The following is a 115,343-nucleotide window of genomic DNA, read 5'->3' as shown; positions in this document are numbered from 1 at the left end:
TCCAGCCAGCGTTGCTCCTTGACACTGAAATGCAGCCGGTGCTGGCCGGGAATGGCCACTCCGCCGACACTCCAGCGCCGCCGGATACTCATGCGTTCTTCAACAGGAATGACCTTCAACGCAGCATCGAGAATCTGCAACAACCGAGTGTTGTCCCGGGTCACGGCAAAACTGAAGGGCTGGGTTTCCATGCGCGAAAAATCGCTGAGCTGAACGTTGTTAAGGTAGTTCTTCTTGATCAGGTAATTGGAGCTGAGCAAGTCGCCCAGATAAACGTCAGCCTGACCAAACGCCACGGCACCGATCGCCGTCAGTGTCGAGGGATACAGTTGCACATTGGCGTTGGGGTAAAACGCCTGGACCGTTTCCGGAGGCAGGTAGTGATAGAGCATCGCCACACGTTTGCCTGCCAGGTCTTCCGGCAGGTTGTGACTCTCATCGATGCGCGTCACCAGGGTCGGATTATCGTCAGCGTAAGGCAAGGAGATCGCCAATTGCGGATCCGCCGCTTCAAAGCCGTTGGCGGTGCCGATCATATCGATCTGGCCGCTTTTCAGCGCAGCCAGCAGATCGCCGCGCGAGGCGTAACGCCGGACCTCGACCTTGACGTGCAGGAGTTGTTCGATCAGTTGCGCGTAATCGGCCGTCAGACCTTCGTAGTCATTGCCGTTGCCGGTAATCGCAAAAGGCGCGTAATCGGGGCTGCTGTCGCCGAGCAACAGGCGCCCCTTGCTCCGCAACCAGCTCCAGTCCGGCTCATCCAGTGGCACGGCGTACCCCTGGACATCCGAGCGACCGAGCAGCTGCAACGTATCGGGCTGCGCAGCGGCCATTGCCTGCTGCAGCGACAGGGAGCCGAACAGCGCAAGACCGGCAAGGCAATTTCTGACGAAAATAATCATTTAGAGCAGGTTGTTGCGCTTGGCGAAATCAGCGAGATACACCACCGACTTGACGTTGAGTTTCTCGATCAGACGCGTCTTGTAGGTACTGACAGTTTTGTTGCTCAACAACATCGCGTCGCCGATCTCCTTGTTGCTCAGCCCCTTGGCCAACTGCTGCAAAATGGTCAGCTCGCGGTCTGACAGGCTCTGGATGAGTTCCAGATCCGTGGCCTGGGCATCGCTGCGACGGACCGAGCTACTGGCCAGATTGGGAAAAAAGGTATAACCGTCCATCACTACTTTGATGGCTTTGACCAATTCGTCCAGATCGTTGGTTTTGGAGATATAGCCCGCCGCGCCTGCCTTCATGGAGCGCATGGAATAGAACTGCGCTGATTGCGAGGTCAGCACCAGAATCTTGCAGTGCAGGTTCAGCGCACTGATACGCGAGATCACCTCCAGGCCGTCGAGCTTGGGCATGGCGATATCCAGAATGATCAGATCGGGAGTGTGTTCGCGGGCCTGTTGCACAGCGTCGGCGCCATTATCCGCTTCGGCCACAACGTCGAAATGTTCCTGTTTCAACAGCATCTTGACCGCAGAGCGAATGAACGGATGATCGTCCACGATGATCGCTTTGAGCATAAAAACCCCTGTAGGACACGTCGATCAACAACATCGGCAACATCACGAATAATGATGGGACAGCAGACCAGGCGATCCTCGTGTCGAAAAATACACGAGCATCACTGGAGTGTAGGAAAAATCTTGAAAATAACTGCACAAAGTCACGCAAGGGTCAGCGCCCGCCTTCAGGCTTTTCCAGCCACTGCAGCAGGTCATGCCCGGTCATGGGCCGGGCCAGGTAATACCCCTGACCCAATTCACATTCGAGCTCGCGCAAACGCTCGAGCACCTTTGGACCGCTGACGCCTTCGATCACCAGATCCATCCCCAGTGAACGGGCCAGTGCCCGCGTGCTGGAGACCATCGCCCGATTGCGCTGACGATCGAGGTGCTGGACAAAGCGGCCATCGAGCTTGATCTGAGTGAACGGTAACTGACACATCAATTTCAGCGACGAAAAGCCTACGCCAAAATCGTCGATCGACAGCCCGCAACCGAGCAGGCGCAAGCGCAGCAGGTTCTCCTGCGTGCCCGGCGGGCAATCGAGCAAGCCGTTTTCCGCCAGTTCGAGCATCAGCACCGCCCCTTTGAACCCATGACGCTCCAATGCCAGTTTGATGTGTTCGACCAGTGCACTGTCCATCAACTGTGAGGCATGCAGGTTGAACGCCAACTGCAAGGTCACGCCGCGATGGCGCAAAATGCCCAGCAGGTTCAGACCCTGCTCGAGCAGTTGCTTGAACATCTGGTCGGTCAGGTCATAAGCCAGCACGGCGGCGAGAAAGTCACAGGGCAACAGGGTGCCGCGCGCCGGATGCTGCCAACGGGCCAGCGCTTCGACACCGATCACCGCACCGCCCTGCAGCTGAAATTGCGGCTGGAACCACGCCCGGAATTCGCCCAGTGCCAGCCCGCGACGCACTTCATCCTCGCCCGGCAGCTCCTTGCTCAACGGCGCCAACACGGGAGATACCCGCACGCGTTTGTAGCGATACAACAGGCGATTCAACGAACGCAGTTGAACCGGCCGGTTCAGTACCCCGAGCAATTGCAAACCTGCCAGCGAGGCCATTTGCCCAAGCGTGCGGCTCAACTCCGGCGGCAGCTCACTGCACAGCAACACCGCGCGTACCATGCCGCTCTGGCTGGCAACCCGCAAAAATTCAAGGCAATCGAGGCCACGATCGGTCAAGTCACAGATCACGATATCGACCCCGCCTCGCAGGTGCATCTGCACCATGGCCTGTTCGGCATCCGCTGCTTGCAGCACGTCACGCACGCTCAGGCGATGCAACATCCTGACCAGCACGTTGCAGGCAAACTCATGATTTTCCAGCACCAGAATACGTGGGGAGGTCATCGTCCTTTAATCACTCAATAGACCCGGGAGAGGGAATAGTGGTCTGCGGAAGCCACGCTGAACGCAGGATTTATCCCGCGGTCGTGTAGGAATTTTCCCAAGAGACGCCAATCGTCAGTAGTAAACAATCTGCACCACCATAATGGCCTCGAACGGCCCGACTTCGGGGTCACCCAACGACACCACCGTGGCACTGAACGGCACGTCGATATGGCTCACCTGAGCCGGGAAATTCGCTAAGGGAAAAGGTTCGTTGACCTGCACCAGATTGTTGTGTGCATCACGCACCTGAATGCCCAACTGGCTGCCGGCGGCCGGCAGGATGTTGTACAGACCCTGTTGGTTGCTGGTAACGAACGTCGCACCGACGTTGATTGCGCTGCTGCATTTTTTCTCCAGGGCCAGGCTGAAGGGTCGGGTCGGATTGGGCGGTGAAAAACCGGTGGTGGTTTTCTGGATCACACCAAAGTCGACAATTCCCGGCTCCGGCGTCACCTTGACATCGACCGTACACGCAGTACCGACAATGTTCTGTAAGCCGGAGAGTTGAAAACGGAAGTTGCCCGCCGGGTTGCTCGGCCCGCCATTGAGTCCATAGAGACCGTCGAACTGGAACACGTCGTAGGTATCTTGCGAGGGGCGCTGCAACGGCAATAGCCCGCGCTTGCGGATCACAACCTGAAACGCAATGCTCGGGCTCACCCGCGAACAGGCAAGCATGTCGGCGCCGCTGGTTGCATCCGGGCAACCGCGGGAAATGAAGCCGCTGTTGACGCCCTGGGTCGGGTTGGAACTCCAAGTCGCCGTCCCAGGACGTCACGCCGCGATACACCAGACCGAATTCAATGCCCCACGGGGTGGCATTGAGCCCGGCCGGATTGCCGTAAAAATAGATCGGGTCATCTTCTTTGTAATGGATGTCGAACAGTTTCCAGCAGTCGGCCGGGACCACATGGGTTTTCGAGCGCCAGATAATCGTGCCGTCCGGCACTGTGTCCGGGACCGACACCGGACCGATGTACTCGCTCAGGTAGCTCCCGCCGTTCAGCGACTTGCAGACCATCGCCGACGCGAACTGCGACGCCCCCATCAACACCGCCGCCAGGGCCAGCCGCGTCAGCGCAGTGAACAGGCTCACGGTTTCACACCCTTGCACACATTCGCCACGCAATTGAACAGTGTGTCGGACTGACCGCCGAAGTCATTCATGTTCGACACCCGCAAGGTGGTGAACGCGGTATTCGTCAGGGCAAACCGCGCATGGCCGCGTGGCGCGATCATCACGGTTTCGATCGGCATTCTGGTTTTTTCCGGGCCGGCCAGCAGACCGACGACCGTGATGTGAAACGGCGTCGGGTTATCGACCAGCAACTGTCGGGTGGCCGGGTCGATTTTCAGCTCAAGGCCCAGTGCCAGGTCCTCGCCCCGCTCGCGCTTTACAGCGGCCGGCCGGTAGAACAACTTGATCTTCGACTGCAAGGCAATCTGCATCGAGTTGACCGCCTGGGTTTTCGGCGGAATCTCGCGAATGTTCAAATAGAACACCGACTCCCGGTCAGCAGGGAGTGCCAGCTGCGGCAACTTCACAATGCGCAGGACACTGCTTTCGTTCGGCTCGATGCGCTGCAACGGTGGCAGGACCATGAACGGTGACGTGACTTTCTGGCCACTCTCGTTCTCGATCCACGACTGCACGATAAACGGCAATTGCGGGTTCTTGTTGCTGACCGTGACGCTGACTGACGGCGCACTTTCCTCGAACACCAGACGGGTGCGATCCGGCACCACAGCGGCGCTGGCCAGCACGGGAACACAGAGCCCGATTGCCAGGCTCAGACGGTTGAAAAAACGACCCACAGAAAACACAACATAACGTGACATGGTGACTCCGGATTAATGAACAGGCGCGATTACAGACACTGGGCAGGCTTGGCGACGTTGGTCACCACGTCCTCCTCAGGGAGTTCGGCCAGACTGCATTGGCCGGCGTCATCCCAACGCGCTACCAGTTCAGCCCCGGCCTTGATGCCCAACAGATAAGTGACGCCGGCCTCGCCGACGATGCCCACTTCCTTATTGGTGTTTTTGTCTTGCACCGATGCGCCGAAAGGCACCGGTTTACCGCCGAGACGGGTCAACACGACAAACGCGTTGCGGCCCTGCCCCGTGGCGAAATTGACGTAGCCGATGGCCCCCTCAGTCAGCGCCAATCGCTGGATCGGGTTGGATACTTCGGTGTTGAGTGGCAACTTTTCCACGTTGACCCGCGCTTCGTACGCCTGGAAGGAAGGCAAGCCGTCCATCACCGCAAAACCGTTACGGTTGGTGCGGGTCTGGCCGGTGAATGCCACGTCCGCAACGCCGTCGGTGGACACCAGCAGACGTGTATCGCCATTGGTGCCATTGCCATGGGCCGATACACCATAACGGGTCGCGACCAGCGAACTGTCGAGCTCGCCGGTGAGCGAGCGATAGGTGCTGCCATCGGTTGAGACAGACGCATTCGCGCGGTAACTCGACGCCCGTTGACCGACATACGCGTTGACATAGCGGTTGTCGCCAACGCCGCCATACACCTGATAATTCACCCCTTCACCGTCATCATGGCTGTACCCGACACTGGCCGACGAACCTGCGGAGCCCGAGCGCTGCAGGTTGCTCGACATCATCGAGTTGCCACCCAGTGGCACGGTCACGCCGAGATAGATTTGCGCGTCGTTCTGCCGGCTATTCTGGATCTGGTACGCCGATACGTTGACGTTGATGTTCTTGACGTTGCCAAGGGAAAAACTGCGTGCCACCGTCAGCCCGAAACGATCGGCGGCGGGGGCATCCCAGTAGGTCGAATGATCGTAGGAGAAACTCGTCGACAACCAGGGAAAATGCTTGGCCACGGTCACCGAATAACGTTGTTTGCCCGAGTTCAGCGAATAGGCATCCGCATCGCCGACAAACTGCGAGAAGTTGGTGAACGTCTTGTCAGAAAAGCGATAACCCAAAAAGCGCAGGTCGGTACCAATGGCGTCAAATCGCTTGGAATAGTTGATCCGGTAAGAGTTGCCGACCACGGTTTCACCGTTCCAGCGCAACGTGGCCCGGGAGGTGGTGACATCCCCCGACACGGCACCGAGTACACCGAGATCCTTGCCGATGCCCACAGCGCTGGACTGATACCCGGAGGCGGCAAGCCAGCCGCCATAGACGGTCCAGTCCTTGGCCAGGCCGTAGGCCGCCTCCGTGGCCACGAACCCGGGCTCGCTGCCGCCCTGGCCGGTCAGGCGCGGCTGGCCGGCGGAAACCTTGTAGCGCAACTCGCCCTCACGGGACAGAAACGGCACAGCGGCAGTGGCGACGGTGAACGTCTGTTCGGTACCGTCTTCTTCCCGCACGGTCACGTCCAGCGTGCCTTGCACGCTGCTGTTGAGATCCTGAATGCTGAACGCGCCCGGCGTCACCGTGGTCGAGTACAACACGCGCCCCTGCTGGGACACCGTGACCGTTGCGTTGGTGCGCGCCAGGCCACTGATCAGCGGCGCATAACCGCGCAGGTTCGGCGGCAGCATGCGGTCATCACTGCTCAGAGTCGCACCGCGCAAAGCAAAGGTGTCGAACACGTCAGAGTTCAGATAGTCCTCACCGAGCGACAGCTTCGAACGAATCGTTGGCAACGCACGATAGGCATACAAACGGTTCAACTGAGCCGCTTCGCCGTGGGGATTATCACCCTGGCCGGCGGATTCCAGCCGCGCCTGATAATCGGCGCGCACGCGCCACGCATCCAGGTTAATCCCGGCAGTGCCGTAGCTCTGCAACGAGCGCGAATCCCCGGACGAACCCTGGGTCTGGCGACTGTTGGCGATCACTCGATAATCGAGCAACGCACCGTTGAGCCCGTCGCTCCAGGCGGCGGGCGGAATGTAATCGGGGTCGTCGTACTCGAAGGTCGCCTGCGGCAAGCTGATCGACAGACGCCCAAGATTCTTCATGTACTTGATCGAGGCATTTTCGATGCCACGCAAATCCACACATTGACCGTCAGCCAGACGCGGCAGGCTTTTCAGCAAAGACGGTTTGAGACCAAAGGTCAGTACCAGGTCTTCGGGCAGACAAGCGTAACTTTCATCCGGGTTGGCGCCGCTCTTGAACTCGATCGAACGCGAACCGAAATAACGCTGGTTGACAGTAATATCCAACAAGTAGCGACCGGGCACAGTGTATTGCGCATGAGCAAACTGTCCGAGACTGATATCGTCGTTTTTATCGATATTCAGAAACTCCGAATTAAACTCCACGGCACTTGAATAACGCGCACAGGAGATCAACACGCAAGACACGAAAAGTTTTCGGCCGTACACGGGAAATAGCCTTTATCAGAACTTTGACGGAAAAGAAAAAAGGGGTTTTCACCCCTTTTTCTTACACCTGGCGATACGCGGGTATCAGTTGTAGGCCACGGTGAAGTTAGCCACGCTGTCGGCTTCACCAGTGGTGACGGTCGCTGCAGTGGCTTCATACATGGCGGCGAAGGTCACGGTGTTGTTGCCGTTTTGCAGCACAACCGGAGCGACCTGCTCAGTGCCGTTGTCGAGCATTTCGCCGGCACTGGCCTGCAGACGGATACCGACGTTCTGTGCCAGACCGGTGGTGGCAAACAAGCCTGGAACGGCTGGATCCTGGACACCGCTGAAGGTGAAGCGTGCGTTCTTCTGAGTGGTGGTGTCGCAGTCGGTCAGGATGATGTCGAACTTGGTCGGGGTCGAACGATCACCGATCGCTTTGAACTGGTTAGATGGCACTTGCCCCAGGGAAACGGTCTGGTCCAGGGAGCTGGCGTCGATACCGCAGGCGCCGGAAACGATTTCACCGATGAAGCGCACGGTGCCAGGGTTGCCGGAAGCCGGCGTCGCAGCGTTAGCGAAGGAAGCGAGACCCATAACAACGGTAGCGGCGGTAACAGCGACGATTTTTTTCATTTTTTACATCTCTTGGGATAGTTATTTATTTGGCCCAGCGGCCTGGCTTCCCAAATCACTCGTGAACGGCAACAGGTTTATTTGCAATGACAAACAAACCTCATCACGGCGTTTGCAACTGATGATCCCCCCATTATTTCCGGCCATTCCTTGCCGAACTTTCCAGGTATCAATTGCACAGCCGTAATACCGTACCGAGTAATCAGGACGCCGGGCATCTCTGCTCCGGAACCAATAGTGATCGAGCCCCAAGGTCGAAAATGTAAGTTCTTTCCTGTCGCCGTGTAGGACAATTCCCAGCAACCGAGAAATGTTACTCGGTGGTACTCGGACTCCAGAACGCTTGCACCACCAGCGCCGAGGTCGAAATCCGCGCCACCAGCGCATCCAGCTCATCACCATCGACCGAGGTGGTCGCCAGCGTCGCTTCAATTTCTATTTCATCGGCACCGAAGGCATGCACATCGACATCGCTGGCGGGATAGTTGCTGCGCTCCAGTTCCGCCTCGAGCAAGGCGAATACGGCTTTCTGCTGTGACCGCCGGGCGATGACGTAGACGATGTTGGTGACTTCCGCCGAGACCACGTCCAGTGGCTGACGGTTGATGTTGTTGACGATCGGCCGCAACAAGGTGTTGGCGGCGAGGATGAACAGGGTGCCGAGCACCGCTTCGGCGAGCAGGTCGGCACCGGCGCAGGCGCCGACGGCAGCGGATGTCCACAGGGTGGCGGCGGTATTGAGACCGCGCACGTTGCCCTCTTCGCGCATGATCACCCCGGCACCGAGAAAGCCGATGCCGGAGACCACGTAGGCAACCACGCGCACCGCGCCTTCGGCGCCGGCGAGACGATTGGCCATGTCGACGAAAATCGCCGCACCGACCGCCACCAGCACATTGGTGCGCAGGCCGGCGGTGCGTTGCCGGTACTGGCGTTCGAAACCGATCAGGCCACCGAGGATGAAGGCGGCGCTGAGGCTGACGAGGGTGTCGAGCAGCGAATCGAGGTTGAGGTTGTTGATGGCTTGCATAGTCTTGTCCTTGAAACACATAACCTTTGCAGGAGTGAGCCTGCTCGCGATAGCGGTGTGTCAGTCACTGCAATGTTGACTGACACACCGCTATCGCGCGCAGGCTCACTCCTACAGGGGAACAGCGTTGTTCTGCGGTTATTGCCAGCCGAACCGACGGATGTAGAAGCCTTTCACCGCCTGGGTCAGCGCCATATACGCCAGCAGGATCATCGGCAGGAACACGAAGTACATCGACGGCAGCGCCTGCAGTTTGAAGTAGTGCGCCAGCGGCCCCATCGGCAGGAAGATGCCGACCGCCATGATGATCCCGGTCATCACCAGCAGCGGCATGGCTGCACGGCTTTGCAGGAACGGAATCTTCGGCGTACGGATCATGTGCACGATCAGCGTCTGGGTCAGCAACCCCACCACGAACCAGCCGGACTGGAACAGGGTCTGGTGGTCCGGGGTGTTGGCATCGAATACGTACCACATCAAGGCGAACGTGGTGATGTCAAAGATCGAACTGATCGGCCCGAAGAACAGCATGAACCGACCGACATCCCCCGGCTGCCAGCGCTGCGGTTTTTTCAGCATGTCCTCATCGACGTTGTCGAACGGAATCGCAATCTGCGAAATGTCGTAGAGCAGGTTCTGCACCAGCAGATGCATCGGCAGCATCGGCAGGAACGGAATGAACGCACTGGCCACCAGCACCGAGAACACGTTGCCGAAGTTCGAACTGGCAGTCATCTTGATGTACTTGAGCATGTTGGCGAAGGTGCGGCGTCCTTCAAGCACGCCCTCCTCCAGCACCATCAGGCTCTTCTCCAGGAGGATGATGTCGGCGGCTTCCTTGGCGATGTCCACCGCGCTGTCCACGGAAATACCGATGTCAGCGGTGCGCAGCGCTGGCGCGTCGTTGATCCCGTCGCCCATGAAACCGACCACATGGCCGTTACCTTTGAGGATGCGCACGATGCGCTCCTTGTGCGTCGGCGTCAGCTTGGCGAAGACGTTGGTGTTCTCCACTGCCACGGCCAGTTGGGCATCGCTCATGCGCTCGATGTCATTGCCCATCAGCAAGCCCTGCTGCGCCAGACCGACTTCGCGGCAGATCTTCGCGGTGACCAGCTCGTTGTCGCCGGTCAGCACTTTCACCGCCACACCATGCTCGGCCAAGGCCTTGAGTGCCGGCGCGGTGCTTTCCTTCGGTGGATCGAGGAATGCCACGTATCCGATCAGCGTCAGTTGCTGTTCATCGGCCAGGCTATAAGTGTCGCGCCCCTCGGGCAGCGACCGGGCAGCGACCGCCACCACGCGCAAGCCTTCAGCGTTGAATGCTGCGGTGACCTGACGAATCCGGGTCAGCAATTCATCGCTCAAGGCTTCCTCGACGTCACCGTGCTGCACACGGCTGCACACCGCCAGCACTTCCTCCACCGCGCCTTTGCAGATCAGCAGATGCGGTTCGCCACGCCCTTCGACCACCACCGACATGCGCCGACGATTGAAGTCGAACGGGATCTCGTCGACCTTGCGAAACGCTGTGCCGACTTTCAATTCACGGTGGACTTCCACGTGTTCCAGCACTGCCACGTCGAGCAGGTTTTTCAGCCCGGTCTGGTAGTAGCTGTTGAGGTAGGCCATTTCCAGCACGTCGTCGGAGTCATCACCCCAGACATCGACATTGCGTGCCAGAAAGATCTTGTCCTGGGTCAGGGTGCCGGTCTTGTCGGTGCACAGCACGTCCATCGCACCGAAGTTCTGGATCGCGTCCAGACGCTTGACGATGACTTTCTTGCGCGACAGGAACACCGCACCTTTGGCCAGCGTCGAGGTGACGATCATCGGCAGCATTTCCGGGGTCAGACCCACAGCGATCGACAATGCGAACAGCAGCGCTTCGGTCCAGTCGCCCTTGGTGAAACCGTTGATGAACAACACCAGCGGCGCCATGACGAACATGAAGCGGATCAGCAGCCAGCTGACTTTGTTGACGCCCGTCTGGAACGACGTCACGGCCCGGTCAGTCGCCCCGACCCGTTGTGCCAGCGCCCCGAAATAGGTGCTGTTGCCGGTGGTGAGAATCACCGCCACCGCCGTGCCGGACACCACGTTAGTGCCCATGAACAGGATGTTTTCCAGCTCCAGCGGATTGCGCGTGTCGCGGTCGGCCTGACGCGGGAATTTCTCCACCGGCATAGACTCGCCGGTCATCGCCGCCTGGCTGACGAACAAGTCCTTGGCGCTCAGCACCCGGCAGTCGGCGGGAATCATGTCGCCGGCCGACAGTACGATCAGATCGCCCGGCACCAGTTGCTTGATCGGCAATTCGCTGCGCGGCGCGTCACGGCGCATCACCGTGGCGGTGTTGCTGACCATCGCTTTGAGCGCATCGGCGGCCTGGTTGGATTTGCTTTCCTGCCAGAAGCGCAGCAGCGTCGACAACACCACCATCGAGAAAATCACGGTGGCGGCCTTGAGGTCTTCGGTCAGCCAGGAAATCACCGCCAACAGGGTCAGCAGCAGGTTGAACGGGTTTTTGTAGCAGTGCCAAAGGTGCGTCCACCACGGCAGCGGCTGCTCGTGTTCGACCTCGTTGAGACCGTACTGCGCGCGCAGTGCGTCGACTTCAAAATCGGTCAGGCCATCGGTGTGGGTACCCAGCGACGTCAGCAGTTCGCCGCTGTCGCGATGGGCTGCATCGACCAGCGTGTTGGCCAGGGTGGGCGGCACTTCACGGCTGACCGTGGTGTCTTTGATTGATTCCAGCAGCGCCAGGCGACGGAAGTGCCGGGCGATGTGGCGTGTGCGCAGGAAGCCTGCGAAAAATTCCTTGAGCGTAAGTTTCATGGCTGTTGCCCCTATGGTCAGCCGGGAAACCGTCAAGCAGGTACGACCGCGCCTCGTGCGCCGGAAAAACCGGCACGGCAAGGCTTGGCGCGCCGGTCAGAAAAGACAGGCGTGTCGATAAAGTTGCGATGACGACCGTGCAGGTCGAAAGCACACTTTTTCAGTGTCGATGAGAAGGACGTCGGGACATGGTCTCAACAGACCATGATCGGGATGCCGCTGCTCGCTTTACGGCGAGACAACGGCAGAGAAAGGCTGCGCGTTATCTTGCCGAGAATCTGCCGGTTACCGAGACCGGCCGACAACTGTCACTCGAACAAGTACCCACTGTGGGTCTCCGCTATTGATGAAAACGCGCGAAGCTTACGCCCCGATGATTGGAGAGTAAACCCGTGTAAGGAAGTGTGTCGGGAAATGTTGGAGATGTTCAGGAAGGGTTCAGAAATCAGATTTTTCTTAGCCATAAGGGCCCCATCGCTGGCAAGCCAGCTCCCACAGGGATCTCCAGTGAACACAAATTTTGTGTCCAACACAGATCCTGTGGGAGCTGGCTTGCCAGCGATGGCGGTGTATCAGGAAATACTGAGTCAGCTGGCAGCCGCCAACAACAGATCCGCCATCGACCGATGCCCTCGGTGCTTGCCATGCTCATACAACGAGCCGGCGATCTCGTCGGCGCGAATCGGCAACACCGACAGCAATGTGTCGCTCAGACCATGGCTGGCCTGGCAGAAGCCCTGCATGTACAGACCGGCCTTGCAGCGCTCGTCGGTGATCAGTTTGTAGTTGCGATCGACCTCGAAGTCACCCAGGTATTCTTCCAGCGGTGCCAGCAGTTTGCGGTGCATCTGCCGTTCGTAACCGGTGGCCAACACCACGGCATCGTAGATCCGCACAGTGACTTCGCCGGTGGCGTTGTTGCGCACCGCCAGTTCGATACCGTTTTCGCTGGCGGTGGCGCTCTCGACGGTGGTCAGGGTGCGGAACGCATGACGGGCGATCCCGGAGACCTTCTGGCGATAGAAGATGCCGTAGATGCGCTCGATCAGATCAATGTCCACCACCGAATAGTTGGTGTTGTGGTACTCGTTGACCAGACGCTCGCGCTCGGCGCTGCTCTGCTGGAACACCAGGTCGGTGAATTCCGGCGAGAACACTTCGTTGACAAACGGGCTGTCGTCCGCCGGTTTGAGCGCCGAGCCGCGCAGGATCATATCGACCTGCACCGACGGGAACGAATCGTTCAGGTCGATAAAGGCTTCCGCCGCGCTCTGCCCGCCGCCGATGATGGCGATGCTCATCGGCTGATTGTTCACGCACGGCTGGTTGGCCATTTGCGCCAGGTACTGCGAGTGATGGAACACGCGGCTGTCACCCTTGAGTGCCTTGAACGCCTCCGGAATCCGCGGCGTGCCGCCGGCGCTGACCACCACCGAGCGGGTGGTGCGCACATGTTGCAGGCCCTGGCTGTCGCGGGAAATCACCCGCAGCGCTTCAACCTGATGGTTGTGCAAAACCGGTTCGATGGTCAGCACCTCTTCGCCGTACCGGCTTTGCTCGGTGAACTGCCCGGCCACCCAGCGCAGGTAATCGTTGTATTCCATGCGGCACGGATAAAAGGTGCCGAGGTTGATGAAGTCCACCAGACGCCCGTGTTGCTTGAGGTAGTTGACGAAGGAGTACGGGCTGGTCGGATTGCGCAGGGTCACCAGATCCTTGAGGAAGGAAATCTGCAGTTCGCTCTGGGTCGACAGGGTATTGCCGTGCCAGCTGTAGTTGGCCTGCTTGTCGAGAAACAGCACATCCAGTTCGCCCTGGGTCGGGCCGCGCTCTTGCAGAGCGATGGCCAGCGCCAGGTTCGAAGGGCCGAAACCGACGCCGATCAGGTCGTGAACGATGGGCGATGCAATTGCCTGTGTCATTTCCAGTGTCCTCTGGATGAACCCCTCAACACGGGGATAAAGCCTGGGTGGCCTGACCGGCCTGAAACAGGTCAGCAGGTCGTCTGTTGAGTAGGAACGAGGACGATGAAAAGAAATTTAACGAGGACGGCTCAATGGGCGTCCCATTGCTTGATGCGCAACCGGCAGTGCTTCATGGCGTTGACGATATGTTTCTCCACCAGTGCCTTGGAAATGCCGAGGGTCGCGGCGATTTCCGGATGGGACAGGCCTTCGATCTTGCGCAGCAAAAAGCTGTCGCGGCACAGCGGCGGCAATTCTGCCAATGCGCGCTGAAGCATTTCCAGGCGCTGGCCGTGATCGAGGGTGCCGTGGGGCGACGGGGTGAAATAGCGTTCTTCGCTGTCGAGTACGTCGAGCGATTCGACCTGACGCAGAGCATTGCGCCGATGGTCGTCGATGACCAGGTTCAGCGCCGTGCGATAGAGAAACGCCCGGGGTTGCTCGATCGGTGTATCACTGGAGCGCTCCAGCACCCGCACATAAGCGTCATGCACCACATCTTCGGCAACCTGACGGTTGCCCAGCCTGGCGTTCAGGAAACACACCAGCTCGCGATAGTAGTTTTCCAACATGACTCCCGACCGTATCAATGCAATTCCTGTCCTTGAGCACACGGTTCCAGCCGCGGGCGATCCGCAGTAGCAAGAGGGTGGCAACTTGAGGTGCGTAATTTATAGTAATTCTCATATAGATTTAAAGCGCTGTTTCCACATCCTGGCCAAATAGTCCGCTGCAGCTAGCGGTTACTTGATGTATGCGGGCTTAAATTCCCTCGTGCATGCATCGTTTACAGGACAGCTCCCCGTATCTGTCGCGCCTTGCGACAGCATTCAGCCTCCGCGCACCGCGCTGCCTGCGCTGAATGACGGGCCGAATTCACTGGCCGGAACCCTGCATGAAACGTCCCCGCCCCGCCCGACGCGCCCTGTTCGCCGCCCTTTGTCTGATTCCCGTGATTGCCGTTGCCGCATGGCAGGTGCTGCCGCCCGGACGAGACGCTCTCGCCACCGTGCAGGTGACCCGCAGCAACATCGAAAACAGCGTGACCGCACTCGGCACTTTGCAGCCGCGTCGTTATGTCGATGTCGGTGCGCAGGCGTCCGGGCAAATCCAGAAGATCCATGTCGAGGCAGGCGATACGGTCAAGGAAGGCCAGTTGCTGGTGGAGATCGACCCGTCCACGCAAAAAGCCAAACTCGACGCCGGGCGCTTCTCCATTGAAAACCTCAAGGCGCAACTGCAGGAACAGCGTGCGCAGCACGACCTCGCGCGGCAGAAATACCAGCGCCAGCAGCAACTCGCCGCCGGCGGCGCCACCCGTGAAGAAGATGTGCAGACCGCCCGCGCCGAAGTGCGCGCGACCCAGGCGCGCATCGACATGTTCCAGGCACAGATCGGTCAGGCCCAGGCGAGCCTGCGCAGCGACGAAGCGGAGCTCGGCTACACACGCATTTTTGCGCCAATGAGCGGCACCGTGGTCGCGGTAGGTGCCCGGGAAGGCCAGACGCTCAATGCGCAACAGCAAACCCCGCTGATCCTGCGCATCGCCCGGCTCTCGCCCATGACCGTGTGGGCCGAGGTTTCCGAAGCGGACATCGGCCACGTCAAACCCGGCATGACCGCCTACTTCACCACCCTCAGCGGTGGCAGCCGACGCTGGAGCAGCACCGTACGGCAGATTCTGCCGGTGCCGCCGCGCCCGCTCGAGCAGAACCAGGGCGGCAGCCCCACCAGCGGGCGCAGTGGCAGCGAACGCGTGGTGCTCTATACCGTGCTGCTCGACGTCGACAACGCCGACAACAGCCTGATGACCGACATGACCGCGCAAGTGTTCTTCGTCGCCCAGCAGGCACAGAACACCCTGACTGTGCCGAGCGCCGCCCTGCAACCGGGCACGCGTGCGCAGTGGCAACGCGTACAGATCGTCGCCACCAACGGCGACATCCAGTCCCGCGACGTGCGCACCGGCATCAGCGACCGCCTGCGCACACAAGTGCTCGAAGGCCTGGCCGAGGGCGATCACATCCTCAGCACGCCAGCCACCGGCAGCGGAGGCTGAATGCACACGCCCCTGATTGACCTGCGGCAGATCCGCAAATCCTACGGCGGCGACGACAGTCCGCAGGTGCAGGTGTTGCGCGGCATCGACCTGTCGATTCATGCCGGCGAGTTTGTCGCCATTGTCGGCGCGTCCGGCTCCGGCAAATCGACGCTGATGAACATCCTCGGCTGCCTCGATCGCCCCACCAGCGGCGAATATCGCTTCGCCGGTGAGGACGTCGCGCAACTGGACAGCGACGAACTGGCCTGGCTGCGCCGCGAGGCGTTCGGTTTCGTGTTCCAGGGCTATCACCTGATTCCGTCCGGTTCCGCTCAGGAAAACGTCGAGATGCCGGCCATCTACGCCGGCACCCCGGCGGCGGAACGCCATGCGCGAGCCCATGCGTTACTGGAACGTCTCGGTCTGGGCACGCGCACTGGCAACCGTCCGCATCAGCTTTCCGGTGGTCAGCAACAACGGGTGTCGATTGCCCGGGCGCTGATGAACGGCGGCCACATCATTCTCGCCGATGAACCCACCGGCGCCCTCGACAGCCACAGCGGCGCCGAAGTCATGGCCCTGCTCGACGAGCTCGCCGGCCAGGGTCACGTGGTGATTCTGATCACCCACGACCGCGAAGTGGCGCAACGGGCCCAACGCATCATCGAAATCCGCGATGGCTTGATCATCAGCGATACCGCCAAACATCCGTCAGCCGCCGTCCGCCGTGCCAACCCCGGTGCCCTGCAAGCGGTCGATCTGCGCCAGCGCCTGAGCACCGGCAGCAGCCAGACCAGCGCCTGGAAAGGTGAACTGGTGGACGCCGTGCAAGCCGCGTGGCGGGTCATGTGGATCAATCGTTTTCGCACCGCGCTGACCCTGCTCGGCATCGTCATCGGCGTGGCCTCGGTGGTGGTGATGCTGGCCGTGGGCGAAGGCAGCAAGCGTCAGGTGATGGCGCAGATGGGCGCCTTCGGATCCAACATCATTTACCTCAGCGGCGCCGCTCCCAACCCGCGCACGCCGCCGGGCATCATCACCCTCGACGACGTCGCCGAGCTGGCTGCCCTGCCCCAGGTCGAACGCATCATGCCGGTCAACGGCTCGACCGCCGGCGTGCGTTTCGGCAATGCCGACCACAGCAGCTACGTCGGCGGCAATGACACCAACTTCCCAAGCATATTCAACTGGCCGGTGGTTCAGGGCAGTTACTTCACCCAGGCCGACGAAGACAGCGCCGCCGCCGTGGCGGTGATCGGCACCAAGGTGCGTGACAAATTGCTCAAGGATGTCGCCGACCCGATCGGCCAGTACATCCTGATCGAAAACGTACCGTTTCAGGTGCTCGGGGTTCTGGCTGAAAAAGGCTCAAGCTCCGGCGACTCCGACAGCGACAACCGCATCGCCGTGCCCTATTCCGCCGCCAGCATGCGCCTGTTCGGCAGCCGCAATCCGGAATACGTGGTGATCGCCGCCAAGGACGCACGCAAGGTCAAGGACGCCGAACAGGCCATCGAACAGGCGATGCTGCGTCGGCACCACGGCAAAAAGGACTTCGAACTGACCAACAACGCCGCGATGATCCAGGCCGAGGCGCGCACCCAGGGCACGCTGTCGCTGATGCTCGGCGCGATTGCCGCCATCTCCTTGCTGGTGGGCGGTATCGGCGTGATGAACATCATGCTCATGACCGTGCGCGAACGGACCCGCGAAATCGGCATTCGCATGGCCACCGGCGCCCGCCAGCGCGACATCCTGCGCCAGTTCCTCACCGAAGCGGTGATGCTCTCGGTGGTCGGCGGCATTGCCGGCATCAGCCTGGCGATGCTGGTCGGTGGCGTGCTCGTGTTCAGTGGCGTGGCGATCGCGTTTCAATGGCTGGCGGTGCTCGGGGCCTTCACCTGCGCGCTGATCACCGGCGTCCTCTTCGGCTTCATGCCTGCCCGCAAGGCTGCCCGGCTCGACCCGGTCACGGCCCTTACCAGTGAATGATCGTTCTATGAAAGCGCCACTGACACTCCTTGCCGCCAGCCTGATGCTGGCGGCCTGCAACAGCCCTGCGCCGCGCCCCGACAGCGGCGTGCAGCCACCGCCCGCCTGGCAATCGCCTGACCATCCCGACGCGGTGCAGAGCAATCGCCAGTGGTGGACGCAGTTCGGCAGCCGCGAACTCGATCGACTGATCGAACAGGCGCGCCTGGGCAGCCATGACCTCGGCGCCGCCGTTGCCCGGGTCCGGCAGGCACAGGCCAGCGCGACGATTGCCGGCGCTCCGCTGCTCCCGGAAATCAAGGCCGGACTGAATGCCAACCGGCAGAAACTGTTGCACGGCAAGGGCTACAGCCAGCTCGACGTCAAACCGGACAATCGCTCTCTGGATTACTACGACGCCGAGTTGAGCGCCAGTTACGAAATCGACTTCTGGGGCGGTAAACGCGCGGCGCGCGACAGTGCCGTGTTCGGCGTACAGGCCAGCGAATTCGACCGTGCCACCGTGGAGCTGACCTTGCAAAGCGGCGTCGCTAACAGTTACACCCAGGCCCTGGCGTTGCGCGAACAGGCGCGGATTGCCGCGCTCAATCTGGCCAACGCGCAAAGCGTCCTGCACCTGGTGCAAACCCGGTTTGATGCCGGCAGCGCCACCGCGCTGGAACTGGCCCAGCAGAAAAGCCTGGTCGCCGAGCAACAGCGCAAATTGCCGCTGGTGCAGCAACAGGCCCGCGAAGCGCTGATCACCCTCGCCGCCCTGCTCGGCCAACCGGTGCAGGCGCTGTCGGCACCGCAACAGTCATTCGAACAATTGCAGTGGCCGAACATCGCCAGTGGCGTACCCAGCGATCTGCTGAGCCGGCGCCCGGACATCGCCAGCGCCGAAGCCAAACTGGCGGCCGCTCAGGCTGACGTCACTGTGGCCCGCGCCGCCATGCTGCCGAAAATCACCCTCACCGCCAGTCTCGGCACTGGCGCCGATCTGGCTGCAGACCTGCTGCGCACGACGTTCTATAACCTGTCATCCGGGCTGACTGCGCCGATCTTCAACAACGGGCGCCTGAGCGCCGAACGCGACAAGGCCAAGGCCCGTCAGGACGAGCTGCTGGAGAGCTATCGCGGGGCGATCATCAATGGCTTCGCCGACGTGGAAAAAGCCCTCAGCAGCATTCGCGGCCTCGATGAACAACGGCAATGGCAAAGCGAAGAACTGAGCCAGGCGCAAACCGCGTTTGACATTGCCCAGAGCCGCTATCAGGCCGGCGCCGAAGACTTGCTGACGGTGCTGCAAACCCAGCGCACCTTGTATGCGGCGCAGGATATGAATGTGCAACTGCGCTTGTCGCGACTGCAAGCGAGCATTGCCTTGTACAAAGCGTTGGGCGGTGGCTGGCAAGTGATCTGAGCGCAAATTAGCGACTGGTCCGACGCCTTCGCGAGCGGGCTCGCTCCCACATTGGTTCTGCGTCGTTTACAAAGTCCCCTGTGGGAGCGAGCCCGCTCGCGAAAGCGCCGGATCAGGCGAACCAACATCCCCAGGCAAAAAAAATCGCAGCACCAGGCTGCGATTTTTTTGCGCTTAGAGTTGCCGCCCTTTGACTTTCAGATGCCGCGCATACCACGGCCGCTGCGGCACTTTGCGAAACAGGTCGGCCATGTGGTCTTCGTCGCCGAAGGTGATGCGCAGCGCCAGCTTCATGGTTTCCGGGTCCATCTCCACCGAGCGTCCGACTTGCAGACCGGGCACCGTGCTGCAGCCGTGGGTGTCCGGGCCCAGCCAGGGATCGTCGACCTCAACCCAGCGTCCGGGCGCAAACCACGGTACGCCGTTGACCTCGAGACGACTGACTTCCCCCGGATGAAAGCGCTCGTGGGCCCGGAACCAGTCCTCGATGCGATCGTCGATCCAGCCGTGAAAACGCCAGAACACCGGGTTCACATGGGAGGAAAACGGGTCACCGAGAAAGTCGTTTTCCGGGACGTACCAGCGCGCGGCAAAATCGGCCTGATCGCGTGCCATCGGCACCGGAATGTCATTGGACGGATCACGCGCCACTGACGCCCAGCGCATGTGCAACCAGTCGTGCAGGCCCAGTTCGACTTCCGAACCGAACTGGCCGAGGGTGAGTTTCGACAAGTACCGCGGGTCGCGATACTGCGACTCCCAGACCTGGAAATTGCTGTGATAGGTCTCGGCGGCTTTGATGTCGCGGACCCATTTTGTGTATTCGTCGTCGCCTTCGGTCAGCCAGGTTGGCGGCAAGGCGTTGCCGTCATGGTTGTCGAAGTAGCGGGCGAAACCCTGGCGATCGCGTTCCAGTTCCGGTTGCGGCAGGGGAAACGCCGGCCAGGACGGCAAATCCTGCAACGAACGGGCCTTGCCGAGCATGTGCCGGTGCATGAAGAAAAAGTCGATGCCCGAGCCGTTGCGATCCTTGCGTGGCCCACGGGCGTCGCGCTCCTTGTCACGCGGGCCGGGCTGCCAGCCGATGCCACGCAAGGCTTCGCGCTTTTTCTCCGACAGTTTGTGCCACTTGTCCCGCGTGGCGTGCCAGAGCTGGTGGAACAAACGATGTTCCGGCGCCACCAGCCAGGCCAATAGCGTCGGGTTCAATCCGGCACGTTCACGGGCCTCGGGGAAACGTCGCTTGATCGCGATGAAATGATTGTCGAGTTCGGGCAAACCCAACGGCCGGTCCAGATGCAAGACCTGCCCGGTGAAGGTGCCGCTGCCAGCATTGCCGAACGCCGCCCAGACTTCGTCCAGTTTGACTTTGAACTCGTACACCGGTGGTGCTTGCGGCGCATCGGTGCGCAGCAACCGCCAGTACATCTCGGCGCCATTGCCCGGTGCCAGATCGCCGATCACCTGATAACGCGCCGGTGCATCAGCGCGCAGGTTGGCACCGGTATCGAGATAGCCACGCAAGCCGCGGCCACGCTGGGCAATGTCGAGAAACAATTCCAGCCCTTCGTCGGGCAGGCCGTCCAGCCCCGCAGCAGACCCGGTAAAGCGGATATCCCAGACGCCGCGCAGGCTGTCCGCCAGTTGTTGACCGGCCGTGTCGGCCAGATCGACCGTGGCCTCTCCCGGGGTGACCGGAAATTCCTCACGGGTCAGCTCACGATGTGCATAAAAAGCGGCAGGCAGCGCGGCGCCCGTGAGTGCCATGCCCGCCATGAACCAGCGTCGAGAGATCGTCATTGCCCTACCTGTGTCAGCCATGAAGCAGGCTTTATCCAAGCTAGAACGTTTGCTCGCCGAACAAATTTATGGCCTCGGTAAAAGATCACCACGCGCCGGCAGCGCTTTTCTCGCGCCTCACTAAATTACCCGCCCGACCACTCGTTCCTCCCAGATAGCGAAGGCCCCTGCGCCTGCACCTCGACGGCGAACCTGAATGAGATGGCAATGACAAAAACGCGTTCGAAAAAGGCTCTATTTATCGGCCTGCCGCTGGCCTTGGCGATCAGCGCCGGCGCAGGGTTTCTGGCCTGGAATTATTGGTTTCGGGACAACCCCGGCTACCCGGTGAAAGTGATGAAGCAGGCGACCGAATTGCAGGATCGGCTCCTCTCGTTCGACAGCCACATCACCGTGCCGCTGAGTTTTGGCGCCCACGGCAACGAAGCCGACAAGGACGGTTCCGGGCAGTTCGACCTGATCAAGGCCAATCGCGGGCGCCTGTCCGGCGCGGCGCTGACCGTGTTCGGCTGGCCGGAGATGTGGAACGGCCCGAATGCCCCGCATCGCCCGACCGAAGGCTTTGTCGAGGAAGCACGCAATCAGCAGGAAGTGCGCTACAAAATCATTTCCGGGATGGTCCGCGACTTTCCCAATCAGGTCGGTATCGCCTACACCCCCGACGATTTCCGCCGCCTGCATGGCGAAGGCAAGTTTGCGATTTTCATCAGCATGCTCAACGCCTACCCGCTGGGCAATGACCTGAGCAAGCTCGACCTGTGGGCCGGGCGCGGCATGCGCATGTTCGGCTTCAGCTACATCGGCAACAACAGCTGGGCTGACTCGTCGCGACCGCTGCCGTTTTTCAATGACTCGCCGGACGCCCTCGACGGCCTCTCCGACATCGGCAAGCAAGCGGTGCAGCGCCTGAATGATCTGGGCGTGATCATCGACGTCTCGCAGATGTCGACCAAGGCGCTGGAGCAAGTCGCGCAACTGAGCCGCACGCCGATCGTGGCCTCGCACTCGGCGCCACGGGCCGCGGTGGATATTCCGCGCAACCTCAGCGACAAGGAATTGCAACTGATCAAGAACAGCGGCGGCGTGGTCCAGGTGGTCGGGTTCTCGCAATACCTCAAACCGCTGACCCAGGGTACCCAGGACAAACTCAACGCCCTGCGCGCAAGCTTCGACTTGCCGCCACTGCCCAACCTGGCCATGGCCCTGATGCCGGGCGACCCGATCATCACCGCCTGGTCCGAGCAGAAACTCGGCCAGTACGCCAGCGGCCTTTACGCGATTCTTGAAGAAGAGCCGAAAGCGACCCTCAAGGACCTCGGCGACGCCATCGACTACACCGTGCGCAAAATCGGCATCGACCATGTCGGCATCGCCTCGGACTTCAACGATGGCGGCGGCATCAAGGGCTGGGAAAACGTCGGTGAGATCCGCAACGTCACCGCCGAGCTGATCCAGCGCGGCTACTCCGAAGCGGACATCGCCAAGCTGTGGGGCGGCAACTTCATGCGCGTCTGGGAGCAAGTACAGAACGCCGCCAAACCGGCACTGGCCTCCCGTCAGGACGCAGCCAGACCATGACTGACCGCCGTACTTTTCTGAAACAGGCAGGGGTGATCGCAGCAGCCCTGCCAATGGGCGCAAGCCTGACATCGCCGGCGATGGCGTCCACTGCGCCGGCGGGTGACAAATGGGCCCGGCTGCGTCAGTTGTTTGATCAGGACCCGCAGGCGATTCACTTCGCCAATTTTCTGATCACCTCCCATCCCAGGCCCGTGCGCGAGGCCATCGAGCGTCATCGTGCAGCACTGGACCAGAACCCCGGCCTGGCCATGGACTGGGACTTCGGTGTCACCGAAAAGCGCGAAGCAAACGTGCGGGTCTGGGCCGGCAAATACCTGCAGGCCCAGCCCGGCCAGATCGCCCTCACTGGCAGCACCACCGAAGGCCTGGCGATGATTTACGGCAGCGTGCAGGTGCGCCCGGATCAGGAAATCCTCACCACCGAACACGAGCACTATTCGACCCGCAACATTCTCGCTTTCCGCAGCCGCCGCGATGGCACACGGGTGCGCAAACTCAAACTGTTCGAAACGCCGCAAAGCATTTCGCTGGATCAGGTGCTCGACACGATCAACCGCAACATCCGTCCCGAAACCCGCGTGCTGGGCATGACCTGGGTGCACTCGGGCAGTGGCGTGAAGTTGCCGATCGCCGAAATATCGCGACTGGTCGATGCACACAACCGGCAACGCGACTACAAGGACCGGCTGATCTACGTGGTCGACGGCGTGCACGGCTTCGGTGTCGATGACCTGAGTTTCGCGCAGATGAACTGCGACTTTTTCATTGCCGGCACCCACAAATGGATGTTCGGCCCACGCGGCACCGGCATCGTGTGCAGCCGCAGCGAAGAGGTGAAGTACGTCAGCCCCAGCGTGCCGACGTTCTCCGAAGCCACAACGTTTGGCACCACCATGACCCCGGGCGGTTACCACGCTTTCGAACATCGCTGGGCGGTGGACGAAGCCTTCAAGTTGCACCTGCAATTGGGCAAGGCCGATGTTCAGGCGCGCATCCATCAGCTCAACAGCTACCTGAAGCAGCGCCTGCGCGAACACGCCAACATCGAGCTGGTGACCCCGCTCGATCCGCAATTCTCTGCCGGTTTTACCTTCTTCCGGGTCAAGGGACAGGACAGCGATGAAGTCGCCGCCTACCTGATGAACAACCGGGTGATCTGCGATGCCGTCAGCCGCGACGTCGGCCCGGTGATCCGCACCGCGCCCGGCCTGCTCAACGACGAAACCGAAGTGGACCGGTTCATGGCCATTCTCGGTAAAAGACTGCGCGCCTGATCCCTCGACTCCAGTTTTCCTTTCACAGAGACGACTCATGAAAAAGCCTCACGCCTCATTCCCCTTCAAGGCCCTGCCCGCCCTGGCCCTGACCGCGCTGTGCGCCGGTCTGTTGCCCGCGGCCGCACAAGCGGCGACACCGCCGGCGCCGGGCAAAGTGTTCAAGGACTGCAAGGACTGCCCGGAAATGGTCGTACTGCCGACCGGCACCTTCACCATGGGCACCCCGGAGGACGAAGTCGGGCGCGAGCCGGACGAGGGTCCGCGCCACGAAGTGACCTTCAGCAAACCGTTCGCCATCAGCCGCTTCCAGGTGCTGGTGGGCGAATGGGACGCGTACGTGCGCGAAACCGGCAACAAACCGTACGACTTCGACGACCGCCCCGGCCGCCGCTGCACCGCCGGCAAACCGCAATTCAAACAGACCGCGCGCGACCCGGCGGTGTGCATGAACGTCGCCGAAGCCCAGGGCTACATCGACTGGCTGTCGAAAAAAACCGGCCAGGCCTATCGCCTGCAAAGCGAATCGATCCGCGAGTACGCCGCCCGTGGCGGCAGCACCGGGCCTTTCCCGTTCCCGTTCGATGAAGGCAACAACTACCAGATTTCCAAACACGCCAACACCTATGGCGCTGCCGACGGCTACAACTTCACCTCGCCGGCCGGCACCTACCCGGCCAACGCCTTCGGCGTTTACGACGCCCACGGCAACGTCTACGAATGGACTGCCGACTGTTATCACAAGGACTACGCCGGGGTGCCCAACGACGGTCGTCCCTGGACGCAGGAAAACTGCGAACGCCAGGTCATGCGCGGCAACGACTGGGGCGAAGCACCAGTGTTTTCTCGCTCCGGCAACCGCAACAGCAGTTGGCCGACCAGCAAGGGCGACTGGCTCGGCTTCCGGGTCGTGCGCGACCTCTGAGCCTGCCCGCCACGACCGCAGCCCGTCTGCGGTCGTTTAAAGAAACTGCGTGACCATTCGTTTTCCTTAAGTACCGGCACTCCCTCCGCACCGAAGCAGGAATCCTCCATGACCAAGCCTACGCGTGGGGCGATCAACGAATTGTTCGCCCTGCTCAAGCCCTTCCGCCTGATCGTCTCTGCGTCCATCGTGCTCGGCATGATCGGCGGCCTGAGCGTCACCGTGCTGCTGGCCACCATCAACAATGCCCTGCACTCCGATGACGGCCTGACCCGTACCGTGGTGATGATCTTCGCCGGGCTCTGTGCCCTGGCGCTGCTGACGACGATTCTGTCGGACATCGGCACCAACTACGTCGGCCAGCACATCATCGCCAAATTGCGCAAAGAGCTGGGGGAAAAGGTCCTGTCGGCGCCGATCGACCAGATCGAGCGCTATCGCAGCCACCGGCTGATCCCGGTGCTGACCCATGACGTCGACACCATCAGCGACTTCGCCTTCGCCTTTGCGCCACTGGCGATCTCCATGACCGTCACCCTCGGCTGCCTCGGTTACCTGGCGATGCTGTCGTGGCCGATGTTCCTGATGATGCTGGTGGCGATTGCGATCGGCACCACGATTCAAGCGATTGCCCGGGCCAGGGGCATGCGCGGTTTCTACGCCGCACGCGACTGCGAAGATGAACTGCAAAAGCACTACAACGCGATTGCCGAAGGCGCCAAGGAACTGCGCATTCACCGTCCGCGTCGCCAGCGCATGTTCGTCGCCGGCATTCAGAAAACTGCCGAGAAGATCTGCGACACCCAGATCAAATCCATCAACACGTTCGTCATCGCCAAATCCTTCGGTTCCATGTTGTTCTTCGTGGTCATCGGCATGGCGCTGGCCCTGCAATCCTTCTGGCCCAGCGGCGACAAAGCGGTGATGAGCGGGTTCGTGCTGGTGCTGCTGTACATGAAGGGGCCGCTGGAGCATCTGGTCAGCACCTTGCCGATCATCAGCCGCGCGCAGATCGCCTTCCGCCGGATCGCCGAGCTGAGCGAGCAATTCTCCTCGCCCGAACCGCACCTGTTGCTGGAAGACCAGGGCCAGAAGCCCGGGGCCGTCAACAGTCTGGAACTGAACAATGTGCGCTACGCCTTCCCACCGGTGGCTGGCAGCGAGCCGTTCCGTCTGGGGCCAGTCAACCTGCGCATCGAACAAGGCGAGATCGTGTTTATCGTCGGCGAAAACGGTTGCGGCAAAACCACGCTGATCAAATTGCTGCTCGGCCTGTACGCCCCGACCGAAGGCGAAATCCGCGTCAACGATCAGCCGATCACCGCGCTCAACCGCGATGATTACCGGCAGAACTTCACGACGATCTTTGCCGACTACTACCTGTTCGATGATCTGATTCAAGGCGACCGCCAGGTCCCGCAGGACGCCACCCGCTACCTCGAACGTCTGGAGATTGCGCACAAGGTCAGCGTGCGCGACGGCGCCTTCAGCACCACCGATTTGTCCACCGGCCAGCGCAAGCGTCTGGCGCTGGTCAACGCCTGGCTCGAAGAGCGTCCGGTGCTGGTGTTCGATGAATGGGCGGCGGATCAGGACCCGACCTTCCGGCGGATTTTCTACACCGAGTTGCTGCCCGACCTTAAGCGTCTGGGCAAAACCATCATCGTGATTTCCCACGATGACCGTTACTTCGACGTCGCCGACCAACTGGTGCGCATGGAGGCCGGCAAGGTCAAAAGCGAACTGCAGACTGCTTGAAACACGGGGCCGCAGCCAGGCCGGAAAAATAGTTTTCCGGTTTGCCGCGGCTTCCTCGTCTTAATGAGATGAATAAGAACCATTAACAACTATACCTGCCAAGGTCTTAACCTCATGTCCGCATCCCGTTTCATGCTTCGCCCTCTGACTCGAGCCCTGCTGATGCAGGGCGCCACACGTTCCCGCCTGGCCGGCACCGGCCTGGGTCTGGCCCTGTCCGTCGCTGTCACGCCATATGTGCAGGCGCAGGAATGGACCCTGAACATTCCGGCCCAGCCACTGGCGCAGGCGCTGCAGACGCTTGGTCAACAGACCAGTCTGCAAATCGTCTACAGCCCGGAAAGCCTGCAAGGCCTGCGCTCCAGCGCGCTCAACGGGCGCTATCAGGGCGATGATTCGCTGAACGCGATGCTCAAGGGCACCGGCATCCGCTATCAGCGTGACGGCAACACCGTGACGGTGCTCGGCCCGGCTACCGGCGACACGATGGAACTGGCTCCGACCAACGTCAACGCGCAACGCATGGGCGCCACCACCGAAGGCAGCAACTCCTACACCACCGGTGGCGTGACCATTGGCAAAGGCGTGCACTCGCTGAAAGACACACCGCAGTCGGTCACGGTCATGACGCGCAAAATGCTTGATGACCAGAACCTCAACACCATCGAACAGGTGATGGAAAAGACCCCGGGCATCACCGTGTACGACTCGCCCATGGGCGGCAAGTATTTCTACTCGCGCGGCTTTCGCATGACCGGTCAATACCAGTACGACGGCGTACCACTGGACATCGGCAGCAGCTACGTACAGGCCGACAGCTTCAACAGCGACATGGCCATCTATGACCGCGTGGAAGTGCTGCGCGGCGCCGCCGGCATGATGAAAGGCGCTGGCGGCACCGCCGGTGGCGTCAACTTCGTGCGCAAGCGCGGCGGCGATACTGCCCACACGCAACTGTCGCTGTCGGCAGGCACCTGGGACAACTACCGTGGCCAGGTCGATACCGGCGGCCCGCTGAACGACGCCGGCACCATCCGTGGCCGTGCCGTGGTCACCGAGCAGACCCGTCAGTACTTCTACGACGTGGCCAGCCGCAAGGACCAGATCTACTACGGTGCCCTGGACTTCGACCTCAGCCCCGACACCACGCTGGGCGTGGGTTTCGCCTGGGAAGACGTTGACGCCACGCCATGCTGGGGCGGTCTGCCGCGTTATGCCGACGGCTCCGACCTGCACCTCAAGCGCTCCACCTGCCTGAACACGGCGTGGAACAACCAGCGCAGCAAGCGCGCCACCTACTTCGCCGACCTGAAACACCAGTTCAACGACGACTGGTCGCTGAAGGTCGCGGGCGTCTATTCGCGCAACACCCAAGACATGGAATACGCCTTCCCGAGTGGCGCAGTGCCGGTCGGTGCCACCGCTTCGAACACACTGATGCTGGGCAGCATCTACGACTACGATCAACGCGACTACGGCTTCGATGCCTATGTGGACGGTAAATTCGACGCCTTCGGCCAGCAACACGAACTGACCGTCGGCGCCAACGCGAGCCGGTCGCACAAGGATGACTTCTACGCCGTCGCCGCCCTGCCCCAACGGCAGAACGTGCTCGACCCGAATCATCACATCCCGCAACCGGACGAAAGCTATTACCTGGCCAACGCCTCCCGTGGCGGCCCGGTGGACATGCACATCAAGCAATACGGCGCTTACTCCATCGCCCGCCTGAAACTGGCCGATCCGCTGACCCTCGTCCTGGGCAGCCGTGTCAGCTGGTACAAGTCCGACACCGACTCGGTGCAGTACTTCCGTGGCGAAGGCACCCAGGTCGACACCAAGTCCACCGAAACCGGGCAAGTCACGCCGTTCGCCGGTGTGCTGTTCGACCTCAACGAAAACCTGACCGCCTACGCCAGCTACACCGACATCTTCACCCCGCAAGGCGCGTACAAGACCATTGATGGCAGCACGCTCAAGCCATTGGTCGGGCAGAGCTACGAGTTGGGGATCAAGGGTGAGTGGTTCGACGGTCGTCTGAACAGCACCTTCAACCTGTTCCGCACCATCCAGAAAGATGCCGCTCAGGATGACCTGCGCTGCGAAGACAGTTCGTGCTCGATCAACTCCGGCAAGGTGCGCGCGCAGGGCTTCGAAGCTGAAGTCAGCGGTGAGGTGATTGATCGTCTGCAATTGTTGGCTGGCTATACCTATACCCAGACCAAGGTGCTGGAAGATGCCGACGCCACGCAGGATGGCGTGGTCTACAACTCCTACGTGCCGCGTCACTTATTGCGCGTCTGGGGTGACTACAGCCTGAGCGGGCCGCTGGATCGTGTGACGATCGGTGCAGGGGTTAATGCCCAGACGGGCAACTACCGCACTTCGCCTCTGGGCGGTGACAACATTGACGGTGCTGGTTATGCGGTGTGGAACGGTCGCATCGGTTATCGCATTGACGATACCTGGTCGGTGGCGTTGAACGGGAACAACCTGTTTGACAAGCGTTACTACTCGACCATTGGTACCGAAGGGTTCGGTAACTTCTATGGTGATCCGCGTAACTTCGTGATGTCGGTCAAGGCTGATTTCTGATTGGGTGTGATGTGAGAGAGCCCCGCTTTGGCGGGGCTTTTTTTCGCCTGTTGGTCTTGGCGGCGTTCGGGCCGACCATGCTCTTTGGGTTTTGGGGGCATATCCGTTGCTGCGGGTGGTGCCGCTGGCGGTTTCGCTCTTACAGCGAGTCACCTTTTCCAAACGCCGAAAAGGTAACCCAAAAGGCTTTGCCCCGGCGTACGGCACTTCGCTGAGGCTCAGTGTTCCCTCGCTACGGTGTCCATCCGGGGGCATCGCCTACGGTTTGCTTCGCTGCACCTCCTCTCGATGTATGCGGCTACGCCGCACGGCGCTGCGCGCCTACCCCCCGGATGAACACCTCCGCTCGGCCTGCCGAAGGGGCAAAAGATCAAAAGCCGAAGCCAAAGCCAAAGCAAGATTACAAGCCAGATCAATAGCCCCTCACCCTAGCCCTCTCCCAGAGGGAGAGGGGACTGGCGGTGGTGTTTGGAAGAGTTACGCCGACGTGCGATACCGCGGTGAACTCAGGCTTTGAAAAGCCCACAGATCGGCTCCCTCTCCCTCGGGAGAGGGCTGGGCGGGCGGCGTTCCGATGAGGGGCAGCCCCATCACAAAACCAAAGCCGAACACCCGCTCCTCACCACTCAATAGGCCGAGTGTCAGCTCGCCTGCTCTTGATTTTGATCTGTAAAGCGACATCGGAAGGCTGAGTGGAGGGATTGATCCGGGCGTGGGAGCGCAGCGACCGTTTGGCGCAGCCAAACACAGCGAGAGGAGGTGCAGCGAAGCAAACCGGAGGCGCTGCGCCCGGATCAATCCCGGAGCGAAGGAACCCCGAGCCCCAGCGAGCGGGCCGCACGTAGGAGCAAGCCTTTTTGGTTACTTTTTCGGCGTCTGGAAAAAGTGACCCGCCGTAAGGGCGGAACCTAATCAGCCATTACCGCAGCAACGGATATTCACCCAAAAACCAACCAATACCCAATCACCCCAACATCAACGCCAACGCCCGGCTGAGGCGTTCATGCACCCGCAAAACATCAGGCATCACCGAAGCCATCCGCAGCAAATCATGCGTCAGCCCCGGACAATGCTCAACCTCGACACTCACCCCCTGCCCCCGCAACTTATCAGCATAAGCCTGCCCCTCATCAAGCAACGGATCAAAACCCGCCAACAACACAATCGCCGGCGCCACCCCGCGCAGATCCTCCGCCAACAACGGCGAAAAGCGCCAATCCAGATAGTCTTGCGGACTGCGAGCGTAATGCTGATAAAACCAGTCAAGCGTATCGTTCTCCAACAGATACCCCTCGCTGAACAACAACCGCGAATCGTGCGTACGCGAAGCATCAGTAACCGGATAGCACAACAACTGCGCCTTCGGCGCGATAGCCACAGTATGCGGTTGCACCACCGCCTGAATCGCCAGCACCGTGGCCAGGGTCGCACCGGCACTATCACCACCAAACGCCACGCGCGAGGTATCAAGGCCAAAGCTGACGGCATTTTCCGCCAGCCATGACAAAGCATCTTCGCCATCCTCCAGCGCCGTCGGAAAACGATGCTCCGGGGCCAGTCGATAACCCACCGACAACACCGCACACGGCGTGCGCTGGCAAAACTCGCGGCACACACCGTCGTGGGAATCGAGGCTGCCGACGACAAACCCGCCACCGTGGAAATACACCAGCACCGGCATCGACGTGCCGGCGCCGTTCGGCCGATACAGTCGTAACGCCAAAGGCGCGCCGTCTCGGGCCGCCGTGTCGATCGGCGTCACCGACAGATCTTCAGGCGCAGCCCAGCGCAGTTGCGCCGTGGTCTGTTCGAAGGTGGCGCGGGCCTCGTTCGGAGTCATCTGGTGCATGGCCGGCAGGCCGGCGTCCTGGCTGTCTTGGGCCAGGTCGAGAAAGGCTTCCAGTTCAGGGTGTAACGACATCGCTAGGATCCTTGTATCAGCAAAATAGGGGCGCGCCCTGGCAACGCCCCTTGGAAATGACTCACCGTTCGACGATCAGCCCACACGTACCATGCAGTGTTCGACCAACGCCTCCAGCTCACGCTGGTAATCGCTCATCAAGGCATCCAGGGTGCCGGCGCGATAACGCTGGCTGCTGTAGATGCAGCGCATGGCCAACTGACCGTCATAGACCTGGCCGACAATTTCCAGCCAGTTGCCCAGATTGGCCTTGAGGCTGTAGTTGTCACCGGTTTCTTCCAGCGCCGGCACCAGCAGGGCTTGCTCGTCGAAGCTCTGGTCGAACTGCCCCAGGTAGTTGAAGGTGACCCGCGCTTGCGGCAGCTCGGCCAATTGCCGCGACACCTCGGCGCCGGCCAGATGCCGCAGCACGCCATAGCCGATGCCTTTCTGCGGCACCGCTGCCAACTGTGCCTGCACATTGACGATCGACTGGCCGATGTCGTCGCTGTCCGGACGCAAGCGCACCGGGAACATGCTGGTGAACCAGCCGAGGCTGCGGCTCAGGTCGATGGACTCGAACAGGTCTTCGCGACCATGCCCTTCGAGCAGAATCAGTGCCGACGGCTGCTGGCTCCAGCGGCACAGCGCACGGCTGAGCGCCGACAACAGCAAGTCGTTGATCTGCGTGCCGTACACCGCCGGGGCCTGTTTGAGCAGTTGTTCGGTGTGTTCGCGGGACAGTTTGAGCCGTGCCTGCGCCTGCTGACGCACGAGGTTTTTGCCGCGCGGGTTGTCGCACGGCAAGTCGACGCCCGGCTGATCCAGTTGCTCCAGCCAATACCCCAGTTCCTGCTCGGCAATCACCGGCGCCTGCGCCTGCAAGGCCTCGGCAAACGATCGGTAACTGCTGGTGCGAATCGGCAATTTCGGCTGCAACCCCTGCACGCACGCCTCGTACGCCACTTTCAAATCGTCGAGCAGAATCCGCCACGACACGGTATCGACCACCAAGTGGTGAATCACCACCAGCAGGCGCGCCTGGCCATCCGGCAAGGCAACGTGCATCACCCGCCAGACCGGTCCGTCGTCGAGTTTCAAGCTGCGCTGGGCAAGGTTGGCCAAGGCTTCGACCTGCTCGCTGTTGTCCGCCTCGCGGCGCCAGAGCAACGCTTCACCCTGTTCACTGAGGTCGCAGTAGCGCTGCAACCAGCGCCCGCCTTCGTGGGAGAAACGCAGACGCAGCGAGTCGTGATGTTGCTCGATCCAGCCCAGTGCCTGCTCCAGTGCATCGAGGTCCAGCGGCTGACGCGCGCTCAACAGCAATGACTGGTTGTAGTGATGCGCTTCGGCCATGCCTTCGGCAAAAAACCACTCCTGAATCGGCAAGAGATTGAACAAACCCTCGGCGGCCACGTGCGTGACGTCCGCCTGCGGTGGTGCGGTGCCCTCCTTCGCCACGTCCTGCTCGACGATGCCGGCGATGGTCTGATAACGCATCAGGTCGCGCAGCTTGAGGTCCATGTTCAGCGTCGGGTGGTTGCGCACCCGGGAAATCACTTGCAGGCTCAGGATCGAGTCGCCGCCCAGTTCGAAGAAGTTGTCGCTGATGCCCACTTGTTCGACCTGCAGCACCTGCGCCCAGATGTCCGCGAGCAGGCTTTCCTGCTCGTTGCGCGGGGCGACGTATTCTTCGGTTTTGAACTCGGGTTCCGGCAGCGCCTTGCGATCGAGTTTGCCGTTCGGCGTCACCGGGAAAGCCTCGAGGCAGACGATCTGCGCCGGCACCATGTATTCCGGCAACGAGGTGCGCAGGCCCGCCTTGAGTTCATCGCCGATGTCCTCGCCGCTCGCGGTGACCACGTAACCGATCAGTTGCTTGCCCGACGCATTGTCGCGAGCAATCACCAGCGCATCGCTGACCCCAGGCAATTGGCGCAGGCGGGCCTCGACTTCGCCGAGTTCGATACGGAAGCCGCGCACCTTGACCTGGTGGTCGATGCGGCCGATGTAATCGACTACCCCGTCGCCACGCAAACGCACCAGATCGCCGCTGCGATACAGGCGCTCGCCCGCCGCGAACGGGTTCGGCACGAAACGCTCGCCCGTCAGCTCGGGACGCCCGTGGTAACCCCGGGCCACGCCATAACCACCGATGTACAACTCACCGGCAAGGCCTGGCGGCAACGGGTTCAGATCCTCGTCCAGCACGTACAGCGAACGCGCGCCCACGGCACGGCCGATCGGCGCATAGGCCGCTTCGCAGTGCTGGCTGACCGGGACTTTCCAGAGCATTGGCGTGACCACGGTTTCGGTCGGGCCATAGCCGTTGGTGAAGGACTCGGGACGCAGCGCTGCCTTGACCTGTTCAAAGGTCTGATCCGGCACCGCGTCACCGCCGAAGCAATAGATGCGCACCGGTGGCGGCGCGATGCCGCTGGCCGCCGCGTATTCGGCCAGTTGTTTGAGGTAGGCCGGCGGGAAGCAGGCAATGGTGATGCCGTACTCGTGCAGCGCCTGATAAGTCTGCTCTGGCGTCCACAGGCAACCGTCGCGAATCACCAGACGACCGCCGCTGTACAGGGTGCTCAGCCAGCGTTCATGGGCACCGTCGAAGGCGAACGACATAAAGTGCAGCTCGCAACTGCGGGCGTCCATTTCGTACAGCTCGGCAATCGCCTGACAGTGCATGCTCAGCGGACCTTGCGTCACCGCGACGCCTTTTGGTCGCCCGGTCGAACCGGAGGTGTAGACCAGATACGCCAGGCTTTGCTCGTGAACGCGGCAGTCAGGGGCATAGTCGGCATAGCGGCTTTCGTCGAGGTGATCGACTTCCAGGCGCAGCAGGCCTTGGGGCGCCGGCAACGTGGCACGCAGGCTGCTTTGGGTCAGCAACAGCGCCATGCCCGAATCTTCGATCATGTACGCCAGACGCTCCGGCGGATACTCAATGTCCAGCGGCACGTAGGCGGCACCGCTCTTGAGCACGGCGAGGAAGCTCACGACCATCTCCAACGACCGCGGCAAGGCCACGCCGATCACTACCTCCGGCCCCGCGCCGTGTTCGATCAGGCAATGCGCCAGACGGTTGGCACGCAGTTCGAGTTCGGCGTAGCTCAGGCTCATCCCCGCACATTGCAGAGCAATAGCCTGTGGCTGTTGTTGCGCGTGGCGGCTGATCAGTTCCGGCAACAGCGCCGCTTGATGACTGTGCACCGGTTCGGCGCTCCAGGCCTGCGCGGCTTGCCATTGTTCGCTGCTCAGACGCTGCAGATTGCCGAGGCGTTCGTACGGCGCCGCCAGCATCGCGGCGAGGGTGTTTTCCATGGTCTGGCGAATACCGACCACCGCCTCGGCGCTGAAGTGGCTGCGCAGGTACAGGTATTCGATCGACAACTCGTCGCCGAGCATCACCGCCAGGTCCATCGGCACGTTGGTCACGCCGTGGCCGATGGATTTGCCGAAGGTCAGGTCGGTGTCGTTTTCTTCCTGCAAGCGATCGTCGATCGGGAAGTTTTCGAACACCACGATGCTGTCGAACAGCGCCTGCCCACCGAGGTTGGACCAGCGCTGCACATCGGCCAGTGGCGCCTGGGAATAATCACGAATGTCGAGGTTGTAGGCCTGCACTTCGCCGAGCCAGTCGGCCAGGCGCTGATCCGCGCGCGGCGTTTGAATGATCGGCAAGGTGTTGATGAACAGGCCGAGCATGTTGCCGACATTCGCCAGACCTTCCGGACGGCCCGACACCGTGGCGCCAAAAGTCACCGTCTGCTGTCCGGTGTAACGCTGCAACAGAAGCAACCATGCACCTTGAATCAAGGTGTTGGGGGTGATGCGCAGGTCGCGGCAGAACTGCAACAGATCCGCGGTTTGCGTTTTGTCCCAGTTGGAGTAGATCGCATCGTGGCCAGCGACATCGGCGCTGTGGCGCGGATGCATCGCCTGGCTAAGCGCCGTCGGCTCGTTGACCTCCGCCAGACGCGCCTTCCAGAACAGCTCCTGAGCGTCCTGATCCTGCGCCTGCAGCCAGGCGATGAAGTCGCGGTAACGACCGTTCTCGCCGATGATTTCGCCCTTGGCGTAATACTGCAGGACTTCGCCGAACAGCCGCGAACTGCTCCAGCCGTCCATCAGAATGTGGTGGCTGGTCCAGATCATCTGGTACTGATCGTCGCTCAGGCGCAACAGGGTCACACGTTGCAAACGAGCGTCGGCCAGATCGAAGCCGAGGGCGCGGTCATCGCTGGCGAATTCAGCGATGAGGGCTTCACTGGTTTCGCGCTCACGCCAGTCGAGCACCTGCATCTGCAACGGCGCATGACGATGCACCACCTGCAACGGTTTGCTCAGGCCATCCTGCCAATGGAAACTGGTGCGCAGAATCGCCTGACGGACGATGACGAACTCCCACGCCTGGCGGAAGCGCTCCACGTCCAGGCCCGTGATCGGCAGGCTGACCTGTTGCACGTAAAGGCTGCTGCCGTTATCCGACAGCGTGTGGAAGAGCATGCCTTCCTGCATCGGCGACAGCGGGTAAACGTCTTCGATCATGTCCGCCGGCACCGGCAGCGCATCGAGTTGCGCCTGATCCAGTTGAGCCAGCGGATAATCCGCCGGCGCCTCGTCGGTCGACGAATCGAGCGTAACCACAGCGGCGAGTTTCTGCACGGTCTGCTGCTGGAACAGGTCTTTGGGGGTGAAACGAATGCCCTGCTGACGCGCACGGCTGACCAGTTGAATCGAGATGATCGAGTCGCCGCCCAGGGCGAAGAAGTTGTCGGTCACGCCGACGCGCTCAATCTTCAGAATGTCCTGCCAGACCTCGGCCAGTTGTTGCTCCAGCGGCGTCGACGGCGCCACGTAGTCGCGCTGCGACTGACTGGCATCCGGTGCCGGCAGGGCCTTGCGATCGAGTTTGCCGTTGGGGGTCAGCGGCAACTGTTCGAGAAACAGCCACTGCGCCGGCACCATGTAATCCGGCAGTTGCGTCTTCAGCGCAGTCTGTAGCGTTTCGCTCAGCGCGTCCTGCTCCTCAAGGCTCAGGCTGCTGTCGTTCGGCACCACATACGCCACCAGTTGCTGACCGCTCTGGCCATCCACCGCCAGCACCACGCCTTCGCGCACGCTGTCCTGCGCCAGCAGACGCGCTTCGATTTCACCCAGCTCGATGCGGAAACCGCGCACCTTGACCTGATGGTCGATACGCCCGACGTATTCGATGCGGCCGTCATCGCCGAAGCGGGTCAGGTCGCCGGTGCGGTACATGCGTTCGCCGGTGTTCGACAGCGGGTTGGGCACGAAGCGTTCGGCGGTCAGGCCCGGACGGAACAGGTAACCACGGGTGATGCCATCCCCGGCCAGATACAGCTCGGCCGCCACACCAATCGGCGCCTCCTGCAACTGGCCGTCGAGCATATACGCCGTGGTGTTGACCAGCGGCCGGCCGATATTCGCCTGACCACCGGGTTCGCGGCGGGTCCAGGTCGAATAGGTGGTGTCTTCCGATGGCCCATACAGGTCGTAGACGTGAGCCACCGACGTTTCACGGTAGAGGGTATCGACCAGGCTCTGCTTCAACGGCTCGCCAGCGAGGTTGATGATGCGCACGCCTTGGGGAATCTGCCCGATGCGTTGCAGCGCAGCGATGGCCGACGGCACGGTGTTGATCAGGCGCACCTGATCGCGCTCCGGCAAGTCCGGCAGCTCCAGGGCGTTGCGCGCCATGACGAGCGAACCGCCGCGCGCGAGGGTGACGAAAATCTCCCACACCGACAGGTCGAAGCACACCGACGTCGAGGCCAGCACGCCTTGCAGGTCTTCTTCGCTGTAGACCTCGGCGGACCAGTGAATCAGCGCCTGCACGTTGCGATGGGCAATGGCCACGCCTTTCGGTTTGCCGGTGGAGCCGGAGGTGTAGATCACGTAGGCCAGATTCGCCGAATCGCCCTGCGCCGGCAGATTGTCCGCAGGCTGCGCGGCAAACGCCTGTCCGCCCGCCTCGACCAGCACCACTTCGGCATCGGTCTGCGGCAATTGCGCCAGCAGCGACTGCTGCGTCAGCAAGACTTTTGCCTGACTGTCGTCGAGCATGTAGGCCACGCGGTCGGCCGGGTAGTCCGGATCCAGCGGCACATAGGTGCCACCAGCCTTGAGCACCGCCATCAACGCGATCACCAGTTCCGCCGAACGCGGCATCGCCACGCCCACGCGGATTTCCGGGCCGACCCCAAGCGCCAGCAGATGACGGGCCAACTGGTTGGCCCGTCGGTTGAGTTCGGCATAGCTCAGGGCGACGCCAGCATGACTCAGGGCCTGCGCTTGCGGATGCGCTGCGACCCGCGCTTCGAAGCTCTGCGCAATCAGGCGTTCAGCCGGATAGGCCGCGTGGTGGTCGTTCCACTGCGCCAGGGTCTGACGCTCGGCCAGCGGCAACAGGCCAATCTCACCCAGGCACCGCTGCGGCGCCTCAAGGAACTGGCGCAGCACTTCCTGCAGATGCGCAGCCAGGCCCAGCACGCTGCGCTCGGCGAAGTGTTCGGTGAGGTAGTTGAAGTCCAGATTCAGCACGTCACTGGCCCCGGCGATCAGGGTCAGGCCGTAGTTGGTTTGCTCGCGGTGTTCCAGACCGGCGAAACGCAGCCCGCCCGGATTGGCTTCCAGTGCTTCGGACACCGGATAGTTCTCGAACACCAGCAAGGTGTCGAACAGTGCTTCGCCGCTCAGTTCGGCCAGGCGCTGAATGTCTTGCAACGGGGTCTGCTCGTAGTCCCGCAGCAGCAGGTTCTTGTCCTGCACGCTGCGCACCCAGTCGCCGACGCTGACCGTCGCCTGCGGGCTGGCGATCACCGGCAAGGTGTTGATGAACAGCCCCAATTGCTGCTCGATGCCTGGCAAATCCACCGGCCGCCCCGACACGGTCGCGCCGAAGGCCACCGTGGCCTGCCCGGTGTAACGCTGCAACACCAGCAGCCACGCAGCTTGCACCAGACTGTTCAGGGTCACTTGTTGCTGACGGGAGAAGGCATTCAGGCGCTGGGTGAACGCTGCATCGAAATGCAGGCGATGCATCTGTTTGCCGGGGCCCGGCACCGTCGCCCCGTGGCAGGCCGAAGCCAGTCGCGTCGGCTCGTGCAAAGCGGCCAGTTGTCCGCGCCAGAAATCCTGGGCGGCGGCTTTGTCCTGACCTTGCAGCCAGACCAGGAAGTCGCGGTAACGGCCCTGCGCGCCCGGCACCGGGTGGCCAGCGTAATCCTGCAACACCTCGCCGAACATCCGCGAGTTGCTCCAGCCATCCATGAGAATGTGGTGGCAGGTAAAAATCAGCCGATGGCGATCATCCGCCGTGCGCAACAGGCACAGACGCAGCAACGGCGGATTCTGCAGATCGAAGCCGCGTTCGCGGTCGGCCTGCGCCCGCGCTTCGAGCACGGCGGGCAGATCCGCCACCCCGCGCACATCGACTTCCGGCATTTCCAGGGTCAACTGGCGATTGATCACTTGCAGCGGCGCATCAAGGCCATCGCGGCCCCAAATAAAACCGGCGCGCAGCACTTCATGACGATCCACCACGCGTTGCCACGCCTGCTGGAAGCGCGCCACGTCGAGGCCGTCGATGTCCAGCAGCATTTGATAGACATAGGCGCTGGCATCGGCGTCGTACAGGCTGTGGAACAGAATGCCCTGCTGCATCGGCGCCAGCGGATAGATGTCCTCGATGCGCTGGGCGGCGATCGGCAAGCTGTCCAGGTGCGCCTGGGACAACCCGGCCAACGGCACATCGGACGGCGTCAAGGCACCGCTCGGATGGCTCAGGCAATGGTCGATCAACTCGCCCAGCGCCACTTCATAGGCGCGGGCCAAGGCATTGATGGTCGCCTCTTCGAAAACATCGCCGCTGTAGGTCCAGGTCAGACTCAACTGGCCCTGATAGACCCGGCCGTCGATGGTCAGCCAGTTGGCCATCGGCGCGTTTTCGTCCTGGCCGGCGCCCTTGTCTTCAGTGGCCGGCACCCACAGGGCGCCGGCGTCGAAGTTGTTGTCGAACTGGCCGAGGTAGTTGAACGTCACCTTCGGTTGCGCCAGATCGCTCAGTGCAGCTTGCGCCTCGGCGCTGCCCAGATGCCGCAGCAAGCCGTAGCCGAGGCCTTTGTTCGGGATCGCGCGCAGTTGCTCCTTGATGCCTTTGATCGACGCTTCGAGACTGGCGCCGGGCATCAGACGTACCGGGAACATGCTGGTGAACCAGCCGACCGTGCGGCTCAGGTCAACGTCGTCGAACAGGTCTTCACGACCGTGACCTTCGAGCTGGACCAGCGCGCTGTCAGTGTTCGTCCACTGACACAACACCCGGGCCAGCGCGGTGAGCAGCAGATCGTTGACCTGGGTGCGGTAAACCGCCGGCGCCTGCTGCAACAGCTGACGGGTGCGTTCGGCGTCCAGACGCGTATCGACGCTGCGCTCGAACCGGTTGCTCAACTGGCCCTGCGGATTATCCAGCGGCAGTTCGACCGATACGTCGCGCAACTGGCCACGCCAGTAATCCAGCTCGCTTTCCAGTTCGCCACTGCGGGCATGCTCCTGCAGACGCTGGCCCCACGCCTTGAACGCACTGGTCTTGGCCGGCAGGCTCACGGCTTGTCCGCGGCTCAGCTGTTGATAGGCACTTTGCAGATCTTCCAGCAGGATCCGCCACGACACGCCATCGACCACCAGGTGATGGATCACCAGCAGCAGGCGCTGACTGGCGTCCGGCAACTCGACCAGCGCTGCGCGCATCAGCGGGCCGTCGTGCAGATCGAGGCTGCGTTGCAAGTCCAGGCACAGCGCCGGCAATGCCGCACTGTCGTCCAGCACAAAGGTGCGCAGCAAGGCGTGCGCCTGTTCCGCCGGCGCATGCGTTTGCTGCCAGCCATTGCCTGCCTGGAGATAACGCAGACGCAAAGCGTCATGGTGCCGCTGCAGATGCTGCAACGCCTGCTCCAGCGCTGCCGCTTGCAGCGCGTGGGCCGGGGTCAGCAGGATCGACTGGTTCCAGTGATGCCGCGCCGGGATGTCACTGTTGAAAAAGTAATGCTGGATCGGTGTCAGCAGCGCCTCACCGAGCACATCGCCCTGCTGCATCTGCACCGCGTCGCTCTGTTGCGCGACGGTGGCCAGACGCTGCACGGTCTGGTGCTGGAAGATGTCTTTGGGGGTGAAGCGAATACCCGCCTGACGGGCGCGGCTGACCACCTGAATGGAAATGATCGAATCACCACCGAGCTCGAAGAAGTTGTCGTTGAGACCAACCCGATCGACCTTCAACACGTCCTGCCAGATCTCGACCAGACGCTGTTCCAGTTCGTTGCGTGGTGCCGCGTAGGCTTCCTGCACCTGAGCAACGTCTGGCTGCGGCAGTTGCTTGCGATCCAGCTTGCCGTTAGCGGTCAGCGGCAGGCGCTCAAGGAACGCCCAACTGACCGGCACCATGTAATCCGGCAGGGATTCACGCAGATGCGCCTTGATCGAATCGCGCAGCGCAGCCTGGCCTTCAGCGTCCAGCACTTCGTTGGCGACGATCCAGGTCGCCAGTTGCTGGCCGCTGAGGCCATCGACCGCGAGCACCACCGCTTCGCGCACGTCGGGGTGTAGGAGCAATTGCGCTTCGATTTCCCCCAGTTCGATACGGAAGCCACGGATTTTCACTTGATGGTCGATACGGCCGATGTATTCGATCACACCGTCACCGCGCAGACGCGCCAGGTCGCCCGTGCGATAGAGACGCTCGCCCGCCTGCGGATTGAATGGATCGGGAACGAATCGCGTCGCGGTCATGCCGGCCTGATTCAGGTAACCCCGGGCCAGACCGGCACCGGCGATGTACAACTCACCGATGCAGCCTTGCGGCACCAGGTTCAGCGCGTTGTCGAGCAAGTACCACGACAGGTCGACAATCGGCTCGCCGATGGGGCTGCTGTGGTTCTGCTGCAAGTCGGCCAGCGACAACGGCCGATAGGTCACGTGCACGGTGGTTTCGGTGATGCCGTACATGTTGATCAGCGTTGGCGCGCGGTCGCCGAAGCGTTCGAACCACGGGCGCAGGCTCTGCACTTCCAGGGCCTCGCCGCCGAACACCACGTAGCGCAAGGCGTTGTTGCGCGGCGACTCGCTGGCCACCTGCATCAATGGCTTGAACGCCGACGGTGTCTGGTTCAGCACGGTGACGTTTTCATCGCACAGCAGGGTGTAGAAATCCTCCGGGGAACGGCTGACATCGTGGGGCACCACCACCAGTTTGCCGCCGTAAAGCAGCGCACCGAAAATCTCCCACACCGAGAAGTCGAAGGCGTAGGAATGGAACAGCGTCCAGCTGTCCTGCGGACCAAAATCGAACCACTGTTCGGTGGCGCTGAACAAGCGCATGACGTTGCTGTGCGGCAGCAACGCGCCCTTCGGTTTGCCGGTGGAGCCGGAGGTGTAAATCACGTAGGCCAGATTGTCCGGCGTGGTCAGGCACTGCGGGTTGACGTCGTTGCCAGGGGCTGGCGCTTGATGCAGATCGAGGCACGCCAGGCCCGGCGGCACCGGCAATTGCGCCAGCAGGTGACCCTGGGTCAGCAGCAACTCGATGCCGCTGTCTTCGATCATGTAGGTCAGACGGTCGTCGGGATAGCCCGGGTCGAGCGGCACATACGCGCCACCGGCCTTCAACACCGCGAGGATGGCCACGATCATGTCCAGCGAACGCTCGACGGCGACCCCCACGCGCACGTCCGGGCCGACGCCACGGGCGAGCAACGCATGCGCCCACTGGTTGGCGCGGCGATTGAGTTCGGCGTAGGTCAGGCATTGCCCGGCGAAGGTCACGGCGATCGCGTCAGGATGACGCTCGGCCTGCGCTTCGATGGCTTGATGGATGCACTGTTCGGCCGTTTGCTCGACCCGCACCGGGTTCCACTGCGTGAGCAACTGTTGCTGCTGGCCGGCATCGAGCATCGGTAGCTGGCCAATGCGCTGGTTCGGTTCGGCGACAATGGCCTGCAACAGCGCAGTCCAGTGTTGCGCCAGACGCTCGATGGTCGCCGCGTCGAACAGATCGGTGGCGTACTTGAGCACCGCTTCGATGCCGTGCGCCTGTTCGGTGGTGTTCAGGGTCAGGTCGAACTGCGCGGTCTGGCTCTGCCATTCCAGCGGCTCGATGTTCAAGCCGTTGAGGCGGGTTTCGACGCTGGCGCGGCGTTCGGCCTGGTGGTTGAACATCACCTGGAACAACGGGCTGTGACTGAGGCTGCGGCCCGGCTCCAGCGCTTCGACCAATTGCTCGAACGGCAAGTCCTGATGGGCCTGCGCTTCCTGCGCGGTCTGTTTGACCTGACGCAGCAATTCGACAAAGGGCATCTGCCCGTCAATGTCGGCCTTGAGCACCTGAGTGTTGACGAAGAAGCCGATCAGCCGCTCGATCTCGACCCGGCCTCGGTTGGCATTCGGCACGCCGACCCGGATGTCGGCCTGACCGCTGTAACGGTGCAACAAGGCCTGGAACGAAGCCAGCAAGACCACGAACAGGGTGACGTTCTCTTGTCGGGCGAAGGCTTTGAGCGCGTTGCTCAGCGCCGGGTCGAGAATCAGGTTGTGGCTGGCGCCGGCAAAGCTTTGCTCGATCGAGCGCGGACGATCCATCGGCAGTTCCAGCACCGGTTGCTCGCCGCCGAGCTTGTCTTGCCAGTAGGCCAGTTGCCGCGCCTGCTCACCGGCTTCCATCCACTGCCGTTGCCACAGGGCGTAGTCGGCATATTGAATCGGCAAGGCCGGCAGGCCGGCGTCGTGACCGAGGTTGAAACCGGCATAGAGCTGCACCAGTTCCTCGATCATCACTTGCAGCGACCAGCCATCGGAGACGATGTGGTGCAGGGTCAGTACCAGCACATGTTCATTCGGGGTGACTTGCAGCAAGGCTGCGCGCAACAGCGGGCCGTGCTCCAGGTCGAAGGTTTGCTGGCTCTGGGTCTGCACGAACGCCTGGATCGAGGCATCCCGGTCGTTGGCCAGCTCAGCGCCCGGCTGATGGATCTCCAGTGCAAAGGGTCCTGCCGGCAGGACCACTTGCAACGGTTGCCCGGTTTCCTGAGTGAACACCGTGCGCAAGGTTTCGTGTCGTTCGATCAGCGCCTGGACGCTGCGCTCCAGCGCGCTGACATCCAGCGGGCCCTGCAAACGCAGGGCCGTCGGAATGTTGTAGGCGGCGCTGTGCGGCGCCCACTGCCAGAGGAACCACTGGCGCTGCTGAGCGTAGGACAGCAGCAACGGCTCTTCAGCCGTGCGCTTGAAAACCGGGGCAATGTCAAAGAGGTTGACGCCTTTCTGCTTGAGCAGAACCGCCAGAGCCTTTCTTTGCTTAGCCGAAAGTTGTCCTACCGACTCGATTAACTCTTGCACGCGTTTTTCCCTCTCAAGAAATCAGTTTTTCCAGATCATCGAGGGATAGACGTTTGAGGGCCTCCAGGGATTTAGCCAATTCATCCTGAACGGGCGACATTTCGACGCGCAAGGCCTCGATCCGCGCACAGAACGCCTTGAGGGTGTCGGTTTCGAACAGTTCCTTGAGCGGCACCTTGTCGCCCAGACGTTCCTTGATCCGGGTGACCACCAGTGTGGCCAGCAACGAGTGCCCGCCGAGCTGGAAGAAGTTGTCCGCGAGGCCCACGCGCTCGACCTCCAACACCTCCTGCCAGACCGCCGCCACATCCCACTGCAGATCGCTCTGCGGCGCCTGATAGTGCTGCTGTGTCGGGCTGTCACCCAGCGCCATCAGCGCCTTGCGATCGAGCTTGCCGTTGGGGGTCAGCGGGATGGCGTCGATCAGGTGCAAGTGCCCCGGCACCATGTGCGCCGGCAAGCACGCGGCGAGTGCGCTGCGCAGGCGTTCGGCCAAGGCCGGTTGCCCGGCCACCGGCTGCGCCGCGACGACGTAGGCATGCAGGTGTTTACCGGCAGCACCGTCCTGGGCGAGCACCACGGCCTCACGAACTTCGTTCTGCTCCAGCAAGCGCGCTTCGATTTCGCTGAGTTCGATACGGAAGCCGCGAATTTTCACCTGATGGTCGGCGCGGCCGATGTACTCGATGTTGTCGTCACTGCCCTGGCGCACCAGATCGCCGGTGCGGTACAGCCGTTCGCCGTTGCTGGCATACGGGTTCGGCACAAAGCGTTCGGCGGTCAGCGCGGCGCGCATCAGGTAGCCACGGGTCACCCCGGCACCGCCCAGGTACAGCTCGGCCGGCACACCTTCCGGCAGTACTTGCAGTTGAGTGTCGAGCAGATAGGCCACGGTGTTTTGCAGCGGCCGGCCGATGTTCGCCTGCCCGTGCGGCGTGCGCAGGGTGAAGGTCGAATAGGTGGTGTCTTCCGAAGGCCCGTAGAGGTCATAGACCTGTTGCACCGACGTGCTCGCGTACAAACTGTCCACCAGACTTTGCTTGAGCGGTTCGCCCGCCAGATTGATGGTCGCCACCGACCGCGGAATCTGCCCGGCCCGTTGCAGCGCGGCAATCGCCGACGGCACGGTGTTGATCAGCGTGACCTGTTCGCGAGCCGGCAGCTCGGCCAGCGCCAGCGCGTTGTCCGCCAGCACCAGGCAACCCCCGCAGGCCAGGGTGACGAAGATTTCCCAGACCGACAGGTCGAAGCAGATCGACGTCGACGCCAGCACGCCACGCAGCTGCTCTTCGCGATAGACCCCGGCCGACCACTGAATCAACGCCGACAGGTTGCCGTGGGTAATGGCCACGCCTTTCGGTTTGCCGGTGGAGCCGGAGGTGTAGATGACGTACGCCAGATTCTGCGCGGTGACATTCGCCAGCGGTGCGGTATCCGGGAGCGCATCCAGTGCGCCCTCTTCCACCAACAGCACCTGCGCGCTCAAGGTTTCAGGCAGCAGCGCCAGTGCGGCCGGCTCGGTAAGCAGCACGGCGGCGCGGCTGTCGTCGAGCATGTGCAGCAAACGCTGCTGCGGGTAATCCGGGTCGAGCGGTACATAGGCACCACCGGCCTTGAGGATTGCCAACAGGCCGACGAGCATGTCCGGTGTACGACGCATGCACACGCCCACGCGAACTTCCGGCCCCACGCCCAACGCTTGCAGCTTGTGCGCCAGTCGATTGGCCCGGGTATCGAGGCTCTGGTAGTCGATGTGTTGCTCGGCAAACACCACAGCCTGCGCGTGTGGCTGGCGCTGCACCTGCGCGGCAATGTGTTCCAGCACCGTGCGCGCATCTGGCGCCGTGGCGGCGGCCTTGCCCCACTCGATCGCTGCTTCGCGTTGCGGCGCTGCCAACAGGTGCAGCGCACCCAGCGGCTGGGTGGCATCGGCGAGGAACTGCGTCAGCAGGCTTTCCAGTTGCGCGCTCAACGCGTTGATCGTCGTCGCAGCGAAACCGGCCCGGTCGTAACTGATGCCCAGACTCAGCTCACGCCCGGTGACCGCCACCAGCGTCAACGGGTAGTTGGTCTGTTCCTGACGACGGATCGCCGAGAACGTCAAACCGGTAGCCGGGCCCTGTTGCAGGGCTTCGGCCATCGGGTAGTTTTCGAACACCAGGATGCTGTCGAACAGCGCCCCGTTACCCGCACCGGCCCAACGCTGAATGTCGTAAAGCGGGGTGTGCTCATGCTCGCGCAGCGCCAGATTGAGGCCCTGCACCTGTTGCAGCCACTGGCTGACGACGATCTCTGCGGACGGCGCCGCCACCACCGGCAAGGTGTTGATGAACAGACCAATCTGTTGTTCGACGCCCGGCAAGTCGGTCGGACGTCCGGCCACCGTGGCGCCGAAGGCGACGTTGTCCTGCCCGGTGTAGCGCTGCAACAGCACCAGCCACGCCGCTTGCACCAGGGTGTTGAGGGTGACTTTCTGCTCGCGGGCGAAACGGTTGAGGTCCGCCGTCAACGCCTCGCTGAAGACGTGCTCGTGATCGGCATAACCTGCGGCAAGCGCTTGCCCGCCCGCCACGGCACTGGCCAGCCGTGTCGGCTCGTCGAGATCGGCCAGTGCCGCCGTCCAGAATTCGCGACTGGCCTGCTGATCGCGCTGGCCGAGCCATTCGATGTAATCGCGATAGCGTCCCTGTGACACGGCCGGGGTCATACCGGCGTAGCGTTGCAACACTTCGCCGAACAACTGCGAAGTGCTCCAGCCGTCCATGAGAATGTGATGGCAGGTGTAGATCAGGTGATGCGTGGCCTCGTCCGTGCGCACCAGCGTCACCCGCAACAGCGGCGCCCCGGTCAGGTCGAACCCGCTGGCGAGGTCGTCGCCGGCCAGTTGATCCAGCGCTGTGCCAAGGTCAGCACGACCGCGCCAGTCCTGTGTGCTCCATGGCATCTGCGCAGTTTGACGCACCACTTGCACCGCAGCGGCGGCATCCTGTGGCCAGACAAAAGCCGTACGCAGGATTTCATGGGCATCAACGGTGTGCTGCCAGGCCTGACGGAAGCGCTCGGCGTCGAGATGCTGCACATCGACGCGCAATTGGTTGGTGTACGCCGGACTGTCCGGATCGTTGACGCTGTGGAACAGAATGCCCTGCTGCATCGGCGACAACGGATACAGATCGACGATGTCGCGGGCCGGGATCGGCAGCGCCGACAGTTGTGCCTGAGTCAGCGTTGCCAGGCTGAAGTCCGACGGCGTGACAGCGGCCTCGCCACTGTCGCAGCAATGTTCGATCAAACGTTCCAGCTCGCGACGATAGGCCTCGGCCAGCGCCTCAATGGTTTCTGCGCGATACATGCCGGTGCCGAAGGTCCAGGTCAATTCCAGCTCACCGCCGTAGACCTGACCGTCAACGCTCAGCCAGTTACCCAACGGTGCCGCCGCGTCCTGATTGGCGCCGGTGCTTTCACCACTCGGCACGAACAATGCGCCTTCTTCGGTGTTGAACGCGCCGTCGAACTGGCCAAGATAGTTGAAGGTCACACGCGGCTGAGGCAATGCCTGCAACTCGGCGCAACGGCTCAGGTAACGCAGCACGCCATATCCGATGCCTTTGCCCGGCACCGCACGCAGTTGTTCCTTGATTGCGCACAGAGACGCACCTGGCGTCGCCTCAGGTGTCAGGCGCACCGGGAACAGGCTGCTGAACCAGCCGACCGTGCGGCTCAAATCAACATCGTCGAACAGGTCTTCGCGACCGTGTCCTTCAAGCTGCACCAATACCGAAGGATGTTCGCTCCAGTCGCACAATACCCGCGCCAGTGCGGTCAGCAGCAGGTCGTTGATCTGCGTGCGATACGCCGCCGGCGCCACTTTCAGCAGCTTGTGGGTCAGTGCCTGACTCAGGCGCGAGCTGGCCCGGGCCGCTTGCGCACGCGTCTGGTGCTCTTGCGGGAAATCTCGCGGCAGCGTTGCGTCGCCCGCCTCCAGGGTCTGGCGCCACCAGGCACCTTCAGCGGCCAACGCCTCGCTCTGCCCGTAACGGTGCAGACGCTCGGCCCAGCTGTGCAGCGAGCTGCTTTTACCCGGCAAGGTCAGCGGCGTGCCCGCCGCCAACGCGGCGTAAGCGTGCTGCAGATCTTCCAGCAGAATGCGCCACGACACGCCGTCCACCACCAGGTGATGGATGACCAGCAACAGACGTTGTTCAGCGTTTGGCAGGTTCACCAGGACCGCGCGCAGCAAGCGCCCCAGTTGCAGATCCAGGCTGCGCTGGGCTTCGTCGGCGAGTGCTGGCAACGACGCCAGACTGTCCAGCTCGCGCACCCATAGCAATTCAGGATCGCGCTGGCTCTGCGGTAATGCCTGCCACGTATCGCCCGACAGCTGGAAATTCAGCGCCAACCCATCGTGCTGTTCGACCAGTGCCGCCAGTGCTGTGCGCAGATGCGTGGCGTCGAGCGGCGTGGTCGGCTGCAACATCACCGACTGGTTCCAGTGCTGACGCCGGGCAATCTCCATCTCGAAGAACCGCGCCTGAATCGGCAACAACGGCAATGGCCCGCGCGCTGCCGGCGCCGCAGTCGTAGCGGGTTTCGCTTCAATCAGTCTGGCCACCGCGGCCAATTGGCCAATGGTCTGTTTTTCGAACAGTTGCTTGGGGCTCAGCTTGATACCCTGGCGTTTGGCCCGGGCAATGATTTGCAGACTGAGGATCGAATCACCACCCAGTTCGAAGAAGTTGTCGCTGCTGCCCACGCGCTCCAGCTTGAGCACCTCGGCCCAGATCGCCGCCAGCTTTTCCTCGATCTCACCCACCGGCGCGACGAACTGCTGCGTGACCAGCCCCGGCACCGGCAAGGCGCGCTTGTCGAGTTTGCCGTTGGCGGTCAGCGGCAGTTGCGCCAGCAGCACAATCTGCGCCGGCACCATGTACTCCGGCAGGCACGCCTGCAATTGCTCGCGCAGCCCCTGCGCCTGCAGGCTCACACCCGCCACCGGCACACACCACGCCACCAGTTGCAGCCGCGCCGGGTCATCATCCAGAGCCAACGCCAACACCGCGGCCTCACTGACGCCCTCGAGGCCGAGCAGCACCCGCGCGACTTCCGCCGGTTCCACGCGATAACCGCGCACCTTGACCTGATCGTCGGCGCGGCCGATGAATTCCATGGCCTGTTGACGGTTACGCCGCACGCGGTCGCCGCTGCGGTACACCCGCGAACCCGGCGCGCCGAACGGATCGGGCAGGAAGCGTTCGGCGGTCAATCCGGGCTGGTTCAGATAGCCCAGCGCCACGCTGTCACCACCGATGTACAACTCGCCGGCCACCTGATCAGCGACGCTGTTGAGCACATCGTCGAGCACGTAAACCTGCGCGCCCGTCAGCGCCATGCCGACCGGAACACAGCGCGCATCGGCCGCCAGTTCGCCAACTTCGTGGGTCAACACACCGACCGTGGTTTCACTCGGCCCGTAGTGGTTGATCACGCGGCAGCCCGGTTTGAGCTGACGCACGCGCTCCACCAGAGCTGGCGAGCAGGCTTCGCCGCCGACGATCAACGCGTGCTGCGGCAACACATCGGCGGCCCGGGCAGCTTGTAACAGAGCGGCCAGATGCCCCGGGACGATTTTCAGCATGCCCACGCGGTGAGTGGCCATGTATTCGGCAAACCGGTCCGGGTCAAAACCCAGTTCTTCCGGCAACACGTGCAACAGGCGCCCGGAACACAACGCGCCGAACAGCACGGTAAAGCCCAGGTCGGCGGCGATGGTCGAGACCAGCGCCATGCTGCTGTCCGGCGTCGGTGCCAGGCGTTCCAGCACACCGCGCACGTAACTGCCCAGCGCCCCGTGGCTGACCAGCACACCCTTGGGTTGCCCGGTGGAACCGGAGGTGTGAATCACATAGGCCGGTGACTGCGCGAACAGGCTCACGGCCGGGCTGACGTCCGCCATCGCCAGCCATTGCGTGGGTGCATAAGCGAGCCCCTGACATCCATCCACCGCCAGTGCGGACACCCGCGCATCCCCTTCAGCGCACAGCAGCAGCCGCGCCCCGGCACTGCCGAGCATCTGCTGCAGCCGTGCGTTCGGCGCCTTGACGTCGAGCGGCATGTACACCGCGCCGGCCTTGAAGATCGCCAGCACGCAGGTCAGCCAGTCCAGCGAACGCTCCATCAACACCGCCACCGGCTCGCCGATGTTCAGCCCCTGCGCCAGCAGATGATGGGCCAGACGATTGGCCGCCTGATCCAGCGCCTGAAAACTCATGCTCTGATGCAGGTCACGCGCAGCCAGTGCCTCGGGCTGCTGCGCGACTTGTCGATCCCACAGGTGCAACACCGACAGCGCCGGTTCGCCGGGTGCAGCAAGCACCGCTGGCGCCAACGGGGCAACGCTGTGCAACGGCGCTTGCGGCGCTTTCAGCAACTCACTGAACAGGCCGAGCAAGGCCGGCACAAAACCGGCGACAGTCTCTGGACGATAGAGGTCGCTGGCATAGGTCATCTGCCCGTGAATCAAGGTGCCGTCATCGGTGATGTCCAGCGCCAGATCGAAGTGGGTGCCGTCCTTGTCCAGCGGGTATTCCGCCACGCTCAGCCCCGGTAGCGTCATCGAGCGTTGCTTCTGCATGCCGACGTTCTGGTTGAACTTGGCCTGGAACAGCGGGTTGTGACCGAGGGTGCGCTCGGCGACCAGTTCGTCCACCAGTTGCTCGAACGGCAACTCCTGATGCGCCTGGGCACCGAACGCCGCTTCGCGCACCCGCGCCAGCAAGTCGGCGAAGCTGCCGCGCTCATCCACTTCGCAACGCAGCACCTGGGTGTTGACGAAGAAACCGATCAGCCCTTCGACTTCGGCGCGGCCACGGTTGGCATTCGGCACGCCAACACGGATGTCGCGCTGCCCCGCGTGGCGCGAGAGGAACAGCGAGAACCCCGCCAGCACCAGCATGAACAGACTGATGCCCTGGCTGCGGGCAAAGGCGTTGAGTTGCAGGGACAACTGCGCGCCAAAATCGAAACTCAGGGTCTGCCCTGCAAAACTTTGCGTCAGGGGCCGGGCGTAGTCTGGCGCCACTTCCAGCAGCGGCTGTTCTTCACCGAGTTGCTGGCGCCAGTACTCGAGTTGCCGCTCGCCCTCGCCGGCTTCCAGCCAGCGTCGCTGCCAGATCGCATAGTCGGCGTATTGCAGCGGCAGAGCGGGCAATTGTGGCTCGCGCGCCAGGCTGAAGGCCTGATAGCACTGGACGAATTCCTTGACCATCACGTCCATCGACCAGCCGTCGGAGACGATGTGGTGCATGCTCACCACCAGCACGAATTGTTCATCGGCTATTGCAAACAGGCTGGCGCGCAGCAACGGCCCGTGGCGCAAATCGAACGGCCGCGCCGTGACGGTTTGTACCTGTTGCGCCAGGGCCGCCTCGCGCTCCGACACCGGCAAACCGGTGAGGTCGATGCGCTCCAGCGCAATGGGTTGCTGATCGAGAATCACCTGATACGGTTGATCGCCTTCGGTATGGAACACCGTGCGCAACACTTCATGGCGCATGACCAGATGATCGAAGGAACGTTGCAGCGCCGCTTCGTCCAGGCGCCCGTTCAGACGCAGGCCGGCGGCCATGTTGTACGCGGCGCTCTGCGGTTCGAGCTGCCAGAGAAACAGCAGGCGTTGCTGGGCGAACGACAACGGAATCGGCGTGACCTCGTGCCGGCTGACCGGCAGCGGCAACAGGCTGAAGTCCTTGCCTTCCTCACGCAGTCTGGCCAGAAACTGTCGACGCTGTTCCAGCGGCAAACCGACGAACCTTTTCGCGATGCGTTCCGCCATGGTGCCGCTCATACTTCCTCTCCTTCCAAAGCATTCATGAACTGATCCATGTCGGACCAGTCGTCGTCCGTTGCACCGCCGGCCTGTTGTGCCAGCAGCGCCGCCAGATCGGTCAGTAACGGTTTTTCGAACAGGCTGCGCAGCGGTAACACCACGCCCAATTGAGTCTTGATGCGCGCAATCACCTGCGCGGCCAGCAGCGAATGGCCACCGAGTTCAAAAAAGTGATCATCCAGACCGACCCGCGGCACCTGCAGGACCTCGGCCCAGATCCGCGCCAGACACTGCTCGGTCTCCGTTTGTGGCGCGCGATAGTCGCCCTGCAACTGGCTGGCATCCGGCGCCGGCAAGGCTTTGCGGTCGAGCTTGCCGCTCGGCGTCAGTGGCAGGTTCGGCAACAGCAGCAAGTGCCCCGGCACCATGTAATCCGGCAGATGGCTTTGCAGCGCGGTGCGGATCTGCTGACGGAATGCCGATTGGCTGGCGGCGCCCGCCAGCACGGCCTGCTCGCCAACCACGTAGGCCACCAGTTGCTGACCGCCGCTGAGCGGCACCGCCAGCACCACGGCTTCACGGACGCCCGCGCACTGTTGCAGGCGTGATTCGATTTCGCCCAGCTCGATGCGGAAGCCACGGATCTTCACTTGATGGTCGACCCGGCCGACATATTCCAGCGCACCGTCAGCGCGCAGTCGGGCGCGGTCACCGGTGCGATACAGGCGCTGGCCATCAGCAAACGGGTCTGCGATAAAGCGCTCGGCACTGAGCATCGGCTGACGGTGATAACCACGGGCCAGGCCCGGGCCACCGATGTACAACTCACCCACCGCGCCTTGCGGCAACAGGTTCAAGTCATCATCGAGCACGTACAGCCGACGGGCCTCCAGACCGTGGCCGATCGGAATGCCACGCCAAGACACGGCATCCGCCGTCAGCGCCGTGCAGTCATGAATAGTCGAGACGACTGTGGCTTCGGTCGGTCCGTAGGTATTGAGCAAGCGCACATGGCCCAAACCGGCCCGTTGCCACAGGCGCAAACCGTCCACCGCCATCGCTTCGCCACCGACGTGAATCTGCCGCAGTGCGCCGAAACCGGCCGGCGGCTGCGCCGCGTATTCCTGCACCAGCCAGTACCAGTAGGCGGCCGGCAGGTCGGCCAGGGTGATGCCGTGATCGACAATCACCTGACGCAACGTCGCGCTGTCCCACAACGGCGCATCACGCAACACCACAGCGGCGCCATGACACAGCGGCGGGAAGAATTGCTCGACGAAGCCATCGAAGCTGCTGGTGGCAAATTGCAGGACGCGGTCACCTTCGCGCAAGTCGCTGTAGTCGATGGCGCGAGCGATGAACTCGCTCAACGCACCGTGACTGACCGCAACACCTTTCGGTCGCCCGGTTGAGCCGGAGGTGTAGATCACATAGGCGAGATGCTGCGCATCAACCGTCACCGACAGATTGTCGGCGTGGTCACTGTCGCCCAGTTGCTCCAGGCACAGGCAATCGACGCCCCCCAGATCCGGCAGGCTGGCGAGGTTTTCGTGATCGCTCAGCAGCAGTTTCAGGCCGCTGTCATCCAGCACATGGCGCAGGCGTTCGGCCGGGGTTTGCGGGTCCAGCGGCACATAGGCGCCGCCGGCCTTGAGCACGGCCAGCAAGGCCACCGCCAGTTCCAGCGAACGCCCCAACGCCACGCCGACCAGCACGTCCGGCCCGACACCACGCGCACGCAACTGATGCGCCAGGCGATTGCTGCGCGCATTGAGTTCGCTGTAGGTGAGTGACGGTGACGGCGCCGTGGCGAGGAGTACCGCCGCTGCCTGCGGCGTGCGCGCCACTTGCGCCTCGAACAGGGTCTGCACGCTGGCGAAAGCGGGTTCGCTCGCCGTGGCCTGAATCAGCTGTGCGCGCTCGACCTGCGCCAGCAGCGCGACGTCGCCGATCAATTGCTGCGGGTCGCGGCAGACGGACAGCAGAATATTGCGCCAGTGTCCGGCCATCGCGGCGATGGTCGCGGCATCGAAAATATCGGTGGCGTAGGTGAAGGCGGCGAACAGCTGCTCGCCCTCCTCGCGGGTGTCGAGCATCAGGTCGCTGGTGGCGGCATGTTGCCGACCGCTGCCGGCCAGTTGTTCTTCAGTCAGATAGCCGACCTGCAAACCCGACTCCAGCTGCACGTGCTGCAAGTCGGTCACCAGCGGCTGGTGGTTGAACATCACCTGGAACAGGGGGTTGTGGCTTTGGCTGCGCGCCGGTTGCAGGGCTTCGATCAAGGCGTCGAACGGCAACTCCTGATGGACCTGGGCACCGAGGGCGGCTTCACGCAGGCTTTGCAACAGCTCGGCGAAACGGGTTTGCGCGGTGACTTCGCTGCGCAGGATCTGCGTGTTGACGAAGAAGCCGATCAGCCCTTCGGTTTCACTGCGGGTACGGTTGGCAATCAGGCCGCCGACGCGAATGTCGGTCTGGCCGCTGTAGCGATGCAACAAGGTCTTGAACGCGGCCAGCAACACCACGAACAGGGTCACGCCCTGACGCTGGGCAAGGCTTTTCAATTCCTGGCGCAGCGCGGCATCGATCACCGTTTCCAGGCGTGCCCCCTGATGACTCGATTGCGCCGGATAAGCACGGTCAGTGGGCAATTCCAGCACCGGATGTTCGTCGCCCAGTTGCGCGCGCCAGTACTCCAGTTGCCGCTCACGCTCACCCGCCTCCAGCCAGCTGCGCTGCCACAGGGCGTAATCGCGGTAGTGCACGGTCAGTGCCGGCAGCGACGGTTCGCGCCCCGCCACCAGCGCGTCGTAGGTGCGCATGAACTCGTCGATAAGAATGTTCATCGACCAGCCATCGGCAATGATGTGATGCAAGGTCAACAGCAACACGTGTTCCTGCTCGGCCAGACGCAGCAGGCGCAGGCTCAGCAGCGGGCCGTGTTCCAGATCGAACGCCTGGGTGGCTTCGGCCATCATGTGTTGTTGCGCCAGCGTCCAGCGCTGGTTTGCAGGCACCGCAGTCAAATCGGTAAGGCTCAGTGTCAGCGCCTCGGGCTCGGCGACTCGCTGAAAAGCACGCTCACCTTCCTGACCGAACGTGGTGCGCAGGCATTCATGCCGCGCCGCCAACAGACTGAAGGCCTGCTCCAGCGCCTGCGCTTGCAACTCGCCCGTCAGGCGCACGGCCATCGGCAGGTTGTAGGCGGCACTGTGCGGGTCCAGTTGCCAGAGAAACCACATCCGCTGCTGGGCGTAGGACAGGCCGTCACGCTCGGCAATGCCCTCACAGTGGGTCATGGGAAGCTGCGCAAAGTCGATGCCTTCGCGGGCCATGCCGGCGAGAAACAAACGGCGTTTGTCCTGGGGCAGTTCGATAAAGCGGCGGGCGAGTTTCTGTGCGTCTGCGGCATTCATGCATGGGGTCCTTGCTGATCGGCGGCGTGACCAGGAGGCCCGGTCGTATCAACAAGAACGAATGACCAACGCGATGATTTAGCGCAGCGGCTGCCCGGCGCCCCACCGCCCAGACAAAAATGCCGAAGCCGGTCCAGGACCGGCTTCGGCAGCTTTATCGGCAATCACTCGATTGGCTCAGAGCGGGCCCTGTGAATGCCCCTCGGCCATCGCCACGATGACTTTGCGCGGCCCGACGAAGGGCGAGCGCGCATGCGCCGAGAGCATGTTGTCGAGCATCAGCACATCGCCTTCCTGCCACGGAAAACTGATCGCGCATTCGTCGAGCACCGCGCGGATCTGCGCCAGCACCTCGTCTTCGATGGCCGAGCCGTCGCCGTAATAAACGTTACGCGGCAAGTCTTCTTCATCGACGATGTCCAGCAGGCTTTCGCGCACTTCCGCTTGCAGGTTGGAGATGTGGAACAGGTGCGCCTGATTGAACCAGACGTGATCGCCGGTCACCGGGTGCACCGCCACCGCCTGACAGGTCTGACGGGTGCGCAACTCGCCGTCATCCTTCCATTCGCAAACAATGCCGTGAGCCTTGCAGTAAGCCTCGACGACCTCGCGATCTTCGGTGTTGAACACATCTTCCCAGGCTACATCCAGGCCATTGCCGAAATTGCGCACATACATCAGGCCTTTGCTGACGAAGCGCTCACGGATCGCCGCCGGTATGCGCCGATAGACTTCACGGCTATCGGCAATCGGCGTTTCGCCACCGGATTTCGCCGCGATCATGCTGTAGAACCAGATCTTCATCGGCCAGTCGCGGGAATACGCCTGCTCGTTGTGCAACGGGATGCTCTGGTGCGCCGGGTACTCCGTCGAGGTGTACACCCCTTGAGTAACGTTGGTGCGCGGCGTCGAACCGAACTCGTAGTTCAACAACGGATGGCCAAAACTGGCGGCGAACTGGCGAAACTGTTCGGCACCGTTCAGGCGAAATCCACGAAACAGCACCCCGCCATCGCGCAGCAGATGTTCATCCACCAATACTTTCAATTCGTCGAACACCGCCAACAGGTCGGTTTGCGCGTCGCTCGCCTCCACCAACAATGGCAGGCGTCCCCGTTGCGGCAGCAGCGGCCGAACGGAAAATTCCACAGCAACAGCCATGACTGGCCTCCTGTAATCACTCGATGAGGGCGCTGTGCGTTACAGCGCCGGGGCCGTCGCTTGGGCATGACGCCGGTGATGGACTTCCAGATGCGTCTTGATCGTGCGGATGACCCGGGCTTCGTGCTCATGAATGAAGAAATGTCCGCCAGTCATCATGTCCACGGAAAAACTGCCCTGGGTTTCCTTGCTCCAGCCAATCAGTTGCTCGGTGGTCGCGCGGTCTTCCTTGCCGCCCAGGACGTGCACCGGACAATTGAGCGAGGGCCGCTGCGCCGGCGTGAAGCGTCCGCACATCATGAAATCGGCACGCAGCACGGGCAGCGTCAGACTCATCAGCTCTTTATTGGCCAGCACTTCTTCGCTGGTGCCCTGAAAGGTGCGCAACTGCTCGATCAGCTCTTCGTCGCTGCGCGCTTCGGCGAACCCACGGTCGTAGTCGCTGCGCATCGTCGGCGCGGCGGTGCCGGAAGCGAACAGCGCCACCGGTTCCGGTGCGCCGAGTTCGCGAAAGGCGTGGGCCATCTCGCAGGCCAGCAGCGCGCCGAGACTGTGCCCGAACAGCGCATAAGGCGTGTGCAGACCGGGCTTTTGCTCGCGGGCCAGCTGGCGCGCCAGGGCGCGCATGTCGATTTGCAGGGGTTCGTCGAAACGGGCACCGCGCCCGGGCAGTTCTACCGGTTGCAAGTGCAGCCACGACGGCAGTTGGCGCCGCCAGCGGCTGTAGACCATGGCGCTGGCGCCCGAATAGGGCAGGCACAGCAGTGTCAGCTTTGTCACCGCGTTTACCTCAATGGGTTATCTGTAAAAGAGAACGGATGAGGCGTCGCGCGAATTAGTCCGCCCTTCGCGAGCAGGCTCGCACAGGGGATTTGTGTGCGTGGCAGCCCCCTTGCAGGAGCGAGCCTGCTCGCGAAGAGGTCAGCCCATTCGACGCAGCACCTTGCGTCGAGTGAACTCTCGTCGCTTACCACCGGTCAGCTAATTAAGCCCTCAACCCAGGCCCCTCCCCTATGCACATTTCTCTCGCCGGTCAGGTAGCCCTCGTCACCGGCGCCAGCTCCGGCATCGGCCACGCCGCCGCCAAGGCCCTGGCCGCCGCCGGGGCTGCGGTGGTCATCAACTACAACCGCCAGGCCGAGCCCGCCGAAGCCCTCGCCCGGCAGATCGCCGCCGACGGTGGCCAGGCCATCGCGATTGGCGCCGATGTGTCGAAGGAAGACGAGGTCGAACGGCTGTTCGCCCAGACCCTCGACGCCTTCGGCTCGCTGGACATTCTGGTGGCCAACTCGGGTATGCAAAAAGATGCCGCCGCCGTGGACATGACCCTGGATGACTGGAACGCGGTGATCGGCGTCAACCTCACCGGCCAGTTTCTCTGCGCCCGTGCCGCGTTGCGAATCTTCAATCGCCAGGGCATTCGCCAGGGCGTGTCCCGCGCCGCCGGCAAGATCATTCACGTGAGTTCGGTGCACCAGCGCATTCCGTGGGCCGGGCACGTCAACTATGCGGCGTCCAAGGGCGGCGTCGACCAGTTGATGCAGACCCTCGCCCAGGAAGTCAGCCATCAGCGCATTCGCATCAACGGCATCGCGCCGGGGGCGATTCGCACGGCGATCAACGCGGAGGCCACCGAGGGCGACGCGGCGCAGGCGTTGCTCAAACTGATTCCCTACGGCCGCATCGGCGATGTCGAAGATGTCGCCAACGCAGTGGTTTTCCTTGCCTGCGACGCCTCCGACTACATCGTCGGCACTACCCTGTTCATCGACGGCGGCATGAGCCTCTATCCGGAGTTTCGCGGCAATGGCTGAGCATCACCTAGAACGACAAAGCCCGATCGACGCCCACGGCATCATCGGCGACATGCGCACCGCAGCACTGGTCAACGACAAGGGCAGCGTGGATTTTTTCTGCTGGCCGGAGTTCGACAGCCCGTCGATCTTCTGTTCGCTGCTCGACAGCCCTGACGCCGGGATTTTCCAGTTGGCGCCGGACTTGCCCGACGCCCGACGCGAACAGATTTACCTGCCGGACACCAACGTGCTGCAAACCCGCTGGCTCAGTGAACGGGCGGTGGTTGAGGTCACCGACCTGCTGCCGGTGGCCGACAACCAGGACGACTTGCCGCTGTTGATGCGCCGGGTGCGGGTGGTCAGCGGCGAGGCGACCTTCCATGTGCGTTGTGCCGTGCGCCACGACTACGCCCGCGCCAAGACCCGCGCACAGATGGACCGGCAAGCCGTGGTGTTCAGCGCCGAGGGGCAACCGTCGATGCGGCTGACCTCGGATCAAGCGCTGCACATCGAGAACGATGCGGCGCTGGCCTCCTTTACCTTGAAGCACAACGAGCACGCCGAGTTCCTCCTCGGTGGCGCCGACGATCCGCGCTTTGAACAAGGTGCCGCGCAATTGTGCATGGAGCGCACCTTGAGCTTCTGGCGCGGCTGGATCGGCCAGTCCAACTATCGCGGCCGCTGGCGGGAGATGGTCAACCGTTCAGCCCTCGCGCTGAAGCTGCTGACATCGCGCCAGCACGGCGCAATTCTGGCGGCGGCGACCTTCGGTCTGCCGGAAACCCCCGGCGGCGAACGCAACTGGGATTACCGCTACACGTGGATACGCGACGCGTCGTTTACCGTTTATGCCTTTATGCGCCTGGGCTTTGTCGACGAAGCCAATGCCTACATGGGCTGGCTGCGTGGGCGGGTCAGCGATTGCTGCGGCCAGCCAACCAAACTCAACATTCTGTATGCCATTGACGGTCGTCAGGAACTGCCCGAAACCGAACTCACTCACCTGTCCGGCCACGGTGGCGCGCAACCGGTGCGTATCGGCAATGGTGCGTATGAGCAGATTCAGCTGGATATCTTTGGCGAATTGATGGACGCGGTGTATCTGGTCAACAAGTATGGCGACGCCATTTCCCACGAAGGCTGGAACCACGTGCGCGAAGTGGTCGATCAAGTGTGTGAGACATGGCAGACCGCTGATGTAGGCATTTGGGAAATGCGCGGTGAACAACATCACTTTCTGCATTCGCGGCTGATGTGTTGGGTGGCGCTGGATCGGGCCATTCGTCTGGCTTCGAAACGCTCGTTGCCGGCGCCGTTTGTGCAATGGGATCAGACCCGGCAGGCGATCTACGCCGATATCTGGGGCAACTTCTGGAATGAGGAGCGCGGGCATTTCGTCCAGTACAAGGGCGGAACGGCGCTGGACGGTTCGATGCTGCTGATGCCGCTGGTGCGCTTTGTCAGCGCCAAGGACCCGCGGTGGCTGTCGACCCTTGAGGCAATCGAAAAGACCTTGGTGCGCGACGGCATGGTTTATCGCTATCGCAACGACGATGCCAACATCGACGGTTTGACCGGCACCGAAGGCGCGTTTGCCGCGTGTTCGTTCTGGTACGTCGAATGCCTGGCCCGCGCCGGCCAGGTGGAAAAGGCACATCTGGAGTTCGAACAACTGCTGCGCTATGCAAACCCGCTGGGGCTGTACGCCGAAGAGTTCGACAGCAAGGGCCGGCATCTGGGCAACACTCCTCAGGCGCTGACGCATCTGGCACTGATCAGTGCGGCGAGTTTTCTTGATCGGCGTTTGAGTGGGGAGAAGAGTGTTTGGCAGCCGTAATTTCGTCAGTCTCTGTAGGAAATATGCCGAACTTCAGCGCTTCGCCGGGCTAACCCCTACACAGAAATAAACAGAATCAGATCCCCTCTGGTGAGGGGATTTATCCCCGACGGGCTGCGAGGCGGCCCGGCTCTTTGCCCGCTCGTTTCTTCAGCAGTACCGCATTGCATGGCTTTGCGACTGCTGCGCAGCCGATCGGGGATAAATCCCCTCGCCACAGTTTGTGTAGTTTTTTCCGACTTCGTCTAAACAACACCCAGGTAAATCCCTCCCCCGTAACCTGCACTTACACCCTGAAATACCCTGTTGCCAGCTGTTACATCCACCCCTACCATCCACCGCAACGGGCACAGCGGAGCTGTCCAATAAAACCCGAATTCAAGGAACCAGAATGACCCAGCACGTCCACCGCACCATCGGCACGCCCCTGCGCAGCGGCCTGACCCGCACCCAACTCTGGGAAGCCGCCGACCAAGGCCTGATCAAATGCTGGGAGATCGGCCGCCAGCGCGCCACCCGCTTCCCCGACCTCGCGCAAAAATGCCTTGCCGGCGAACTGCCGGTGCTCGGCTGGAAAGGCGGCGTCAGTCGCAGCCTGAAGAAAAACGAAAAATTCGGCTCGCTCAAATACCTCGCGCAGTGGCAAGGATTGCGTGGCGAGGATCTGGATATTGATCTGGGTGAAGAGCGTTCGCTGACCTGCTCGCGAACGAAGATGCGGGTGACGTTTACTCCGGATCGGGCGAAGTATTTCAATCAGCTCGCAGAGGCCGAGGCCTGATTCCGCAGTGGGTAGCGCTTGTGGCGAGGAAGCTTGCTCGCGCTGGACTGCGCAGCAGGCCCTTTAAAATTCGCAGCGCGTCGCGACTCAGCGCAAGCCCTCGCCACGTTTCAGACTCGTCCGATCACATCAGTGTCGATTGATGAATCTGCTGATGCATGCACCGAAAACCGCTCCCGATAAGCCTGAGGCGTCACGCCAATTGCCCGCAAAAAACTGCGGCGCAACGTTTCTTCACTGCCAAACCCGCAGTTGGCCGCGATGCGTTTGACCGGCAGGCCGGTGTCGCTGAGCAGGCGTCGCGCGGTTTCGACACGAATCAATTCAATCGCCCGTGCCGGGGTCTGGCCGGTGTCGGCGCGGTAGTGGCGGACGAAACTGCGCTCGCTCATCCCGGCCTGTTCGGCCAGGGTCGGGATGCCGAGGTCGCAGGTGAGGTGTTCGGCGATCCACGCGTGCAGTTCATCAAAGCGGTTGCCTTGATTTTGCAGCGACAGGGTTACGCTGAATTGCGATTGCCCGCCCGGGCGTTTGAGGAACACCACCAGATGCCGGGCGACGTCCAAAGCGACGTCGCGGCCCAGGTCCTCTTCCACCATCGCCAGTGCCAGATCGATGCCGGCGGTGACGCCCGCCGAGGTCCAGACCGGGCCGTCGTTGATGAAGATCGGATTGGCTTCGACCTGCAGCTTCGGGTGCTGCTGCGCCAATTGTTCGCAACGGGTCCAGTGCGTCACGACGCGGCGCCCGTCGAGCCAGCCACTGGCCGCCAACAGAAACGCGCCGGTGCACACCGAGGCCACGCGCCGGCATTTGGCCGCGTGTTCGCGCACCCAATCCACCAACAACGCGTCCTCAGCCGCCGGGTAAATGCCCCAGCCACCGGCGATGATCAAGGTATCGCTGGCCTGCTGCGGCAAAGGTTCGGCCAGCACCGCCAGCCCCGCCGAGGACATCACCGCCCCGCCCTCACTGGCAATCACCGACGGCGCATAGGGCAAGGGCAAACCGCGTTGGCGAGCGATGTCGTTGGCCGAGGCGAACACCTGCAACGGCCCGGTGACGTCGAGGATCTGCATGTTGGCAAACGCGAGTACGTGAATGGCTTTGGGCATTTGGCGTAATTCGTGGGGTGATTGGCGTATACGCCAGAACCTACGCGCCTACAGTGAAGCCGTCCACCCCTTTTCATGGAGCAAGAACAATGACGCTGCAGATCGGTTTTCTGTTGTTCCCGCAAGTTCAGCAACTTGACCTGACCGGGCCGTACGACGTGCTCGCCTCGTTGCCGGGCGTGCAAGTGCATCTGATCTGGAAGGATTTGATGCCCGTTACCGCCAGCACCGGTCTGCTGCTGAAACCGACCACCACGTTCGAGGATTGCCCGGATCTGGATGTGATCTGCGTGCCAGGCGGTGGTGGCGTCGGGGCGCTGATGGAGGATGAGGTAACGCTGGCCTTCATCAAGCGTCAGGCTGCGCAGGCGAAGTACGTGACATCAGTGTGCACCGGTTCGCTGGTGCTCGGCGCGGCGGGCCTGCTGCAAGGCAAACGTGCGACCACGCATTGGGCGTATCACGATCTGCTGCCGACACTGGGCGCGATTGCGGTGAAGGATCGGGTGGTGCGTGACGGCAATCTGTTTACCGGGGGCGGGATCACGGCGGGGATCGATTTCGCCCTGGTGCTGGCGGCTGAACTGTTCGATGCCGACACGGCGCAATTGGTGCAGTTGCAGCTGGAATATGCGCCGGCGCCGCCGTTCAATGCCGGTAGCCCGGACACCGCGCCGGGGGCGATTGTCGATGAAGCTCGCCTGCGTGCCGCGCCATCGCTGAAGTTGCGCACGGAAATCACCGAGCGCGCGGCGGCGAAACTCAATCTGCACTGATTCCCAGCCATCCACAAAATCCTGTGGGAGCTGGCTTGCCAGCGATAGCGGTGGTCCAGTCGATGAGGATGTCGGTTGTGCAGGCCTCATCGCTGGCAAGCCAGCTCCCACAGGTAACGGGGCTGGACACAGGTTTTTGTGCTGCCCCGGTTTCCCCTTTCACCTTCACTTGTCCCCACGCCCCCACCCGTGTAGAAAGCCCTTCCACATATTCTGCACAGGGACTTTCCATGAAGGCGTTGCCATGGCTCTATCTGGCACTTCTCAGCCTCGGTTACGGGTGGGCGCTGAGCTACGGACAGCTCGGCTGGCTGGCGCTGATCAGCATCGGCCTTCTGTTATTTGCCGGATTTGCCGTGCGCCAGCAACAGGTACCGGTGGCGCGGTTTCTCGGTCATGGTCTGTTTATCGTCCTCGCCCTGTCGCTGGCCCTGCACTGGTTACCGGGTTTCTACAATGGTCGCGCCATCGACCCGCAGCGCTTCACCGACAACGCCGTGCCGTTCGCGATGTACCTGAATCTGGACAAACCGCTGATTGGTTTCTGGTTGCTGCTGGTCTGTCCGTGGATTGTCGCGCGGCGGTCGTTGCGCCTGACCGTATACGCCACCCTCCTCGCCCTGACCCTGAGCGCCATCCTCGCCCTCGGCGGCGCGCTGTTGCTTGGCGTCATCACTTGGGCGCCAAAGTGGCCCGACCCGGCATGGCTGTGGGTGTTGAACAACCTGCTGCTGGTGACACTGGTCGAAGAAGCGCTGTTTCGCGGCTATATACAAGGGCGGGCTCAGCCGGCGCTTCCAGCACCTGCCCTACGGCGACAACCTCGCCCTGTTGCTGGCCTCGCTGCTGTTCGGCCTGGTGCACGCCGGTGCCGGCTGGACCTGGGTGTTGCTGGCGGGTCTGGCCGGTGTCGGCTATGGTCTGGCCTACCGTTTTGGCGGGCTGGGTGCGGCGATCGCCACGCACTTCGGGCTGAACCTGCTGCACTTTGCGCTGTTCACCTATCCGATGCTGGCGGGTTGAAGCAAGGCCCGTTTTGCGACGCCGTACTTATTACTGAAAAAAAACTTCAATAATTTCCTGACATCGCCGACAACCTTTCAAAGCCTTGCGGATTGAAAAACCATGCGTAACAACCAGCCCATTACACAACGCGAACGGACTTTCCCGGCTCAGCAGCGGTTGATCTCCACAACCGACGCCAAGGGCGTGATCACCTACTGCAACGACGCTTTCGTCGAGATCAGCGGGTTTTCGCGTGAAGAACTGATCCGTGCGCCGCACAACCTGGTCCGTCACCCCGACGTCCCGGCGGCGGTGTTTTCGCACATGTGGGGCACACTGAAACAAGGCTTGCCATGGATGGGCATTGTCAAGAATCGCTGCAAATCCGGTGACCATTACTGGGTGAACGCCTACGTGACACCGGTGTTCGATGGCAGTCAGGTGATCGGTTACGAGTCGGTGCGGATCAAACCCACCGCCGAACAGATCCGCCGTGCCGAAGCGCTCTACCAACGCATCAACCAGGGCAAGTCGGCGATCCCTTCCAGCGATAAATGGCTGCCGGTGCTGCAAGACTGGTTGCCGTTCATTCTGGTCAGCCAACTGAGCTTCGTGATCGGCGCGACCCTCAACTCGCACTGGGGCTTCGCCCTGGCGGCCGGTTTGTCGGTGCCGCTGGGCCTGATGGGCCTGCAATGGCAGCAACGCGGGCTCAAGCGCCTGCTGCGCCTGGCCGAGCAGACCACTTCCGACCCGCTGATCGCGCAGATGTACACCGACAGCCGTGGCGCCCAGGCGCGTCTGGAAATGTCGATCCTCAGCCAGGAAGCGCGCCTGAAAACCTGCCTGACCCGCCTGCAGGACACCGCCGAACACCTGACCGATCAGGCCAAACAGTCCGACGCCCTGGCGCACAACAGCTCCAGCGGCCTGGAACGCCAACGCGTGGAAACCGAACAGGTCGCCACCGCCGTCAACCAGATGGCCGCGACCACTCAGGAAGTGGCGAGCCACGTGCAGCGCACCGCCGACGCGACTCAGGAAGCCAATCGCCTGACCGGTCGCGGTCGTGACATTGCCGGCGAGACTCGCGAAGCCATTCAGCGTTTGTCGGTGGTCGTCGGCGAAACCGGCCTGACCGTGACCCAACTGGCCAAGGACAGCGACGAAATCGGCGGCGTGGTTGATGTGATCAAAGGCATCGCCGACCAGACCAACCTGCTCGCCCTCAACGCCGCCATCGAAGCGGCCCGTGCCGGCGAGATGGGCCGTGGTTTCGCGGTAGTGGCTGACGAAGTGCGTCAACTGGCGCAACGCACCAGCGAATCGACCGGGCAGATTCATGCCCTGATCGCCAAGTTGCAGCAGACCGCTTCAAGCGCCGTGCAAACCATGGAAGCCGGGCATCGTCAGGCCGAAGAAGGTGTGGCGCGGGTACTGGAGGCGGATCAGGCACTGGTCGGGATCAGTGAAGCGGTGGCCAACATCACCGACATGACCACGCAGATTGCTGCGGCGACGGAAGAGCAAAGTGCGGTGGCTGAAGAGATCAGCCGCAACATCAGCAATATTTCGGAACTGGCGGATCAGACTTCCGAGCAGGCACATAACTCGGCGTTGCTGAGTGAAGAGCTGACGAAGACGGCGAATACGCAGTACTCGTTGGTGGAGCGGTTTAACCGCTGATTGAACTGGCGATAACAAAAAACCCGGAGGGCGAGAGCTTCCGGGTTTTTTGTTGCTTGTCTGAAAGTGATGGTGCTTGGCGGACCGCTTTCGCGAGCAAGCTCGCTCCCACATTGGAACTGCTTGGGACCACAGTTTTGTGTCCGACGACAATCTCCTGTGGGAGCGAGCCTGCTCGCGAAGAGGCCTTCTCTGCCGGCGAAGATCTCACTCAAGCAATGCAGACACTGCCTACAACTCGCCCAGAATGAGCCGACTGGTGCTCGTTGATGCCAGGTTCTATCGTTTGCCGGTCAAAACTTATTCACATAAGCTGGTCAGCATGAATACACATCCTTCGGAGGCTCCGATGGCCACCACCCGAAAAACCGACAAACCCAGCAAAAAGGAAGTTCGTGAAGAACTGACATTCCTTGATGTTCGGCAAGCCGCGCGTGATGGGCAGAAAGTGTTCGATAAATTTGTGATCACTGGCAGGCTACCTATTACAAAGTAGGCCTGGATGCCAGCCATCAAAATTTCTGCACTTTTTGAACGAATCAAGAACTGGCAAAACTTTGCTGCACACTTCTACAACTACAAAATTTGCGATGAATTACCAGCCATTTTCGGGCGGGATGAACGACTCGATCTGAGCGGCATGCACCACATCCACCTTGCCAGTACAAAGTCACTGCAGGCTCGATGGGCAAAAATCAATCGCCAGTATTACCGGACAGCATTGGTTAATGATGCTGACAATGACTTTTGGCTGATTTATGCCTATGACGCTTTTCGGGATGAGTACTTGCTACTGACAATCACCGGCCCGGATGCCCATAACCGAAGCGAGTGGGGGTCATTTTTGCGCACCGTGCATTGTGAAATCGTTGAACCCTGGGCATTAGGCAGGATTATCTTTCCCGATCTGGATGATTTGTGACTCAAAGAGCTGATCGAGACCGGCAACAAGCGAAAGATCGCTACCTGCGCACCGTCCATGCCGATGATCTGTAAGGACTGTTGAAGGCTGCGATCCTTTGATCCTGCAAAACCGGGTAGCGAAAGCTTCCGGTTTTTTATTGCGTGTCTGAAATTGATAGTGCTTGGCAGACCACCTTCGCGAGCAGGGCTTGCTCCCACTTTGGAACGTAGTGGGATCACAGATTTGTGTCCGACGACAATCCCTTGTGGGAGCGAGCCTGCTCGCGATGAGGCCATAACAGCCGGCGAAATTACTGAGGCAACTTCAGCTTATCCAGCAGTCGATTGACCAACAGCTCGTTGAGCATGATCACCTGTTGCAGCGCCAGCAGCGGTTTGCGCTCCGGGCCGCCGATTGAGTTGGCGATATTGCCGGCCATGGCGTGGGCGTAAGAAAGCGACTCGCTCGCCTCGACCAGCAGGGTTTCGTCGTCCAGCGTGGGATCGACGAGATAGACGGGGCGAAACTTGGGCGAGCTTGGCGGGGCCGCCAAGTCTTCGGGCTTGAGGTAGTAGTCGAGGGCGCGGTCGGTTGCTTCTTTGACCTTTTGCGAGCTGAGCGCGGGGTCGTGGGGGATTGGATCGGTAACGGGCGGGTTTGGTGTGATTTTGAACATAGATAAAGCTCCAATTTGAAAAAACGGGAGCCATCACCCTCGCTACCAAACGGCGGGTGGCGGCCATGCGCGGGTTGGTAGACCGGTCAAATTGGGTAACCCGGCGCTCACAGAGGAGCCCCACGCATGCCCACCATACAAAGCCATATCTCAAAAAAGGAGACAGCATCGACGGTGTCGCAACAACGACAATTTAAAGCGGGCTACCAAACCCGATCACTGATTTGCAGTGACGGGCAAACGATATAGCCCGGCCTATAGCCGCGTAAGCCGGCGGATTCTGGCGTACGCGTAGGTAACGGCGCAAGGTGTTGTAGGCTCGATGGCGTAACGGGTTGTGTGATTTAAACGTGCTTGCGCAATCATGTTTACGCACAGGAAATGCTGGACAGTGATCGCTTCCAGTTCTTTATCGTGTGAGCAGAATCGCCCCTCACCCTAACCCTCTCCCTGAGGGAGAGGGGACTGACCTGATCTGGTCAAACGATCCTGGACACAGTTATAGGGTTTTATCCCTTTTCATGCCGCCAGGGTTTCCATGTCTACCGGAGTTCGATAGCCGTTGTGACTGTGTAGCCTGATCCGATTGTAATAGTGGGTCAGGTAGCGCAGCACATCGCTACTGGCTTCATCTTCGTTTCGATAACCGACCTTGGGTATCCATTCAGATTTCAAACTGCCAAAGAAACGTTCCATCGGGGCGTTATCCCAGCAGTTTCCTCGTCGACTCATGCTTTGTTTTATTCGCATCTCCGACAGCGTTTCTCGGAACATTTTGCTGCTGTAATGACAACCCTGATCCGAATGGAACATCAAGTTTTCAGGGCGTCCTCGCGACTCGAAAGCCATCCTCAACGCTTTACAGGTCAGAGCCGAATCGGGACTTCTGGATATCGCCCAACCGACGATGCGTCGGGCATGCAAGTCTAGTACCGCAGCCAGATAAACCCAGTAAGTACCGGCCCAAATGTAAGTCACATCGCCACACCACACTTGATTGGGCGCCTCAACGTTGAATTTACGCTCCAAATGATTGGGGGCGTATTGAGCCTCTGCGCCGCTAGGTTTGTAACGATGTCTGCGTCGTTGCTGGCTCTTCAATCCGATCTCGAGCATCAGGCTACGAGCCATGTAACGACCTACCGACTCCTTTTCGTTACACAACGCCTTTGACAGGCTGCGCGCGCCCATTGAACCGCGACTTTGCTTATGTAATTCAGCAGCCTTGATCTTGAGGCGCTCGCGCTCGGCATCCACTTTTGTCCGCTGTTTCAGACGCTCGTAATAACTGCTGCGGTTGATACCAAACACGCCACACAACTCGGATCTTGGATATTGCTCGCTTAACTCCTCGACCAGCCTTACTGATCGAGGGAATCCGACATCAAGAGAGCCGTAGCCTTTTTTAAGATTTCCTTCTCTCGCTCAATCCGTCGGATTTTTGCTTCCAGTTCTTGGATGCGTTGTTGGTCAGGAGTCATGGCCTTGGACTTCTCAGGCGTCTTACCGTTGCGCTCAGCTCGCAACTGCTCAACCCAGCGACGCAGTGCTGTAGGTCCGACGCCCATTGCTTCGCAGGCTTCACTCACCGAATAGTCTTTATCCAAAACCAGGCAAGCCGCATCCCGTTTGAAATCTGTCGAAAAATATCGTCTAGTCAAATGCCACCTCTTCGCTGGGCGTAGATTACCGCCCTTTAAGGGTGTCCAGAATCATTAAGCCAGATCAACCGAGGTGTTTGGGCAAGGTACGCCGACGTGCGATACCGCGTTGAACTCCAGCTTTGAAAAGCACACATATCGGCCCTTCTCCATCCCAGAGAAAGGTGACTGATCGAGGTGTTTGGGAGAGCTACGCCGACGTGCGATACCGCATTGAACTCAGATTCTGAAACAGATCAAAAGCCCCTCACCCTAACCCTCTCCCCGAGGGAGAGGGGACTGATCGAGGTGTTTGGGAGAGCTACGCCGACGTGAAATACCGAGTCGAACACAGATTTTGAAAAGCCCACAAATCGGCTCCCTCTCCCTCGGGAGAGGGCTGGGGTGAGGGGTAAATCCACCACAAATCCAAAGCCGAATACCCGTGCTCTTCACCACTCAATAGGCCGAGTGTCAGCTCGCCTGCTTTTGATCTTGATCCTCGGGCGACATCGGAAGGCTGAGTGGAGGGATTGATCCGGGCGTGGGAGCGCAGCGACCGTTTGGCGAAGCCAAACACAGCGAGAGGAGGTGCAGCGCAGCAAACCGGAGGCGCTGCGCCCGGATCAATCCCGGAGCGAAGGAACCCCGAGCCTCAGCGAGCGGGCCGCACGTAGGAGCAAGCCTTTTTGGTTACTTTTTCGGCGTCTGGAAAAAGTGACCCGCCGTAAGGGCGGAACCCTAAGTAGCCGTTACCGCAGCAATGGATATGTACCCAAAACGAAGAACTGCAGCGCATCCAAGATCCATCCCCCTCACCCCAGCCCTCTCCCCCATGGGGGCGAGGGGAAAGGGAGCCGATCTTTATGCAGTTCGGGATCTCGGTTAACCCTTGAGAAACTCGGATACTTTCTGCGCGGCGCTAGCCAAATGCTGTTCATGGGTAAACCCGGAAACCTTTAATGGCTTGAGGTCATGATCGCCGGCAGCTAACCACGCCACCTCAATACTCGGTGACAAGCTGTAAGCCTCAACCGCCTCCCGATTACCCAACGCATCCCGCTCCCCCTGCACAATCAAAGTCCGCGTCTGCAAAGAAGCCAAATGCTCAACCCGAGGCTTCTCCGGCTTCCCCACCGCATAAAACGGATAGCCCAGACACACCAACGCATCAACCCCCAACTCATCAGCCAGCAGACTCGCCATCCGCCCGCCCATCGACTTCCCGCCAATGGCCAAAACCCCAGCGACATGACGCCGCACCTCGGCATACACCTCACGCCAACATTCCTGCAGTTTCGCAGCAGGATTCGGCGGGCGCTTCACCCCATCCACCCGCCGCTGCGCCATATACGGAAACTCAAACCGCAACACATTCACCCCAAGCCCGGCAAGGCGCCCAGCCATATCGTTCATCCAGTCACTGTCCATCGGCGCACCAGCACCGTGGGCAAGGATCAACGTCGCTGAAGCCTCACCACTGGCGGCGTTCCAAAGCCATCCATGATCGAGCACGCACTGCGCCCATTGATCCCCGTCAATACTGGCCTTGTGCTGTTTGTCCATGCTTGCCTCGCTTTTAGTCTGCCTATAACTCCAGACGAAGGATTCGCGGCGTTCTCGCGCGCGCTCACTTCGGCTGAACCGTGGATGGGGAACCATGAACACTTCTATCAGTACCGCCTACAACTACAAGGTGGTCCGCCAATTCGCCATTATGACGGTGGTGTGGGGCATCGTCGGCATGGGCCTCGGGGTTTTTCTCGCGGCCCAATTGGTCTGGCCTGAACTCAACTTCAATTTGCCCTGGACCAGTTTCGGCCGTCTGCGCCCGCTGCACACCAACGCGGTGATCTTCGCGTTCGGTGGCTGTGCGCTGTTCGCCAGTTCGTTCTACTCGGTGCAACGCACCTGCCAGACCCAATTGTTTGCGCCGAAAATCGCCGCATTCTGCTTCTGGGGCTGGCAACTGGTGATCCTCCTGGCCGCGATCAGCCTGCCACTGGGTTACACCAGTTCCAAGGAATACGCCGAGCTGGAATGGCCGATCGACATCCTGATCACCATCGTCTGGGTCGCCTACGCCATCGTGTTCTTCGGCACGATCATGCAGCGCAAAACCAAACACATTTATGTGGGCAACTGGTTCTTCGGCGCGTTCATCATCACCGTGGCAATCCTGCACATCGTCAACAACCTTGAGTTGCCGGTGAGTTTCACCAAGTCCTACTCGGTGTACGCCGGTGCAACCGACGCGATGGTGCAATGGTGGTACGGCCACAACGCCGTGGGCTTTTTCCTCACCGCCGGTTTCCTCGGGATGATGTACTACTTCGTGCCAAAACAGGCCGAACGTCCGGTGTATTCGTATCGCCTGTCGATCGTGCACTTCTGGGCGCTGATCACCCTGTACATCTGGGCCGGCCCGCACCACTTGCACTACACCGCGCTGCCGGACTGGGCGCAGTCGCTGGGCATGGTGATGTCGCTGATTCTGCTGGCACCGAGCTGGGGCGGCATGATCAACGGCATGATGACCCTCTCGGGCGCCTGGCATAAGTTGCGCAGCGACCCGATCCTGCGCTTCCTCGTGGTGTCGCTGGCGTTCTACGGCATGTCGACCTTCGAAGGGCCGATGATGGCGATCAAGACTGTCAACGCCCTCTCCCACTACACCGACTGGACCATCGGCCACGTGCACGCCGGCGCTCTGGGTTGGGTGGCGATGATTTCCATCGGCGCGCTGTACCACATGATCCCGAAAGTCTTCGGCAAAGAGCAGATGCACAGCATCGGCCTGATCAACGCGCACTTCTGGCTGGCGACTATCGGCACCGTGCTCTACATCGCCTCGATGTGGGTCAACGGCATCGCCCAGGGCCTGATGTGGCGCGCAGTCAACGAGGACGGCACGCTGACCTACTCCTTCGTCGAAACCCTGGTGGCCAGCCACCCAGGCTTCATCGTGCGACTGGTGGGCGGCGCGATCTTCCTCAGCGGCATGTTCCTGATGGCTTACAACACCTGGCGCACCGTGCGGGCCTCGCAGCCTGCTGACGTCGTTGCTGCCGCGCAGATGGCCTGAGGAGTCCGCCATGAAACACGAAACGATTGAAAAGAACGTCGGCCTGTTAATGCTGCTGATGGTGTTTGCCGTGAGCATCGGCGGCCTGACCCAGATCGTCCCGCTGTTCTTCCAGGACGTCACCAACAAACCGGTGGAAGGCATGAAGCCCTACACCGCGCTGCAACTGGAAGGCCGCGACATCTACATCCGCGAAGGCTGCGTCGGTTGCCACTCGCAGATGATCCGTCCGTTCCGCGCCGAGACCGAGCGCTACGGGCACTACTCGGTTGCGGGCGAAAGCGTGTGGGATCACCCGTTCCTGTGGGGTTCGAAGCGTACCGGGCCGGATCTGGCCCGGGTCGGTGCGCGCTACTCGGATGACTGGCACCGCGCGCACTTGTACAACCCGCGCAACGTCGTACCGGAATCGAAAATGCCGGCCTATCCGTGGCTGGTCACGCAGGCAGTCGACAGCAGCCACACCGAAACCAAGCTCAAGACCATGCGTACCCTCGGCGTGCCGTACACCGACGACGACATCAGCGGCGCGGTCGCCAGCCTCAAGGGCAAGACCGAAATGGACGCGCTCGTTTCTTACCTGCAAGTGCTCGGCACTGCGATCAAGAGCAAGAGGTGAGCCATGGTCATTGAAATGAGTGCAGGCCTGATTCGCGGCCTCGGTACGGTTGTGGTGTTCGTCGCCTTCGTCGGCCTGACGTTGTGGGTGTTCAACCGCAAACGCACCCCGGAATTCGCCGAAGCGCGTCTGCTGCCGTTCGCCGACGAGCCGCAACCCGACACTACCCCCGCATCTGAAACAAGGAGTACCCGGCCATGACCACCTTCTGGAGTACGTGGATCTGCGTACTGACCATCGGCAGCCTGATCGGCCTGACGTGGCTGCTGATCGGCACTCGCCGGGGCGAGACCAAGGGCAGCGTCGACCAGACCATGGGCCACAGCTTCGACGGCATCGAGGAGTACGACAACCCGCTGCCGCAGTGGTGGTTCATGCTGTTCGCCGGCACGCTGGTGTTTTCCGTGGGCTATCTGATCCTGTATCCGGGCCTGGGCAACTGGAAAGGCATCCTGCCCGGCTACGAGGACGGCTGGACCGGCGTCCACGAGTGGGAAAAGGAAATGAACAAGGCCGACGCCAAATTCGGGCCAATCTTCGCCAAATTTGCCGCGATGCCGGTGGAAGAAGTGGCGAAGGACCCGCAGGCGCTGAAAATGGGTGGCCGCTTGTTCGCCTCCAACTGCTCGGTGTGCCACGGCTCCGATGCCAAGGGCGCGTTCGGTTTCCCTAACCTGGCCGACCGCGACTGGCGCTGGGGCGGCAGTGCCGAGACCATCAAGACCACCATCATGGGTGGGCGGATGGCGGCAATGCCGGCCTGGGGCGAAGTGCTCGGTGAGGCGGGGGTGAAGAACGTCGCCGCTTACGTGCGCCACGAACTGGCCGGCCTGCCATTGCCGGCGGACAGTAAAGCTGATCTGCAAGCCGGACAGCAGGCGTTCAGCACCACTTGCGTAGCCTGTCATGGGGCAACCGGCCAAGGCACTGAAGCCATGGGTGCGCCGAATCTGACGCACCCGGCCGGGTTTATCTATGGCACCAGCCTGACCCAACTCGAGCAGACCATTCGCCATGGCCGCCAGGGTCACATGCCGGCGCAGAACGAATTGCTGGGCAACGATAAAGTGCAATTGCTCGCCGCATATGTATACAGCCTCTCAAAAGATCGTGAGCAATTGAGCGACAAACTTCAAACTGAAAGCTCAAAGTAAAATCAACAGCGCTGTATACAATCCTGCAGGCGACTTGAACCATCTTGTCGCTTGCAGCTTTCAGCTCGCAGCTGCTTCTTTTTGTCGCACCCCTTAACACCCTCGCCTTTCGAATCCCCCGAATCGGGTCTACGCTTGCTCGATGCGGACTGGCCCGTGCCGGTTCCAGGTCGACCCTGAGCGATGTGTTCGACAAATCGCCTGACTGACAGGGCGCAAAGCCCGGTAGATACCGGCTGTCGCGTCGATGACCGTCCGTCACCCGATCACTGCGTGCGAACACGCCCCGTTACAACTGACCTGAACCCCTCACTTTTTTTCGTCCGCTGCGACATTTTGTCCAAGGCCAATTTTGTCCTTACGCGGCGTATGGAAAGGCCGCAGAATCAGCGTTGGAAAGCATTGACCCAGGTCATGGCGCGTTGCAATGACCCCCTGCTCTCTGCATACTTGCGGCCGATTTTAATCCTAATAAAACACCTAAACCGTGGAACCTTAGAATGAGCACAGCAATCAGTCCGACTGCTTATAACTATAAGGTAGTCCGCCAGTTCGCCATCATGACGGTGGTCTGGGGGATCCTTGGCATGGGGCTCGGTGTCTTCATCGCCTCGCAACTGGTCTGGCCGGAGTTGAACTTCGGTCTGCCGTGGACGAGCTTTGGACGCCTGCGCCCGTTGCACACAAACCTGGTGATTTTCGCCTTCGGTGGTTGTGCACTGTTTGCCACTTCCTACTATGTCGTGCAGCGAACCTGCCAGACGCGACTGATTTCCGACAGCCTCGCGGCCTTCACCTTCTGGGGCTGGCAAGCGGTGATCGTCGGCGCGATCATTACCTTGCCGCTGGGTTACACCACCACCAAGGAATACGCGGAACTGGAATGGCCGCTCGCCATTCTGCTGGCGATTGTCTGGGTCACCTACGGGCTGGTGTTCTTCGGCACCATCACCAAGCGCAAGACCAAGCATATCTACGTCGGTAACTGGTTCTACGGCGCGTTCATCGTCGTGACCGCGATGCTGCACATCGTCAACCACGCGTCCTTGCCGGTCAGCTTCTTCAAGTCCTACTCCGCCTATTCGGGCGCGACCGACGCGATGATCCAGTGGTGGTACGGCCACAACGCGGTGGGTTTCTTCCTGACCACCGGCTTCCTCGGGATGATGTACTACTTCGTGCCGAAACAGGCCGAACGTCCGATCTACTCCTATCGTCTGTCGATCGTGCACTTCTGGGCACTGATCACCCTGTACATCTGGGCCGGCCCGCACCACCTGCACTACACCGCACTGCCGGATTGGGCACAATCGCTGGGCATGGCCATGTCGATCATCCTCCTGGCGCCAAGCTGGGGCGGCATGATCAACGGCATGATGACCCTGTCGGGCGCCTGGCATAAGCTGCGCACCGACCCGATCCTGCGTTTCCTCGTGGTGTCGCTGGCGTTCTACGGCATGTCGACCTTCGAAGGGCCGATGATGGCGATCAAGACCGTCAACTCGCTTTCGCACTACACCGACTGGACCATCGGCCACGTACACGCCGGCGCCCTCGGTTGGGTAGCGATGATCTCGATCGGCGCGATCTACCACATGATTCCGAAACTGTTCGGCCGTGCGCAGATGCACAGTGTCGGTCTGATCAATGCGCACTTCTGGCTCGCGACCATCGGTACCGTGCTGTACATCGCTTCGATGTGGGTCAACGGCATCACTCAGGGCCTGATGTGGCGTGCGATCAACGACGACGGCACCCTCACCTACTCGTTCGTTGAGGCGCTGCAGGCCAGCCACCCTGGCTACATCGTCCGTGCCCTGGGCGGTGCGTTCTTCGCCAGCGGCATGTTCCTGATGGCTTACAACGTCTGGCGCACCGTGCGCGCCTCGAACCCGGCTGAAGCCGAAGCCGCTGCCCAGATCGCTGTCGTTGGAGCTCACTGATGAAGCATGAAGCTGTCGAGAAGAATATTGGCCTGCTGGCCTTCTTCATGGTCATCGCCGTCAGCGTTGGCGGCCTGACCCAAATCGTTCCGCTGTTTTTCCAGGACGTCACCAACAAGCCGGTCGAAGGCATGAAGCCGCGCTCGGCGCTGGAACTGGAAGGCCGCGATGTCTATATCGCCAACGGTTGTGTCGGCTGCCACTCGCAGATGATCCGGCCGTTCCGCGCCGAAACCGAACGCTATGGCCACTACTCGGTTGCCGGTGAAAGCGTCTGGGATCACCCGTTCCTGTGGGGTTCCAAACGTACCGGTCCGGACCTGGCCCGTGTGGGCGGTCGTTACTCCGATGACTGGCACCGTGCGCACTTGTACAACCCGCGCAACGTGGTGCCTGAGTCGAAAATGCCGGCTTACCCGTTCCTCGTGGAAAACAAGCTCGACGGCAAAGACACGGCCAAGAAAATGGAAGTGTTGCGCACGCTCGGCGTCCCTTACACCGACGAAGACATCGCCGGTGCCAAGGATGCCGTGAAGGGCAAAACCGAAATGGACGCGCTGGTGGCCTACCTTCAAGGCCTGGGCACCATCATCAAAAGCAAACGGTGAATTCGATGGATATCGGGATGATTCGTGGCCTCGGCACCGTTGTCGTGATGGTGGCCTTTATCGGTCTGGCCTTGTGGGTATTCAGCCCCAAGCGCAAGTCGGAGTTTGAAGACGCGACCTTGCTGCCTTTTGCGGATGATCCCGAAGCCATCAAGCACGTCGAGCAAGCTTCTAGGAGTAACAAAGAATGACTACATTCTGGAGTCTGTACGTCACAGTCCTCAGTCTCGGTACGATCTTTTCCCTGACCTGGCTGCTGCTGTCGACCCGCAAGGGCCAGCGCAGCGAACAGACGGACGAGACCGTCGGGCACTCCTTCGACGGGATCGAGGAGTACGACAACCCGCTGCCGAAATGGTGGTTCATGCTGTTTGTCGGCACCATCGTCTTTGCCCTGGGTTACCTGGTGTTGTACCCGGGCCTGGGCAACTGGAAAGGCCTGCTGCCGGGCTACAACTACCTCGATAACGACAAGCAGACCGCGTTCGCCAACGGCCAGACCGGCTGGACCGGCGTGCACGAGTGGGAAAAGGAAATGGCCCGCTCGGACGCCAAGTTCGGTCCGATCTTCGCCAAGTTCGCGGCGATGCCGATCGAAGAAGTGGCCAAGGATCCACAGGCACTGAAGATGGGTGGCCGTCTGTTCGCCTCCAACTGCTCGGTGTGCCACGGTTCCGACGCCAAGGGCGCTTACGGTTTCCCGAACCTGACCGACGCCGACTGGCGCTGGGGCGGTGAGCCGGAAACCATCAAGACCACCATCATGGGCGGTCGTCACGCGGTGATGCCGGCCTGGGCTGAAGTCATCGGTGAGCAAGGTGTTGCCGACGTAGCAGCATTTGTCGTGACCAACCTGGATGGCCGCAAACTGCCGGAAGGCACCAAGGCTGACCCGGCCAACGGCGGCAAACTGTTCGCCGCCAACTGCGTGGCCTGCCACGGTCCGGCCGGCAAAGGCACCCCCGCCATGGGCGCGCCTGACCTGACCCATCCGGGCGCGTTCATCTACGGCTCGAGCTTCGCGCAACTGCAGCAGACCATCCGTTACGGCCGTCAAGGTCAGATGCCTGCGCAGGAACAACTGCAAGGCAACGACAAGGTTCACCTGCTGGCGGCGTATGTTTACAGCCTGTCCCACGGCGAAAAAGCACCCGAAGCGAACGCCGAGTAAGGCAAACGCTTGAAGCAAAAAAGGCCCCGCCAAGTTGATTGGCGGGGCCTTTTTTCATGCTGGCATTCATGCCTTGAGACATTTGCTCAATAGACCTGAGCAGCGCTGCCCTGTAGGTTTTTGCCACGCCGATGAGCCACATCGGGTCAACCTTCAAGGATGAAGCCTACATGTCAAAAAATGACGAAAGCACAGTACCAAAACGTTTGCAGCCCCACCCTGATCAGGAAGAAACGCCGGTGAAAACGCCTGTGGCGCCCGCACGCTCACCCTCACCAAACCCCGTAGGTCGCCCAGGTAACAGTGGAGGTATGGACGGTCTCGGCGGCGGCAGGTTGCCCTGACAACGTCAGCAAAACACAGCGAATATTCGTCCAACATCCAGCGCCCTGCCCTCTGGAAGAGGCGCTTTCGTCGGTGCCGTTATGACAGTGAACAACCGATCGTGCGCAATCCACCTTTTCGATTGCTGTACAAACTCCAAAGTAGTAACGTTTCTACACCAGAATCACCGGAGGCCGAACATGATGGCCATCACGACTATTTCCAGCCGCGAATTCAACCAGGACACCAGTGCTGCCAAAAAAGCCACGCATCAGGGTCCGGTCATCATTACCGATCGTGGCAGGCCTGCCCATGTACTGCTGAGCATCGAGGAGTATCAGAAACTGACCGGCAGCCAGACCAGCATCGTCGATTTGCTGGTCATGCCGAATGCGCCTGAAATCGAGTTCGAACCCGAGCGCGTCGTCATCACTCCTCGTAGCGTGGACCTGTCTTGATGTTTCTACTCGATACCAACGTAGTTTCAGAGCTGCGAAAACCCCAGGCCGACAAACAGGTGGTGAGATGGGCAAACAGCGTCACCCCGGCCAGCCTGTATTTATCGGCAATCACGGTGCTGGAACTGGAAACCGGCATCCTGCGTATCGAGCGCCGCGACCCGGCACAAGGAGGGATGCTGCGTAACTGGCTCGAGCGTCACGTCAAACCCGCATTCTCGGGAAGAATCCTGTCAGTCGATACCGCGGTCGCCACCCGATGCGCACAGTTGCATGTGCCTGATCGCAGCAATGAGTGCGACGCCTTGATCGCCGCCACCGCGCTTGTACATGGGCTAACGCTGGTCACCCGTAATGTTGCCGATTTTCAACCCAGCGGCGTTCATCTGATCAACCCATGGGCCGCTGCCAAAAACTGATCATGCAACGCCCCGCCAGATCACTGGTGGGGCTTTTTCATGGGCGTTTGGCAAAGGCTCAACGCGATGGTGTCGATCAGCGTTCGATTGCGCCATTGGCTGTTCTTCACCAGATAGGCCTGCAGTCGCTTGCGGTCCTCGGTAACACACGCGATCAGGTAGGTTTGGAAACGTCGTCGGGTTCAGTGGATGAGCAATCCGGGCGGTCTATGTCTGCTCGTTGTTGAGTTGAACCCTATGAACTTCGCCAATGTTCTTTGAATAGGCGAGGTTTCCCGCCATGACCAAAAACGGTGATGTCAGCGTTGATCATCAATAGCATTAGCCGTCGGGCCAAAACCGACCATACTCAACAAGTCAATTGACCTGCATCATGCTTTGTTGCATTCGCTACACCATTCAGGTTTTTTACCCAACGCGACCAAAGGTCGCACCCTTGAGCCAGAGCGACAGGCGTATCATTGCGCCACTGCTTTACCCCCTTTTGACCTTGGTTGGCACGTATCGACCGAGGCATTTTTCCACTGCCGTGGGATGCAATGATGAGTAACCAGATTCCGGTACACGACGTCACGCCACCGAGCAAGAACGCGAACAACAGCGTCGATCTTTACGCCTCACGAGAAAAAATCTACACCCGCGCCTTCACCGGCCTGTTCCGCAATCTGCGGATGATGGGCGGCGCCGCGCTGTTTCTGCTGTACTTCGGCACGGTCTGGCTGAGTTGGGGCGGCCATCAGGCGGTGTGGTGGAATTTGCCGGAGCGCAAGTTCTTCATCTTCGGCGCCACGTTCTGGCCTCAGGACTTCATTCTGCTTTCCGGCCTGTTGATCATTGCCGCATTCGGGCTGTTCTTCATCACCGTGTATGCCGGTCGTGTGTGGTGCGGCTACACCTGCCCGCAAAGCGTGTGGACGTGGATTTTCATGTGGTGCGAGAAGGTCACCGAAGGCGACCGCAACCAGCGCATCAAGCTCGACAAGGCGCCGATGAGCGCCAACAAATTCGCGCGTAAATTCGCCAAACACGCGCTGTGGTTGTTGATCGGTTTTGTCACCGGCATGACCTTCGTCGGCTACTTCTCGCCGATCCGCGAGCTGGTGTTCGAGTTCTTCACCGGTCAGGCCGATGGCTGGTCGTACTTCTGGGTCGGCTTCTTCACCCTCGCCACTTACGGCAACGCCGGCTGGCTGCGCGAACAGGTGTGCATCTACATGTGCCCGTATGCACGCTTCCAGAGCGTGATGTTCGACAAGGACACCCTGATCGTGTCCTACGATCCGCGTCGCGGCGAAAGCCGTGGGCCGCGCAAGAAAGGCGTCGACTACAAGGCCCAGGGCCTGGGCGACTGCATCGACTGCACGATGTGCGTTCAAGTCTGCCCGACCGGTATCGACATCCGTGACGGCCTGCAGATCGAATGCATCGGCTGCGCCGCGTGCATCGACGCCTGCGACGCGATCATGGACAAGATGGACTATCCACGCGGGCTGATCAGCTACACCACCGAACACAACCTGTCTGGCCAGAAAACCCATAAACTGCGGCCACGCCTGATCGGCTACGCGGTGGTGCTGCTGGCGATGATCAGCCTGTTGGTCACTGCGTTCTTCATGCGTTCGCTGGTCGGTTTCGACGTCAGCAAAGACCGCGTGCTGTACCGCGAAAACGCCGAAGGCCGGATCGAGAACGTCTACAGCTTGAAGATCATGAACAAGGATCAGCGCGACCATACCTACGTGCTGGAAGCCGCCGGCCTGCCGGATTTGCGCCTGCAGGGCCGACGCGAGATCAAGGTGCCGGCCGGGGAAATTTTCAGCATGCCGGTCGAACTGTCGAGCGCACCGGAACAATTGCCATCGAGCACCAACGAGGTGAAATTCATCCTCAAGGACGCCGATGACGACAGCGTCCACGTTGAAGCCAAGAGCCGATTCATCGGCCCACAAATCCGTTGAGAGAACTGAACATGCCCGCCGCAAACGCCGCAAGTCCCTGGTACAAGCACCTTTGGCCATGGATCATCATCGGGATTCTGGCCTGTTCGGTGACGTTGACCCTGTCCATGGTGACCATCGCGGTAAACAACCCGGACAACCTGGTCAACGACAACTATTACGAGGCTGGCAAAGGCATCAACCGCTCGCTGGACCGTGAACTGTTGGCGCAGAACCTGAAGATGCGTGCTGCCGTGCATCTGGATGACGTCACCGGCGAAGTTGATCTGCGCCTCAGCGGTGACAGTCAACCGAAGACGCTGGAATTGAACCTGATTTCGCCGACCCAGCCGGAGAAGGATCGCAAGATCGTCCTGACCCGCAGTGAAACTGAGACCGGGCGTTACATCGGCCAGTTGGGTGACAAGGTTGAAGGCCGGCGGTTTGTCGAGTTGCTGGGCAGTCAGGATGATCACGTGTGGCGCATGTTCGAAGAAGAGCTGGTCAGCCATGACAAGGAGCTGTTGCTCGGCGACGAACCCTTGCAAGGCGCCGAAGACCTGAAGAAATGAATCAACCTCAGAAGCCCCTCACCCTAACCCTCTCCCCGAGGGAGAGGGGACTGATTTCGAGCGCTTGCACGCTTTGCGTATGCCAGTAACGATGTCGGCGACTGAATCCGTTCTTCCGGTTCACACCGATCGGCTCCCTCTCCCCCGGGAGAGGGCTGGGGTGAGGGCAAGCGGACAACTCCAATGCAAGGGTTTAACCCCTCGACGATGCCATGACCACCCCACTCCCCTGCTACCACTGCGCCCTGCCCGTCCCGTCCGGCAGCCGCTTCACCGCTGTCGTGCTCGGGGAGTCCCGCGAGTTCTGCTGCCCGGGCTGCCAGGCGGTGGCCGAAGCCATCGTTGCCGGCGGCCTCGAAAGTTATTACCAGCACCGCAGCGAAGCCTCGGCCAACCCCGAAGCGCTGCCGGTGCAACTGACCGATGAACTGGCGCTGTACGACCGCACCGACGTGCAAAAGCCGTTCGTTCGCCATGAAGGCGAGCTGGCCGAAACCACTCTGTTGATGGAAGGCATCAGTTGCGCCGCCTGCGGCTGGCTGATCGAGAAACACCTGCGCACCCTGTCGGCGGTGGCCGAGGCACGGCTGAATCTGTCCAACCATCGCCTGCATGTACGCTGGGCCGACGCGCAATTGCCGCTGAGCCAGATCCTCGCCGAACTGCGGCACATCGGTTACGCCGCTCACCCGTATCAAGCCGACCGCGCCAGTGAACAACTGGCCAGCGAAAACCGTCTGGCCCTGCGTCAGCTCGGGGTCGCCGGCCTGCTGTGGTTCCAGGCGATGATGGCGACCATGGCGACGTGGCCGGAATTCAACATCGACCTCAGCCCAGAGCTGCACACGATCCTGCGCTGGGTCGCGCTGTTCCTCACCACGCCGATCGTGTTCTACAGCTGCGCGCCGTTCTTCAAAGGCGCGATGCGCGATCTGCGCACCCGTCACCTGACCATGGATGTCTCGGTGTCGCTGGCCATCGGCAGCGCCTACATCGCCGGGATCTGGACCTCGATCACCGGGGTCGGCGAACTGTATTTCGATGCGGTCGGAATGTTCGCACTGTTCCTGCTCGCCGGGCGTTACCTGGAACGCCGCGCCCGCGAACGCACCGCGGCGGCAACGGCACAACTGGTCAATCTGCTGCCGGCCTCGTGCCTGCGCCTCGACGATAACGGCCAGAGCGAACGCATTCTGCTCAGCGAGTTGCGCCTGGGCGACCGGGTGCTGGTGCAGCCGGGTGCGATCCTGCCGGCCGACGGCAAAATCCTCGACGGCCAGTCGAGCATCGACGAATCGCTGCTGACCGGCGAATACCTGCCGCAACCGCGCACCTTGGGCGATGCGGTCACCGCCGGCACCCTGAATGTCGAGGGCGCACTGACCGTCGAAGTGCTGGCGCTGGGTCAGGACACGCGGCTGTCGGCCATCGTCCGCCTGCTGGATCGCGCCCAGGCCGAGAAACCACGACTGGCGGAAATCGCCGACCGCGCCGCGCAATGGTTCCTGCTGTTGTCGCTGCTTGCGGCGGCAGCCATCGGTCTGTTGTGGTGGCAACTGGATGCATCGCGGGCCTTCTGGATTGTCCTGGCCATGCTGGTCGCCACGTGCCCGTGCGCGCTGTCGCTGGCGACGCCAACCGCCCTCACCGCCGCTACCGGCACCCTGCACAAACTCGGCCTGCTGCTGACACGCGGGCATGTGCTGGAAGGCCTCAATCAGATCGACACGGTGATTTTCGACAAGACCGGTACGTTGACCGAAGGCCGCCTGGTGCTGCGTTCGATCCGGCCACTGGCAGCGCTGGACAGCGATCAGTGCCTGAGCCTCGCCGCGGCCCTGGAAAACCGTTCCGAGCACCCGATTGCCCGCGCGTTCGGCCGCGCCCCGCTGGCCGCTGAAGAGGTGCACAGCGCACCGGGACTCGGCCTCGAAGGCCTGGTCGGCGCACAGCGTCTGCGCATCGGTCAGGCTGAATTTGTCTGCGCCCTCAGCGGCGCCGCGCTGCCAGCCATGCCGAGCGAACCGGGGCAATGGCTGCTGCTCGGCAATGTTCAGGGGCCGCTGGCCTGGTTCGTTCTCGACGACCGCCTGCGTGATGACGCGCCGGCCCTGCTGGCTGCATGCAAGGCCCGCGGCTGGCGCACGCTGCTGCTGTCCGGCGACAGCTCGCCGATGGTCGCCAGCGTCGCCGCCGAACTGGGCATCGACGAGGCACGCGGTGGCCTGCGCCCGGACGACAAGCTGCAGGTGCTGCAACAGTTGCATAAGGAGGGGCGCAAGGTGTTGATGCTGGGGGATGGCGTCAATGACGTGCCGGTCCTCGCCGCCGCCGACATCAGCGTGGCCATGGGCTCGGCCACCGATCTGGCGAAAACCAGTGCCGACGCGGTGCTTCTGTCCAATCGTCTCGACGCCCTGGTGCAGGCCTTCACACTGGCGCGCCGGACCCGTCGGGTCATCATCGAGAACCTGCTGTGGGCCGCGCTGTACAATGGCCTCATGTTGCCGTTCGCCGCCCTCGGCTGGATCACTCCGGTGTGGGCGGCGGTCGGTATGTCGATCAGTTCGTTGACCGTGGTGCTCAATGCCCTGCGCCTGACTCGTCTGCCGAGTGCGCCGGCCACCCGCCTCACGGCGCAAACCCGTCCGTTGCCGGCCTGAGCCGCGCGGACCTGGAGTACCGATGCCAGCTCTTTACGTGATGATCCCGGCCGCCCTGCTGATCGTGGCCATCGCCGTGTACATCTTCTTCTGGGCGGTGGACAGCGGCCAGTACGACGACCTCGACGGTCCGGCGCACAGCATCCTGTTCGACGATCAGGACCCGAACCATACCGCGGCGGTGGACGAAGCCAACGCGCACAAACCGGACGACAAGGCGCCACCTCATGCTTGAACTGGCGCCCCTGCTGGTGTCGGCACTGATCCTCGGCCTGCTCGGCGGCGGCCATTGCCTGGGGATGTGCGGCGGTTTGATGGGCGCGCTGACGCTGGCGATTCCCAAGGAGCAGCGCAGCCGGCGTTTTCGCTTGCTGCTGGCGTACAACCTTGGACGAATCCTCAGTTACGCAACGGCCGGGTTGCTTATCGGGCTGGCCGGCTGGGCCGTGGCCAATAGTCCTGCCGCGTTGTTTATGCGGGTGCTGGCCGGGCTGCTGCTGATCGCGATGGGCTTGTATCTGGCGGGATGGTGGAGCGGCCTCACCCGTATCGAAAGCCTCGGCCGTGGGTTGTGGCGCTACATTCAACCGGTGGCCAACCGCTTGTTGCCGGTGTCGAGCCTGCCTCGTGCACTATTGCTCGGCGCCTTGTGGGGCTGGCTGCCCTGCGGGCTGGTTTACAGCACGTTGCTGTGGTCGGCGAGTCAGGGCAATGCGCTCGACAGTGCGCTGTTGATGCTGGCGTTCGGGCTGGGGACGTGGCCGGTGTTGCTCGCCACGGGGCTGGCGGCGGAGCGGGTGACCGCGCTGCTGCGCAAGCGCAGCGTGCGCATGGCCGGCGGCTTGCTGGTGATTGTCTTCGGTATCTGGACCTTGCCGGGGCCGCATCAGCATTGGCTCATGGGCCACTGACCTGTGGCGAGGGAGCAAGCGCCCTCACCACAAAAGCGGTGACTCCTCGCACCCGTTGATGCAAATCAAGAGCCCTCTCGCCGCACCTCGATAGACTCGCCACACTGCCAGCCTATCCGGGGGAATGCCCGCATGCTCGACGCCATTCGTTGGGACACTGATCTGATCCGCCGCTACGACCTGGCGGGGCCGCGCTACACCTCGTATCCGACGGCCGTGCAATTTCACAGTCAGGTCGGCACGTTCGATCTGTTCCATGCCCTGCGCGACAGCCGCAAGGCCCTGCGCCCGTTGTCGCTGTATGTGCACGTGCCGTTCTGCGCGAACATTTGCTACTACTGCGCCTGCAACAAGGTCATCACCAAGGATCGCGGCCGTGCCCTGCCGTACCTGCAACGTCTGGAGCAGGAAATCCAGTTGATCGCCTGCCACCTCGACCCGGCACAAAAGGTCGAGCAACTGCACTTTGGTGGCGGCACGCCGACCTTTCTCAGCCACGACGAACTGCGGCAGTTGATGGCGCACCTGCGCAAGCACTTCAATCTGCTGGATGACGACTCGGGCGATTACGGCATCGAAATCGACCCGCGCGAAGCCGACTGGTCGACCATGGGCCTGCTGCGCGAACTGGGGTTCAACCGGGTCAGCATCGGCCTGCAAGACCTCGACCCGGCGGTGCAGCGCGCGGTCAATCGCCTGCAAAGCCTTGAAGAAACCCGTGCAGTGATCGACGCGGCGCGCACCCTGCAGTTTCGCTCGATCAACATCGACCTGATTTATGGCTTGCCGAAGCAGACCCCGGAGAATTTCGCCCGCACGGTCGAGGAAGTCATCAGCCTGCAACCGGACCGGCTCTCGGTGTTCAACTATGCGCACCTGCCGGAACGCTTCATGCCGCAGCGGCGCATCAACGGCAACGAGCTGCCGAGCCCGGCGCAGAAACTGGAAATGCTGCAGCGCACCATCGAACAACTGACCGCCGCCGGTTACCGCTACATCGGCATGGATCACTTTGCCCTGCCCGACGATGAACTGGCGATTGCCCAGGAAGAAGAAACCCTGCAACGCAACTTCCAGGGCTACACCACCCACGGTCACTGCGACCTGATCGGGCTAGGGGTTTCCGCGATCAGTCAGATTGGCGACCTGTACTGCCAGAACAGCAGCGATCTCAGCCACTACCAGAACACCCTCGCCGCCGCGCAACTGGCGACCAGCCGTGGCTTGGTGTGCAACGCCGATGACCGTCTGCGCCGCGCAGTGATTCAGCAGTTGATCTGCAACTTCAGCCTGGTATTCGCCGATATCGAGCAGCCATTCAACATTGATTTCCAGGGCTATTTCGGCGCGCTGTGGCCACAACTGCAAGGCATGGCCGACGATGGCCTGATCAGCCTGCAACGTGAACGGATCGACGTCCTGCCAGCCGGACGTCTGTTGGTGCGCTCGGTGTGCATGGTCTTCGACGCCTACCTGGAACACCAGAACCGTCAGCGCTTCTCGCGGGTGATTTAGTTTTTCATCAGCAGCGCGGCGGTTTTCATGGTCTGCTCCGGGGTCAGGTTCGACTGGTTCATGACCTTGGACAGGGACAGGTTGGCGGTGATCAAACCGTTGTTCAGTGCCGCGATGGCGCCTTTGAGCGCGGCGAGTTTGGCGAGTTTCACTTCGGTGGACAGGGTCTTGTCGGCCATGACCGCTTTGATCCGCGCATTTTTTTCGGCGATCTGTTGTTGCAACTGGCGGATCATCTTCAGCAATTGCTGAATGTTCTCCGGCAGGCCGCTCTCTTCGATGTCGCGGTTATCGCCGCCGGCGCCGGCGGACTTTTCGATGGCGGCACCGGACAGCGACACTTTGATGCCTTCGACCAAGGTCGGGGTTGCCAATAGCGAGGTGCCGGCCTCCTGTTCGTCGCCGGTCGCGGCTCGCGAGGTGTCCAGCAACGACGCTACGCCACTGCTACCGGGGTTAAGCGTGCCAATGGCGGCCATCGACGGGTTCCTTGTATGCGCGTTGATACCTGATTATCGGCTGCAGGTGCTGCGGCTTTATGGCCGCAGGACAAACTCGCCTCAGACTGGCCTGAATGTCCTCCCGTGAGTTACCCTTACGGCTTATGTGTGTTTTCCCACAAGGATTAAAGAAATGTCTGAGCCAGTAAAACTGCGCGCTCACAACCAGGCCCATTGCAAGGATTGCAGCCTGGCCCCTCTTTGCCTGCCACTTTCTCTGAATCTGGAAGACATGGATGCGCTGGACGAAATTGTTAAACGCGGTCGCCCGTTGAAAAAAGGCGAGTTCCTGTTCCGCCAGGGCGACACGTTCGATTCCGTTTATGCAGTACGCTCCGGCGCCTTGAAGACCTTCAGCCTGAGCGACACCGGCGAAGAACAGCTGACCGGCTTCCACCTGCCGAGCGAGCTGGTTGGCCTGTCCGGCATGGACACCGAGAAGCACCCGGTGTCCGCCCAGGCGCTGGAAACCACCTCCGTCTGCGAAATTCCTTTCGAACGCCTCGATGAACTGGCCCTGCAACTGCCGCAGTTGCGCCGCCAGTTGATGCGCGTGATGAGCCGGGAAATCCGCGACGATCAGCAAATGATGTTGCTGCTGTCGAAAAAAACCGCCGATGAGCGCATCGCGACGTTCCTGGTCAATCTGTCGGCACGCTTCCGCGCCCGCGGCTTCTCGGCCAATCAGTTCCGCTTGAGCATGTCGCGCAATGAAATCGGCAACTACCTGGGGCTGGCCGTGGAAACCGTCTCGCGGGTATTCACGCGCTTCCAGCAGAACGAACTGATTGCTGCCGAAGGCAAAGAGATTCATATCCTCGACCCGATCCAGCTCTGCGCCCTGGCCGGCGGCTCGCTCGAAGGCTGATCGCGACCCGCGGCCGAGCGAACCGTTTCAGCCGCGGGTATACTGCGCCGTTTGCAGCCCTGCCAGGACACCTCGACGATGGTCTTCGACTCCTTCGACATCAAATCCTTGATCCGCCCCGTGATCGACTTCCCGAAACCGGGCGTGATCTTTCGCGACATCACCCCGTTGTTCCAGTCGCCAACGGCCCTGCGCCTGGTGATGGACAGCTTCGCCCACCGCTATGTCGAAGCCGACTTCACCCACATCGGCGCGATGGACGCCCGTGGTTTTCTGATCGGTTCGGTACTGGCCTATCAGTTGAACAAGCCGCTGGTGCTGTTCCGCAAGCAAGGCAAGCTGCCGGCGGACGTGTTGGCCGAAGGTTATGCGACGGAGTACGGCGAAGCGTTCCTCGAAGTGCATGCCGACAGCCTGTGCGAGGGTGATTCGGTGGTGATGTTCGATGATTTGATCGCCACCGGCGGCACGCTGATTGCGGCGGCCAACCTGATTCGCCGGATGGGGGCGCGGGTGCATGAGGCGGCGGCGATCATTGATTTGCCGGAGCTTGGGGGTTCGCAGCGACTTGAGGACATGGGCATCCCGACGTTCTGCCTGACGCAGTTTGCCCTGACTGACAAGTAAGCGGCGCCCCCACTGACGCCATTGCTGGCAAGCCAGCGCCCACAGTGATTTCAGTCGTTCACAAATATTGTGTACGCCCCAAAACCCTGTGGGAGCTGGCTTGCCAGCGATGGCGCCAGCGGCTTCACCAACCATTCAAAGCCCCATCTGCTTGCTGATGATTTCGTTCATCACCTCCCGCGTCCCGCCGCCAATCGACAAGATGCGGTTATCCCGATACAGCCGCTCCACCAGACTCTCGCGCATATAACCCAACCCGCCAAGAATCTGCACCGCCTCGGTGGCGATGCGGTCCGACGTGTCCGTGGCAAAGTTTTTCGCCATGGAAATCTCCTTGATCACACTCTGCCCCGCCGCCATCTTCGCCGCCTGCCGATAGGTGAACTCCCGCGAGACCTCCAGCGCCGTGGCCATTTCGGCGAGGCGATGCTTGATCACTTGAAACTTGCCGATCGGTTTACCAAACGCCTCACGCTCGCGCGCCCACTTCAGGGCCTCTTCCAGCGCCAGCTGTGAGGTCATGTTGGCCATCAGGGCCAACGCCAGGCGCTCGCTCTGGAAGTTGCCCATGATGCAGGCGAAGCCCATGTTCTCGGCGCCGATCAGGTTTGCCAGCGGCACGCGACAATCGTCGAAAAACAGTTCAGCCGTGTCCGACGCCCACCAGCCCATTTTCTTCAGTTGGCGGCCAACGGTGAAACCGGGCGTGCCCTTCTCGATCAGCAACAGGCTGATACCGCCGAAACCCGGCGCGCCGGTGCGCACCGCCACGGTGTAGAAATCGGCGCGCACGCCGCTGGTAATGAACGTCTTGCAGCCGCTGACGCGGTAGAACTCGCCGTCGCGCACAGCACGGGTTTGCAGGTTGGCGACGTCGGAGCCGCCGCCGGGCTCGGTGATGGCCAGGGCGCTGATTTTCTCGCCGCTGAGCACCTGTGGCACCACGCGATCACGGACTTCAGGCCGCGCCCATTTGACGATCGGCGGCAAGCCGATATCCAGCGAACCCAGCCCCGCCACCAGGCCGCCAGAGCCACAGCGCATCAACTCCTCACTGGCGGCGACCTTGGCGAACAGATCGCCTTCGTGGCTGCCACCCAGCGCTTCGGGATAACCGATGCCGAGAATCCCCGCCGCCCCGGCCTTCAAGTACAACTCACGAGGGAAGCTTTCGGCTTCTTCCCACGCATCAATATCCGGCAGGATCTCGCGTTCGACAAAACGTCTGACGCTGTCGCGGACCATTTGGTGGCTGGGGTCGAAGTATTCGTGGAAGGCAGGCATGGGCAAACTCCACTAGAGGGTTCGCCGAACTTAACCGAGCGCTTGCTTGGTTTTCAACAAGATTGTGCAAGCCAGGGAAACCGGGGAGGGTCATCGCTGGCAAGCCAGCGCCCACAGGTCCGGAGTTGTTCACCCTGTTTGGTGATCAACACAAATCACTGTGGGAGCTGGTCCGCCTGCGATGAGGCCAGATCAGGCCATACAAATATCAGAGGGAAATCGGCTTACGCCCGGCAAACGAATGCGCCAGCGTCCCGCCATCGACCAACTCCAGCTCACCACCCAACGGCACGCCGTGAGCAATGCGCGAAGCGATCAGGCCTTTGTTGGCGAGAAGCTGCGCGATGTAATGCGCCGTGGCTTCACCTTCCACCGTCGGGTTGGTGGCGAGGATGACCTCGGTAAACGTGCCCGCCTCTTCAATTCGCGTCATCAATTGCGGAATGCCGATGGCCTCCGGCCCAAGGCCATCGAGCGGCGACAGATGCCCCTTGAGCACGAAGTAGCGTCCACGGAATCCGGTCTGTTCGACCGCGTAGACATCCATCGGCCCTTCGACCACACACAGCAAGGTGTCATCGCGGCGGGTATCGGCGCATTGCGGGCACAGATCGTCTTCGGTCAACGTGCGGCACTGGCGGCAATGACCGACCCCTTCCATGGCCTGGCTCAGGGACTGGGCCAGGCGCGTACCGCCGCTGCGATCACGCTCGAGCAACTGCAACGCCATGCGCTGGGCGGTTTTCTGACCCACACCCGGCAAAATTCGCAGGGCGTCGATCAGTTGGCGAATCAAAGGGCTGAAGCTCATGGGTAAAAAGTCCGACAAAACAACGAGACGCGGTTTATACCCGCGCCTCTGGCCAGCGTCAAATACTCAGTCTGTGGCGACCTTCACCACCAGTTTGCCGAAGTTGCGCCCTTCCAGCAGACCGATAAATGCCTCGGGCGCCTGCTCCAGGCCCTCGACCACGTCCTCGCGGAACTTTACCTTGCCGTCGCGCACCCACGGCACCATGTGGCTGATGAATTCCGGCTGACGATCACCGTAGTCATCGAACACGATAAAGCCCTGAATGCGCACACGCTTGGTCAGCAACGTGCGTTGCAGCAGCGGCAGGCGGTCCGGGCCTTGCGGCGCTTCGGCAGCGTTGTAACCGGCAATCAGCCCGCACAACGGAATGCGCGCCTTGGGATTCAGCAGCGGCACCACCGCGTCGAAGACATGACCGCCGACGTTTTCGTAATAGATGTCGATACCTTGCGGGCACGCCTTCGCCAGCTGTTCGGCAAAGTCCGGCGCCTTGTGATCGATGCAGGCGTCGAAACCCAGTTCCTCGACCACGTATTTGCACTTCTCGGCCCCACCGGCCACACCGACCGCACGCAGGCCTTTGATCTTCGCCACCTGGCCGACCACCGAGCCCACGGCGCCGGAGGCGGCGGCCACCACCAGGGTTTCCCCTTCTTTCGGCTGACCGATGTCCATCAGCCCCATGTACGCGGTCATGCCCGGCATACCGAGCACACCGAGGGCCATCGACGGGCTCGGCAGCCCGGCGGGGATCGGGATGATGTTGCGTCCATCACTGATGCTGTGGCTTTGCCAGCCTGTGGCGCCGACCACCAGATCGCCCTTGTGGAATTTCGGATGACGCGAGTCCTCGACACGGCTGACAGCGCCACCGGTCATGACTTCGCCGATTTGTACCGGAGCGGCGTAGGACGGGGCGTCGCTCATGCGTCCGCGCATATAGGGGTCAAGCGACAGGTACAGGGTTTTCAGCAGGATCTGGCCATCTTCGAGGTCGGGCAACGCTTTGCGCTCCAGGCGGAAGTTTTCCGGGGTCGGCGCGCCCACAGGACGAGAGGCAAGGACAAAACGTTGATTGAGGGTAAGAGGGTCGGACATGTCAGCGTCTCCTGTGAATGATGAATTCCGGGGTATAGGGAGCAGACCGTTGTGGCAATAGCAGGTTCGATGTTTCTACTGTGAACCTGGGGCGAGGGAGATCACAAGACGCGCACTCCAGGAGGCGCCAGAAACAAAAATGCCAAGCGCAATGCCTGGCATTTTGTGTAGCTCATCTGCCGCCGTATGGCGAATCAGAATGGCAGTTTCATACCGGCTGGCAGGTTCATGCCAGCGGTCATGCTGCCCATTTTTTCCTGGCTGTTGGCTTCAATCTTGCGCACGGCGTCGTTGACGGCGGCAGCAACCACGGCTTCCAGCATCTCCTTGTCGTCTTCGCTCAGGCCTTCGACCAGGCTTGGGTCGATGCTCACGCTTTTCACGTCGTGACGACCAGTCATCACCACGGTGACCATATCGCCACCGGCTTTACCGGTGACTTCGGCGTTGGCCAGTTCTTCCTGCATCTTGGCCATTTTTTCCTGCATCTGCTGCGCCTGCTTCATCAGGCCGGCCATGCCACCTTTCATCATGGGAATCACCTCAAAAGTACTTGGATCAAAACAGCGTCCGCCCTGTGCGGCCGGACGCCTTCAGTTATTAGCCTTGGGGGACCAAAGCGTCGACAGGTTCAATAGTATCGTGTCGCACCACCGCGCCGAACTGCTGGACCATCTGCTGGATGAACGGATCACCGTGGATCGACTCCTCCGCCTCGCGCTGACGGTTGGCCCGGCGACGCAACGCAGCCTGGGCCGGGGTTTCCTGCTCGGGCTTGATCAGCTCGATGGTCAGGCTCAGCGTGCGACCGTGAAACTGGTTCAACGCATCGTTCAGGCGCCGCTGTTGCGTGGCATTGAACAGTGCACTGTGCGCCGGGTCCAGGTGCATCAGCCAGTGATCGCCATCGACGGCGATCAGCGTGCAGTTGGCGGCGATGCTGCCGGTCATGCCGGAGATCGGCAATTGCGGGAACAACTCCAGCCATTGCAGTGCAAGACCGGTGGCCGGCGCTGCCGCAGGTTCCGGCTCGGGTTCCGGCGCTGGCTCAGCAGCGTGTTCGCTGGCCAGTTCGTCGAGGTAACTGTAGGCCGAATCCATGTCCGGCTCGATGTAATCCTCGTCCAGCGGCGGCTCGTCGTCCAGGTCCATGCCCGGGGTGGCGGCATCGACGTCGGCAACCGACGGCTCGGGAATCGGCGCAGCGGCCCATTCCGGCGCATCCGGGACCACGCTGTCCGGAGTCGGCAGTGGCATCGGCGGCAACTCGGGCTGCTCGGCAGCGGTTTCCAGTACCGGTTCGACGGCGGGTTGCTGCACGGGCTCTGGCTCGGCCTCAACCGGGTCGTTCCACGGCAGGTCGACCACCGCTGCGGCGATGACCGGCTCAGGTTCTGGCTCGGCAACCGCGACGGGCGCAACCGGTGCAGGTTCCGGAACCGGTGCCGCGGCCGCCACGGGCGTCGGAGCCGGCGCAACAGCCGCAGCGACTACCGGCGCAGGCTTGGGCGCGGCAGCCACTGAGTTTGCGGAATCAACTGTGGCCTGGCTGATCCCCACTGGCTTTAGCGGTTGCCTCGGGGCGTCCGCCGTGTCCGCCGGCCGGAAGGCCAGCATCCGCAGCAGCACCATCTCGAAACCGCCACGCGGGTCCGGCGCCAGCGGCAAATCGCGGCGGCCGATCAGGCCCATCTGGTAATAGAACTGCACGTCCTCGGCAGGCAATGCCTGGGCCAGCGCCAATACGCGATCGCGGTCGCCATGACCGTTATCGACGCCTTCCGGCAGCGCCTGGGCGATGGCGACGCGGTGCAGCACGTTGAGGATTTCCGAGAGCACGCCGTTCCAGTCCGGGCCTTGCTCGGCCAGGTGCCGCACGGCCTCGAGCAGCGCCTTGGCGTCGCCTTCGATCAACGAATGCAGGACGTCGTAGACCTGACCATGGTCCAGCGTGCCGAGCATCGCCCGCACGTCGGTGGCCAGGACCTTGCCCTCACCGAACGCGATGGCCTGATCGGTCAGGCTCATGGCGTCCCGCATCGAACCGTCAGCAGCGCGACCGAGCAACCACAGGGCATCGTCTTCGAACGGCACGTTCTCGGCGGTCAGAACGTGGGTCAAATGCTCGACCACACGCTCCGGCGTCATGTTCTTCAGGGAGAACTGCAGGCATCGCGACAAAATCGTTGCCGGAAGTTTCTGCGGGTCAGTGGTCGCCAGGATGAACTTGACGTACGGCGGCGGCTCTTCGAGGGTTTTCAGCAGCGCATTGAAGGAATGGCTGGAGAGCATGTGCACTTCGTCGATCAGGTAGACCTTGAAGCGCCCGCGGCTCGGCGCGTACTGCACGTTATCGAGCAGTTCGCGGGTGTCTTCGACCTTGGTGCGGCTCGCGGCGTCGATCTCGATCAGGTCGACGAAACGGCCCTCGTCGATTTCCCGGCACACCGAGCACTCACCGCAGGGGCTGGAAGTGATACCTGTCTCACAGTTCAGGCATTTGGCAATGATCCGCGCAATCGTGGTTTTACCCACCCCCCGCGTCCCGGTGAACAGGTAGGCGTGGTGCAGCCGCTGGCTGTCCAAGGCATTGATCAGAGCCTTGAGCACATGGGTCTGGCCGACCATTTCGCGGAACGAGCGCGGACGCCATTTACGTGCAAGAACCTGATAACTCATCGAAAACCGTCGCAACGAAGGAAGCTGAAGCGGCTAATGCTAGCGGAGCAAGGGCAAAATTGCATCCGGTGTGCTCGTCTAATATGGCTAAGCTGCATGAGCAGAGGCTTTTATCGGCTCGGGATGGGGAATTACCGGAGCGTTTATGCGTTGGGCCTTGGCGACTTTGTTGGGAATCAGCCTGAGCACGTCCGCAGCGGAGCCCCCGCTGCGCTTCGCCATGCCCGACAGCTGGGCCATGCCGATGGTGCAATTGGAACACGGCCGCCCGACCCAGGGCATTCTGTACGACCTCATGCTGAGTCTCGCCACTCAGGTCGGCGTGCCGGCGCAATTCCATGTCCTGCCCCGCGCCCGGGTGCAGACGGCCATGGAACAAGGCGCGATCGACGTGCGCTGCTATGCCGCGCAATCGTGGCTGCCGAATCAGTCCGGCGATTACATCTGGAGCATTCCGCTGCTGTTTCAGCGTGATCTGCTGGTCAGCCGCAAGGCACCGTTGACCCGTGTCGACCCGACCACCCTGCCGCGCCAGTCGATCGGCACCGTGCTCGGCTACACCTACCCGACGCTGCAACCACTGTTCGATGCCGATCAACTGCAGCGCGAAGATGCGCGCAATCAGGAACAGGTGCTGGAGAAGCTGCTGGCCGGGCGTTATCGCTATGCGGTGAGCAACCAGTGGACGCTGGACTGGTTCAATCAGCGGTTGATACCTGAACAGCAGCTGCAAGGCGTGGCGGTGCTACAAGAGCAGAAGGTCGGGTGCTATGTGCGCAATGACCCGAAAGTACCGGTGCAGCGGATCTTGCGCACATTGCTGCGAATGAAGATGTCGGGGGAGATTGATGAGATTATCCGGTTGTATACCGGTCGTGCAGAACCAGGGGCCTGAGCACACACAGCCATCGTAAGCCTGTTCGATAGCTGGCGGCCTGCTCGACAGTTCGTGCAACAAAGACACAATAAAAAACCACCTGAACAGGTGGTTTTTTCGGGCCCAAACAGCACGTTTTGCTGAATCCTTACGGTTGCAAGAAGCGCCCGGCAAACCGCCAGTGTTGCGGCGAGTGGCGCGTCATCACGATCAGATCGCCTTTTTTGACATTGATCCGGCTTTGCATCGGAATCAGTCGAGGATCCTTTACGACCGTATCTTCAGACGCCACGGTGTAGGAAAACCCCGCCCAACGATGAACACCGTTGTAGAGCTCGCAATCGAGCGTAGGAAATGCGCCCATCTTGCCTACACACTTGGTGACTTCTTCGGTGTAGAGCGGGGTCATCTTATCCGCGCCGTAGTAGGCAAGAACGTACCCCTCAATGGAGTTCTTCAATTCCAGCGTGGTGTAACCCGCTGAATCGCCGCCATCATCGGTGAGTTCGACCTTGCGCGAAAAGTAGTCGCGGGCCGCTGCGGTTTCCGCATCCTGAGCCTCTTGTTGCTCAGGCGTCAGCGGCGTGGCGCAGGCTGCGAGCAACGTGGATGCCAACAGGCAGAGGAAGAGTTTTGGAAATGACATGAAAAGCCTCCTGGCAACAGCAAAGAATGAAGCGGAAGATCGACAGGCATAAAAAAACCGCAGTGGGCGAAACCCATGCAGTTCTGTTTGAAGCGTTCGATTGTTCGTTAAGGTGGTAACCCCACCAGCCACACCCCGGCACACAATGTTCCCGCTGTGGCTGCTTCCTTCCGGATCTGACCAGGTTCACGGGTAATCGTTGCGGGGGGACCGATGGGGTCACCATAACGACGCTTGCCTGTCGGCGAGCCGCGCCATTGTACCTATCTGAAGCGAAGTTACAACCGTTGGTTGCAGATTAAAAATATGAACGGGTTCAAGGACATGCAGTGACGGCGAAAGACCGCAGCCGGCGCCAGCGCCTACAGGGTCAGGACTTCGTCTGCACGACCGCCCGCCTGCTGGATCACCAGATGAATGAAATGCAGTTTGGCAATCGCCGGCGCCGGCAGCACGAACGGATAGAAATCCGGCTGCCCCATGCTCCGTGACAGTTCATTGAGCATCCCTGCCAGCTCGATCCAGGCATTGACGAACGACAGGAACGCCTCGCCACCGGGATGCTGCGCGTCGTACAGCGTGCTGGTGGGAAACGGCTGGTAGTCGAAATCCATTTCCCGCGCACTCATGCCGAAGCCCAGCGCGGTGTCCACCGCGTCCATCATGTGCAGGTAGTGCGCCCAGGTTTCCGCCCAGTCTTCCCACGGGTGCATGGTGGCGTAGGCGCTGACGTAGCGCTGCGGCCAGTCCAGCGGCGCGCCTTGCTGGTAATGGCGATCCAGGGCCTCGGCATAACTGGCGCGTTCGTCGCCGAACAGATCACGAAACGATCCGAGCCACGGGCCGTTGGCGATCAGGCGATCCCAGTAGTAATGCCCGACCTCATGACGGAAATGTCCGAGCAGCGTGCGATAGGGTTCATGCATCGCCGCCCGCACCTGTTCGCGGTGGGCGTCGTCGGCTTCCTTGATGTCGAGGGTGATCAGGCCGTTGGCGTGACCGGTCATCGGCGCGTTGCCTTCAAGGTCGACGCCGATGAAGTCGAAGGCCAGCCCGGCGTCTTCGTCCACGGTTTTCGGGATGACCTGCAAACCGAGCGTAATCAGTTGCGCGACCAGACGACGCTTGGCGATTTCGACCTTGCGCCAGCGTTCAGGGTTGTCCGGGACGGACAGGTCGGGGATGGTGCGATTGAGGCTGCAGGCGACGCACAGGCGGTCGTGATCTTTGGCCGGCAGCAGCCAGTTACACGCGGCGGGCGTGTCGAGGTTGGCGCAGCGGCGGAAAAGTCCGGCCTCAGGAGCGACGTCGAGGGTCCACGTGTCGGCCAGCAGCCCAGGCTGCAGCGAGGTCAGGCGGCTTTCTTCGGGTTGATAGCCAAGCAACGCGTTGCAGGCCAGGCACTGGCTGTTGCGAAAGAACAGCGACTGGCCGCAGCGGCACGGCCAGACTTTACTGTTGCGTGAGGATTCACCCGTGAACGGCGCGACGATGCGCGAACTGAGCTGCTCGAAAAAGCGGTACATGGCGATCTCTCCCTGGGGCTTGCCAAGACTAGATCATTGCCGAGACAACATCGTTCCGAATACTCCACAGCTATTGGCTGATACCACAGGTTTTGGGTTCACCCAATGACTCAGGCGGAAATACCGTGGGTTTTGAGGAAGGCGATAAACGCTTCTTCGTCCATCACTTTCACGCCCAGCTCATTGGCTTTGGTCAGCTTGGAACCGGCCCCCGGGCCGGCGACCACGCAGTGAGTTTTTGCCGACACCGAACCGGCGACTTTCGCACCAAGGCTTTCCAGATGCTCCTTGGCGACATCGCGGCTCATCAACTCGACCTTGCCGGTCAACACCCAGGTCTCGCCGGACAGCGGCAGACCTTCGACGACTTTCTTCTCGCTCTGCCAGTGCATGCCGAAATCACGCAGCTGTTTCTCGGCGGACTCGGCGATCTGCCGATGCTCTGCCAATGCAAAGAACTCACGCACCGCGTTGGCCTGTTTTTCCGGCAGCGCCTGACGCATGTCCAGCCAGTCCGCATTCATCACGGCTTCCAGCGAACCAAACTTGTCCGCCAGTTTCTGCGCACCGCCGGGGCCGACCGAAGGGATGTGCAGTTTGTCGAGGAAACCACCCAGGGTGGTGCTGGCCGCGAACTCGGCGCCCAGCTCACCCTGATCCTGAATCTGCAAACCATGACCGAGCAACTCGCTGATGACCTGCTGGTTATGCGCATCTTCAAAAAAGCTGTGAATCTCGTGCGCCACCTCCAGTCCCACGTCCGGCAGGTAGGTCAGCACTTGCGGCAACGCCTGCTGCACGCGCTCCAGCGAACCCAGCGAACGCGCCAGCACTTTGGCCGTCTCTTCGCCGACGTCGGGAATGCCCAGCGCGTAGATAAACCGCGCCAGCCCCGGCTGCTTGCTGTCTTCAATCGCCGCCAGCAGTTTGTTGCTGGACACTTCGGCGAAGCCTTCCAGATCGACGATGTCGTCGAACTTCAGCGCATACAGATCCGCCGGTGAACTGACCAGACCTTCATCGACCAGTTGCTCGACGCTCTTGTCGCCAAGGCCTTCGATATCCATCGCTCGACGCGAGACGAAGTGAATGATCGCCTGCTTCAATTGCGCACCGCAGGCCAGGCGACCGACGCAGCGATACACCGCGCCTTCGCTGACCGTTTCCTTGCCCTTGCTGCGCTTGATCAGTTGCGTACGCTCAACATGCGACCCGCACACCGGGCACGTCTGCGGGATCGCTACCGGCCGCGCATTTTCCGGACGGCGCTCGGTGACCACCTGCACCACTTGCGGAATCACGTCACCGGCGCGGCGGATGATCACCGTGTCGCCGATCATCAACCCCAGGCGCGCGACTTCATCCATGTTGTGCAACGTCGCGTTGGCCACGGTGACACCTGCAACCTTGACCGGTTTCAGGCGCGCGACCGGCGTAACGGCGCCGGTGCGGCCAACCTGGAATTCCACGTCGAGCAGCTCGGTGAGCTCTTCCATCGCCGGGAATTTATGCGCGATCGCCCAGCGCGGTTCGCGGGCGCGGAAGCCCAGCTCGCGCTGATCGGCAATGCTGTTGACCTTGAACACCACGCCGTCGATTTCATAGGCCAGTGAATTGCGTCGTTCGCCGATGTCGCGGTAATAGTCCAGACACTCGCCAATGCCCTTGGCCAGTTTCAGCTCATGGCTGATCGGCAGGCCCCACTGCTGCAACTGCTTGAGGTTGCCGATGTGGGTGTCGGAAATATCGTGGGAGACCTGACCGATGCCGTAGCAGCAGAATTCCAGCGGCCGGTTGGCGGTAATCTTCGAATCCAGCTGACGCAGACTGCCGGCAGCGGCGTTGCGCGGGTTGGCGAAGGTCTTGCCACCGACTTCCAGTTGCGAGGCGTTGAGGCGCTCGAAACCGGCCTTGGACATGAACACTTCACCGCGCACTTCCAGGGTCGCCGGCCAGCCTTCGCCGTGCAGCTTCAGCGGAATGTTGCGCACGGTGCGCACGTTGACGCTGATGTCTTCGCCAGTGGTGCCATCGCCGCGTGTGGCGCCGCGCACCAGCGCGCCGTCCTGATACAGCAGGCTGACCGCCAGACCATCGAGCTTCGGTTCGCAGCTGTACTCCACCGCAGCGCCACCACCGAACAGATCGCCCGCTGGCAGATCCAGACCTTCGGTCACCCGGCGATCAAATTCGCGCATGTCGGTTTCTTCGAAGGCGTTGCCGAGGCTGAGCATCGGTACTTCGTGACGCACCTGAGTGAACGCGGTCAGTGCCACGCTGCCGACGCGCTGGGTCGGCGAGTCGCTGGTGATCAGTTCCGGGTGGGCCGCTTCCAGTGCCTTGAGCTCGTGGAACAACCGGTCGTACTCGGCGTCCGGAATGCTCGGCTCGTCGAGGACGTGGTAACGGTAGTTATGCTGATCGAGTTCAGCGCGCAGCTCTAGAATGCGGGTTTTGGCGGCGGTCATGGGTGTTCTCTCATAAAGCAAAAGAGCAGCCGAGGCTGCTCAATCTATATTGCCGACTGCCTCTTGTGCCGAGGCAATCTTTTCAATCAACGCTTCTGGGTCAGGGCGCGACGTTCGAATTCAACGATGCGCTGACGGTAGTGCTCAATTGTTTGTGCGGTCAGAACGCTGCGCTGGTCATCTTTCAGTTCGCCGTTCAGTTCCTGGGACAGCTTGCGGGCTGCCGCCACCATCACATCGAAGGCTTGCTTCGGATGACGCGGGCCTGGCAGGCCGAGGAAGAAGCTCACCGCCGGGGTGCTGAAATGGTCGATATCGTCCAGATCAAAGATACCCGGCTTGACCGCGTTGGCCATGGAGAACAGCACTTCACCGTTGCCGGCCATGCTTTCGTGACGGTGGAAAATATCCATCTCGCCAAAACGCAGACCGCTTTCCAGAATGTTCTGCAACAGTGCCGGGCCTTTGAAGCCGGCGGCGTCGCGGCAGATCACGCTGATCACCAGGACTTCTTCGGCTTGCGGCTGGTCCTTGTCGACCACGGCCGGCGCAGGCTTGGTGTCTTCGACGAAATCGTCGTCACGGCTGCTGAAGCTCGGGCCACCGTCCAGATCGAGGTCGAGGTTCAGGTCGCCTTGGGCCGGACCATTGCTGCCGCGCTTGCCACGCTTGGAGCCGGATTCGCGAGGCTCGCGAGGTTCGCGGGCCGGCATGCTCACCGACGGCAGATCATGCTCGTCCAGTTGCGGTTCTTTATGTGTGTCCAGCACGCGGGCCGGGCCCAACAGCTCAGCGCTGGTGTCCTCGTCCGGCAGGTTGGACAGACTTCGGTCAAGACGGAATTTCAGTTTTCCCTTGCCGCCGCGCATACGGCGCCAGCCATCGAAAAGAATACCGGCTATCACAATGATGCCGATGACGATCAGCCACTCGCGCAGACCGATTTCCATGTAATCCCGTGCCTCTATAAAAAATGCTGAAAAATAAGGGGTTTACATTGTGCAAACCGCTTTAAAACGTGGCGCCAACTCTATGTTCTGACAGGCGTTTTGCCCACGTATACGAAAAATTGACATTAAACTAGCACGACCAAAGACAACTTTACACCGTCTGTCGAAATCGCTGCGCAAATTGTGTCGATTTGCCACTTTCATTCAAATAGTCAGCCTGTTGTCATCTTTGCGCAGCTCAGCTGCAAGTCGCGAGCTATAAGCCACAAGCTCTTCTCTTGCAGCTTGCAGCTTATCGCTCGAAGCTGCGCCGCTAGGCGTCCACCATCGCCATCGCCTCCTCGACATCCACGGCTACCAGTCGCGAACAACCCGGCTCATGCATCGTCACGCCCATCAACTGCTCAGCCATTTCCATGGCGATCTTGTTGTGGGTGATGTAGATGAACTGCACGGTCTGCGACATCTCTTTGACCAAGCGTGCGTAGCGTCCAACGTTAGCGTCATCCAGTGGCGCGTCAACCTCATCGAGCATACAGAACGGCGCCGGATTCAATTTGAAGATGGCAAATACCAGTGCCAGTGCGGTCAGGGCCTTTTCCCCGCCAGAGAGCAAATGGATGGTGCTGTTCTTCTTCCCTGGCGGCTGCGCCATGATCGTTACCCCTGTATCGAGTAGATCTTCGCCCGTCAGTTCCAAATACGCGCGCCCGCCACCGAAAACTTTTGGGAAAAGCGCCTGTAAACCGCCATTGATCTGATCAAAGGTATCTTTGAAACGGTTACGGGTTTCCTTGTCGATCTTGCGAATCACGTTCTCCAGGGTCTCCAGGGCCTCGACCAGATCGGCGTCCTGAGCATCCAGATAACGTTTACGCTCGGATTGTTGCGTGTATTCGTCGATGGCCGCGAGGTTGATCGCGCCCAGGCGTTGAATCCGCGCGTTGATCCGTTCGAGTTCTTCTTCGGCTTCACGCTCACTGGCTTGCGCCGTCAATGTCGCGAGTACGCCGTTGAGATCGTAGCCGTCTTCGAGCAGTTGATCTTGCAAGGCCTTGCGGCGCACGGTCAGGGCTTGCCATTCCATGCGCTGCTGTTCGAGCTGGCCGCGGATCAGTTGCGATTGCTGCTCGGCCTGGGTCCGGCGTTTTTCCGCATCGCGCAGCTCGCGGTCGGCGTCTTCGAGGGCGATTTGCGCGGTCTTGAGTTCTTCGTCGACGGTCATACGCTTGTCGAGCAACTCTTCAAGTTTCAGGCGCAGCTCTTCCAGCGGTGCCTCGCCCTCCTCCAGGTTCAGACTCAACTGTTCGCGCTTTTCCGTCAGGCGCTCGGCCTGCATTTCCAGACGCTCCAACGCCTGACGCGTGGAGTCATGCTGCGCGCGCAACGAGCCGAGACGCACGGCCAACTGATGGGCGTGATCCTTGTGCTGCCGCGCTTCCTGACGCACGCGGTCGAGGCGTTCGCGCAGACTGTCGCGCTGGGCCAGCAGCAATTCGCGCTGTTCAGTGTCCAGCGCCATGGCGTCCAGCGCTTCCTGCAATTGCATGCGCGCTTCGCCGATCTGCTCGTGCTCGAGTTCGCGTTGTTCGCCGAGTTCGATCAGTTCTTCATCGAGACGGGTGCGGCGCAAGGTCAGTTGTTCGGCCTTGGCTTTACCAGCGGACAACTGCGCTTTCAATTCGCCTTGCTGGCGTGCTTCGTCTTGCAGCAAGCGACGCAAATGTTCGCGGCCGTTTTCCTGCTGACGCTGTTGCGCGCGCAGGGTTTGCAAACGGGTTTCCATGGCTTCGACCGTGGCTTCGCGCTCTTCGCGTTCGAGATGCAAAGCCTCGATTTCCTGGCCACGGGCGAGCATGCCGCTTTCCGCTTCGCTGGCCCGGCGCACGCGCAGAAAATGCCGACCGACCCAATAGCCATCGCGACTGATCAGGCTCTGGCCGGCGCTCAATTGTCCGCGCAGTGCCAATGCCTGCTCCAGGCTGTCGACCGGTTTGACCTGGCCCAGCCACGGCGACAGATCAATCTGCGCTTCGACTTTGTCCAGCAGGCTGCCCGCCACGCGCACGCCATCGTTGCCCGGACTGAGCAGGCGCAGATCGCCCTGGCTGAACCCGGACAGATCGAAACCGCTGAAATCGTCGACCAGCACCGCTTGCAGATCGGCGCCGAGCACGGTTTCCACCGCCAGCTCCCAACCCGCCTCGACCTTCAGGCCCTCGGCCAGACGTGGCCGCTCAGCGAGATTATGTTCCTTCAACCATTCGGCGGTGCCGGTGCCCGGATCGAGCGCAGCTTGCTGCAAGGCTTCCAACGAAGCCAGCCGGCCGTTGAGACGCTGCAGATCGCCCTGCGCCTGTTGCTGCGCGGTCAGTGCCTGCTGCAACTCCTGACGCAGTTGCTCAAGCTTTTCGACCTGCGCTTCTTCGCTGGTCTGCAGATCTTCAAGCGTCGCTTCAGACTCGGCGAGTTGCTCGTTGAGCGCCATGATCGCCACGTCTTCGGGATCGGCCGAGAGCAACGCGCGCTCTTCACCGAGACGCTTCTGCCGATCGGCCAGGCGCTCCATGCTGGTTTCCAGCTGCTGGATGCGCGACTGCTGGACTTCGGCCTGACGTCGCGGTTCAGCGGCGGTCAGGTTGAAAGCGTCCCACTGCTCCTGCCAGCCATGCATGACGCTTTCGGAATCTTCCAGCGCAGCAGCGGCTTCTTCGGCGGCAGCGCTGGTGACTTCCTGTTCCGGGGTGAGCATGTCCAGCTCTTCGCCGAGAGTCAGCAGCAACGTGCGATCGTGCCCCAGGTGCGATTCGGTTTCCAGCCGCGCCCGCTCGGCTTCTTTCAGATCGTCCTGCAACTGGCGCAGGCGTTGCTGACCGTGCTGGATACTCTGCTCGACCCGGGCAATGTCGCCGCCGACCGAGTAGAAGCGTCCCTGCACCAGATTGAAGCGCTCGGACAGGTCGTGGTGACCGTCGCGCAGGCGTTCAATGGCGGCATCGGCATTGCGCTGCTCGGCGACCAGCGCCTCGAAACTGATTTCCTGGGTGCCGATGATCGACTCGCGCTGGCCGACCTGATCGTTCAGATCCTGCCAGCGCAGGGCCGACAGTTGCGCCTTGAGCTGACGCTCCTCGGCCTTGAATTCCTGATACTTCTTCGCCGCTTCGGCCTGACGGTGCAAGCGTTCGAGCTGACGCTCGAGTTCTTCGCGCAGGTCAGTCAGGCGGGCGAGGTTTTCGTGGGTGCGGCGGATACGGTTTTCGGTCTCGCGGCGGCGCTCCTTGTACTTGGAGATGCCCGCCGCTTCTTCGATAAAGTTGCGCAGGTCTTCGGGCTTGGATTCGATCAGCTTGGAGATCATGCCTTGTTCGATGATCGAATAGCTGCGCGGGCCGAGGCCGGTGCCGAGGAAGATATCGGTGATGTCGCGACGACGGCATTTGGTGCCGTTGAGGTAATAAGTAGTCTGGCTGTCGCGGGTGACTTTACGGCGGATGGAAATCTCCGCGTAAGCCGCGTACTCGCCCAGCAGTGTGCCGTCGGAGTTGTCGAACACCAGTTCGATGCTCGCCTGGCTCACTGGTTTGCGGCTGGTTGAGCCGTTGAAGATGACGTCGGTCATCGACTCGCCACGGAGGTTCTTCGCCGAACTTTCGCCCATCACCCAACGCACGGCGTCAATGATGTTCGACTTGCCGCAACCGTTCGGCCCGACGACCGCCGCCATGTTACTGGGGAAGTTCACCGTGGTCGGGTCGACGAAGGATTTGAATCCCGCCAGTTTGATGCACTTGAGCCGCACGCTTAGGCGACCGTCAGGGCAGACACCACCAGATCGCAGCTGCGCCGGGCGTAAGCCGTCAGCACGATGCGGATCTGCGGCAAATCACGGGCAAGCACGGCGGCCAGCAGGCGTTCGAACAGTTCGAGGAACTCGCTCATTTCCGCCTTGCGTTGTTCGAGGGCGAGGAAATAGGCACGGCTCATGGCCGGCTGCAGGTTCTCGACCGTCTCTTGCAGGTACGGGTTGTTGGCGAACGGATAAGCGGCGCGCATCACCGCGAAGCTGTCGTCGACAAAAGTGCGGATGTCCTGACGCTCGTAGCTGGCGGTCAGGCGCTGCTGGATCTGCACGAACGGCGCCATGTCCGACTGGACTTGCCAGCCATTGGCAACCGAGTTGCCGAGCAGGATGTACAGCTCGCTCATCAGTGTGCAAAGGCTCTGCACCTTGTGCGGCGTGAGTTCGGTTACATGGGCGCCACGTCGCGGCAGGATCGCGATCAGATGGCGACGCTCGAGGATCAGCAAGGCTTCGCGGACCGAGCCGCGGCTGACATTGAGGGCCAGCGTGACCTTCTGTTCCTGGATGCGCTCTCCCGGCTTCATTTCGCCACGAATGATGCGTTCGGCGAGGTGGTGAGCAATTTGCTCGGCGAGGCTGTCCGGCGCCTTGAACGTCATGGTTGTCCTTCAAACTCTTTCGATCTGCACAAGCGGCGCAGTGTAGCGCAAATGCAGGCTCATGGCGGAGTGCCCACTCAGCGGTTTTTGGCACGAATCCCGCAAAAAAGCAGGGGATCCAATGAGGGTCAATACTGAATAGACACGTTGTCGATCGACGAAATGCATTTTCCTGACCTTTAAGTCAGAAAATCATTGACCGAAAAGTCAGACCTGCTAAATTCGGTTCACGTCGGTTAACAACAATAATGAGTCTGCGAGGCCTTCCGTGATCCAGTTTTTACTTAACCAGGAACTCCGTAGCGAGCACGCCCTGGACCCGAATCTGACCGTGCTCAATTACCTGCGCGAACATGTGGGCAAATCCGGCACCAAAGAAGGTTGCGCCAGCGGTGACTGCGGCGCCTGCACCGTGGTGGTCGGCGAGTTGCAAACGGATGACGACGGCCGCGAACACATTCGCTATCGCAGCCTCAACTCGTGCCTGACGTTCGTTTCGTCGCTGCACGGCAAACAACTGATCAGCGTCGAAGACCTCAAGCACAAAGGCGAACTGCACAGCGTGCAGAAAGCCATGGTCGAGTGCCACGGCTCGCAGTGCGGTTTTTGCACCCCCGGTTTCGTCATGTCGCTGTTTGCCCTGCAAAAGAACAGCGATGCACCGGATCAGGCCAAGGCCCACGAAGCGCTGGCCGGCAACCTCTGCCGGTGCACCGGCTACCGACCGATTCTGGCCGCCGCCGAGCAGTCGTGCTGCGGCAAGCAACCGGACCAGTTCGACGCCCGTGAAGCCGAGACCATCGCCCGCCTCAAAGCCATCGCCCCGACCGATATCGGCGAACTCAACAGCGGCGACAAGCGCTGTCTGGTGCCGCTGACCGTCGCTGATCTGGCCGACCTTTACGACGCTTATCCACAAGCGCGACTGCTGGCCGGTGGCACCGACCTGGCGCTGGAAGTCACCCAGTTCCACCGCACCCTTCCAGTGATGATCTACGTTGGCAACGTCGCGCAAATGAAGCGCATCGAAACCTTCGCTGACCGTATCGAAATCGGCGCCGCCACCGCCCTCTCCGACTGCTACGAAGCGCTGAACGCCGAATACCCGGACTTCGGTGAACTGCTGCACCGCTTCGCCTCCCTGCAGATCCGCAACCAGGGCACCCTCGGCGGCAACATCGGCAATGCCTCGCCGATCGGTGACTCGCCACCGCTGCTGATTGCCCTCGGCGCGCAGGTCGTGCTGTGTAAAGGCGAAACCCGCCGCACCTTGAACCTGGAAGATTACTTCATCGACTACAAAGTCACCGCGCGTCAGGAAAGCGAGTTCATCGAGAAAATCATCGTCCCGCGTGCCACGGCCGAGCAGCGTTTCCGCGCGTACAAGGTCTCCAAACGTCTGGACGACGACATTTCTGCCGTCTGCGCCGCCTTCAACCTGCGCGTGGAAAACGGCGTGATCAGCGACGCCCGCATGGCCTTCGGCGGCATGGCCGCGATCCCGAAACGCGCCGCCCACTGCGAAGCCGTGTTGCTCGGCCAGCCGTTCAACAACACCGTGATCGAACGCGCCTGCGCCGCACTGGCCGACGACTTCACACCGCTCTCGGACTTCCGCGCCAGCAAGGAATATCGCCTGCTCAGCGCGCAGAACCTGCTGCGCAAATACTTCATCGAACTGCAAACACCGCACATCGAGACTCGGGTGACCGCTTATGTCTAACCATCACGCCGTAGAGAAGACTCAAGCTGAATTGGCTGAACTGTTCGCCAAGGACCTGACCACCGGCGTCGGCCGCAGCGTCAAGCACGACAGCGCCGCCAAGCACGTGTCCGGTGAAGCGCAGTACATTGATGATCGTCTGGAATTCCCCAACCAGCTGCACCTGTACGCACGCCTGTCGGACCGCGCCCACGCGAAAATCATCAGCATCGACACCAAGCCGTGCTACGCCTTCGAAGGCGTGCGCATTGCGATCACCCATGAAGACGTGCCGGGCCTGAAAGACATCGGCCCGCTGCTGCCGGGCGACCCATTGCTGGCCATCGACGACGTGCAGTTCGTCGGCCAACCGGTGCTCGCCGTCGCCGCCAAGGATCTGGAAACCGCCCGCAAGGCCGCCATGGCGGCGATCATCGAATACGAAGATCTGGAACCGGTGCTCGACGTGGTCGAAGCCTTGCGCAAACGCCACTTCGTGCTCGACAGCCACACCCATCAGCGCGGTGATTCGGTCTCTGCGCTGGCGACCGCTGAACACCGCATCCAGGGCACGCTGCACATTGGCGGTCAGGAACATTTCTACCTGGAGACGCAGATCTCCTCGGTGATGCCGACCGAAGACGGCGGCATGATCGTCTACTGCTCGACACAGAACCCGACCGAAGTACAAAAACTGGTCGCCGAAGTGCTCGACGTGTCGATGAACAAAATCGTCGTCGACATGCGCCGCATGGGCGGTGGTTTCGGTGGCAAGGAAACCCAGGCTGCCAGCCCGGCGTGCCTGTGCGCCGTGGTTGCACACCTCACCGGCCAGCCAACGAAGATGCGCCTGCCGCGGGTCGAAGACATGCTGATGACCGGCAAGCGTCACCCGTTCTACGTCGAATACGACGTCGGCTTCGACAGCACCGGGCGCCTGCACGGGATCAACGTGGACCTGGCCGGCAACTGCGGTTGCTCGCCGGACTTGTCCGCGTCGATCGTCGACCGGGCGATGTTCCACTCGGACAACTCGTACTACCTGGGTGACGCGACGATCAATGGTCACCGCTGCAAGACCAACACCGCGTCGAACACCGCTTACCGTGGTTTCGGTGGCCCGCAAGGCATGGTCGCCATCGAGGAAGTGATGGACGCGATTGCCCGTCACCTCCACCTCGATCCGCTGGCGGTGCGCAAGGCCAACTACTACGGCAAGACCGAGCGCAACGTCACCCACTACTACCAGACCGTCGAGCACAACATGCTCGAGGAGATGACCGCCGAACTGGAAGAAAGCAGCCAGTACCACGAGCGTCGCGAAGCGATCCGGCGCTACAACGCCAACAGCCCGATCCTGAAAAAAGGCCTGGCGCTGACCCCGGTGAAATTCGGTATTTCCTTCACCGCCAGCTTCTTGAACCAGGCCGGCGCACTGATCCACATCTACACCGACGGCAGCATCCACCTGAACCACGGCGGCACGGAAATGGGCCAGGGCCTGAACACCAAAGTCGCACAGGTGGTGGCCGAAGTGTTCCAGGTCGAAATCGACCGTGTACAGATCACCGCGACCAACACCGACAAAGTGCCAAACACCTCGCCGACGGCCGCCTCCAGCGGTGCTGACCTCAACGGCAAGGCCGCGCAGAACGCCGCCGAGACCATCAAGAAACGTCTGATCGAATTCGCTGCGCGGCACTACAAGGTCAGCGAAGAAGATGTGGAATTCCATAACGGCCATGTGCGCGTGCGTGATCACATCCTGACCTTCGAAGCGCTGATCCAGCAGGCGTATTTCAATCAGGTGTCGCTGTCGAGCACCGGCTTCTACAAGACCCCGAAAATCTATTACGACCGCAGCCAGGCCCGTGGCCGGCCGTTCTACTACTTCGCCTTTGGCGCCGCATGTTGCGAGGTGATCGTCGACACCCTGACCGGCGAGTACAAGATGCTGCGCACCGACATCCTCCACGACGTCGGCGCCTCGCTGAACCCGTCCATCGACATCGGCCAGGTCGAAGGGGGCTTCGTGCAGGGCATGGGCTGGCTGACCATGGAAGAGCTGGTCTGGAACAACAAGGGCAAGCTGATGACCAACGGCCCGGCCAGCTACAAGATCCCGGCCGTGGCGGACATGCCGCTCGACCTGCGGGTGAAGCTGGTGGAAAACCGCAAGAACCCGGAAGACACGGTGTTCCATTCCAAGGCTGTCGGCGAGCCGCCATTTATGCTCGGGATCGCCGCATGGTGTGCGATCAAGGATGCGGTGGCGAGCCTGGGTGATTACCAGCATCAGCCGAAGATTGATGCGCCGGCGACTCCGGAGCGGGTGTTGTGGGGGTGTGAGCAGATGCGCCAGTTGAAGGCCGTGAAAGCGGTCGAAGCTGAAACCGAGTTGGCTCCCCTCTAAACCGAGGTGCGGTCTTCGCGAGCAAGCTCGCTCCCACATTTGGAATGCATTCTCCTGTGGGAGCGAGCTTGCTCGCGAAGAGGCCCGAACAGACAACAAAGATGTCGAGGTGAACATGTACAACTGGATCGACGCCCTCGCCGACCTGCAGAATCAGGGCGAACCCTGCGTTCTGGTGACGATCATAGAAGAACTCGGCTCGACCCCGCGCAACGCCGGCTCGAAAATGGTCGTCAGCGCGAAACAGACCTTCGACACCATCGGTGGCGGGCATCTGGAATACAAAGCCATGCAGATCGCCCGCGAGATGCTCGCCAGCGGCAAGCAGGACACCCATCTGGAGCGCTTCAGCCTCGGTGCCAGCCTCGGCCAGTGCTGCGGCGGCGCCACGGTGCTGCTGTTCGAGCCGATGGGCCAGGTGCAGGCGCAAATCGCCGTGTTCGGTGCCGGTCACGTTGGCCGCGCCTTGGTGCCGCTGCTCGCCAGCCTGCCCTGCCGGGTACGCTGGATCGATTCGCGGGAAGAGGAATTTCCCCAACAGATTCCCCACGGTGTCCGTAAAATCGTCGCCGAAGAGCCTGTGGATGAAATCGACGACCTGCCCGCCGGCAGCTATTGCATCGTCATGACCCACAACCATCAACTGGATCTGGAACTCACCGCTGCGATCCTCAAGCGCAACGACTTCACCTGGTTCGGCCTGATCGGCTCGAAGACCAAACGGGCCAAGTTCGAACATCGCTTGCGTGATCGCGGTTTCGACCCCGGCGTCGTGCAACGCATGCGCTGCCCGATGGGCATCGGCGAAGTCAAAGGCAAACTGCCTGTGGAAATCGCCATCTCCATCGCCGGCGAAATCATCGCCACCTATAACGCCAGTTTCGGCCAGCACAGCGCCAGCGCCGAACCGATTGCCAGACTGCTGCCCGCTTCCCGGCGCAGTCAGGCCGCCAAACTCAAAGCCTCAAATTGATTAGAGAACCCTCATGCCTCTGACTCGCAAAGCCTACCGCGCCGCCATCCTGCACAGCATTGCCGACCCTGCCGACGTCGGGATCGAAGCCTCCTACGAATATTTCGAGGACGGCCTGCTGGTGGTCGATGGTGGCAAGATCAGCGCCCTCGGCCACGCCAGTGAACTGCTGCCGACCCTGCCAGCGGACATCGAGATCACGCATTATCAGGATGCGCTGATCACTCCAGGCTTCATCGACACCCACATCCACCTGCCGCAAACCGGCATGGTCGGCGCCTACGGCGAGCAACTGCTCGACTGGCTGAACACCTACACCTTCCCGTGCGAAAGCCAGTTTGGTGACAAAAACCACGCCGATGAAGTCGCGGACATTTTCATCAAGGAACTGCTGCGCAACGGCACCACCACCGCATTGGTATTCGGCAGCGTGCACCCGCAATCGGTGAACTCTTTCTTCGAAGCCGCCGAGAAGCTCGACCTGCGGATGATCGCCGGCAAGGTGATGATGGACCGCAACGCCCCGGACTACCTGACCGACACCGCCGAATCGAGTTACGTCGAGAGCAAGGCGCTGATCGAACGCTGGCACGGCAAGGGCCGTCTGCACTATGCCGTCACCCCGCGCTTCGCCCCGACCAGCACCCCGGAACAACTGACCCTCGCCGGGCAACTGCTGACCGAATACCCGGATCTGTACATGCAGACCCACATCAGCGAGAACCTCAAGGAAATCGAGTGGGTCAAGGAACTGTTCCCGGAGCGCAAGGGTTACCTCGACGTTTACGACCATTACCAGTTGCTCGGCGAGCGCTCGGTGTTCGCCCATGGCGTGCACCTGTGCGATGACGAATGCGCACGCTTGGCGCAAACCGGCTCGGCAATCTCGTTCTGCCCGACGTCGAACTTGTTCCTCGGCAGCGGCCTGTTCAACTTGCCGATGGCCGAGAAACACAAACTGAATGTCGGCCTGGGTACCGACGTCGGCGGCGGCACCAGTTTCTCGCTGCTGCAAACGCTGAACGAAGCCTACAAAGTCATGCAGTTGCAGGGCGCGCGCCTGAGTCCGTTCAAGTCGCTGTACCTCGCAACGCTTGGCGGTGCGCGGGCACTGCGCCTGGAAGACAAGATCGGCAACCTGCAACCGGGTTCCGACGCCGACTTCCTGGTGCTGGATTACAACGCCACGCCGCTGCTCAGCTACCGCTTGAAGCAGGCCAACAACATTGCCGAAACGTTGTTTGTGTTGATGACGCTGGGCGATGACCGGACCGTGCAGCAAACATATGCGGCGGGTGCGCTGGTGCATCAGCGCTGAGTTTTCTCAACGCATAAAAAATCCCCCAGAGCTTTTCAGCCTGGGGGATTTTTATTGCCTGTCCGATTGCCATCGCTGGCAAGCCAGCTCCCACCGTTTTTGAGGTGTTCACCCGATTTGCGCTACACCACACATCCTGTGGGAGCTGGCTTGCCAGCGATTGGGCCAACTCGGTCCGACTTAGAGCTTGGCCACCGGACGCCCCGGCTTCTTGGTCTGCAACAAATGCGAGAACACCGCATGCAGATCATCCGACGCGCCTTCCTCATCGAGGTTGAGCTTGCTGTCGATGTGATCCATGTGATGCATCATCAGGTCCACCGCCAGCTCACCGTTGCGCGCCTCGATGGCGTCGATCAACTGGGTGTGCTCGTCATAGGAGCAGTGCGAACGGTTGCCGCTTTCATACTGGGCAATGATCAGCGAAGTCTGCGACACCAGGCTGCGCTGGAAGCTGACCAGCGGTGCGTTCTTCGCCGCTTCGGCCAGTTTCAGGTGGAACTCGCCCGACAGCCGGATACCGGCGCCGCGATCACCACGGGAGAAGCTGTCGCGCTCGTCGTTGACCATCTGCCGCAACTCGGCGATCTGCTCGGCGGTGGCGTGCTGCACCGCCAGTTCAGTGATCGCACGTTCGACCAGACGGCGGGCCATGAACACCTGACGCGCTTCTTCAACGCTCGGGCTGGCGACCACAGCGCCACGGTTCGGCCGCAACAGCACCACTCCTTCATGGGCCAGTCGCGACAGCGCACGGCGAATGATCGTGCGGCTGACCCCGAAGATTTCCCCCAGCGCTTCTTCACTCAACTTGGTGCCGGGCGCCAGACGCTGTTCGAGGATGGCCTCGAAGATATGCGCGTAGACAATATCGTCCTGGGTTCCGCTGCGGCCGGCTTTGCCTGCTCGCGGTTGTTTCTTGAGGGGTTGCAACTGTTCGTTCATGGGCACTCGAGTCGGGAGAACTGCGGCGAATAGACCGTGACTGTAATACGGCACAGTAGGTCGCTGGCAAGTATCGCGTAAAAAACAGCGCGATTGTACACAATGGATGGTGGCAACACGACTGTATGGCCGTTTGTGACCTCGGCTGTATTGCAACGATCCGTTACGATTGAGTTTAGGCTTGATCGCAGAATCCGCCTTCAGCACACAATTCCCTGTAGGGATTGCGTCAAAGGGGACATCTTCATCTGTATAAGGAACACCGCCGTCATGAACGACGCCACCTACACCCGGCTGCGCCCTCTGGCCGACACTTCGCCCTCGGCCATCGTCGCCGGTTTTATCGCGATGATGACCGGTTACACCAGTTCACTGGTGCTGATGTTTCAGGCCGGGCAAGCGGCCGGCCTGAGCAGCGGGCAAATCTCGTCGTGGATCTGGGCGATCTCGATCGGCATGGCGGTGTGCTCCATCGGCCTGTCGCTGCGTTATCGCACGCCGATCACCATCGCCTGGTCGACCCCGGGCGCGGCCCTGCTGATCACCAGCCTGGGCGGCGTCACGTATGGCGAGGCTATCGGCGCCTACATCACCTGCGCGGTGCTGGTGACGATTTGCGGGCTGACCGGCAGCTTCGAACGCCTGGTGAAAAAGATTCCGGCTTCGCTGGCGGCGGCGTTGCTTGCAGGGATTCTGTTCAAGATCGGCAGCGAAATCTTCGTCGCCGCGCAGCACCGCACCGCTCTGGTGCTGGGTATGTTCTTCACTTACCTGCTGGTCAAACGCCTGTCGCCGCGTTACGCGGTGCTTGCCGCCCTGCTGATCGGTACAGCGCTGTCCGGGTTCATGGGGCTGCTGGACTTCAGTGCCTTTCATCTGGAGGTGGCGACACCGGTGTGGACCACGCCGCACTTCTCGCTGGCGGCGACCATCAGCATCGGCATTCCGCTGTTCGTGGTGGCGATGACTTCGCAGAACATGCCCGGCATCGCCGTGCTGCGCGCCGACGGCTACAACGTGCCGGCCTCGCCACTGATCACCAGCACCGGCATCGCCTCGCTGCTGCTGGCGCCATTCGGCTCCCACGGGATCAACCTCGCGGCGATCAGCGCCGCGATCTGCACCGGGCCGCACGCCCATGAGGATCGCAACAAGCGCTACACCGCGGCGGTGTGGTGCGGGATTTTCTACGGGATTGCCGGGGTGTTTGGCGCCACATTGGCGGCGCTGTTTGCCGCGCTGCCGAAAGAACTGGTGCTGTCGATCGCCGCGCTGGCGCTGTTCGGTTCGATCATCAACGGTTTGAGCATTGCCATGACCGAGGTGAAGGAGCGTGAAGCGGCGTTGATTACCTTTATGGTCACGGCGTCGGGGCTGACACTGTTTTCCATTGGTTCGGCGTTCTGGGGAATTGTCGCGGGGGTGTTGACGTTGGTGATTTTGAATTGGCGTAAAGCTTAAGGTCAAAAGCCCCTCATCGGAACGCCGCCCGCCTAGCCCTCTCCCCGAGGGAGAGGGGACTGACCGAGGTGTCTGGAAGACATACGCCGACGTGAGATACCGAGTCGAACTCAAATTTTGACAAGCCCATAAATCGGCTCCCTTTCCAGGGGGAGAGGGCTGGGGTGAGGGGCAGACTCACCACAAATCCCAAACCGAACACCCAAACACCAGACGAAAAAAAACGGCGACCCGAAGGTCGCCGTTTTTTTCAGTATCACTTAGCCGGGTTGATCGGCTTTTCCGGATACCAGACGTCCAGCAGCGGGCTGACAGTCATACCAGTCAGTTCGCTACGGCCTTTCAACCAGGCTTCAACAGCAGCACGCTGCTCTTCGTTCACCGAGCCACGCTTCTGCAGGCATACCAGACCGAAGTCGTCGCCACCAACGTAACCCAGACCATTGGCTTCCATGGCTTCTTTGATGAAGGCTTCGAGGAAAGCGTCAATGGCTTCTTCGGACAAGTCTTCTTTGAAGTCCAGGTTCAGTTCGAAACCCAGCTCTTGAAATTCATCAACGCACAGTTTTTTGCGCAGACGCTGGGAACGGTTAGTCGCCATTGGAACAATCCTCTTAAGTATTAACGGCCGGCACTTTACCAGTTTAAGGCGTCGATTGCCCGACTCTCTGGCCCCTGAAGCCGACCGCCTGTAAAAAAATAACCTATTGGCCGGCCCGGACAAGGCACAAGCTGTAGAACCTTGGGGCATAATGCCGACACTTTCATGACCACTGAGGGCTTTTTCATCCATGTCCTCGTTATTTTTCCCCTCTTCTGCAGGGTTTTATTTCATATGATCAAATCGTTGCGTCCACTGTTTCTCGCCGGCCTTCTTCTGCCGCTGGCCCTGCCTGTTTCCGCCGCCACCCTTAATACCGCCCTCACCCCCAACGTCGAAAAAGCCCTCAAGGCGAGCAAATTGCAGCCAAGCGCGCTGTCACTGGTGATGATCCCGCTCGACGGCCCGGGCAACCCGACCGTGTACAACGCCGACGTGTCGGTCAACCCGGCCTCGACCATGAAACTGGTCACCACCTACGCGGCGCTGGAAATGCTCGGCCCCAATCATCAGTGGAAAACCGAGTTCTACACCGACGGCGACCTCAGTGGCGGTATCCTCAACGGCAACCTCTACCTCAAGGGTGGCGGCGATCCGAAACTGAACATGGAAAAACTCTGGCTGCTGATGCGCGACCTGCGCGCCAACGGCGTGACCCAGATCACTGGCGATCTGATCCTCGACCGCAGCTTCTTCATCCAGCCACAACTGCCCGAGTTCAACGACGACGGCAACGACGAGAACAAACCGTTTCTGGTCAAGCCCGACTCGCTGCTGGTCAACCTCAAGGCCCTGCGCTTCGTCGCGCGCAATGACGGTGGTCGGGTACTGATTTCGGTGGAACCGCCGATTGCCAGCATCCATATCGAAAACACCGTCAAGGCCCTGCCCTCCAAGCAATGCACCGGCGGCGTGCGCTACAACCCGGTGACGCAGGCCGATGGCAGCGTCAACGTGACCGTGGCCGGCCAGTTGGGCGAAGGCTGCAACTCACAGACCTACCTGTCGCTGCTCGACCACGCGACTTACACCGCCGGCGCCGTGCGCGCGATCTGGAAAGAACTGGGCGGCAGCATTCAAGGCAAGGATCGTCTCGGCGCGACGCCAGGCAACGCCAAACTGCTGGCCCGTGCGTACTCGCCGGATCTGGCGGAAATCATCCGCGACATCAACAAGTACAGTAACAACACCATGGCGCAGCAACTGTTCCTGAGCCTCGGCCAGCGCTTTCGCAACGACGCCGACGGTGATGACGCCAAAGCCGCGCAGCGCGTAGTACGTCAGTGGCTGGCGAAGAAAGGCATCACCGCGCCGCATCTGGTGATGGAGAACGGTTCCGGCCTGTCCCGTGCCGAACGCGTCAGCGCCCGCGAGATGGCGAACATGCTGCAAGCGGCGTGGCACAGCCCGTATGCCGCCGAGTACATCAGCTCGATGCCGATCGCCGGCACCGATGGCACCATGCGCAAACGCTTGAAAACCACAGCGATGCGCGGCGAAGCCCACGTCAAGACCGGCACCCTGAACACCGTGCGTGCAATTGCCGGCTTCAGCCGCGACGTCAATGGCAATACCTGGGCGGTGGTGGCGATCCTCAACGACAAGGCGCCGTTTGGCGCATCGTCGGTGCTGGATCAGGTGCTGCTGGATCTGTACAAGCAGCCGAAACTGCCGCAGACCGCTTCGGCCCTCTAAGCCGCCCAAAGCAGGCTGCGATCTTTAGATTTTGTGGGAGCGGGCTTGCTCGCGAAGGCGTCAGTTCAGTCAGTAT

At 61.3% G+C, this 115,343-nt stretch carries 76 protein-coding genes, 1 other RNA gene and 1 pseudogene (1 of these 78 only partly in view); 41 read left to right on the top strand and 37 right to left on the bottom strand.

The features are described 5' to 3' along the window. The 11 genes from ACXX9E_RS15185 to ACXX9E_RS15135 all read right to left on the bottom strand — a co-directional run. Positions 1 to 902 carry the 5' end (the start) of a transporter substrate-binding domain-containing protein gene (locus ACXX9E_RS15185; protein ID WP_458555637.1) on the bottom strand. It extends 2,734 nt beyond the left edge of the window, so 902 of the gene's 3,636 nt are visible here — the first part of the coding sequence; the start codon lies at positions 900 to 902; its stop codon lies beyond the left edge, outside the window. Then, entirely contained in the window at positions 903 to 1,529 is a 627-nt protein-coding gene (locus ACXX9E_RS15180) for a response regulator transcription factor (protein ID WP_128614968.1), read from the bottom strand. A 154-nt stretch (positions 1,530 to 1,683) separates the two neighbouring features. After that, positions 1,684 to 2,871: an EAL domain-containing response regulator gene (locus ACXX9E_RS15175; protein WP_225931067.1), complete on the bottom strand. Its 1,188-nt coding sequence runs from the start codon at positions 2,869 to 2,871 to the stop codon at positions 1,684 to 1,686. A gap of 114 nt (positions 2,872 to 2,985) precedes the next feature. Beyond that, positions 2,986 to 3,591: a fimbrial protein gene (locus ACXX9E_RS15170; RefSeq protein ID WP_458555636.1), complete on the bottom strand. Its 606-nt coding sequence runs from the start codon at positions 3,589 to 3,591 to the stop codon at positions 2,986 to 2,988. 414 nt (positions 3,592 to 4,005) lie between these two features. After that, positions 4,006 to 4,752 carry a fimbrial biogenesis chaperone gene (locus ACXX9E_RS15165; protein ID WP_186744720.1) on the bottom strand — a complete coding sequence of 249 codons (747 nt, stop codon included), beginning with the start codon at positions 4,750 to 4,752 and terminating at the stop codon, positions 4,006 to 4,008. Positions 4,753 to 4,781: 29 nt separating this feature from the next. After that, a complete protein-coding gene (locus tag ACXX9E_RS15160; RefSeq protein ID WP_458555635.1) occupies positions 4,782 to 7,163 on the bottom strand; it encodes a fimbria/pilus outer membrane usher protein in 2,382 nt (793 codons plus the stop codon). Positions 7,164 to 7,310: 147 nt separating this feature from the next. Next, positions 7,311 to 7,844, bottom strand: coding sequence for a fimbrial protein (locus tag ACXX9E_RS15155; protein WP_095047684.1), 534 nt, complete (start codon positions 7,842 to 7,844; stop codon positions 7,311 to 7,313). 313 nt (positions 7,845 to 8,157) lie between these two features. Beyond that, complete coding sequence (locus tag ACXX9E_RS15150; protein WP_008084043.1) at positions 8,158 to 8,874, bottom strand: MgtC/SapB family protein; 717 nt, start codon at positions 8,872 to 8,874, stop codon at positions 8,158 to 8,160. Positions 8,875 to 9,012: 138 nt separating this feature from the next. Further along, positions 9,013 to 11,712: a magnesium-translocating P-type ATPase gene (mgtA, locus tag ACXX9E_RS15145; RefSeq protein WP_458555634.1), complete on the bottom strand. Its 2,700-nt coding sequence runs from the start codon at positions 11,710 to 11,712 to the stop codon at positions 9,013 to 9,015. A gap of 587 nt (positions 11,713 to 12,299) precedes the next feature. After that, positions 12,300 to 13,634: a lysine N(6)-hydroxylase/L-ornithine N(5)-oxygenase family protein gene (locus ACXX9E_RS15140; RefSeq protein WP_457237746.1), complete on the bottom strand. Its 1,335-nt coding sequence runs from the start codon at positions 13,632 to 13,634 to the stop codon at positions 12,300 to 12,302. Positions 13,635 to 13,765: 131 nt separating this feature from the next. Continuing rightward, positions 13,766 to 14,248 (bottom strand): sigma-70 family RNA polymerase sigma factor, encoded by a 483-nt coding sequence (locus ACXX9E_RS15135; RefSeq protein ID WP_123463494.1) that lies wholly within the window; start codon positions 14,246 to 14,248, stop codon positions 13,766 to 13,768. 323 nt (positions 14,249 to 14,571) lie between these two features. On the opposite strand from ACXX9E_RS15135, the gene ACXX9E_RS15130 reads away from it, so the two are divergent. The 3 genes from ACXX9E_RS15130 to ACXX9E_RS15120 are packed head-to-tail and all read left to right on the top strand — an operon-like array spanning position 14,572 to position 19,111. Next, on the top strand, positions 14,572 to 15,735 hold the full coding sequence (locus tag ACXX9E_RS15130; RefSeq protein ID WP_458555633.1) for an efflux RND transporter periplasmic adaptor subunit: 1,164 nt from the start codon (positions 14,572 to 14,574) through the stop codon (positions 15,733 to 15,735). Further along, a complete protein-coding gene (locus ACXX9E_RS15125; protein WP_458555632.1) occupies positions 15,736 to 17,709 on the top strand; it encodes a MacB family efflux pump subunit in 1,974 nt (657 codons plus the stop codon). It begins immediately after the preceding gene. A 7-nt stretch (positions 17,710 to 17,716) separates the two neighbouring features. After that, entirely contained in the window at positions 17,717 to 19,111 is a 1,395-nt protein-coding gene (locus ACXX9E_RS15120; RefSeq protein ID WP_457237744.1) for an efflux transporter outer membrane subunit, read from the top strand. A 174-nt stretch (positions 19,112 to 19,285) separates the two neighbouring features. On the opposite strand, the gene pvdP is transcribed toward ACXX9E_RS15120, so the two are convergent. Continuing rightward, complete coding sequence (gene pvdP, locus ACXX9E_RS15115) at positions 19,286 to 20,911, bottom strand: pyoverdine maturation tyrosinase PvdP (RefSeq protein ID WP_458555631.1); 1,626 nt, start codon at positions 20,909 to 20,911, stop codon at positions 19,286 to 19,288. 207 nt (positions 20,912 to 21,118) lie between these two features. On the opposite strand from pvdP, the gene pvdM reads away from it, so the two are divergent. The 5 genes from pvdM (at position 21,119) to ACXX9E_RS15090 (ending at position 29,044) form a co-directional block, all read left to right on the top strand. Then, positions 21,119 to 22,489 carry a pyoverdine-tailoring dipeptidase-like protein PvdM gene (pvdM, locus tag ACXX9E_RS15110; protein ID WP_458555630.1) on the top strand — a complete coding sequence of 457 codons (1,371 nt, stop codon included), beginning with the start codon at positions 21,119 to 21,121 and terminating at the stop codon, positions 22,487 to 22,489. After that, entirely contained in the window at positions 22,486 to 23,766 is a 1,281-nt protein-coding gene (gene pvdN / locus ACXX9E_RS15105; protein ID WP_458555629.1) for a pyoverdine-tailoring periplasmic protein PvdN, read from the top strand. The genes pvdM and pvdN overlap by 4 nt, the downstream gene beginning before the upstream one ends. A 37-nt stretch (positions 23,767 to 23,803) precedes the next feature. Next, complete coding sequence (gene pvdO / locus ACXX9E_RS15100; RefSeq protein WP_447807916.1) at positions 23,804 to 24,691, top strand: dihydropyoverdine dehydrogenase; 888 nt, start codon at positions 23,804 to 23,806, stop codon at positions 24,689 to 24,691. A gap of 108 nt (positions 24,692 to 24,799) precedes the next feature. Continuing rightward, a complete protein-coding gene (locus ACXX9E_RS15095) occupies positions 24,800 to 26,449 on the top strand; it encodes a cyclic peptide export ABC transporter (protein WP_123463510.1) in 1,650 nt (549 codons plus the stop codon). A gap of 114 nt (positions 26,450 to 26,563) precedes the next feature. Continuing rightward, the gene (locus ACXX9E_RS15090) at positions 26,564 to 29,044 is read left to right on the top strand and encodes a TonB-dependent siderophore receptor (protein ID WP_458555628.1); all 2,481 of its coding nucleotides are present in this window, start codon (positions 26,564 to 26,566) and stop codon (positions 29,042 to 29,044) included. A gap of 964 nt (positions 29,045 to 30,008) precedes the next feature. On the opposite strand, the gene ACXX9E_RS15085 is transcribed toward ACXX9E_RS15090, so the two are convergent. The 6 genes from ACXX9E_RS15085 to ACXX9E_RS15060 all read right to left on the bottom strand — a co-directional run bounded on the left by ACXX9E_RS15085 (position 30,009) and on the right by ACXX9E_RS15060 (position 56,543). After that, positions 30,009 to 30,965, bottom strand: a complete 957-nt coding sequence (locus ACXX9E_RS15085) for an alpha/beta hydrolase (protein WP_458555627.1) — start codon at positions 30,963 to 30,965, stop codon at positions 30,009 to 30,011. Positions 30,966 to 31,040: 75 nt separating this feature from the next. Then, the gene (locus ACXX9E_RS15080; RefSeq protein ID WP_458555626.1) at positions 31,041 to 43,361 is read right to left on the bottom strand and encodes a non-ribosomal peptide synthase/polyketide synthase; all 12,321 of its coding nucleotides are present in this window, start codon (positions 43,359 to 43,361) and stop codon (positions 31,041 to 31,043) included. A 13-nt stretch (positions 43,362 to 43,374) separates the two neighbouring features. Further along, on the bottom strand, positions 43,375 to 51,204 hold the full coding sequence (locus ACXX9E_RS15075) for a non-ribosomal peptide synthetase (protein ID WP_458555625.1): 7,830 nt from the start codon (positions 51,202 to 51,204) through the stop codon (positions 43,375 to 43,377). Beyond that, positions 51,201 to 54,602: a non-ribosomal peptide synthetase gene (locus tag ACXX9E_RS15070; RefSeq protein WP_458555624.1), complete on the bottom strand. Its 3,402-nt coding sequence runs from the start codon at positions 54,600 to 54,602 to the stop codon at positions 51,201 to 51,203. The genes ACXX9E_RS15075 and ACXX9E_RS15070 overlap by 4 nt, the downstream gene beginning before the upstream one ends. A 177-nt stretch (positions 54,603 to 54,779) precedes the next feature. After that, positions 54,780 to 55,763, bottom strand: a complete 984-nt coding sequence (locus ACXX9E_RS15065; protein ID WP_458555623.1) for a TauD/TfdA family dioxygenase — start codon at positions 55,761 to 55,763, stop codon at positions 54,780 to 54,782. A 39-nt stretch (positions 55,764 to 55,802) separates the two neighbouring features. Beyond that, positions 55,803 to 56,543, bottom strand: a complete 741-nt coding sequence (locus tag ACXX9E_RS15060; protein WP_123463524.1) for a thioesterase II family protein — start codon at positions 56,541 to 56,543, stop codon at positions 55,803 to 55,805. Between the two features lie 233 nt (positions 56,544 to 56,776). Here ACXX9E_RS15060 and ACXX9E_RS15055 point away from each other — a divergent pair, with 233 nt between their 5' ends. From ACXX9E_RS15055 to ACXX9E_RS15045, 3 genes are all read left to right on the top strand, one after another. Further along, the gene (locus tag ACXX9E_RS15055; RefSeq protein WP_458555622.1) at positions 56,777 to 57,577 is read left to right on the top strand and encodes a glucose 1-dehydrogenase; all 801 of its coding nucleotides are present in this window, start codon (positions 56,777 to 56,779) and stop codon (positions 57,575 to 57,577) included. Then, positions 57,570 to 59,396 carry a glycoside hydrolase family 15 protein gene (locus ACXX9E_RS15050; protein WP_128615316.1) on the top strand — a complete coding sequence of 609 codons (1,827 nt, stop codon included), beginning with the start codon at positions 57,570 to 57,572 and terminating at the stop codon, positions 59,394 to 59,396. The genes ACXX9E_RS15055 and ACXX9E_RS15050 overlap by 8 nt, the downstream gene beginning before the upstream one ends. A 391-nt stretch (positions 59,397 to 59,787) precedes the next feature. Beyond that, positions 59,788 to 60,177: a hypothetical protein gene (locus tag ACXX9E_RS15045; protein ID WP_123463529.1), complete on the top strand. Its 390-nt coding sequence runs from the start codon at positions 59,788 to 59,790 to the stop codon at positions 60,175 to 60,177. A gap of 110 nt (positions 60,178 to 60,287) precedes the next feature. Here the strand turns inward: ACXX9E_RS15045 and ACXX9E_RS15040 are convergent, their stop codons facing one another. Then, on the bottom strand, positions 60,288 to 61,292 hold the full coding sequence (locus ACXX9E_RS15040) for a GlxA family transcriptional regulator (protein WP_458555621.1): 1,005 nt from the start codon (positions 61,290 to 61,292) through the stop codon (positions 60,288 to 60,290). An 89-nt stretch (positions 61,293 to 61,381) separates the two neighbouring features. Here ACXX9E_RS15040 and inhA point away from each other — a divergent pair, with 89 nt between their 5' ends. The 5 genes and pseudogenes from inhA to ACXX9E_RS15015 all read left to right on the top strand — a co-directional run bounded on the left by inhA (position 61,382) and on the right by ACXX9E_RS15015 (position 65,681). Next, positions 61,382 to 62,068 carry an isonitrile hydratase gene (gene inhA, locus ACXX9E_RS15035; protein WP_186744756.1) on the top strand — a complete coding sequence of 229 codons (687 nt, stop codon included), beginning with the start codon at positions 61,382 to 61,384 and terminating at the stop codon, positions 62,066 to 62,068. A gap of 230 nt (positions 62,069 to 62,298) precedes the next feature. Continuing rightward, positions 62,299 to 63,091 (top strand): annotated as a pseudogene (locus tag ACXX9E_RS15030) (CPBP family intramembrane glutamic endopeptidase). Between the two features lie 102 nt (positions 63,092 to 63,193). Next, entirely contained in the window at positions 63,194 to 64,759 is a 1,566-nt protein-coding gene (locus ACXX9E_RS15025; protein ID WP_123463537.1) for a methyl-accepting chemotaxis protein, read from the top strand. Positions 64,760 to 65,018: 259 nt separating this feature from the next. Beyond that, positions 65,019 to 65,255, top strand: a complete 237-nt coding sequence (locus ACXX9E_RS15020) for a hypothetical protein (protein ID WP_128615234.1) — start codon at positions 65,019 to 65,021, stop codon at positions 65,253 to 65,255. Between the two features lie 6 nt (positions 65,256 to 65,261). Further along, positions 65,262 to 65,681: a type II toxin-antitoxin system YafO family toxin gene (locus ACXX9E_RS15015; protein ID WP_458555620.1), complete on the top strand. Its 420-nt coding sequence runs from the start codon at positions 65,262 to 65,264 to the stop codon at positions 65,679 to 65,681. 292 nt (positions 65,682 to 65,973) lie between these two features. Here the strand turns inward: ACXX9E_RS15015 and ACXX9E_RS15010 are convergent, their stop codons facing one another. The 3 genes from ACXX9E_RS15010 to ACXX9E_RS15000 form a co-directional block, all read right to left on the bottom strand. Further along, positions 65,974 to 66,339: a DUF6124 family protein gene (locus tag ACXX9E_RS15010; RefSeq protein ID WP_123463543.1), complete on the bottom strand. Its 366-nt coding sequence runs from the start codon at positions 66,337 to 66,339 to the stop codon at positions 65,974 to 65,976. Between the two features lie 519 nt (positions 66,340 to 66,858). Beyond that, positions 66,859 to 68,000, bottom strand: a protein-coding gene (locus ACXX9E_RS15005; protein ID WP_225931040.1) for an IS3 family transposase whose coding sequence is annotated in 2 segments (ribosomal slippage) — positions 66,859 to 67,739 and positions 67,739 to 68,000 — 1,143 coding nt in all. Because the reading frame shifts where the segments join, the coding sequence is not laid out codon by codon here. An 864-nt stretch (positions 68,001 to 68,864) separates the two neighbouring features. After that, positions 68,865 to 69,545, bottom strand: coding sequence for an alpha/beta family hydrolase (locus tag ACXX9E_RS15000; RefSeq protein ID WP_458555619.1), 681 nt, complete (start codon positions 69,543 to 69,545; stop codon positions 68,865 to 68,867). Between the two features lie 94 nt (positions 69,546 to 69,639). On the opposite strand from ACXX9E_RS15000, the gene ccoN (ACXX9E_RS14995) reads away from it, so the two are divergent. The 16 genes from ccoN (ACXX9E_RS14995) (at position 69,640) to hemN (ending at position 85,358) form a co-directional block, all read left to right on the top strand. Beyond that, the gene (ccoN, locus tag ACXX9E_RS14995) at positions 69,640 to 71,064 is read left to right on the top strand and encodes a cytochrome-c oxidase, cbb3-type subunit I (protein WP_041067879.1); all 1,425 of its coding nucleotides are present in this window, start codon (positions 69,640 to 69,642) and stop codon (positions 71,062 to 71,064) included. 10 nt (positions 71,065 to 71,074) lie between these two features. Continuing rightward, on the top strand, positions 71,075 to 71,683 hold the full coding sequence (gene ccoO, locus ACXX9E_RS14990; RefSeq protein ID WP_003223389.1) for a cytochrome-c oxidase, cbb3-type subunit II: 609 nt from the start codon (positions 71,075 to 71,077) through the stop codon (positions 71,681 to 71,683). Positions 71,684 to 71,686: 3 nt separating this feature from the next. Continuing rightward, positions 71,687 to 71,884 (top strand): cbb3-type cytochrome oxidase subunit 3, encoded by a 198-nt coding sequence (locus ACXX9E_RS14985; RefSeq protein WP_102358145.1) that lies wholly within the window; start codon positions 71,687 to 71,689, stop codon positions 71,882 to 71,884. Continuing rightward, the gene (ccoP, locus tag ACXX9E_RS14980) at positions 71,881 to 72,837 is read left to right on the top strand and encodes a cytochrome-c oxidase, cbb3-type subunit III (RefSeq protein WP_458555618.1); all 957 of its coding nucleotides are present in this window, start codon (positions 71,881 to 71,883) and stop codon (positions 72,835 to 72,837) included. The genes ACXX9E_RS14985 and ccoP (ACXX9E_RS14980) overlap by 4 nt, the downstream gene beginning before the upstream one ends. 500 nt (positions 72,838 to 73,337) lie before the next feature. After that, complete coding sequence (gene ccoN / locus ACXX9E_RS14975) at positions 73,338 to 74,780, top strand: cytochrome-c oxidase, cbb3-type subunit I (RefSeq protein WP_123463551.1); 1,443 nt, start codon at positions 73,338 to 73,340, stop codon at positions 74,778 to 74,780. After that, positions 74,780 to 75,388 carry a cytochrome-c oxidase, cbb3-type subunit II gene (ccoO, locus tag ACXX9E_RS14970; RefSeq protein WP_064116879.1) on the top strand — a complete coding sequence of 203 codons (609 nt, stop codon included), beginning with the start codon at positions 74,780 to 74,782 and terminating at the stop codon, positions 75,386 to 75,388. The genes ccoN (ACXX9E_RS14975) and ccoO (ACXX9E_RS14970) overlap by 1 nt, the downstream gene beginning before the upstream one ends. A gap of 5 nt (positions 75,389 to 75,393) precedes the next feature. Beyond that, positions 75,394 to 75,579: a CcoQ/FixQ family Cbb3-type cytochrome c oxidase assembly chaperone gene (locus ACXX9E_RS14965; RefSeq protein WP_003175465.1), complete on the top strand. Its 186-nt coding sequence runs from the start codon at positions 75,394 to 75,396 to the stop codon at positions 75,577 to 75,579. Continuing rightward, entirely contained in the window at positions 75,576 to 76,559 is a 984-nt protein-coding gene (ccoP, locus tag ACXX9E_RS14960) for a cytochrome-c oxidase, cbb3-type subunit III (protein WP_123463553.1), read from the top strand. Before ACXX9E_RS14965 ends, ccoP (ACXX9E_RS14960) begins: the two co-directional genes overlap by 4 nt. A 527-nt stretch (positions 76,560 to 77,086) precedes the next feature. Further along, entirely contained in the window at positions 77,087 to 77,341 is a 255-nt protein-coding gene (locus ACXX9E_RS14955; protein WP_177490565.1) for a type II toxin-antitoxin system Phd/YefM family antitoxin, read from the top strand. Beyond that, a complete protein-coding gene (locus ACXX9E_RS14950) occupies positions 77,341 to 77,760 on the top strand; it encodes a type II toxin-antitoxin system VapC family toxin (protein WP_123463557.1) in 420 nt (139 codons plus the stop codon). Before ACXX9E_RS14955 ends, ACXX9E_RS14950 begins: the two co-directional genes overlap by 1 nt. A gap of 542 nt (positions 77,761 to 78,302) precedes the next feature. Continuing rightward, on the top strand, positions 78,303 to 79,718 hold the full coding sequence (ccoG, locus tag ACXX9E_RS14945; RefSeq protein WP_123463559.1) for a cytochrome c oxidase accessory protein CcoG: 1,416 nt from the start codon (positions 78,303 to 78,305) through the stop codon (positions 79,716 to 79,718). An 11-nt stretch (positions 79,719 to 79,729) separates the two neighbouring features. Beyond that, the gene (locus ACXX9E_RS14940) at positions 79,730 to 80,269 is read left to right on the top strand and encodes a FixH family protein (RefSeq protein ID WP_128614875.1); all 540 of its coding nucleotides are present in this window, start codon (positions 79,730 to 79,732) and stop codon (positions 80,267 to 80,269) included. A gap of 212 nt (positions 80,270 to 80,481) precedes the next feature. Next, the gene (locus tag ACXX9E_RS14935; protein WP_458555617.1) at positions 80,482 to 82,932 is read left to right on the top strand and encodes a heavy metal translocating P-type ATPase; all 2,451 of its coding nucleotides are present in this window, start codon (positions 80,482 to 80,484) and stop codon (positions 82,930 to 82,932) included. Between the two features lie 22 nt (positions 82,933 to 82,954). Beyond that, positions 82,955 to 83,167 (top strand): cbb3-type cytochrome oxidase assembly protein CcoS, encoded by a 213-nt coding sequence (ccoS, locus tag ACXX9E_RS14930; RefSeq protein ID WP_128615624.1) that lies wholly within the window; start codon positions 82,955 to 82,957, stop codon positions 83,165 to 83,167. Beyond that, on the top strand, positions 83,160 to 83,843 hold the full coding sequence (locus ACXX9E_RS14925) for a sulfite exporter TauE/SafE family protein (protein ID WP_123463569.1): 684 nt from the start codon (positions 83,160 to 83,162) through the stop codon (positions 83,841 to 83,843). The genes ccoS and ACXX9E_RS14925 overlap by 8 nt, the downstream gene beginning before the upstream one ends. A gap of 132 nt (positions 83,844 to 83,975) precedes the next feature. Further along, complete coding sequence (gene hemN, locus ACXX9E_RS14920) at positions 83,976 to 85,358, top strand: oxygen-independent coproporphyrinogen III oxidase (protein WP_128615625.1); 1,383 nt, start codon at positions 83,976 to 83,978, stop codon at positions 85,356 to 85,358. On the opposite strand, the gene ACXX9E_RS14915 is transcribed toward hemN, so the two are convergent. Next, positions 85,355 to 85,837 (bottom strand): hypothetical protein, encoded by a 483-nt coding sequence (locus ACXX9E_RS14915; protein ID WP_123463573.1) that lies wholly within the window; start codon positions 85,835 to 85,837, stop codon positions 85,355 to 85,357. The two genes, hemN and ACXX9E_RS14915, sit on opposite strands and share 4 nt — an antisense overlap. Before the next feature lie 154 nt (positions 85,838 to 85,991). Here ACXX9E_RS14915 and fnr point away from each other — a divergent pair, with 154 nt between their 5' ends. Then, a complete protein-coding gene (gene fnr / locus ACXX9E_RS14910; protein WP_025110355.1) occupies positions 85,992 to 86,726 on the top strand; it encodes a fumarate/nitrate reduction transcriptional regulator Fnr in 735 nt (244 codons plus the stop codon). 78 nt (positions 86,727 to 86,804) lie between these two features. Continuing rightward, positions 86,805 to 87,353, top strand: a complete 549-nt coding sequence (locus ACXX9E_RS14905; RefSeq protein ID WP_027921719.1) for an adenine phosphoribosyltransferase — start codon at positions 86,805 to 86,807, stop codon at positions 87,351 to 87,353. 135 nt (positions 87,354 to 87,488) lie between these two features. Here ACXX9E_RS14905 and ACXX9E_RS14900 read toward each other — a convergent pair whose 3' ends face one another. The 5 genes from ACXX9E_RS14900 to dnaX form a co-directional block, all read right to left on the bottom strand. Beyond that, positions 87,489 to 88,637 (bottom strand): acyl-CoA dehydrogenase family protein, encoded by a 1,149-nt coding sequence (locus ACXX9E_RS14900; RefSeq protein ID WP_458555616.1) that lies wholly within the window; start codon positions 88,635 to 88,637, stop codon positions 87,489 to 87,491. A 208-nt stretch (positions 88,638 to 88,845) separates the two neighbouring features. Then, positions 88,846 to 89,448, bottom strand: a complete 603-nt coding sequence (recR, locus tag ACXX9E_RS14895) for a recombination mediator RecR (protein WP_123463576.1) — start codon at positions 89,446 to 89,448, stop codon at positions 88,846 to 88,848. A 66-nt stretch (positions 89,449 to 89,514) separates the two neighbouring features. Next, the gene (gene curA, locus ACXX9E_RS14890) at positions 89,515 to 90,549 is read right to left on the bottom strand and encodes an NADPH-dependent curcumin/dihydrocurcumin reductase (RefSeq protein ID WP_458555615.1); all 1,035 of its coding nucleotides are present in this window, start codon (positions 90,547 to 90,549) and stop codon (positions 89,515 to 89,517) included. A 194-nt stretch (positions 90,550 to 90,743) separates the two neighbouring features. Further along, on the bottom strand, positions 90,744 to 91,082 hold the full coding sequence (locus ACXX9E_RS14885; protein ID WP_003223337.1) for a YbaB/EbfC family nucleoid-associated protein: 339 nt from the start codon (positions 91,080 to 91,082) through the stop codon (positions 90,744 to 90,746). A 67-nt stretch (positions 91,083 to 91,149) separates the two neighbouring features. Continuing rightward, entirely contained in the window at positions 91,150 to 93,228 is a 2,079-nt protein-coding gene (gene dnaX / locus ACXX9E_RS14880; RefSeq protein ID WP_458555614.1) for a DNA polymerase III subunit gamma/tau, read from the bottom strand. Positions 93,229 to 93,373: 145 nt separating this feature from the next. Here dnaX and ACXX9E_RS14875 point away from each other — a divergent pair, with 145 nt between their 5' ends. Then, a complete protein-coding gene (locus ACXX9E_RS14875) occupies positions 93,374 to 94,123 on the top strand; it encodes a substrate-binding periplasmic protein (protein WP_458555613.1) in 750 nt (249 codons plus the stop codon). A 130-nt stretch (positions 94,124 to 94,253) separates the two neighbouring features. Here the strand turns inward: ACXX9E_RS14875 and ACXX9E_RS14870 are convergent, their stop codons facing one another. The 7 genes from ACXX9E_RS14870 to ACXX9E_RS14840 form a co-directional block, all read right to left on the bottom strand. Next, positions 94,254 to 94,751 (bottom strand): hypothetical protein, encoded by a 498-nt coding sequence (locus ACXX9E_RS14870; protein WP_222833322.1) that lies wholly within the window; start codon positions 94,749 to 94,751, stop codon positions 94,254 to 94,256. A 119-nt stretch (positions 94,752 to 94,870) separates the two neighbouring features. After that, an RNA gene (gene ffs / locus ACXX9E_RS14865) (signal recognition particle sRNA small type) lies at positions 94,871 to 94,967 on the bottom strand. Positions 94,968 to 95,113: 146 nt separating this feature from the next. Further along, entirely contained in the window at positions 95,114 to 96,277 is a 1,164-nt protein-coding gene (locus ACXX9E_RS14860; protein ID WP_458555612.1) for a zinc-binding metallopeptidase family protein, read from the bottom strand. A gap of 110 nt (positions 96,278 to 96,387) precedes the next feature. Further along, complete coding sequence (ligA, locus tag ACXX9E_RS14855; protein WP_458555611.1) at positions 96,388 to 98,745, bottom strand: NAD-dependent DNA ligase LigA; 2,358 nt, start codon at positions 98,743 to 98,745, stop codon at positions 96,388 to 96,390. Between the two features lie 86 nt (positions 98,746 to 98,831). Continuing rightward, complete coding sequence (zipA, locus tag ACXX9E_RS14850; RefSeq protein ID WP_123463590.1) at positions 98,832 to 99,695, bottom strand: cell division protein ZipA; 864 nt, start codon at positions 99,693 to 99,695, stop codon at positions 98,832 to 98,834. A gap of 313 nt (positions 99,696 to 100,008) precedes the next feature. Then, positions 100,009 to 103,497, bottom strand: coding sequence for a chromosome segregation protein SMC (gene smc / locus ACXX9E_RS14845; protein ID WP_458555610.1), 3,489 nt, complete (start codon positions 103,495 to 103,497; stop codon positions 100,009 to 100,011). A 2-nt stretch (positions 103,498 to 103,499) separates the two neighbouring features. Next, the gene (locus tag ACXX9E_RS14840) at positions 103,500 to 104,159 is read right to left on the bottom strand and encodes a GntR family transcriptional regulator (RefSeq protein ID WP_123463594.1); all 660 of its coding nucleotides are present in this window, start codon (positions 104,157 to 104,159) and stop codon (positions 103,500 to 103,502) included. 268 nt (positions 104,160 to 104,427) lie between these two features. On the opposite strand from ACXX9E_RS14840, the gene xdhA reads away from it, so the two are divergent. The 4 genes from xdhA (at position 104,428) to guaD (ending at position 110,565) form a co-directional block, all read left to right on the top strand. Further along, positions 104,428 to 105,882, top strand: coding sequence for a xanthine dehydrogenase small subunit (gene xdhA / locus ACXX9E_RS14835; RefSeq protein ID WP_186744782.1), 1,455 nt, complete (start codon positions 104,428 to 104,430; stop codon positions 105,880 to 105,882). Next, positions 105,875 to 108,274 carry a xanthine dehydrogenase molybdopterin binding subunit gene (xdhB, locus tag ACXX9E_RS14830; protein WP_458555609.1) on the top strand — a complete coding sequence of 800 codons (2,400 nt, stop codon included), beginning with the start codon at positions 105,875 to 105,877 and terminating at the stop codon, positions 108,272 to 108,274. The genes xdhA and xdhB overlap by 8 nt, the downstream gene beginning before the upstream one ends. 115 nt (positions 108,275 to 108,389) lie before the next feature. Next, the gene (gene xdhC / locus ACXX9E_RS14825; protein WP_222833327.1) at positions 108,390 to 109,247 is read left to right on the top strand and encodes a xanthine dehydrogenase accessory protein XdhC; all 858 of its coding nucleotides are present in this window, start codon (positions 108,390 to 108,392) and stop codon (positions 109,245 to 109,247) included. A 13-nt stretch (positions 109,248 to 109,260) separates the two neighbouring features. Next, positions 109,261 to 110,565, top strand: coding sequence for a guanine deaminase (gene guaD, locus ACXX9E_RS14820; protein ID WP_123463600.1), 1,305 nt, complete (start codon positions 109,261 to 109,263; stop codon positions 110,563 to 110,565). Between the two features lie 180 nt (positions 110,566 to 110,745). On the opposite strand, the gene ACXX9E_RS14815 is transcribed toward guaD, so the two are convergent. Then, positions 110,746 to 111,510, bottom strand: coding sequence for a GntR family transcriptional regulator (locus ACXX9E_RS14815; RefSeq protein WP_186744789.1), 765 nt, complete (start codon positions 111,508 to 111,510; stop codon positions 110,746 to 110,748). Between the two features lie 270 nt (positions 111,511 to 111,780). Between ACXX9E_RS14815 and ACXX9E_RS14810 the strand changes: the two genes are divergently transcribed. Then, complete coding sequence (locus ACXX9E_RS14810; protein ID WP_322374098.1) at positions 111,781 to 112,971, top strand: benzoate/H(+) symporter BenE family transporter; 1,191 nt, start codon at positions 111,781 to 111,783, stop codon at positions 112,969 to 112,971. 256 nt (positions 112,972 to 113,227) lie between these two features. Here the strand turns inward: ACXX9E_RS14810 and ACXX9E_RS14805 are convergent, their stop codons facing one another. Continuing rightward, positions 113,228 to 113,572 (bottom strand): YggL family protein, encoded by a 345-nt coding sequence (locus tag ACXX9E_RS14805; RefSeq protein WP_186744795.1) that lies wholly within the window; start codon positions 113,570 to 113,572, stop codon positions 113,228 to 113,230. Between the two features lie 234 nt (positions 113,573 to 113,806). Here ACXX9E_RS14805 and dacB point away from each other — a divergent pair, with 234 nt between their 5' ends. Continuing rightward, on the top strand, positions 113,807 to 115,267 hold the full coding sequence (dacB, locus tag ACXX9E_RS14800) for a D-alanyl-D-alanine carboxypeptidase/D-alanyl-D-alanine endopeptidase (RefSeq protein WP_123463608.1): 1,461 nt from the start codon (positions 113,807 to 113,809) through the stop codon (positions 115,265 to 115,267). Positions 115,268 to 115,343: the final 76 nt, after the last annotated feature.

This window comes from Pseudomonas sp. GNP014 (assembly GCF_054344005.1).
Note: the sequence above shows the minus strand (reverse complement) of the source record. Positions and strands in the feature narration are given on the sequence as shown.

Coding starts and splice junctions, on each gene's coding strand:
- ACXX9E_RS15090 (WP_458555628.1), top strand. CDS start 26,564: ATGTCCGCATCCCGTTTCATGCTTCGCCCTCTGACTCGAGCCCTGCTG.
- ACXX9E_RS15075 (WP_458555625.1), bottom strand. CDS start 51,204: ATGAGCGGCACCATGGCGGAACGCATCGCGAAAAGGTTCGTCGGTTTG.
- ACXX9E_RS15040 (WP_458555621.1), bottom strand. CDS start 61,292: ATGCCCAAAGCCATTCACGTACTCGCGTTTGCCAACATGCAGATCCTC.
- ACXX9E_RS15155 (WP_095047684.1), bottom strand. CDS start 7,844: ATGAAAAAAATCGTCGCTGTTACCGCCGCTACCGTTGTTATGGGTCTC.
- ACXX9E_RS15045 (WP_123463529.1), top strand. CDS start 59,788: ATGACCCAGCACGTCCACCGCACCATCGGCACGCCCCTGCGCAGCGGC.
- ACXX9E_RS15130 (WP_458555633.1), top strand. CDS start 14,572: ATGAAACGTCCCCGCCCCGCCCGACGCGCCCTGTTCGCCGCCCTTTGT.
- ACXX9E_RS14840 (WP_123463594.1), bottom strand. CDS start 104,159: ATGACGTTCAAGGCGCCGGACAGCCTCGCCGAGCAAATTGCTCACCAC.
- xdhC (WP_222833327.1), top strand. CDS start 108,390: ATGTACAACTGGATCGACGCCCTCGCCGACCTGCAGAATCAGGGCGAA.
- ACXX9E_RS15135 (WP_123463494.1), bottom strand. CDS start 14,248: ATGTTGGAAAACTACTATCGCGAGCTGGTGTGTTTCCTGAACGCCAGG.
- ccoS (WP_128615624.1), top strand. CDS start 82,955: ATGCCAGCTCTTTACGTGATGATCCCGGCCGCCCTGCTGATCGTGGCC.
- ccoG (WP_123463559.1), top strand. CDS start 78,303: ATGAGTAACCAGATTCCGGTACACGACGTCACGCCACCGAGCAAGAAC.
- pvdM (WP_458555630.1), top strand. CDS start 21,119: ATGACAAAAACGCGTTCGAAAAAGGCTCTATTTATCGGCCTGCCGCTG.
- dacB (WP_123463608.1), top strand. CDS start 113,807: ATGATCAAATCGTTGCGTCCACTGTTTCTCGCCGGCCTTCTTCTGCCG.
- ACXX9E_RS14810 (WP_322374098.1), top strand. CDS start 111,781: ATGAACGACGCCACCTACACCCGGCTGCGCCCTCTGGCCGACACTTCG.
- fnr (WP_025110355.1), top strand. CDS start 85,992: ATGTCTGAGCCAGTAAAACTGCGCGCTCACAACCAGGCCCATTGCAAG.
- ACXX9E_RS15170 (WP_458555636.1), bottom strand. CDS start 3,591: ATGCTTGCCTGTTCGCGGGTGAGCCCGAGCATTGCGTTTCAGGTTGTG.
- ACXX9E_RS14985 (WP_102358145.1), top strand. CDS start 71,687: ATGGTCATTGAAATGAGTGCAGGCCTGATTCGCGGCCTCGGTACGGTT.
- inhA (WP_186744756.1), top strand. CDS start 61,382: ATGACGCTGCAGATCGGTTTTCTGTTGTTCCCGCAAGTTCAGCAACTT.
- ACXX9E_RS14805 (WP_186744795.1), bottom strand. CDS start 113,572: ATGGCGACTAACCGTTCCCAGCGTCTGCGCAAAAAACTGTGCGTTGAT.
- ACXX9E_RS14965 (WP_003175465.1), top strand. CDS start 75,394: ATGGATATCGGGATGATTCGTGGCCTCGGCACCGTTGTCGTGATGGTG.
- ccoN (WP_123463551.1), top strand. CDS start 73,338: ATGAGCACAGCAATCAGTCCGACTGCTTATAACTATAAGGTAGTCCGC.
- ccoP (WP_458555618.1), top strand. CDS start 71,881: ATGACCACCTTCTGGAGTACGTGGATCTGCGTACTGACCATCGGCAGC.
- guaD (WP_123463600.1), top strand. CDS start 109,261: ATGCCTCTGACTCGCAAAGCCTACCGCGCCGCCATCCTGCACAGCATT.
- pvdP (WP_458555631.1), bottom strand. CDS start 20,911: ATGACGATCTCTCGACGCTGGTTCATGGCGGGCATGGCACTCACGGGC.
- ligA (WP_458555611.1), bottom strand. CDS start 98,745: ATGACCGCCGCCAAAACCCGCATTCTAGAGCTGCGCGCTGAACTCGAT.
- xdhB (WP_458555609.1), top strand. CDS start 105,875: ATGTCTAACCATCACGCCGTAGAGAAGACTCAAGCTGAATTGGCTGAA.
- ACXX9E_RS14940 (WP_128614875.1), top strand. CDS start 79,730: ATGCCCGCCGCAAACGCCGCAAGTCCCTGGTACAAGCACCTTTGGCCA.
- ACXX9E_RS15015 (WP_458555620.1), top strand. CDS start 65,262: ATGCCAGCCATCAAAATTTCTGCACTTTTTGAACGAATCAAGAACTGG.
- zipA (WP_123463590.1), bottom strand. CDS start 99,695: ATGGAAATCGGTCTGCGCGAGTGGCTGATCGTCATCGGCATCATTGTG.
- recR (WP_123463576.1), bottom strand. CDS start 89,448: ATGAGCTTCAGCCCTTTGATTCGCCAACTGATCGACGCCCTGCGAATT.
- mgtA (WP_458555634.1), bottom strand. CDS start 11,712: ATGAAACTTACGCTCAAGGAATTTTTCGCAGGCTTCCTGCGCACACGC.
- ACXX9E_RS14950 (WP_123463557.1), top strand. CDS start 77,341: ATGTTTCTACTCGATACCAACGTAGTTTCAGAGCTGCGAAAACCCCAG.
- ACXX9E_RS15180 (WP_128614968.1), bottom strand. CDS start 1,529: ATGCTCAAAGCGATCATCGTGGACGATCATCCGTTCATTCGCTCTGCG.
- ACXX9E_RS15120 (WP_457237744.1), top strand. CDS start 17,717: ATGAAAGCGCCACTGACACTCCTTGCCGCCAGCCTGATGCTGGCGGCC.
- ACXX9E_RS14935 (WP_458555617.1), top strand. CDS start 80,482: ATGACCACCCCACTCCCCTGCTACCACTGCGCCCTGCCCGTCCCGTCC.
- ACXX9E_RS15025 (WP_123463537.1), top strand. CDS start 63,194: ATGCGTAACAACCAGCCCATTACACAACGCGAACGGACTTTCCCGGCT.
- ACXX9E_RS15000 (WP_458555619.1), bottom strand. CDS start 69,545: ATGGACAAACAGCACAAGGCCAGTATTGACGGGGATCAATGGGCGCAG.
- ACXX9E_RS14925 (WP_123463569.1), top strand. CDS start 83,160: ATGCTTGAACTGGCGCCCCTGCTGGTGTCGGCACTGATCCTCGGCCTG.
- ACXX9E_RS15150 (WP_008084043.1), bottom strand. CDS start 8,874: ATGCAAGCCATCAACAACCTCAACCTCGATTCGCTGCTCGACACCCTC.
- ccoO (WP_064116879.1), top strand. CDS start 74,780: ATGAAGCATGAAGCTGTCGAGAAGAATATTGGCCTGCTGGCCTTCTTC.
- ACXX9E_RS14815 (WP_186744789.1), bottom strand. CDS start 111,510: ATGAACGAACAGTTGCAACCCCTCAAGAAACAACCGCGAGCAGGCAAA.
- ACXX9E_RS15165 (WP_186744720.1), bottom strand. CDS start 4,752: ATGTCACGTTATGTTGTGTTTTCTGTGGGTCGTTTTTTCAACCGTCTG.
- dnaX (WP_458555614.1), bottom strand. CDS start 93,228: ATGAGTTATCAGGTTCTTGCACGTAAATGGCGTCCGCGCTCGTTCCGC.
- ACXX9E_RS15140 (WP_457237746.1), bottom strand. CDS start 13,634: ATGACACAGGCAATTGCATCGCCCATCGTTCACGACCTGATCGGCGTC.
- curA (WP_458555615.1), bottom strand. CDS start 90,549: ATGTCCGACCCTCTTACCCTCAATCAACGTTTTGTCCTTGCCTCTCGT.
- ACXX9E_RS14885 (WP_003223337.1), bottom strand. CDS start 91,082: ATGATGAAAGGTGGCATGGCCGGCCTGATGAAGCAGGCGCAGCAGATG.
- ACXX9E_RS14900 (WP_458555616.1), bottom strand. CDS start 88,637: ATGCCTGCCTTCCACGAATACTTCGACCCCAGCCACCAAATGGTCCGC.
- ACXX9E_RS15065 (WP_458555623.1), bottom strand. CDS start 55,763: ATGGCTGTTGCTGTGGAATTTTCCGTTCGGCCGCTGCTGCCGCAACGG.
- ACXX9E_RS15175 (WP_225931067.1), bottom strand. CDS start 2,871: ATGACCTCCCCACGTATTCTGGTGCTGGAAAATCATGAGTTTGCCTGC.
- ACXX9E_RS15050 (WP_128615316.1), top strand. CDS start 57,570: ATGGCTGAGCATCACCTAGAACGACAAAGCCCGATCGACGCCCACGGC.
- ACXX9E_RS15085 (WP_458555627.1), bottom strand. CDS start 30,965: ATGTCGTTACACCCTGAACTGGAAGCCTTTCTCGACCTGGCCCAAGAC.
- ACXX9E_RS14860 (WP_458555612.1), bottom strand. CDS start 96,277: ATGTACCGCTTTTTCGAGCAGCTCAGTTCGCGCATCGTCGCGCCGTTC.
- ACXX9E_RS14875 (WP_458555613.1), top strand. CDS start 93,374: ATGCGTTGGGCCTTGGCGACTTTGTTGGGAATCAGCCTGAGCACGTCC.
- ACXX9E_RS15125 (WP_458555632.1), top strand. CDS start 15,736: ATGCACACGCCCCTGATTGACCTGCGGCAGATCCGCAAATCCTACGGC.
- ACXX9E_RS15055 (WP_458555622.1), top strand. CDS start 56,777: ATGCACATTTCTCTCGCCGGTCAGGTAGCCCTCGTCACCGGCGCCAGC.
- ccoP (WP_123463553.1), top strand. CDS start 75,576: ATGACTACATTCTGGAGTCTGTACGTCACAGTCCTCAGTCTCGGTACG.
- ACXX9E_RS14905 (WP_027921719.1), top strand. CDS start 86,805: ATGGTCTTCGACTCCTTCGACATCAAATCCTTGATCCGCCCCGTGATC.
- pvdO (WP_447807916.1), top strand. CDS start 23,804: ATGAAAAAGCCTCACGCCTCATTCCCCTTCAAGGCCCTGCCCGCCCTG.
- ACXX9E_RS15010 (WP_123463543.1), bottom strand. CDS start 66,339: ATGTTCAAAATCACACCAAACCCGCCCGTTACCGATCCAATCCCCCAC.
- ACXX9E_RS14915 (WP_123463573.1), bottom strand. CDS start 85,837: ATGGCCGCCATTGGCACGCTTAACCCCGGTAGCAGTGGCGTAGCGTCG.
- pvdN (WP_458555629.1), top strand. CDS start 22,486: ATGACTGACCGCCGTACTTTTCTGAAACAGGCAGGGGTGATCGCAGCA.
- ACXX9E_RS15095 (WP_123463510.1), top strand. CDS start 24,800: ATGACCAAGCCTACGCGTGGGGCGATCAACGAATTGTTCGCCCTGCTC.
- ACXX9E_RS14870 (WP_222833322.1), bottom strand. CDS start 94,751: ATGTCATTTCCAAAACTCTTCCTCTGCCTGTTGGCATCCACGTTGCTC.
- hemN (WP_128615625.1), top strand. CDS start 83,976: ATGCTCGACGCCATTCGTTGGGACACTGATCTGATCCGCCGCTACGAC.
- ccoN (WP_041067879.1), top strand. CDS start 69,640: ATGAACACTTCTATCAGTACCGCCTACAACTACAAGGTGGTCCGCCAA.
- ACXX9E_RS15070 (WP_458555624.1), bottom strand. CDS start 54,602: ATGAATGCCGCAGACGCACAGAAACTCGCCCGCCGCTTTATCGAACTG.
- ACXX9E_RS14955 (WP_177490565.1), top strand. CDS start 77,087: ATGGCCATCACGACTATTTCCAGCCGCGAATTCAACCAGGACACCAGT.
- ccoO (WP_003223389.1), top strand. CDS start 71,075: ATGAAACACGAAACGATTGAAAAGAACGTCGGCCTGTTAATGCTGCTG.